Below are 95,890 nucleotides of genomic sequence, written 5' to 3'. Positions count from 1 at the left end.
CCGCCCGCGAGGACCGCCGGGGCACGCTCGCGGCCGTCCGCGCGGCCCTGCGCACCGCCGGGGACCTCGCCGCCACGGCCGCCTCACTGGAGCTGCGGGCCTCGATCGCCGCCCGCTGCGCCGATCCGCTGCTCCGGTTCGCCCCGCTCGGCCTGACCGCCCGCGCCCTGCTCGAGGTGGAGGAGCTGTACCGGCGCATCCTGTGGGCGCCGCGGGAGGCCGGTCCGGGCGCCGCGGTGGAGGGGACGGGCCCGGGGCACGAACGACGGCTGCGCGAGGAGGCGCGGCGGGTCGGGGCCCGGCGGCGCGAGCCCGCGTTCGGGACGGCCGACCTGCCCGCGGTGCTCGGCCGGACGGTCCTGGTCGAGTTCGTTCGGGCGGGCGACGCCCTGACGGCGGTGACCGTCCGGGACGGCCGCTGCAGGCGCTTCGAGCTGGCCCCCTACCCGGAGCTCGCCAGGGAGCTGAGGTTCGCCCGGCTCGCCGCGACCCGGGCGCTCATGGACGGCGGCCCCGAACGGGAGGCGTTCGCGCCGCTGCGGGGCTGGTTCGCGGAGGTCCTGGCCGAGGTCGCGGGCCGGGACGTCGTCATCGCGCCCGCCGGTGAGCTGCACGGGATGCCCTGGGCGGCGCTGGTCGAGGAGCCCTTCAGCGTGGTGCCGTCGGCGGCGGCCTGGGTCAGCGCCGTGACGGCCCCGCCGCGCGAAGGGCCCGTCGTGCCGATCGCCGGGGCGGGGGCGCCGCACGCGGCGGCGGAGATCCGGGCGGTCCGGGAGATCTACGGGCCATCGGCGGCCGGGCCGGGTGCACTGCAGCGGGCCCGGGTGGTGCACTTCGCCGGCCACGGGACCTACCGGGCCGACGATCCTCTGCTGTCGGGGCTGGTGACCGAGCGCGGGACCGTCACCGGTTACGAGCTCGCCGGGATCGGCGGCGCGCCGGAACTCGTGGTGCTGTCGGCGTGCGACGCGGGCCGGGGCAGGGACGCGGTCGGGATCCCCGGCCAGCTCCTGGCGCTCGGGGTGCGGACGGTCATCGCCTCGGTGCTCCCCGTCGACGACGCCCGGGCCGTGGAGTTCATGGCGGCCGTGCACCGGGATCTCGCGGCCGGGTCGCGACCGGCCGAAGCACTGGCCGGGGCCGGCCGGGAACCGGGGACCCTGGGGTTCCAGTGCTTCGGGGCCGGATGAGCCGGTGCCGGGCCGGTCAGGGCCCGGTCGCCACCGGGTGGGTGGGGTCGGTGAGCCAGTCCGACCACGAGCCGACGTAGAGGGCCGCTGGGACGCCCGCGAGGGTGAGGGCCAGGACCTCGTGGGCGGCCGTGACCCCCGAGCCGCAGTAGACGCCGACCTCCGCGGCGTCGGTGGCGCCCAGGGAGGCGAAACGGTCGCGGAGCAGAGGCGCGGGCAGGAAGCGGCCGTCGACGCCCACGTTTCCCCAGGTGGGGGCATTCACGGCGCCGGGGATGTGGCCCGCGACCGGATCGACCGGCTCGTGCTCGCCGCGGAAGCGCTCCGCGGCGCGGGCGTCCAGGAGGGTGCCGGTCTTGGCCAGGGCGGCGGCCCCGTCCGCGTCGAGGGTGGGCAGATGGCCGGAACGGGCCGTGAAGCCGCCGGGTTCCGGGGCCGGGACCGAGGTCTCGGTGGGCAGGCCCTCGGCCGTCCAGGCCCGGTAGCCGCCGTCCAGGACGCGGACCCGGTCATGGCCGAAGTACCGCAGGCACCACCAGGCGCGGGCGGCGGCCGTGGCGTCGGCGTCGTCGTAGACCACGACGAGACGGTCGGCGGAGACCCCCGCCGCGCGCATCGCCCGCTCGAAGGCCCCCTGCTCCGGCAGCGGATGCCTGCCGCCCGCACCCGGCGCGGAGGCCAGGTCGCGGTCCAGGTCGACGAAGACGGCCCCCGGCAGATGACCTGCGCGGTAGGCCTCGACGCCGGGTGGCCCGGTCAAATGCCAGCGGACGTCGAGGATCACGGGTTCGGGAGTGAGACGCGCCAGTGTCCGCACGTCGATCAGTGGCTGCTGCACCCCGCCAGTCTGACCCGAGAATCCCGCTTCGGGGAGGGGCCCAGGTCCCGCGGTCACCGTGTGGTCCAGAGCAGGGGCACGAGTTGTTCCTCCGGGACGAGTGAGCCGTGCATGCCGATGAGCGACGACTGGAAGGGATCGGACTCGGTCGCGACGATCGCCAGCGAGGCGTAGGGCACCGCCACGACGTCGCCGATGCGGGGCAGATGCTCGGGCGCGACGGCGCCGAAACAGCCCTCCGCCACGGCCTCCTCACGGGACATGACCCACGCCCGGCCGGACAGGACCCCGGTCCAGGCGTCGAGCACGTCGGCGGCCGCGCCCTCCGCCGCGTAGACGTGGCGGGCCCTGGCCTCCCCGCCCAGCAGGGCGACGCCCTCGCGCAGCTCGGGGAGGGCGTCGACGTCGACCCTGTCCCGGGGATTGGTCATCCCGTGGTCGGCGGTGACGTACAGCGCGGTCCCGGCCGGGAGGATCTCGGCGATCCGCTCGGCCAGGGTGTCGACGAAGCGGAGCTGGTGCCGCCAGGTCGCCGATCCGGCCCCGTACATGTGGCCGGTCGAGTCGAGGTCGGCGTGGTAGACGGTCACGTGGGCGCGGCCGGTCAGCGCCTCCTCGGCGCGGGCGACGAGCTGGCCCAGGCTGTCGGCCGGGACATAGCGGACGCCCCGGGTGATGGCCTCGTTGAAGCCCGTCCCGTAGTAGGCGCCCGCCGCGACGTAGCTGGAGACCACCCCGGCGGCGTTGGCCCGCCCGTAGACGGTCGGCCGCGACTGGAAGAGCGCGGGGTCCGTCCTGCCGTCGTCCCAGCGCAGGCAGTTGAGCAGCCGTCCCTCGCCCGGCACCGCGATCTGGTAGCCGAACATGCCGTGCGCGCCCGGCGGCAGGCCCGTCGCCAGGGAGCTGAGGCTCGTGACGGTCGTCGCCGGGAAGCCCGCCGTCAGCGGCTTGCCCGCCAGCGACGACAGGAACGGGGTCTCGGCCGGGTGGGCTCGCAGCAGCTCCCAGCCGAGGCCGTCGATGAGCAGCACGCACGCGCGCGGCAGCTCCGGCAGGTCCAGCACGTTGTCGGAGCCCGGCACGCCGAGCGAGGCCAGCACCGAGGCGGACAGGTCGGCCAGGGAGGCCTCGCCGTAGCGCGGCGTGGGGATCATCCGGTGGTCGCGGCCGACAGCGCCGCGGCGAAGGCCAGCACCTGGCTGACCGCCTCGGCCCCGTCGGCGGCCTCGCTGACCCTCAGGAACAGGTCGTCGCCCGCCACGATGCCGGAGTAGCCGTGGTCGGCGTCGCAGTTCTCGTCGCCGCAGCTGTTGGGCTCGAGGTCGATCCGGGACGCCCCGCCCCACCGGACGGTCAGCTCGACCTCGGCGGGCGGCATCCCCGGCCGGTAGTTCTCGGGGGCGGCCACGATCCGGGTGACCGTCACCGACCCGACCCGCTCCAGCCGGACGCCCTCGGTGGTCGTCGAGCAGTGCGCCTGCGGCACGAGCTCGCTGGGCGGATGCTCGTCGGTGTGGCAGAACAGCAGCCGCGTCGGCGACAGCACCAGGACGGTGGCGTGCCTGCGGACCTCCATGCCGGGATCGAAGGCGGCCTCGTGGTGGACGACGAAAGCGGTGGCGGGCTCGTTCCCGAGCGCGGACTCGACGGCGTCGGCGACGAGCGCCGGGTAGTAGCCGCTGCGCTCGATGGCCGTCCGCAGGCCCTGGTCGTCTCTGGCTCGCGTTTCCCTCATCCCTCCATCCTGCCCTGTCCGGCCCACCCGATGCATCCGCACACCTCCATGATCCTTTTAGAGACGGCGGGGCTCCACTTCGGGGCGGTGGCCGGGCGGGGTCGCCACGCGCAGGGACGCGGCGCGGACCGTGACGCCGTCCGGCCCCGCGACGACCGGGTCGAGTTCGAGCCTGGCGACCTCGGGATGGTCGGCCGCCAGCAGCGCGACCCGGGTCAGCAGGTCCTCCAGCGCCGCGACGTCGACGGGGTCCTTGCCCTGGTGGCCGAAGAGCAGCGGCGCCAGCCTGATCGCCCGGACCATCTCGGCGGCCTCGACGTCGGTGAGCGGTGCCAGCCGGTAGGCGCGGTCGTCCATGAGGACGGCGGCGACGTCGGCGAGGCGGAAGGAGACGACCGCGCCGAAGGACGGGTCCTCCTGGGTCGCGATGTGCAGGTCGAGGCCCGTCGCCTCGCCGCCGACGGAGACCCCGTAGCAGGCCAGAAGCCGGGCGGCGTCCGGGACGCCCCCTGCGAGCCAGCCCGCCACCAGCTCGCGGGCCTTCTCCCGGTCCACGTCCAGGCCGGGGGCCTCGCCGTGCGGCCGGCGGCGCCAGGCGGCGTACCGGGCGGCGTAGGCCAGGGCGCGCATCGCGTCCTCGGGTGCCGGGTAGGAGGGCACCGAACCCGGCCCCGCCTCCCCGTCCCGGTCCGGGACCCGCAGGTCGCGCGGCATGCCCTTGGCTCCCAGATAGGTGGCCAGGACGGGCTTGCGCCCCTCGGCCGCCAGCCGCTTGATGGTCGAGGCGACGCTGTCGTTCCCCGGGCGCTTGCCGAACATCAGCTCCGCTCCCCCGATGACCGGCGGGGTGTAGAGGACGACGACGGCGTCCACGCCCGGATCGTCGAGGGCCGCGCTCAGGGCCGCCTCGTAGTCCTCGGCGCCGGCCGCGGGCCCGAGCGTGACGGGCGGGCGCGGCACCAGGCCGAAGGCCGCCGCCGCGTCCTGGGCGAGGAGGCCGAGGGAGTCGGCGTTGTCGATGACCACGACCCGGTGCCCGGCCGGAAGCGGCTGGTAGGCCAGCAGCTGGGCGACGTCGAACAGCTCCGACAAATCCTCCACCCGCAGCACCCCGGCCTGCTCGAACAGGGCGCTCACCGCGTGGTCGGGCAGCTCGATGTCCTTCACCGCGTGCCCCAGCGGCACGCCCTGGGTCGAGCGGCCGGTCTTGACCGCGACGATCGGCTTGGACCGGCTGAGCCTGCGCGCCAGCCGGGTGAACTTGCGGGGGTTGCCGATCGACTCCAGGTAGAGGAGGACGGCCGTGGTGGAGGGATCCTCCTCCCAGTACTGCATGAGGTCGTTGCCGGAGACGTCGGCCCGGTTGCCCGCCGACACGAACGTCGACAGGCCGAGACCGCGTTCGGCGGTGCGCTGCAGGATCGCGATGCCGAGCGCGCCCGACTGGGAGAAGAAGCCGACCGGGCCCCGTCCCGGCATGACCGGCGCGAGGGTGGCGTTCAGCCGGACCCCCGGATCGGTGTTGGCGATGCCGAGGCAGTTCGGCCCGACCACCCGCATCCCGTTGCGCCGGGCCAGCCTGACCAGGTGCTCCTGGCGCCGCCTGCCCTCCGGGCCCGTCTCGGCGAAGCCCGCGGAGACCACCACGAGCCCGTGGACGCCCTTGCCCGCGCACTGGGCGACGACCTCGTTGACCGACTCGGCGGGGACGGCCACGACGGCGAGGTCCACCTCGTCGGGGATCTCCAGCACGCGGGCGTGGGCCCGCACCCCCGCGACGGCCTTGGCCTCGGGATGCACCGGGTAGACGGGGCCGGTGAAGTCCGCGCCGAGCAGATGGCGCAGCACGGTCTGGCCGACGCTGTGGGCGTCGCGGCTGGCGCCGATCACCGCGACCGAGCGGGGGAACAGCAGCCGCTCGATCGACCGCGACTCCGCCCGGTGCTCGCGCGCCGCCATCACCTCGCGGGAGGTCTCGGTCGGCGCCAGGTCGAGGTGGAGCTGGAGGACGCCGTCCTCGAACCGCTGCGCCACCGCGTACCCGGCGTCGCGGAAGACCTTGCTCATCTTCCGGTTGTCGGGCAGGACGTGCGCCACGAAACGTTGCACTCCGCGTTCCCGTGCGGCCGCCGCGATGTGCTCCAGCAATACCGACCCGACGCCCCGGCCCTGGTGCGCGTCCTCAATCAGGAAGGCGACCTCGGCCTCGCCGGGCTCCTTTGTTCTGTCATAACGAACGACGCCGACCATTTGATCACCAATGACGGCGATCAAGGCCACCCGATCGGAATAGTCGACCGTGGTGAAATGGACGACCTCGCGGTCCGACAGGCGCGGGCGCGGCGAGAAGAAGCGGTAGTAGATCGATTCGGCGGACACCCGGGCATAGAAGGTCGTCAGCAGCTCGGCGTCGCCGGAACGGATGGGCCTCAGATGGGCCGTCCCCCCGTCCGACAGGACGACGTCCGCTTCCCAATGATCCGGATATGTGGGCTGGGTCACCTACCGAAGGGTAGCCGACCCTCAATTCCTGTTACGGCTCGATCACAACCCCCTGATCCCCGTTTCGCTGCGAGTTCGAGACCTCATCCAGGGGTGGAAGCTGTTACGGTCAACGACACACCCGGGCACAATGGTGTTCTGGGTGGAGCTTGCATGTCTCTGCGAGGTGACAGTCATGACACGCGTGGTCGTGGTCGGCGATCTGATGACCGACGCCGTGGCCCGGGCCGCGTACCCCCTGGCGAAGGGGAGCGACACCCCGGCCAGCGTCACGATGCACGGCGGGGGTTCGGGGGCCAATGTGGCGGCCTGGCTCGCCGTCGAGCATCCCAACGAGGTCGAGGTGGCCTTCGTGGGGCGACGCGGCTCCGACATCGCGGGACGCAACCGCGACATGGAGCTCATGGGCTACGGGGTCGACGCGCGGCTCGTGATGGATCCCGAACGCCCGACCGGGACCTGCGTGGTACTGGTCACCCACAAGGGCGACCGGACCATGATGTCCGACCCCGGGGCCAACGCGGCCCTGCTGCCGGAGGACATTCCCGCCGATCTCTTCTCTCCCGGCACCCATCTGCACCTGTCCGGGTACTCCCTGCTCAACGAGGGCTCCCGCAAGGCCGCCCTGCACGCCCTCGCCCTGGCGGGCAAGGCCGGCATGTCGGTCTCGGTCGACGGCGGCTCCTCCTCCCCGCTCAAGCGGGTCGGGGCCGAGCCGTTCTTCGAGTGGACCCACGGCGCCCGGCTGCTGATCGTCTCCGCCGACGAGGCCGAGGCCCTGACCGGCCGCGACGAGCCCGAACAGGCCGCCAAGGTCCTCACCGCCTGGTACTCCCAGGTCGTGATCAAGCTCGGCCCCGACGGGGCCCTGTGGTACACCAACGGCCGCGCGGACCCGATCGTCGTCGGCGCGGAGTCGGTCGAGAAGGTCGTCGACGGCACCGGCGCGGGCGACGCGTTCGCCTCGGGCTTCCTCCCGGCCTGGCTCGACGGGAAGCCCCCGGCCGAGGCCCTCGCCGCGGGCTGCCGCCTGGCGTCCAAGGCCATCGGCCACCTCGGCGCCCGGCCGCCGCTGTAACTTCCGGATCCGCCCCCAGGGCGGGCCTACGAGGCGGGACGCACTGCGCGTCCCGCCTTTTCGCTTCTCCCGGTCACTTCACCCGGGCATTCCCGCCGGGCGGCGTGACGTGGATAACACTCGGTCATCGCCGGTGACGTTCCGATTTGTCGACATGTGCGTCATGTGATTCACTGCTGTCATGACCACGACCCGCCGCCCCCGCCGCCTGCGGACCACGCGCGCCCTGTCGTGTTGTCGAATGTGCGTCTGAGGGCCCACCGAGACGTCTCGCGCCCCGAAGCGAGCCCCCGCACGAACTCCCGCTGATCGTTCACTGCCCTGACCGCGCCCGCGCCGCGTCCCTTTGCACGCGCGCAGCCCACGCACGGAAGATATCCCTTGATTCAGATCGAAAATGTCAGGAAGGTGTACCGCGCCCGCGGCGGGCCGGTCACCGCGCTGGACGACGTGTCCCTGCACGTCGCACGGGGCGAGATCTCCGGAGTGATCGGCCGCAGCGGCGCGGGCAAGTCCACCCTGCTGCGCAGCGTCAACGTCCTGGAACGGCCCGACTCCGGCCGGATCGTCGTGGGCGGCGACGACATGCTCGCCCTGCCCGAGGCCGCGCTGCGCGCCAAGAGGCAGCGCATCGGCGTGATCCACCAGCACTTCGGGCTGCTGTCCTCCCGCGACGTCGCCGGGAACGTGGCCTTCGCCCTCGAGGTGACCGGGCTGCCGCGCGCCGAGCGCAAGGCCAGGGTCGCCGAGCTTCTGGAGCTGGTCGGGCTGTCCGGCCAGGCGAAGCAGTATCCGGCGCAGCTCTCGGGCGGGCAGAAGCAGCGGGTCGGCATCGCCAGGGCGCTGGCCGCCCAGCCCGACGTGCTCCTGTCCGACGAGGCGACCTCCGCGCTGGACCCGGAGACCACCCGGTCGATCCTGGAGCTGCTCAGGCGGCTCAACTCCGACTTCGGCCTGACCATCCTGCTGATCACCCACGAGATGGAGGTGGTCAAGCGGATCTGCGACTCGGCCGCCATCATGCGCGACGGGAAGATCGTCGAAGCGGGGGGCGTCCGGGAGCTGCTGGTCAGGCCGGGTTCGGAGCTGGCTCGCGGGCTGTTCCCGCTGCCGCCCGCCGCGCCCCGCCCGGACACCACGGTCGTGGACGTGACCTTCGTCGGCGAGGACGCCGCCACCCCGTTCATCTCGACGCTGGCCCGCACCTACTCCATCGACGTGAACGTCCTCGGCGGCGCGATCGAGGAGGTCGGCGACACCCGTGTCGGGCGGCTGCGCATCGAGCTGCCCGGCTCCCCCGAGCTCAACGCCCCGCAGATCGCGCACCTGCGCGAACACGGCCTGTCCCTGGAGATCGCGGCATGACCACCGACCTGTTCGGGACGGCCCTCGGCGAGACCTGGCACATGATGTGGATCTCCACGATCCTCACCGCCGCCGGCGGGCTGCTGCTGGGCGTCCTGCTCCACCTGACCGACCGCACCGGGCTGCTGCCGTTCTGGCCGGTCAACAAGCTGCTCGGGCTGATCGTCAACATCGGGCGGTCGCTGCCGTTCCTGATCCTCATGGTCGCTCTGATCCCGTTCACCCGGACGGTCACCGGCACCACCTTCGGCGCCACCGCCGCGATCGTCCCCCTGACGGTCGGCGCCATCCCGTTCTTCGCCCGGCTGGTCGAGGCCTCGCTCCGGGAGGTGGACCCCGGTGTGGTGTCCGCGGCCCGGGCCATGGGCGCCTCACGCGGGCAGATCGTCACGAAGGTCCTGCTCCGCGAGGCCCGTCCCGGCCTCGTCTCCGGACTGACGATCACCGTCATCGCGCTGATCGGGTTCTCCTCGATCGTCGGCGTGATCGGCGGCGGCGGCATCGGCGACCTCGCCATCCGCTACGGCTACCAGCGCTACGACACCCAGATCATGATCCTTTGCGTGGTCGTGCTCGTGGTGCTCGTGCAGGCGGTCCAGATGCTGGGCGACCTGGTCGTCCGGCGCATCTCCCACAAGTAGAAGTCACTCCTCGAAGGGCACGTGCCGTGCTGAAGAAGATCACTCTCGTCCTGTCCGCGGCGGCCCTGGCCCTCACCGCGGCCTGCGGCTCGGACTCCTCGTCCGACAAGCCCGCGGACCCGTCGAAGGCGCTCGTCGTCGGGGCGACCGCGACCCCGCAGGGCGACATCCTCAACTACATCAAGTCCGATCTGGCCGACAAGGCCGGGCTCAAGCTGGAGGTGAAGGAGTTCACCGACTACACCCAGCTCAACCCCGCCGTCGAGGACGGCCAGATCGACGCCAACTACTTCCAGCACAAGCCGTACCTGACCGAGTACTCGGCCCAGCACGGCGACAAGCTCGCCTGGACGGTCGACGTCCACGTCGAGCCGCTGGGCGTCTACTCCAAGAAGGTCACCGCGCTGACCGACCTCAAGGACGGCGCCACCGTCACCATCCCGAACGACCCGACCAACGGCGCCCGGGCCCTGAAGCTCCTGGCCGACAACGGCCTGATCACCCTGAAGGACCCGGCCAGCACCACGGCCACCGAGCGCGACGTCACCGCCAACGCCAAGCACCTCAAGTTCAAGGCCCTGGACGCCGCCCAGCTCCCGCGCTCCCTCGAGGACGCCGACGCCGCGGTGATCAACGGCAACTACGCGCTCGCCGCCAAGCTCACCCCGGCCAAGGACGCCATCGTCCTGGAGAAGGCCGAGGGCAACCCCTACGCCAACGGCCTGGTCGTCAAGAAGGGCTCCGAGTCCGACCCCCGCGTCGAGAAGCTCGACACCCTCCTGCACTCCCCCGAGGTGAAGAAGTTCATCACCGACAAGTACCAGGGCTCGGTCCTGTCCGCCTTCTAGGACGGTTCCGGATACCGGACGGGCACCGCACGTAGGGTGGGAGACATGCATTCCACGCGGGTCTCCCACACGGTGCGCGCTCCACGGGGCGCGGTGTACCGGGCTCTGCTCGATCCGGAGGCGGTCGCGCGGTGGCGGGTGCCCGAGGGGATGCGGTGCGTGGTGCACGCGTTCGAGGGGGTGGAGGGCGGGGCTTTCCGGGTGTCGCTCATCTACGACGAGCCCGGAGGGAAGGGCAAGTCCGCGGAGCGCACCGACACCTACCACGGCCACTTCGCGCGGCTCGTCCCGGACGAGGTCGTGGTGGAGGTGCTCGAGTTCGAGACGGACGACCCGGAGTTCGGCGGCGTGATGACGATGACGACCACGCTCACCGACGTCGAGGGCGGGACCGAGGTCGACATCGTCCACACGGGCGTCCCCGACGCCGTTCCCGCCGCCGACAACGAGACCGGGACGCGGATGGCGCTGGCCCATCTGGCCCGTCTGGTCGAGTCCGGAGAGTAGCCGCGGAGTCCTTCGCCGGCGGCGGCATTCTGTCGGTGGGCGTCAGTATGTTCGAGGCATGTTCCGACAGGGAGACATCCTCATCCAGCCCGTCAGCGAGGACGACGTGCCCGCGGCAGTGCGCGCCCTGGCGCCCAGCGAGCGCGACGCGCGCGGGCGCATCGTGCTGGCGCTCGGCGAGGTCACCGGCCACGCCCACGCCCTGATGGCCCCCGGAGTCCTGCTCCGCGACGGCGACCCGCTGACCCCCGACCACCTGCATCTGCCCTCGGGCGGGCGGCTCGTCCACGAGGAGCACGCGCAGATCGCGCTGACGCACGGCTGGTACCGGATCATCCGCCAGCGCGAGTACGTGCCCGGGTCGGTCCGCGTCGTCGCCGACTGACGTTCCCCCTTCTCTCTCCTCATCCGCTTCCCCCCAGCGAGGTTCCCCGAGATGACGTCCACCGCTGTCACCCCCTTCGTCCCGTCGCCGTTCGCGGCGCTCCCCGCCGACCGGCCGCGCGCCGAGGCCGGGGTGGCCGCCGCCTACGAGGCCGCGGGCCTGCCCGTTCCCGCCCGGTTCCTGTGGGCGCCCTCCCCCGCGGCCGGCGCCGTCCTCGCGGTGCTGCTGCGGGACGGGCTCCCCGAGCCCGGGAAGACGGCCGGGCTGCTCGCCCCCGCCGCGCTCGCCGAGCTGAGCCGGAGCGCGGGCCGTGAGCTCGGGGCCGCCGACGTGCGGCCGTGGCTGCTGTCGCTCGCGGCCGGGGCGCCCGTCCGCGAGAGCGTCAGGACCCGGCCGTGGGAGGCGCAGCGGGCCGCCGCCTACGCCGACCTCGGCCCCGAGGAGTGGGCCCGGGCCTGGGCCAGGACCGGCGGCCGCTCGTGGGAGCAGGTCAACGCGCTGGTCACCCGCGTCCGCCGCGCCATCGGCGAGCTCGGCGAGCAGGCCGGCCCCGCCCAGCAGGCCCTGCTGCGCGGGGCCACCCTCGACGCCGTGCTCGGCCAGCACGAGGCTCCGTGGCTGGAGCTGTTCGCCTCGCTCGGCAGGCTCGACCCGCTGCGCGGCCTCGCCGAGACCGCCGGGTCGGCGGGCTGGTGGTGGCCGTACGAGAACCTGGTCATCCTCACCGAACGCCCCGACGACCTGCACCGCGACGAGCCCGGACGCCTGCACCGCGGCGACGGGCCCGCCCTCGGCTACCCCGACGGGTTCGCTCTGCACGCCTGGCGCGGCATGCCGATCCCGCCCGGCTTCATCGCCACGCTGGCCACCCTGACCGCCCGCCAGATCCTCGCCGAGGACAACGCCGAGCTGCGCCGCGTCATGCTGGAGCACTTCGGTTACGACCGCTACCTGGCCGAGATCGACGCCAAGCCGCTCCACCGCGACGCCACCGGCACCCTGTGGCGCATCGACCTGCCCGGCGACGAGCCGGTCGTCATGGTCGAGGTCCTCAACAGCACGCCCGAACCCGACGGCAGCACCCGCACCTACTACCTGCGCGTCCCGCCGGACACCACGACCGCCAGGGCGGGCGTCGCCTGGACCTTCGGCCTCACCGAGGAGGCCTACCACCCCGAGAAGGAGACCTGACCGGCGTGCGCCGCGGTCCGGGGTGCGACATCATCGCGGGATGGGTCACGCACCGGGAACCGTCGCCGTCCTGGCACTGCACTGGCAGGTCAACGTCATCAAGCCGGAGGGCTTCTTCGGGGGGATCCTCGCCGAGCCCGTCGCGCGCAGCGGCGTGATCGGGCGGGCCGCCCGGTTCCACAGGGGCGCCCGCAAGGCCGGGGTGCCGGTGGTCTTCACCCGCTTCACCGTGCCCGAGGGCGGCGGGCTGCTCGTGCGGAACACCGGCTTCATGCACGCCGTCGGGGACGCCCAGGAGTCCTTCCGGCCGGACGCGCCGGGCGCCGCACTGATCCCCGAGATGCTGCCGCTCGGCGACGACGACCTGGTCGTCGACAACCAGAAGCTCTCCGGCCTGGCGGGCAACGACCTGCCCGCCTGGCTCGCCGGACGCGGCGTCACCACGCTGCTGCTGACCGGGGTCGCCACCAACCTGACCGTCGAGCAGACCGCCCGCCACGGCACCGACCTGGGCCTGACCGTGCACACGATCAGCGACTGCACGGCGGCCCCCACCGAGGATCTCCACCTGGCCTCGCTGTCCAACCTCTCCCTCGCCACCGCGGGCCCGATGACCGCCGCCGACGCCCTCTCGCTTCTCACGACGCCGTAGGCGTGGCCCCTCCGGGCCCCGGCGGCCCGTCCAGCCGGGACAGGACATGAGCGAGGCGGGAGTCGAGGGCCCCCGCCGCGGCGGCCTGATCTCCCCCGGTCAGCCGGGACATCGCCACGGCGGCGGTGATGATCACGTCGGAGAGCTCGGCGAGGACGTCCTCGCGGGTCCGGTGGACGCCCTTGCGCTTGTTGGCGCCGATCATCCCGATGTAGGCCTCCGCGGCCTCCCCCACCTCTTCAGTGATCTTGAGCATCTGCAGGTCGACCGAGACGTGCCCGTGGTGGGCGTGCAGCTCGGCGATCTCGTTCCACATGGTGCGGCGTCCTTAGGCGAGAAGGTGAGGGATGCGTTCGAGCAGGCCGCCCGCGAAGACGTCGTAGAGCGGGAGGGTGCGGAGGTGAAGGTAGCCGATGTGGCAGTCGCAGGAGGGCTTCGGGCAGGGACGGGGTCCCAGCGCGGCGCGGTAGGAGCCGTCGTAGAGGTTGCCGAGGACCGTCGGGACGAAGTGGCAGCGGCGCACCGTGCCCTCGCCGTCGACCGAGATGACGTCCTCGCCGGTCCGGCAGGCGGCGCCCGCGCTGGCGTGCGGATGGCGGCTGTAGGGGAACAGCGGGTCGAGCTCGGTCCAGTCCGCGGCCTCGGCGTCGGTGTAGGTGAGGCCCTCCGCCGCGTTGACCCACAGGTAAGTGGCGGGAGGGAGGTCGGCGCGCAGCCGGCGGGCCGCCTCCAGATGGGCGGGGAAGCCGACCACGCCGACGCTGTGCCGGACCCCCCGGGACGTCAGATCGAGGGACTTGGCGAGGAACCGGTCGTAGGGCACCTGGTCGGGATGGTAGGTCGTCCACAGGGCGAGCCTGGAGGTGTCCGCGGCCTCCACCCAGGACGTCCGGTGGCTGAGGTTGGTCTGGATCGCGACCCTGCCGACGTGCGGGAGCAGGCTGAGGCGCACCAGGGCGTCGCGGTACCAGGATCTGGCCAGGCCCTCGCCCCACGGGGTGAACAGGACCGACAGCTCGAACGGCCGGGTCTCCGCCCAGGAGACGAACCGCTCCAGGGCCGCCCGGTCGGCGCGCAGCTGGGCGGGGGTGTCGCGGCGCTTGGCGAACGGGCAGTAGCCGCAGTCGTAGTCGCAGCTCGCCAGCGGCCCACGGTACAGGATCGTCAGCATCGTCAGCGGGCCTCGTAGGCGTCCATCAGGGCCCGGACGGGCGCCGAGAACAGCGCCGGGCCGATCGCGTCCGAGTGGGCCAGCCCCTCGGGGGTGAGCCGGACGGTCGCGGCGTCCTCCTCGGTCCATCCCGTGTAGGGCGTCAGGTCGAAGTCGTCGAGGACGTCGGAGCCGAAGCGCTCCCGGTAGGCGGCCCGGTCGACGCCCGTCACCTGGAGCAGCGACTGGATCAGGTGGCGCCGTCGGCGCTCGCCGTCGTCGAGGGTGAAGCCGACCCGGGCGGTGGAGAAGTCGGCGGCGGCCACGTAGTCGTCGATGATGCCGCGGACCTGGGTCGCGTGGACGGCGTACTCGAAGGAGTAGTGCAGGGCCGAGGTGTAGGAGCGGGCGCCGCAGCCGAGGCCGACCATGCCGTCCTCCTGGCAGCAGTACTCCGTGCCGCCGCCGGGACCGGACGGCGCCGCGGGCAGCCGGAACATCCGCATCGAGACCTGCTCGTACCCCGCGGCGGCCAGATGGTCGCGGCCGAGCCGGTACAGCGAGAGCCGCTGGTCGTCCCAGTCGCGGCCCATCCGCCCGAGCCCGGTCAGCGGCCGGACGTACAGCGGGTACAGGTAGATCTCCTCGGGCCGCCAGGTGAGGGCACGGTCGATCGAACGGAGCCAGGACTCCGGGGTCTGCCCGTCGATGCCGTAGATCAGGTCGAGGTTGAGGGTCGGGAAGCCGACGTCGCGGATGGTGTCGAGGGCCGTGACGACCTCGGCGGTCCGCTGCGGCCGGACGGCCGCCCGCGCCTCGGCCTCCACGAAGCTCTGCACCCCGATCGACACCCGGGTCGTGCCGTGGTCGCGCAGCACCTCCAGCCGGTCGCGGGTGGCGGTGCCCGGCGAGGTCTCGACGCCGAGCGGGACCCCGGTCGCGAAGCGCCCGGCGATCCCGCAGAGCCGCTCCAGCTCGGCGGCGGTGAAGTAGGTGGGGGTGCCGCCGCCGAACGCGGCCGTCGCGACCCGGAAGCCGCCGAGGGCGTCGAGGGCGGCCGTGGCCTGCCGGTCGAGGGCGTCGAGGTAGGCGGTGGTGAGGTCGGCGCCCGCGCCGGTGCGGGTGAACAGGTTGCAGAAGCCGCAGCGGATCTCGCAGAACGGCACGTGCAGGTAGAGGAAGAGGGCGGAGCGGTCCTCGTCGCGCCACACCTCCTTCAGCGACGGCTCGGGCGCCAGCACCCGGTAGGCCGTCTTGTGCGGATAGGCGTAGACGTATCCCTGGTAGGGCTTCACTCGATCACGAACTCCCCGTAGGGCACGGTCCAGACGGCCTCGTGCCCGATGCGGTGCCCGACGTGGCCGTCCTCGCCGTAGGCGGTGCCGTGGTCGGAGCAGACGATGACGTAACTGGGCCGCCGCAGCGCCGCGAACAGCTCGCCGAGCCGTGCGTCGGCGTACTCCAGCGCGGCGGCGTGGGTCTCCAGGGTGTCCCCTGAGGCCCCTTCCAGGTAGAAGTGGTTCGGCTGGTGCAGGGTGGCCACGTTGAGCAGCAGGAACAGCGGCCGATCCGCCTTCGCGACGATCTCCCCGACCCGGGCGACCTGCGCGTCGATCCCGGCGGGGGCGGTCACCCCGAAGCCGGGCTCCCAGTGCGCCTCGTCGAACATCGAGGGGATCACCGAGCCGAGGGCCGTCAGCCCGTTGAAGAACCCGACTCCCCCGACGCAGGCCGTCCGGTAGCCGGCGGCCCTCAGCCCCGAGGGCAGGTCGGGGGCGTCATAGGTCCAGGTGGACGGGCTGGTGGTCGCGCTGCCGGGGAAGGCGGCCGCGAACTCCCTGGGATGCGGCCCCGGCGCGGCGGGCGTGGGCAGGAAGCCGCCCAGCATGGCCAGATGGGAGGCGTAGGTGAAGCTGCCGGGCGCGTGCCGCTTCTCCCAGGTGAACCGGCGGGCCAGCTCGGGGGTCCGCCCGGCGGCGGCCAGGGCGACGGCGACGTCGTAGCGCAGCGTGTCGAGGGTCACCAGCACCACGTCGTGGCTGCCGATGATCTCGTTCATGTCGCGCAAGACATCTCCCCCATGACCGCCCTGAGCTGGGCAGTGTAGGTGCCGACGCCCTCAGCCGACGAACCCGGCAGACCGGTCAGCCCCGGCAGCAGATCCCCGAACGCGTTGACCTCGCCGACCGCGCACCGCCGCCAGCCAGCCCGTACCAGGAGATCGACCCCGGCCATCAGGCTGCCGGGGAAGCAGGCCGCGGCCCGTTCGCACACTTCCATGGCGGCGTCCCAGTCGAGAAGCTCCCGCACGGCCGCGAGGTCTCCTCTGCTTCCGCCGAGATGAAGGTTGGTCATCGGGTGGGTGCTCGTCCGCACGACCGCGTGGGTGGCCCGGCCGCCGATCACCACGACCCGCAGGTCCAGGACCCGCCCGCCGAGCGCCGCCTTCGGGTACCACCGCTCGGTGTGCAGGCCGTCGGGGGCGAGCGCGTCGATCAGCCGGGCGACCTCGTGCTCGTCCTCGTAGGCGCGCACCCGCAGCGAGTTGCGGTAGCCGCCGCCGGGCGCGGGCACCGCCGAGGTGACGGCCTTGATCCGGCCGCGGGACCCGGTCTGGAGGGCGACCACGCCCGACGCCGACGAGCCGTGGGCGGGCTTCACGAAGACCCGCGACGCCCCGCCGTCGGCCATCGCCCGGCGCAGGCCGTCATAGGAGGTGACGGCGGGCAGCGCGGCCGGAACCGGGACCCCGGCCGCGCTCAGCCGGGCGTGGGTGGTGCGCTTGTCGAACATGGCGGCGATGTCGTCGACGTTCGCCGCGTACGGCCGCAGCCGCTCCAGGCCGCGCACGAAGGTCGCGTACCAGCGCGCGCCGCCCTCGACCCTGGCCGGGTCGCCGGGCCCGCGCAGGAGCGCGTCGGTCCCGGGGTCGCCGCCCGGCGACTCGATCCGCAGCGGTCCCCTGACCGTGAACGGGTCGCCGGACAGCACCGTCCGCCAGGGGATCACGTGCGGCGCCGGGAGCCCGGCGGCGGCGCACGCCTCGCCGAACAGCACGACCCGCCGCTCCCCCGGGGTTCCGACGACGCTGACCACCCGGCCGCCGGTCATTCGCCGATCGCCACGTAGGGGTCGGCCGGGTCCAGGTCCCTGTCGTTCTCGATCAGGACCTCGACGCCGGGCAGGGCGGCCAGGACGCGCGCGGCCATCTCCTCGCTGAGGAAGTGGTGCCGCAGGTCGAGGCGCCGGAGATGGGTCAGCGGCTGGCCGGACAGCAGCGCCTCGGCGCCCACGTCGGTGAGGGTGCCCCGGGCGAGGGAGAGGGTCTCCAGCCGGGCGACGACGGGGGCTCCGGCCAGGGCGGCCGCGACCTCGTCGTGGAAGTCGCCGTTCTGGAGGGACAGATGGCGCAGCGACGGCAGCCGGGCGCCGTCGAGCACGGGCCGCAGGTGCTCCACCGTGGTGGTGCCGTTGTAGCGCGGGGTGCCGAGCCACAGGTCGAGCTCCTCCAGCGCGGGCAGGTCGCTGGCGGCGACGGCCGCGGTGACGGGGCCGGGCAGCCCCGCGGTCTCGAACCGCAGCACCCGGAGGGCGGGGTTCTCCACCGGGTCGAGGAGCAGGCCGTCGCTGCCGCGCACCTCGAACCGGGTCAGCGGCAGCCGGGCCAGCGGCGTGACGTCGCACTGCTCGATCCAGCCGAGCTCGTTCTCGTGGTAGGTGATGTCGCCGAAGAACAGCGACCTCAGGTCCGGGAGGCGGGCGGCCCGCTCCACCAGGACGTCGCGGACGTCGCCGAGGGTGAAGGCGTCGTCGAACTGGTCGCTCCAGAAGCCGATCACCAGGGCCTCGATCGGCTCGGTGGCCTCCGCGATGAGCGCGTCGAGGATGCGGGCCGGGTTCTGGACGTCCTCCGGCTCGTCCTCGGGCTGCCGCAGCCGCCAGGCGACCGGCCCGGACGGGGGCTTCTCGGCGGGGAAGTCGGCGACGGGCAGGCCGGCGTAGGTCTCGAGGCTGTGGTTGTTCATTCGGCGACCGCCACGTAACGCCAGTCGTCGTCTTCCTCCTGGGGCTCGCCGAGGTCCAGGGCGACCCCGGGCAGCGCCGCGGCCAGCCGGGCCGTCATCGGCTCGGTCAGGTAGTGGTGGCTGAGGTCGAGGGAGGTCAGGTGGCCGAGCGGCTGGCCGGACAGGAGCGCCTCGGCGCCCTCGTCGGTGAGCACGCCCATCGACAGGTCGAGGCTCGTCAGCCGGGCGACGATCGGCGCCCCGGCGATCGCGGCAGCGACGTCGTCCTGGATCTCGGCGTCCTGGAGGCCCAGGTGGCGCAGGGCGGGCAGGCGCTCGCCGGACAGGATCGGCGCGAGGTCGGCGATGGTGGCGTCGCCGCCGTACTCGTCGACGCCCAGCCACAGCACCAGCGACTCCAGGGCGGGCAGGTCGCTCGCCGCGACGGCGCGGACCACGACCCCGGGCAGGCCGCCGGTCTCGAACCGCAGCTCACGAAGGGACTTCGAGGTCACCGGCTCCAGGCGCAGGCCGCTGCCGCCGCGGACCGTCACGGTCTCCAGGGCGGGGAACGACGTGAAGATCGGGGTGATGTCGCACTGCTCGATCCAGGAGATCTCCGACTCCTCCTGGAGGTACTCGCCCCAGAAGATCGCCCGCAGTGCGGGGAAGCGGCCGGCGGCGGCGACCAGCAGGTCCAGCGGTTCCCTGGCGTTGACCGCGTGGCAGGCCCCCCAGTTCGCGACGACCAGAGCGGTGATCTTGGTGGTGTCGACGGCCTCGAGGAAGGCCGCGAACAGCTTCCGGAAGGGCTCGAACTCCTCGACGAAGTCATCGATCCGCAGCCGCCACGCCGCGCCCTCGGGGGCCGGGAGGCCGGTGAGGTCGCTCTCTTCCGTCAGGTCGACGACGGGGAGCCCTGCGAACTCCGTCACATGCTGGTGGAGGGACATCTTCAGCCTCTCTGGGGATTTGTCGGGACTGTCCTACCACCCGGCACCGACAAGCCGCATGGGATTGTCCTCGAGTGCTGGTAGTCATGGGGGCATGGAGTTGCGGGAGGAAGCGGAACGGTGCCTGAGGGCGCTCGCGGGCGAGCACGCGAAGCTGCGCGAGGACCAGTGGACGGCGATCGAGGCCCTGGTCGTCGGCCATCGGCGGGCGCTGGTCGTGCAGCGCACCGGGTGGGGGAAGTCCGCGGTGTACTTCGTGGCGACCGCCCTGCTGCGGGCGCGCGGCAGCGGCCCGACCGTGATCGTCTCGCCTCTCCTGGCGCTGATGCGCAACCAGATCGACGCCGCGCGGCGGGCCGGGATCAACGCCCGCACCATCAACTCCGCCAACCCCGACGACTGGCGGGCCGTCTACGGCGAGGTCTCCTCCGGCGAGGTCGACGTGCTGCTGGTCAGCCCCGAGCGGCTCAACAACCCCGAGTTCCGCGACGAGGTGCTGCCGTCGCTGGCCGCCTCGGCGGGGCTCGTCGTGGTCGACGAGGCGCACTGCATCTCCGACTGGGGCCATGACTTCCGGCCCGACTACCGGCGGCTGCGCACCCTGTTCGCCGATCTTCCGGCCGACATCCCGGTGCTCGCCACCACGGCCACCGCCAACGCCCGGGTCACCGCCGACGTCGCCGAGCAGCTCGGCGACGACACCCTCGTGCTGCGGGGCACCCTGGAGCGCGACTCCCTGCGGCTGGCCGTGGTCAAGCTGCCGATGCCGTCGCAGCGGCTGGCGTGGCTGGCCGAGAAGCTGGAGGAGCTGCCGGGCTCCGGGATCATCTACACGCTGACCGTCGCGGCGGCGCACGAGGTCGCGGCGCTGCTGCGCGACCGGGGATTCGCGGTCGCCTCCTACTCGGGGCAGACCGACCCCGCCGACCGGCTCCAGGCCGAACAGGACCTGCTCGACAACAAGCTGAAGGCGCTGGTCGCCACGAGCGCCCTCGGGATGGGCTTCGACAAGCCCGACCTCGGGTTCATCGTGCATCTGGGGGCGCCGAACTCGCCCGTCGCCTACTACCAGCAGATCGGCCGCGCCGGCCGCGGGGTCGAGCGGGCCGAGGTGATCCTGCTGCCCGGTTCCGAGGACCGCGACATCTGGGCGTACTTCGCCTCGCTGGCGTTCCCGCCCGAGCCGGTCGTCCGGGCGACTTTGGACGCCCTCGGCGATCGCCCGCTGTCGACGGGTGCGCTGGAGCCGATCGTCGACCTGTCGCGCAACAGGCTGGAGATGATGCTCAAGGTCCTCGACGTCGACGGCGCGGTGAAGCGCGTCAAGGGCGGATGGACCGCGACCGGGCGGCCGTGGTCCTACGACGCCGAGCGCTACGCCCGGGTGAAGGCCGCCCGCGACCACGAGCAGCGCTCCATGCTCGACTACCAGGTCACCACCGACTGCCGGATGCTCTACCTGCGCCGCTGCCTCGACGACTCCGCCGCCGAGCCGTGCGGCCGCTGCGACACCTGCACCGGGGAGTTCTGGCCGACCGGGATCGACGCCTCCTCGCTGGAGCAGGCCAGGGCCCGGCTCGACCGTCCCGGGGTCGACCTGGCGCCGCGGCGGATGTGGCCGACCGGGCTGAAGGACGATCTCGGGCTGTCCGGCCGGATCCCCGCGAGCCTCCAGCCGGAGCCGGGCCGCGCCCTGGGCCGCCTCACCGACATCGGCTGGGGTCCCCGGCTGCGGGGCCTGCTGTCGGGCCCCGACCAGCCGGTCCCCGACGACGTGTTCGCCGCGGTCGTCCAGGTGCTGTCGGCCTGGGGCTGGCAGGAGCGGCCGGTGGCCGTCGTATCGGTCGCGAGCCGCACCCGTCCGGAGCTGGTCGGCTCGCTCACCGCCGGGCTGGCCGCGATCGGGCGGCTGCCGCACGCCGGTGATCTCCGCTCGTCCGGCGAGGTCCCGCTTCCGCAGCACAACAGCGCGCAGCGGCTGAGGACCGTGCTGCGCTCGCTCACCCTCGATCTGGAGATCCCGCAGGGCCCGGTCCTGCTGGTCGACGATCTGACCGACACGGGCTGGACCCTCACGGTCGCGGCCAGGCTCCTGCGCGAGGCGGGCGCCACGGCCGTGCTGCCCCTCACGCTGGCCACCACGAGCTGATCGGTCCGGCCGCACGATCTTTGCGGCGCTATGGCTAAACTCCTCCCGGTGTGGAGGTATCGGCTGGCCGTATCCCTGGTCGCGGTCATCGTGACCGGCGCCGCCGTGCCCGCGGCCGCGGAACCGGCGCCGGGACGGGCGGAACTGCTGGCCGCCCGGCTGGCGAAGGACCCGGTCCAGGTGACCGACCACACGCCCCGTGATCTCCCCGCCGACGCCGCCGACCGGCTCCGGACGGCGATGCGGCGGGTCGGGGCGCCGTTCTACGTGGTCGTCGAGCCGCCCTTCCTGCGGTGGGCCACCCGGCAGTCCCCCGAGGACCTGATCTCGCTGCTGCACGACCGGCTCGGTGAGGACGGCATCTACCTGGTCACCGATCCCTCCGGCCTGGGGACGGTGCGCCAGTTCGGCGGCGGGCTGCCCGTCCGGGACGCCTGGTCGGCCGCCGGTCGCGAGCTGACCTTCGACACCGGGGTGCTCGAACGGGCCGACCGCTTCGCCGAGATCCTCACCGCCCCCGACGTCACCGCCCGCCTGGCCCATCTCCGCGAACGGCCCGAGGCCGCCTACGAGAAGCGGTCCAGGGAACGCGACCGGGCGGAGTGGACGGCGTTCACCGGCGGCACCGCGCTGGGCGCCCTGGCCGTGGCCGTCCTGATCGCGGCCGGAGCCGTCCGGAAGCGGGCCCGCCGATGAGGCCGGCCGTTCGGACGCTCGTGGTGGCACTCGGCGTCGTCCTGCTTTCGGCCGGTCCCGCCGCCGCGGAGGATCCGCCGCACGCCGGGCTCCGGCTCGACCGGGTGGCGCGGGCCCTCGCCCACGACCCGCTGTTCGTCGACGACGATCTCGCCGATGTCGTCACCGGCCCCGACCGCGACCGGATCCGCGCCGCCATGAAGACGGCCGCCGCGGACCTCGGCGTCCCGGTCTACGTGGCCCTGCTGCCCAACCCGCGCGCCTCGGAGTCCCAGGGCCGCGGCGAGCTTTTCCTGCAAGGGGTGCACGACCGCTCGCACGCGGACGGCCTGTACCTGACCGCCGACGAGGACGCCGGTATCTCGGGCGTGGCCTACGGTGTGCCCCGCGACCTGGACTACGACGTCCTCCACGGCGACCAGACCGGCCCCGCCGACGACCGCGCCCCGTTCGCCGATCTCACCACCCGGATCGAGGGGACCCTCGCGCTGGCCTCCGACTCCCCCGCCGGGCCGCCGGAGACGCCCCGCTCCTACTCCGGGGCCTCGCCGTTCGGCCAGGAGGATTCGCCGCCGCGCGAACCCGAGTTCTGGGCGCCCTTCCTGATCGGGGCCCTGCTCGCCGGGCCGTTCGGCGCTCTGGGCCTCTGGGTGATCTTTTTGCTGGCCAGGGCCGTGCGGCGGCGTCCCGCGGCCCCGCCTCGGCCGCCCCGCTCCCCCGGGGTGCGGGAGCTGCGCGCCCTGGCGGCCCGCGAGCTGGAGGCCCTCGGCGACCTTCTTCCCCCAGCCGACGACGCCCCGGGGCGCAGGGCCGCGATGGAGGCCTACGACGCCGCGGTGCTGCTGTCGGACGAGGTCGGCGCCCGTCCGGGACGGCACGACGACGAGGCCGCCCTCGACCTGATCGGCGTCGTCGTCCTCGCGGTCCAGGGCAGGACCGTCCTGTCCGAGGGCCGCACCGCCCCGCGCCCCGCCTGCCAGGTGAACCCCCTGCACGGCGCGGGGACCCGGGGCAAGCAGATCCCCGGTGTGCCGAAGGGCAAGGTCTGCGCGGACTGCGCCGCCCTTCCCCTCCGGCAGCTCCGGCAGCGCGTCCTGACCCTGCCCGGCGGCCGGCCGTACCACGTGGTACCCGGCCGGTTCCGGGACGGCTTCGGCGGATCCGCCCTGGCCAAGCGAGTCCTGGAGTCCCTCGGTGTCGACTGAACCCACCCCCGGCACGAAGATCGCCGAAGCGCTGCGGCGGTCGCCGGTCCACCTCGATCCCTCCCTCGCCTCGGCACTTCCCACCGCCGAGCGCACGAAGCTGCTCGATCTCATCCGGCGGGCGCCGATGCCGGTCTTCGTCGTGATCGTGCCGCTGGTGAAGGGCTCGACCTGGGACGATCCGGACCAGCTCGCGACCGTCGTGCACGACCGGCTCGGCCGCGACGGGGTCTACGTCACCCTCGGCGGGTCCGACCGGCAGCTCTCGGCCCGCCGCTGGGGCGGGACCCGGCAGGAGGCCGACGACGCCGCGGCGGCCGCCCGCGTCCCGTTCTTCCTGCCGGAGTTCAGGGAGGCGCCGCTGGCCGCCCGGCTTCTCAAGGCCGTCGAGCTGATCGCCGCCGGTGGAGGCGAGGCCGCCTACGACAAGGCCACCGCCCATCTGCGCAGCTACCGCACCACGCAGGAGTCCGGCGAGGACGGCGGTCTTCTTCTGCCGCTCACGGCGGGCGGGGCGGTGCTGGCCGCCGCCGGTGCGCTGGTGGTGTGGCGCGGCCGCCGGATGGCCTCGCGTCCGGTGCGCGGGCAGCGGCTGCCCGTCCAGGCGCTGGCCGCGGCCGAGCGGGCCGACGCCGACGCGCTGCGCGGGCAGGCCGAACGGGAGCTCCTGGCGCGCGGCGCCCGGGTCGACGAGGCCTCGGTCGCCTCGGACGATCCGCGCGTCCACGAGCTGCTCGGGCTGGCGCTCGACGCCTACCAGGCCGCCGCCAAGATCTTCGACACCGCGCGCGGCATCCCCGACCTGGCCGGCGTCCTCGTCCTGGCCGACCGGGGCAGGGACGCCCTGGACTCGGCCCGCGCCGTCGCCGCCAAGGGAAAGGAGCAGCCGCCCACGCCGCTGTGCTTCTTCAACCCGCTGCACGGCGACGGCCCCGTCTCCGTGCGCTGGCGGGCCCTGGGCACCCGGACCACCCTGAAGATCCGCTGCTGCGCGGACTGCGCCAAGGCCGTGCGCGACCACCGCACGCCGCGCGCCCTCACCGACATCGTCGACGGCGAGGCCGTCCCCTACTTCACGGCCTCGTCCCTGTGGGCCTCCACCGGCTACGGCCAGTTCGGCGACGACCTCGTCCAGCGCGTCGTCCGCGGCGACCGGTAGGCCTTTTCGGGCAGGTCGGACGGGCTTTCCCGCCAGGTACCCCGCTAGGCGGCCCCGGCGGGCTCGGTTAGCGTCGAGGGCCCGTGCAGAGAGGAGCTCGCCGTGCGAGCCGCGCCCCCGGACCTGTCCGTACTGACCTCCAGGCTCGACGGGGTCCGGAAGGAGCTCACCGAGGGGGTCCTCACGCCGGAACGGCGGCTGCACGTCGTCGTCGCGCTCCCCCAGCTGCTGGGCGCCGGTGCCGAGAGCTACGCGACCTCGAAGGACCACGGGGCGTGGGCGGGGTTCCTCGCCTCCTGGATCGAGGCCTGCCCGGTCACGGCGGCGCAGCTCTCCGGGACGGTCCTCACCGCGAAGGACGTGAGCGAGCTCGGCGGGCCGTGGCAGCAGGCGTTCGCGCTCTACCTGAACCAGATCATCGGCACCTGGCCGCAGGTGGAGACCTCGCTCAAGGCGAAGGCGGCCCCGGCCCGCGAACGGATCCTTGCGGGGCTGCGGCGCTGCGCGGTGGTCGTCACCGCCGCCGGGCTCCAGCCGATGACCGGTACCGACTCCGTGTCGGAGGAGCCGCTGACCACGCGGCGCCGACGGGCGGTCCACGCGCTGGTCCAGGGCAGGCCCGCCCCTCCCACGCTGTGCAGGGCGACCCTCACCACCCGGCAGATCCCCGTGCCCCGCGATGTCGCCATCGCCTCGAAGGGGATGACCGGGGACCTGAAGGGACGCGGCTACACCGCCGACGTCTCCTTCGTTCCCCTCGCGGAGCGGTACCGGGTGCTGTGGGCGATGTACGAGGCCACGAACGTCCCGGCCGCCGAGAACTCCTCCGCCGATTTCGATCTGCGCGGCGTCGTCTGGCCCCTCAGGATCGAGCTGGGCGCCGGGTCGGCCTGCTACGAGCTGGTCACCGACGCCGACGGGGTCCTGCGGGCAGAACGGCTCGGCGACTTCGCGCCCAGCCCCGTGCCCCCCGCGTTCGCCGAGATCCGTGACGTCGCCGCCCTCAGGTCCGCCCTGATCACCGCCTACGGGCCGAGCGCGATCGAGGACCGTCCCTCCCGGAATCGGGCCTGGTCACTGGCTGAGCTCCACCAGCTCGCCGCCTATCTGGAGCCGCTGCGCGCCGACGCCCGCGCGATCGTCAAGGGAATCGGGCTGATCCGCGACGATGAACCCCGGACCAGCGCGCGGAACGTCCATATCGCCTACTACCACTCCAGGACCAGTCCGGACTTCGACGGCCAGGACCAGCTGGTGAGCAGGCCGCCGCACATCCACTTCAGCGACCCGGCCTTCTCCGGCGCCGGCTCGGTCTGCGACGGCTTCCCCGGCAGCACCCACCCGCCGGGAGCCTGGGCGGTCGCCCACGAGGTCGGCCACGCCCTGGCGTTCGGCGGCAGCGGCCCCCGGTGGGACGCGCTCGACCAGGCCCAGCAGCGCGCGACGGCCGCCCGGGACAAACTCGTCGAGCTCCTTTCCGGGAAGCTCGACACCGCCCCCAAGTCCAAGGCCTACGACACCTGGTACGGCCTGCTCGAGAAGTACATCAAGGCCTTCAACCTCTACTCGGCCCAGTTCAGGAGCCGGTACGACGCCCTGTGCGCGGGCGACGCCGCGGTCATCACCGGCGGGCTCGACCTCTACACCACCACCCTCGCGGACGCGGAGCGGGCGGCCGCGGCCGTGCGGATCGGCGCCATCGCCCTGGACGAAATGCTCCCCGAAGGCCAGCGCAGGGCCGTCGCCGTCACCACCGCCCTGGTCGGCCTGTGCGCCCAGCGGGCCCAGGTCATCGGGGAGTTCTCGCGGCTCGCGCACTTCGTGTCCTACGCCCGGACCACCGGCTTCGTCCCCTTCACCGAGTACGCCCGGACGAACGCCCAGGAGTGGTTCGCCGAGACCCACGCCCTGCTGACCGTCGACCCCGAGCGCCTCTGGGAGTTCAACTGGCGGATGTGCCGCTGGATGGAAGACGGATGCCCCGATCCGGCGCACTACGTCCAGATTCCCTATCCCTAGGCAGCGCGCACAGCAGCCCGGCGACGGTCGCGCCGGCCAGCCCGAGGGTGAGGTCGCCGATCGTGTCGCGGTAGATCGAGACCGATTCCGGGGTGTCGAGGATGAAGACCCCGTACTCGGCGAGCTCCCAGAGGATCGCCGTGATCGCCCCGATCCCCGAGCAGGTCAGCGCGACCGCCCACCGGGGCAGTCCCGACCTGCGCAGCGCCAGGCCCGCGGCCCCGCCGAGCAGGGCCCAGTTCCCGAAGTGGCAGGCGTCGTCGAACCAGGTGACCCGGTCATAGAGATCGAGGGCGTTCCCGCCGACGTCGATCACGAAAGGCGCGGTCACCAGCGCGTCCACGTCCCAGGGGTACTCCCGGCCGCGGGCCCGTCCCCGCCACCTCCACCACAGCCACGGCACCATCACCGCCACCGGATAGGCGATCGCCCGCGTCCCCATCGCCTTGTCCGCGAACCGTTCCCACCCGGGAAAGGCGACGGCCAGCAGCAGCAACGCCACCAGCAGTGCCTTGAGCCCGACCGCCGCACCCCGCCATCGAAAGATCATGTGCCCCACCCTGCCGCCCCACGACAGACCGGGACATCCGTACAGATACTCATCCCGGACACCGCACCTGCCCGGGTGGGAGGTCCGCGAGCGCTCCGTCTACGACTTTCGGCTAGGTGAGCCGCAGACGAATGCCCTATTACCTTTCCTTGGCCGGTCACGGACAGTGGTTACTGAGAACGGAAACGCGAGTGGGGCGGAAGGGGCGAAGGTAAAATGGGCGAGCACAAGATCTGGTCGACGATCCGGCTCCTGACGAGCCTCGTCGCGGGCAGTGCCGCCCTCGGCTACCTGCTGATCGCCCTGCGCGGGATCATCGACATCCCCTTCGAACTGGCGCCCGCCGCGGCCCGTCAGTCGGTCGTGGGGCCCACGGCCGACACGGTTCCGCCCGCGTCGGGCGGGCACGGACCCGGTTTCCCGTCCCTGGCCGTCCCGCTGACGATCGCGGCCGTGCTCCTGGCCGGGCTGCTGCTGGCGATCGGCTGCGTGGCCGGGCTGCGTGCCTTCAGGTCCCAGCGGCGCTGGGCCAGGGGCCAGCGCTTCACCCTGGCCGGGGGCGTCGCGGGCGCCCTGGTGATCTGGGCGGGGCCCGCGGTCTCCGGCAACGGCTGGGCGGAGATCTTCGAGAACTGGCATCTGCCCGTGGCCTATGCGGTGACGCTGGCCGTCCTGATCACCGTGACCGCGCTGTTCGGCCCCCGGGACCGGGACGCCGACGGGGTCGAGGACTCCGGGAAGCTCATGACCGCCTCTTGAACCCCACCGTGGACGCCTCCGGCTAGCGTGAGGGCGTGATCTTGGATCGCGTCCGGTGGACCGGCCGGTCCGACGTCCTGTTCGCGCTGGCCGCCGCCGTCCTCAATCTGGGCGTCGTCGCCTTCAGCGGGCCGGGGGTCCTGCCGGTCCCCGCCGCCGTCGTCCTCGCCGTCGCGACCGGCGCCCTGCTGCTGTTCCGGCGGCGGACGCCGAGCCTGGTGTTCCTGGTCAGCGCGGTCTCGGGCCTGTTCGTCTTCTTCGCCGCGCAGTATCTGCTGAGCCTCTACTCGGCCATGCTCTACGCCCCCGACCGGCGGCGGCCCGTCCTGGTCGGCGCCGTGACCCTCCCCCTCGCCATGGTGCTGCCGTTCCTGCGCGATTCGCCCTGGGCGGCGGAGGAGTCCTTCTACGTGCTGCTGGTGGGCGTCCTCGGCGGGACCCTCGGCTGCCTGGTGCGCCGGCTGGTCGCCGAGCGGGCGGCCGTCCAGCGGGAGCAGGCCGAGCGGGCCGCCGAGGAGCGCAGGGCCGAGGAGCGCGCCGAGCTGGCCAGGGAGATGCACGACAGCGTCGCCCACCAGGTCACCCTGATGATCATGGTGGCGGCGGGGCTGGAGGCCGCCCATCCCGGCGCGGCACCGCTGGCCGCCCGGATCCGCGAGGAGGGCGGCCGGGCGCTGACCGAGCTGCGCACCATGATCGGCGTGCTCCAGCGGCACGGACCCCGCCCGGCGGCCCTGCGGCGGCTCAGCGAGCTGTCGGAGCTGCTCTGCACCGCCCGCCGGGCGGGGCTCGACATCACCGTGACCAGCTCGGGGCGGGCCGCCCCGATGACGGACGAGGCGCAGCACGCCGCCTACCGGCTGGTCCAGGAGGCCCTCACCAACGCCGCCCGCCATGCTCCGGACGCCTCGATCACGGTGGAGCTGACCTACCGGCCCGGCGGACTGGACGTCGAGGTCCGTAACGGCGCCCCGGGGCGTCCGGGACCGGACGGCGGCCCCGGCAGCGGGAGGGGCCTTTCCGGGGCCAGGGAGCGAATCCAGGCCCTGGGCGGGACCCTGGAAGCCGGTCCGTACGAGGACGGCTTCCGGATCAGGGCCGCTCTGCCCACGACCGGGAGCGATGACTACTCTGAGTAGGTGACCGTCGCCAGGAGTGACCCATGTCGCTGACCCGATCTGCCGCGGCCGGGGTCGGGATCCGGCCGAGGCCGCCCGTCCTGGAACCGGGCCGATGACCGATGTACTGCTCGTCGACGACGAGGAACTGGTCCGCTTCGGGCTGCGGGCGATCGTCGAGTCCGCGCCGGGGCTGCGGATCGTCGCCGAAGCCTCCGACGGTGCCGAGGCCGTCCGGCTGGCCCGCGAACTGCGCCCCGACGTGATCCTCATGGACATCCGGATGCCCGGCATGGACGGGCTCGCCGCGGCGGAGGAGCTCTCCGCCGACCCCGACCCGCCCAAAGTGATCATCCTGACCACCTTCGACCTGGACGACCACGTGCTCCAGGCACTGGAGAACGGGGCCGTGGGGTTCCTGCTCAAGGACACCCCGCCAAAGGAGATCATCGCCGCGATCACGACGGTGGCGGAGGGCAACGCCATCCTTTCCCCCGGCGTGACCCGGCAGCTCATCGACCGTTTCGCCGACCGTCCGGGCGGGGCGGGTCCCGGCCGGGAGGCGGTGGAACGGCTCACCGAACGGGAGCGGGAGGTCGTGACGCTCATGGCCGAGGGGCTGTCCAACGCCGGGATCGGGACGGCCCTGGCCATGAGCGAGGCGACCGTCAAGGTGCACGTCAGTCATGTGCTGACCAAGCTGGGCGCCGCCAACCGCGTCCAGGCGGCGATCATCGCCTACCGAGCGGGGCTCACCTCGGAGAAGTGATCTTCGGCGGGAGCCTCAGCGAGGGGGAGCCGTCTCCGCCAGGGGCAGGACCGCCCGGACGCTCCACCCGCCGTCCCCGGCCGGGCCCCACAGCACGGCGCCGCCGAGCTGCCCGGCGCGATCGGCCAGACCCTGGAGCCCGACCCGTCCCTCGGCCGACCAGCGGGTCCCGTCCAGCGGCCGGGTGTTGATCACCGTGACCTCCACCAGATCGGGACGGGCGGCGACGGACACCTCGACCGCCGTGCCCGGAGCGTGCTTGAGCACGTTGGTCAGCGACTCCTGGACGATCCGGAAGACCAGCCGGTCGACCCGGTCGGGCAGGCGGGTGAGGTCACCGGCCGTGGCGAGGGAGGCCACCACGCCCAGCCGGTCGAAGCGCTCGATCAGCCCGGGCACGGCCGCGACCGACAGCAGGGCGCCGTAGGTCGGCAGGGCGGCCTGGTCGCGGAGGGTGGAGACGATCTGCCGCAGTTCCTCCTGGGCCTGCCGGGCCAGCCCGCCGATCCGGTCGGCGATGCCCGGGAGGTCGGCCGGGGCGGCCACCGTCAGCGCCCCCGTCTGCAGGGCGATGAGGCTCAGCTCGTGGCCGAGGGAGTCGTGCAGCTCGAGGGCGAGCCGGTTGCGGTCCTCGGCGCGGTCACGGGCCATCCGCGCCAGTTCCTCGTCGCGGGCCAGCTCGGCCCGTGCGGACACGGCCTCGCCGAGCTCGGTCCTGGCGCGCAGGTACAGGCCGAACAGGACCGGCCCGGCCGACAGGAGCACCACCGCCACCAGCCGGACCGCCGTGTCCTCCCGGTAGTAGTCCACCGACCACGGTTCGATCACCACGACCACGCTGATCGCGAGCATCACCCAGGTGAGGGGGTTGCCGCGGCTGCCCTGGATGAGGGCCGAGACGGCGAGGAAGTAGGTGAAGGCCAGCCCCAGGCCGTCGGTGGGGGTCGCGAGGTCGGCCGCGCACGCCAGCAGGGCCACGGGGACGGGGAAGCGGTGCCGGAACGGCAGGGCCAGCGCGGCGACGACCACCCAGCCCCTCCCCTCGCCCGAGCCGCCGGGGAACAGCGCCAGCAGCACGACCAGCAGGGTCATGGTGAGGTCGAAGGCCGTCAGCCAGCGGCCGCCCGCCACGCCCTTCAGCAGCGGGTCGCGGTCTCGCCCCATGCGCCCTCCCGCCCGCCGCTACCGGTCGGCACCGCGGGGCCCCTGCCCGGCGCCGTCCCGGCGCCCCCTGGCCATCCGCTCGTCGCAGACCAGCCCGCTCTCGTGGGCGAGGATCGCGGCCTGCACCCGGTTCCCGGCGCCGAGCTTGGCCAGCACATGGCTGACGTGCACCTTGACGGTCGACTCGCTCATGAGCAGGCGGGCGCCGATCTCCGCGTTCGACAGGCCCTCGGCGAGCAGGAGCAGGACGCCGCGCTCGCGGTCGGTGAGGTCGTCGAGCCGGGAGCGTCCGGGGAAGACGCGGCGCTCGGGGCTCCCGGTGAAGCGCCGGATGAGCTGGAGGGTCGCCCCCGGCGACAGGATCGCGTTGCCCTGGGCGACGGTCTTGACCGCGCCGATCAGCCGTTCGGGCGGGGTGTCCTTGAGCAGGAAGCCGACGGCTCCGCTCTCCAGCGCCTGGTAGACGTAGTCGTCGACGTCGAAGGTGGTCAGCACGATCACCTTCGGCGCGGCCGGGTCGGCGGTGAGCTCGCGGGTGGCGGTGAGGCCGTCCATGCCGGCCATCCGGATGTCCATGAGGACGATGGCGGGCCGGTGGAGGCGGCACAGCTCCAGGCCCTCGGCGCCGTCTCTGGCCTCGGCGACGACGCGCAGCTCCGGATCGGACTCCAGGATGGTCCGCAGGCCGAACCGGACGAGCTCCTCGTCGTCCACGACGATGATGTCGATCATTGTGGTCCCTCTTCCTCTCCCGCCAGCGGCAGCACCGCCTGGACCAGGAATCCGCCTCGGTGCGTGGGCCCCGCCGTGAACTCACCGCCGAGCAGGTTCAGCCGCTGGCCCAGGTTGAGCAGGCTGCCGCCGGGCGCCTCTCGGGCCGTCCGCTGCGGTGCCGGGCCGTTCTCCACCTCGAGGAGCAGCCGGTCCGCCGCGAAGTCCACCCGGACCTCGGCCGGCACCCTTCCGGCGTGCGCCGCGACGTTCTCCAGCGCCTCCCGGACGATCCTGACCGCGGTCTGCGCGACCGCCGGAGGCAGCGGCCTGGCCGTCCCGCTGATCTGGAGGGCCACCTCGATGCCGATCCGCCGGGCCTCCCCGACCGCGAAGACGACCTCGTCGAGATCGGGTTTCGGTGCGGTGCCCACGACGTCGGCCTCGAGCCTCAGCACCCCGAGGACCTGCCGGAGCTCCTCCATCGCGGCCCGTCCCGCCGCCCGGATCTGCCCGGCGATCACGGAGACGAGCTCGGCGCTCCGCTCCCCCGCCGCCTCCAGGGCCCCTGCCTGGACGGTCATCAACGTCACCCGGTGGGCGACCGAGTCGTGCAGTTCCCCGGCGATGCGGGCGCGCTCCTCCAGCCGCGCCCGCTCGACGGTCCGCCCGTACTCCTCGCGGAGCATCCGCTGCGACTGCTCCACCCCGAGCACGTACCGGCGGGACTGCCGGCCGATCGCGACGGCCGCGGTCACGAACAGGGCCGTGTAGCTGATCCCACGCGCGATCATGTCCACGGGCCAGGCGCCCGGGACGGCCGTCCCGAAACCGAAGATCGCGACCATCACCAGGCGGGCGAGCGAGTCCCCGTACCTTCCGGCGGAGAACAGCCCCAGCAGGCCCTGGGCGGGTGCGTAGATCATGAAGTTGACCAGTGAGCTGATCACCGAGACCGCGTAGGGACGCCGCCTGCGGAACACCAGGATCCCGGCTCCCGCGACGCCGATCACGATGTGGGCCGTGCCGCCGAGCCGCAGCACCCCGGTGTTCCCGCCGGCGACGGCGTCCACGACGGCCAGGACCGCGGCCAGCCCCGCCAGCCCGGCGTCTTTGACCTCCGGCCGCCACCTCCCGATCACTTCCGACCCCTACCCCAGCAAGATCATCAGCAATCTCCGGTACGGAACGGGCGAAAAGGCGGCGGCCGGAAAGGCGGGGTCAGAACGTCCAGCAGCCGCTCTGGTCGATGAGCGGGAACAGATGGATCCATTCCCAGGGAAGGAACAGGTGGATGTCGCAGTAGGGGGCCCAGTCGTCGAGATAGGGGCCGAACAGATCCCAGCCGACGCTGAGCGGGTTGAAGATCGTGGCGACCACGGAGGCGGGCGCGCCCAGCTTGCGGAGCTGGGCGGCGATCTGGTCCCGCTCCGCCGCGGTGATCGGGGCGGGGGCCCGGGTCTCGTAGGTGGTCGTGGGGTTCGGGGCGGCCGTCGCGGGGGCGGCGCCCAGGCCGACGGTACCGGCCAGGGCCAGAGCGGCCGCGATACCGGCCAGGCGGTGGTTTCTCATTCCCCGAGAATGCGCCTCCGATTCTCCGGAATCTTGTCAGCGACGGCGCGATTCACCCGACCAGAATTGCACGACCCTGGACATTCCCCGCCGACTGTAAATGGGCGCGGCCATTCCGGCGCACCATTTCCTCGGTCAGAGCCAGCCGCGGTCGCGGGCCGACTGGACGGCGGCGTGCCGGTTGTCGGCGTTGAGCTTGGTGACGGCCGCCGAGAGGTAGTTCCGGACGGTCCCCTCGGACAGGGACAGGGCGCGGGCGATGCGGGAGATCGGGCTCCCGTCGGCCGCGGCGCGCAGGGCGTCCAGCTCGCGGGGGGTCAGGGGGCATTCCTCCGCGGCGAGGGCGTCGGCGGCGAGCTGGGGGTCGATGTAGCGGGCTCCGGCGTGGACCTGCTCGATCACCTCGGCGAGGCGGGAGCCGGGGGTGTCCTTGCCCAGGAAGCCGCGGACGCCCGCCGCCATCGCCCTGCGCAGGTTGCCCGGCCTGCCGTGCCCTGTGACGATCACCAGCCGGCAGGAGGGCAGGGACTTCGACAGGTGCTCGGCCGCGGTCAGGCCGTCGAGGCCGGGCATGTCGATGTCGAGGACGCAGACGTCGGGACGGAGCTTGAGCGCCCGCTCGACGGCCTCGTCGCCGCGGCCGACGTCGGCCACGACCTCGATGCCGTCCTCGGTGCCGAGCAGGAGGGCCAGTGCCTCGCGCACCATGTGGTGATCGTCCGCCAGCAGGACCCTGATCATGTGTGTCTCCCCGAGAGTGGGACGGTCGCCAGCACCTGGAAGGTACCCGGTCCGGAGGGGCCGGTCCTGAGCTCGCCCCCGACGGCGGCCACCCGTTCCCTGAGCCCCGCGAGACCGCTGCCGCCGTCGCCGTCCGCCGGACGTCCCGCGCCGTCGTTGACGATCTTGAGCACGGCGTCTCGGCCGTCGGCGCTGAGGCTCAGGTCGCAGCGGGTGGCGCCGCTGTGCCGCAGGACGTTGGTGACGGCCTCCCTGGCCACCCAGCCGAACGCCTCGTGGACGTGCTGGGGCAGGTCACCGGGCAGAACCGGCGTCTCACAGGCGATTCCGGCGGCGCGCAGCACGGCGGTGGCCCCGTCGAGTTCGGTGCGCAGCGAGGTCACCCGGTAGCCGCGCACCACGTCGCGGACCTCCTGGACGGCTCCGCGCGCCATCCGCTGGATCTCGCCGAGTTCCCTGGCGACCCGGTCCGGATCCTTCACCAGCAGCCTCTCGGCCAGCTCCGCCCGCAGCGCGACGGCCTGGAGGCTGTGGCCGAGCACGTCATGGAGATCCCTGGCGAACCGCATCCGCTCCTCCCCGACGGCCCGTCGCGCCAGCTCGGCCCGGGCGTCCCGAAGCTCCTTCACGGCCAGGCACAGCCAGACCGTGGCATAGGCGCTGAGCGCGCACACCGGAAGCGTCAGCGCGAGCAGCAGCGCCTGAAATCCCGTGGCCCCCGCCACCATCCCGACACCGCCCGCCGCCACGGCGCCCACCCCCACCAGCGGAATCGACAGCCGCTCCGGCAGCGTCACCGCGATCACCCCTGCGACCGCGGCCATCCCCTGATTCCATTCGGCCCCCAGACCCAGCGGCAACGCGAACACGACGACCGCGATCACTCCCAGAAGCACCCGGCTGGCACCGTTGATCCGCCGCAGCGCCGACTGCCACAACAACCGCCCCTGCAACACCGCGACCAGCACCGCCGCCAGCGTCCCCCCGACGAACTTCCAGGCCACCCCCTCCGCATAGGCGACCGAGACCCCATTGACGAAGAACCCCGCCGTGGCGGCCACCGACAACGCCACCACGGCCGTGACGATCACCGTCTCCCCCGGCAACCTGGGCTGCACCCACCCCACCCCCCACGATCGCTGAAACCCTACGCGACCCGTCCAACCCCCGCCCGACACCCTGTGGACGACCACCACCCCCCAGGCCCAGCGCAACCAACCGCGACCGGACGACCGCAAGTGATGAGCACCAGCGGGCCAACGCAAGCGGATCAACGCAAGCGGACCAACCCGAGCAGGCCAACGCAAGCAGGCCAACCCGAGCAGGCCAACGCAAGCGGACCAACCCGAGCGGGCCAACGCAAGCAGGCCAACCCGAGCAGGCCAACGCAAGCGGACCAACCCGAGCGGGCCAACGCAAGCAGGCCAACCCGAGCGGATCAACGCAAGCAGGCCAACCCGAGCAGGCCAACCCGAGCAGGCCAACCCGAGCAGGCCAACCCGAGCGGCGGTAGCGCCGGGGACCGGGGGTGGTGGGTGAGGACGAGGTGGGTGGGCAGTCGGTCAGGGGGGCGGGGCCGTGTCCACCAGGTCGTGGGAGATGCCGAGGCGGCGGGCGGAGGCGGCGGTGGAGGTGTCGATGAAGGTGAGGGCGCGGCGGAGCTTGCGGTCCAGTTCGCCCGGGATGGCGCGCTGGAGGGCGCCCAGGACGGTGACGGGGGGCGCCAGGAGGGCCGGGAGGCGGGTCCAGGCGTTGCGCTCCACGGCCAGGCGGTCGGCGATGGGGTCGCCGACGAAGGTGCGGGCCAGGCCGTGGCCCATGGGGCGGGCGAGCCGGCGGACCAGCGGTGCGAGGCGTCCGGCCTGGTCGGCCAGGCTGTCCGGCATGATCGTGTTGAGGAGTTCGTGGACCAGTTCGCGGCTGTAGTCGCTGGGTTCGGCACCGGTGAGGTGGTAGATCTCCTCCAGCTCGGCGAACTCCCGCTCGGTGTGCGGCAGGATCCGCTCGTCCACGCCCATCAGGTAGCCGACGTAGCGGAACAGGTGGAAGATCCCGGCCCGTTCGCGCTCGGTGTGCCGGATGCCGAACCGGCGCATGACGCGCAGCGGGATCAGGCTGAACTCGATCAGGGTGTAGGCGGAGTCGGCCTGGTTGACGGGGTGGCCGAGCTCGCGGTCGTCCCAGGGGCCGGTGGCGAGGATCTGGTGCCGGACGAAGGCGTGGATCAGCCGGACCCGCACCGTGGCCGAGACTCCGGGGGCGAACCTCTCGAGCCCGCCGGGCCGGGCGGCGGCCCACAGCCACGAGCCGGTCTCGAACGCCCGCACCGCCCCCTGGTCGGTGAACCTCCGGGTCCGCGCGAGCGGCTCGACCGCCGCCCCGTTGACGTAGCTGCCGACCAGCGACGCGGTCCCGAGCGCCAGCAGGATCGGCAGCGGATGGCGGCAGTAGGACCGGGAGCCGATCTCGAGCAGCTCCCGGTCGACCCACTCGGGGACGGTGTCGATCTCGGCGAACAGCTTCAGGAAGGACTCCGGCGCCTCCTCGACGCTCTCGATCCCCGCGGCCAGGCCCTGCCGCACCATCCGCATCCCCCGCCCCCGGCCGAGCGCGACGACATCGGCCACCACCGCGTCGGCGACGGGATCTCCCCAGGTGAGCGCGTCGAAGAAGAGCCGCGCCCGTTCCCCGTGGCGAGCCAGCGCGATCTCGGGAGTGGCGACCCGTGCGGGCGGAAGGACAGACGCTGCGCTCATGAGAACGCAGCCTAAGCCGGTAAGTGATTACTTTCCAGAGAGGGAGATCAGGTTTTTTCCAGAGACACTCTCTAGAGACCTTCTCTTCCATCGCTTACCCTCACAGCCATGCAGACACCCCTCACCATCGTCATCACCGGCGCGTCCCGAGGCCTGGGCCTCGCCATCGCCGACGCCTCGCGGTCCGAAGGCCACCGGGTCATCAACCTCACCCGCCACCCGTCTCCGCCCTCGGCCTCCCCGACGGAACCCGAGATCGCATCCAACGATCTGCTCGACGCCCAGAGGTCCGAGGCCGCCCCCGTCGACCCACCCGAAGCGCGGAGGGCTGAGGCCGCACCCGCGGACCCGTCCGACGCGCGGGTACGCGAGGCCGCACCCGGGGAGGCGAACGAGGGGCGGGAGGTCGAGGGACGGGAGGTCGAGGTCGTGTTCGGGGATCTGTCCGATGCGCGGGGGGTGCGGGCGGCGGCCGAGATGCTGCGGGAGGCGTGTCCGCGGATCGACGTGCTCGTGCACAACGCCGGGATCTGGCCCAGCCGGAGGGTGCTGAACGCGGACGGCTTCGAGCAGGCGTTCTTCACCAACCATCTGGCTCCGTTCCTGCTCAACCATCTTCTCGAGGACCGGGTCCGGCGGATCGTGCAGGTGAGTGCGGGGCTGTACGTCAAGGGCAGGGTCGATCCGGAGCTGACGCCGGTGGGGGGCGCCTTCCACCCGGTCAGGACCTACGCCGACACCAAGCTCGCGAACCTGCTGATGCTGCCGCTGTTCGCCGAACGCTGGCAGGATGCCGGGATGACCATCGACGCCGTCCACCCGGGCGTGCTCAGAACCGGTCTCGGTGATCGCGGCGGACCGCTCGGCTGGCTCCTGAAGGCCGTCAAGCGGACCTGGAAGGCTCCCGAGGAGGGGGTCCGTCCCGTCACGGACCTGTACTCCGCGACGGGCACGGGCCGCTATTTCGAGGAGCTCACCGAGAAGCCCGTCCAGCCCCCGGCCGGCGACCTCGAGCTGGCCCGCCGCCTCTGGGCGGACGCCGCGAAGGCCCTGAATGTCTCCTAAGCACCAGTCGACGGACGCCACCGTCACCCGCCTCCTGGACGACGCCCTCCGCGTCCACACCGTTCTGGGCCCCGAGGGCTTCACGATGACGGCCGTCATCCGGGAGAGCGGTGTCAGCAGCGGCAGCCTCTACCACCATTTCGGCTCCTTCGACGGCCTGGCCGCGGCCCTCTACGCCCGCTGCATGGCCTCCCTCCTGGACGCCCTTCTGGCGGCCCTGGAACCCGAGACCACGGCCCGCGGTGGCATCGAGGCCGTGGCCCGCGCCTACCTCGACTTCACCCGCACCGACCGCGACGCCGCCTATTTCATCCACGCCTCCGCTTACGCCACCTTCCTCCCCTCCCACGCCACCGTGATCGCCGAAGCCAAGGCCCCTCGCCTCACCCGCCTCCTGTCCTGGCTCGAACCCCACACGGCCACAGGCGAGATCACCCCCCTCTCCCCCACCCTCACCGAAATGCTCCTCATCGGCCCCGTAGCTGAAACCGCCCGCCGCCACCTCTCCGGCGACCCCACCCTCGACCTCACCGAAGCCACCCTCCACCTCCCACCCCGCATCTGGGCCTCCCTCTCCCCCCAGCCCACTCCACCCCCCTGACCCGGTCTCCGGTGAGCGGCCTTCGACGAGATCCGCAGAATCGAAGCCATTGGAGACCCTCGACGTGCGGGCAAGGAACCCTCGCCGAACGGGCGATCAGGTCTCGCGGCAGCGTCGCGGGAGCTGGTCGGGCCGCGCGGACAGCAGCGTGGAGCGGTGGTTGGCGGGGTCAGGCTGCTCGGGCTGTGGTGGGGGTGGGGGTGAGGAGGAGGGCGCGGTCGGCTTTACGGGCTTCGCGGGGGGAGGTGGTGGCTATGAGGATGGGAAGGGGCAGGGTGCGGAGAGTTCGCCAGAAGGCCCGGGAGTCGGCGGTGGGGAGGGAGGTGGTGGGTTCGGTGATGACGAGGGCGTCGGGGGTGGTGGTCAGGGCCATCGCGAGGTCGAAGCGGCGGCGTTCGGATGGGGTCAGGCGGGTGTAGGGGACCGTGCCTCTCGGGGTGAGGCCGGTCATGGCGGTGTTGGCCGCGGCGGGCAGGGGGCGGGTCGCCCAGGTGCGCCAGGCCCCGGCGATCTCGTTGAGGGTGAGGTCGCCGTAGAGGGCGTCGTCGGCGGACAGGGCCGCGACGGTCACCCGGGAGCGGTCGGTGTAGGGGTCCAGGCCGTTGACGCGGACCGTGCCCTCGGCGGGGCGGGTGTCGCCGGTCACCAGGTCCAGCAGGGTGGTCGCGTCGTGGCCGCAGAGCGCGACGATCTCGCCCGGGCGGACGGTCAGCGACACCAGGCCGCGGGTGCCCCGGCCTGGGACGGTTCCGCGCACTCCGACAATCTCGATCATGGTGTCTCCCTTCCTGCCCTCAACTCTGCCCCTCCCCGCCCCGCGACAGCAGTGCGAGGCGTCAGCACCTCGCCATGAGGAGTTCAGAGCTCACCCATGACATCCGTCATGGGTGAGGGAGCAGCGTCAGGAAAGGATCACCGGCTGAGCAGGGCGGGCGTGATGTCGGCCAGGGTGGAGTGGCCCGAGAGCGCCATCGTGAGGTCGAGATCGGCCATCAGGCAGCGCAGGACGTGCCTGACGCCCTCCTCCCCGCCCAGGCCCAGCGCGTAGGCGTAGGGGCGGCCGATCATCACGGCCTGCGCCCCCAGGGCCAGCGCCTTGAGGATGTCGGCGCCCGACCTGATGCCCGAGTCGAACAGGACGGTCGTCTCCCCGCCCACCGCCGACGCGATCGCCGGGAGCGCGTCGAGGGCGGCGATGGCGCCGTTGACCTGGCGGCCTCCGTGGTTGGAGACCACGATCCCGTCCATCCCGGCGTCGACCGCGCGACGGGCGTCTTCCGGGTGCTGGATGCCCTTGAGCACGATCGGGCCGTCCCACTGCTCGCGCAGCCAGGCCAGGTCGTCCCAGGTCAGCGTGGGATTGCCGAAGTTCGCGACCCAGTGCAGCAGCGCCAGGTCGCGGTTGGCGTCGGTCACCGGGCCGCCGATCGCCTTCTGGAAGACCGGGTCGCTGAAGTAGTTCTGCACCCCGATCCCCTGGAGGAAGGGCAGGTAGGCCTGGTCGAGGTCGCGCGGACGCCAGGCGAGCGTGAAGGTGTCGAGCGTGACGACCAGCGCCGTGAACCCCGAGTCCGCGGCCCGTCCGATCAGGCTCGCCGCCAGTTCCCGGTCCTTCGGCCAGTACAGCTGGTACCAGCGCGGCCCCGCCTCCGCGGCGACCTCCTCCATCGCGGTCGAGGACGCCGTCGACAGCGTCATCGTCACGCCCAGCGCGGCCGCGGCCCGCGCGACGGCCAGCTCCCCCTCGGGGTGCAGGATCCGCAGCACCCCGACCGGCCCCAGGACGACCGGAGCCGGCATCGCGGTCCCCAGGACGGTCGTTCCGAGGTCCCGCGAGCCCACGTCGCGCAACATCCTGGGAACGATCTTCCACTGATCGAAGACCGCCAGATTCGCCCGTGCCGTCGACTCCGAGCCCGCGGCCCCCGCGACGTAACCGAACGCCTGCTCCGGCAGTCCCTGCCTGGCGGCCTCTTCCAGCCGGTGGAGGTCGGTCGGCAGGCCCGGACGGGCTCCGCCGAGACCCGCCAGGTAGATCTCGTTCTGGAAGTCGGAGAGGCTCAATGGGGGCTCCTTGGACGAAACTGTCGGCGACACACGCCAGAATGGCGAGCATGGCACGTCGCTCTGGTCAGACTCCACCTCCGGAAGACTTCACCGAGAACATCATCGACATCGATGTCGCGGAGGAGATGCGAGGCAGCTTCCTCGAGTACGCGTACTCGGTGATCTACTCGCGCGCCCTTCCGGACGCCCGGGACGGGCTGAAGCCGGTCCAGCGGCGCATCCTGTACTCGATGAACGCGATGGGCCTGCGCCCCGACCGCGGGCACGTCAAGTGCGCCCGGGTCGTCGGTGAGGTGATGGGCAAGCTGCACCCGCACGGTGACGGCGCGATCTACGACGCGATGGTCCGGCTGGCCCAGCCGTGGGCGATGCGGATGCAGCTCGTCGACGGCCACGGCAACTTCGGTTCGCTCGGCGGCGACGACTCGCCGGCCGCGATGCGGTACACCGAGGCCAGGCTGTCGCGCGAGGCCATGCTCATGGTCGCCGGCCTCGACGAGGACACCGTCGACTTCCGGCCGAACTACGACGGCCAGGAGCTCGAGCCCGAGGTCGTTCCGGCGGCGTTCCCGAACCTGCTGGTCAACGGCACCACCGGCATCGCGGTCGGCATGGCCACCAACATGGCGCCGCACAACCTCGGCGAGGTCGTCGCGGCCGCCCGGCACCTGCTGACCCACCCGGGCGCCACCCTCGACGACCTGATGCGGTTCGTCCCCGGCCCCGACCTGCCCACCGGCGGCAAGATCGTCGGCCTGGACGGCATCCGCGACGCCTACGAGAACGGCCGCGGCACTTTCAAGACCCGGGCGACCGTCCGTGTGGAGACCATCGGACGCCGCAAGGCCCTGATCGTCACCGAGCTCCCCTACAACGTCGGCCCCGAACGCGTCGTCGCCAAGATCAAGGACATGGTCCAGGCGAAGAAGATCAACGGGATCGCCGACCTCAAGGACCTCACCGACCGCACGGTCGGCCTCCGCCTCGTCATCGAGATCAAGAACGGCTTCATCCCCGAGGCCGTCCTGGAGGAGCTGTACCGGCTGACTCCGATGGAGGAGTCGTTCGGCATCAACAACGTCGCGCTCGTCGACGGCCAGCCCAAGACCCTCGGCCTGCGCGAGCTGCTCCAGGTCTACGTCGACCACCGCATCGAGGTCGTGCGCCGCCGGTCGCTGTTCCGGCGCCGCAAGCGCGAGGAGCGTCTGCACCTCGTCGACGGCCTCATGATCGCGTTGCTGAACATCGACGAGGTCATCCAGGTCATCCGCTCCTCGGACGACACCGCCCAGGCCAAGGCGCGCCTGATGGAGGTCTTCGAGCTCTCGGAGATCCAGTCGCAGTACATCCTCGACACCCCGCTGCGCCGCCTGACCCGCTTCGACCGGCTGGAGCTGGAGAAGGAGCGCGACACCCTGATGAAGGAGATCGCCGCGCTGACGGCGATCCTGGAGTCGGAGACCAAGCTCCGCGCGGTCGTCTCCAAGGAGCTCAACGAGGTCTCCAAGGAGTTCGCGACCCCGCGCCGCACGGTCCTGCTGGAGTCCTCGGGCCAGACCAAGTCGGCCGTGGTGCCGCTCGAGGTCGCCGACGACCCCTGCTTCGTGCTGCTGTCCTCGACCGGCCTGCTGGCCCGCACGATGAACGTCAACCCGCTGCCGGACGACGGGCCGCGTGCCGCCCACGACGTGCTGGTCTCGGTGATCCGCACCAGCGCCCGGGCCGAGTTCGGCGTGGTCACCTCGGCGGGCCGCATGATCAGGGTCAACACGATCGACCTGCCGGCGCTGCCGCCGACCTCCGCTCCCCCGTCGCTGTCGGGCGGTGCCCCGCTGGAGGAGTACGTCGACCTGGTGGCCGGCGAGCGCGTCGTCGGCCTCGGCGACCTGTCCGAGGAGGGCCCGGGGCTGGCGCTGGGCACCGAGCAGGGCGTGGTCAAGCGGGTCGCCAACGACTATCCGGGCAACCGGGACGAGTTCGAGGTCATCACCCTCAAGGACGGCGACACCGTGATCGGCGCGGTCCAGCTCGACTCCGAGGACCAGGATCTGGTCTTCATCGCCGACGACTCCCAGCTCCTGCGCTTCACCGCCGCCAACGTCCGTCCCCAGGGACGTCCGGCGGGCGGCATGGCGGGCATCAAGCTCGGCCCCGACGCCAAGGTCATCTGGTTCGGCGCCCTCGACCCGTCCCGGGAGAGCGTCGTGGTGACGATCTCCGGTTCCTCGACCGCGCTCGACGGCACCCAGCTCGGCGCGGCCAAGGTCGCCGACTACGCCGACTATCCGCCGAAGGGCCGCGCCACCGGCGGCGTCCGCAGCCACCGCTTCCTCAAGGGCGAGGACTCCCTCCTCCTGGCCTGGGCGGGCCCCACCCCGGCCGCCGCCGTCACCGCCACGGGCAAGCCGTCCGACCTCCCCGCCGAGCTGGGCCGCCGCGACGGCTCCGGCGCTCCGCTCGCCGCCCCGGTGGCGGCCGTCGGCGGCTCGATCGGCCCGCGCCGCACCGGCGACGAGGAGTAGCCGGACCGCGAACGGGAGGCGGCACCGACCGGCCGCCTCCCGTGACCTCCGCTCCGCCGTGCTCGCTCACATCTCGATGTCCTCGGGCCCCCAGAAGGCCTCCATGCGCACGACCAGGCCCTCCTCGTTGAACGCCATCGTGTCGACGGCCCGGATCCGCATGAGGCCCGGCACCTCGACGGTGAAGGCCATCGCCGCCTTGCTCCCGTGGGACCCGCGGATCGGTGCGTCCAGCGTGAGCTTCGCCCCCGACGCCACCGCGTTGGCGTAGAACTCCGCGATCGCCTCACGGCCGTGGATCTCGGGGTTGCCGACGGGGTCCTCGATGACCGCGTCCTCGGCGAAGAGCGCCGCGAGCGCCGCCGCGTCACCCGCCGCGAAACCGTCGATGTAGGACTGCATGACGGCCTTCATGTGTTCCTGAGTGGGCATGGAGGGCTCCCTGATTCTCGACTGACGGGAGCCTACCAAGCGCTCGGTCAAGGCCGTCGTCACGGACCGTTCATCCGCGGCGGCGGCCGTGATGGCACGATGGGCGCATGGCCATCCAGTCGTTCCTCGTCCCCCTCGGCACGCCCGCACCCGGGTTCTCGCTGCCCGCCGTCGACGGCCGCGAGCTCTCCCTCGGCGACTTCGCCGACGCCCCGGCGCTGCTCGTGGTCTTCCTGTCGAACCACTGCCCCTACGTGAAGCGCATCGAGAACGGTCTCGGCGCCCTCACCGCCGAGTACCTGGCCAGAGGCGTGGCGACCGTCGCCATCAGCAGCAACGACACCACCGGCTACCCCGCCGACGCCCCCGAGCGGCTCGCGGAGCAGGTGACCAGGGCGGGCTTCACCTTCCCCTACCTGGTCGACGAGTCCCAGGACGTGGCCCGCGCCTACCGCGCCGCCTGCACCCCCGACTTCTTCCTCTACGACACCGCCCGCACCCTCGCCTACCGCGGCCAGTTCGACGGCGCCCGCCCGAGCAACGACGTCCCCGCCACCGGCGAGACCCTCCGCAGGGCCCTGGACCTCGTCCTGGCGAAGCAGCCGGTCCCCGAGCCCCACGACCCCAGCCTCGGCTGCGGCATCAAGTGGAGGCCGTGACCTGCGCGAGGCCGGCCCCGCTCAGCGGGAAGGGCGCTGCCCCGGGACCAGGCCCCGGGCTACGGAGTCGGCGAGGGTGACCAGGAGCTGGTGGGGGCCGCCGTCCGGGGCGTCGTAGTTCCAGGAACGGATGAGGCGTTCGCCCTCGGGACCCGGGTCGTAGCGGCCGTGGGCGAAGCGGCCGGCGGCGTGCAGGCGCAGGATCAGGCGGTCGCCGTCGCCGAGGGCGCGGATGTAGGACGCGGCGTCGAAGAGGGAGAGGGCCGCGCGGGCGTTGCGGCCCTCGTCGTCGAGCTCGGCGCGGTCGAGGCGCCAGCGCGCCCGGCCCAGGAGGTAGTCGGCGATCATTTCGCTGTTCTGCACGCTGCCCAGCGTGCCCAGGAGCGGGCCGGGCATCGCGCGGGTTGACCGGTCGTTGAACCCCGGACCCCCGAATGATTGACCGGACGGTCGACCGGGGGTTAAGGGTGCACAAGCGAACAATCGGGCCTTCCACCCGGCGAGCCTGGGGGCTATACCGGTGCCACAGCCAGACGTGTGAGCCATCTCACACTAGTCATCGGAGGGTATGTGTCCACCACCCCCACCACTGCTCCCCCGGAAGGGTCCGGCGATCCGACCGGACGCCTCGACGGCGCGTCCAAGGCGCGGATCTTCACCGTCCTCACCGTCATCGTCCTGTTTACCGAGGTCGCCCCGCTCCAGTACACGATGGTCTCCGCCGCGCTCCAGAAGATCGGCCCGGCCTTCCCCTCGGCCGGCGCGAACCTCACGTGGGCGATCATCATCTTCGGCCTGATCGGCGCGGCCGTCTCCCCTCTCATCGGCAAGATGGCCGACATCTGGGGCAAGAAGCGCATGTTCCTCGTGTGCGGCGGCTTCTTCCTCGTCGGCTGCCTCGTCTGCGCGACGACCAGCAGCTGGGGCGTGTTCCTCGCCGGACGCGCGTTCCAGGCCATCGCGATCGCCACCGCGGTCATCGCCTACGGGCTGATCCGCGACCTGCTCCCCCGGCATCTCGTCCCGCTCGGCATCGGCATCACCTCGACCGGCCTCGGCTTCTCCGCCCTCATCGCCCCGGTGCTCGGCGGCTGGCTGGTCGACAACCACAGCTGGCGGGCCATCTTCTGGTTCCTGTTCATCTACACGCTCGTGGTGTTCCCGCTCGTGTGGTTCCTGGTCCCCGAGTCCGGGCTCCGCACCCGCGAACGCCTCGACATCGTCGGCGCAGCCCTGCTCGCGATCGGCGTCGGCCTGATCCTCGTCTACGTCGACAAGGGCCAGGACTGGGGCTGGAGCAGGCCGTCCGCGTGGCTGTGGGCGGTCGCGGGCGTCGTCCTCGTCGCGGCGTTCGTGGCCGTCGAGCGGCGCGCCACCCAGCCCATCATGGACATGAAGCTGCTGTTCGATCCGCGGGTGAGCACCGTGCTCGTGGTCGGCCTGTTCGCCGGCTTCATGGTCGGCGTCCACTCCTACACGATGGGCTACCTGACCCTGACGCCTCCCGAGGACGCCACCAGGTCCCTGGTCGTGCAGGGCACCGTCGACACGGTCACCAAGCTGACCGGCCAGCCGGTCCCGCCGCAGGCCGTGAACGTCACCTTCGATCCCGGGTACAGCTACGGCGAGGGCTGGTCCCTCATGGAGTACGCCACGCATCTCGCCATCTGGCTCGGCCTGGTCGCGATGATCGCGGGCGCGCTGGCCGGAGCCTGGTCGCGCAGGGTCGGAGCGCGGCTGCCGCTGCTGCTCGCGCTGGTCACGTTCGTCGCGACGGCCGTCCTGTACGCCCTCACCCCGCACGAGTGGGTCTGGCTGACCCTGCTCAGCATCCCCTTCGGCATCGCCTTCGGTGCCTACTACGCCACCGCGCCCAACCTCATCATCGAGGCGGTCCCCGCCGAGCAGCAGGGCGTCAGCGCCGGAATGCTCGGTGTCATGCAGTCCATGGGCGTCGCGATCGGGCTGGCCATCTCCACGGCCTTCCTGAACGCCAACCCGGTCAAGGCCGTCGTCGCCGTCGGCCCGCAGCCCCCCGCCACCAGCGAGATCAACGGGATCTTCGCCGACAACGCCTACGAGCTCAGCTTCTGGCTCGTGGCGGGCACCTCCGTGGTGGCCCTCGTCGCCGCCTACCTGATGCGCCACGGCCGCACCCCGGCCACCGGCGGAAGCGCGCACTGACCGTTCAGACAGGGTCCCGCGGCGCGACGGGACCCCTCCGGCCTCAGATCACCGGGCAGCGGGTGCCGGTGTAGATCGTCGGCATGCAGCGGTTGCAGTGGATGCACAGCGCCGGGGTCCCCGGATCGGACTCGATGCGCCGGAGCAGATCCGGCTCGCGCAGGAGCGCCCGCGCCATCGCGACGAACTCGAACCCCTCGGCCATCGCCCGGTCCATGGACGCCCGGTCGGTGACGCCGCCCAGCAGGATCAGCGGGAGCGAGAGGGCGTCGCGGAAGCGCCTGGCGTGCTCCAGCAGGTAGAGGTCCTTGTAGGGGTAGGCCTTGAGGAAGCGGGTGCCGCTGAGGCGCATCCCCAGGCGCAGCGGCAGCGGAAAGTTCGCCGCGAACTCCTTCACCGGGGCACCGCCGCGGAACAGGTACATCGGGTTGAGCAGGGAGCTTCCCGCGGTCAGCTCCAGGGCGTCGACGGTCCCCTCCGCCTCCAGCCAGGCCGCCACCTGGAGGCTCTCCTCGATCTCCAGCCCGCCGCGGATCCCGTCGCGCATGTTGAGCTTCGCGGTGACCGCGATCCGGTCCCCGACCGCCTCCCGGACGGCCCGCGCGATCCCGAGAGCGACCTTCGCCCGGTTCTCCAGCGATCCCCCGAACGCGTCGTCGCGCTTGTTCAGCAGCGGGCTGAGAAAGGCGCTCGCCAGGTAGTTGTGCCCGAAGTGGATCTCCACCGCGTCGAAGCCCGCCTCGATCGCCAGCAGTGCCGCCGAGGCGTGCGCCGCGGTCACCCGCTCGATGTCGGCGGCGGTCGCGGGACGGGTGAACCGGCGGCCGATCGGGTTGAAGAACCGGCCAGACGACAGCGCGGGCAGCCGGTTGGAGTGGGCGTCGGCGACGGGCCCCGCGTGCCCGATCTGCGCCGAGGCCAGCGCCCCCTCGGCATGGACGGCCGCCGTCAGCCGCCGCAACCCCGGTACCGCCTCGGGCCGCATCCAGATCTGGCCGCGTTCGGTCCGCCCCTCGGGAGCGACCGCGCAGTAGGCGACGGTCGTCATCCCCACGCCCCCCGCGGACGGTCGCCGATGGTAGTCGATCAGCTCGTCGGTGACGAGGGAGTCGGGGGTGGCGCCCTCGAAGGTCGCCGCCTTGATGACCCTGTTGCGCAAGGTCAGCGGCCCGAGCCGAGCGGGTTCGAAGACTGAGGGCATGACGAATCCTTCCCGTGGTGGATTCGCGCCCGAACGCATCCTAGCGCCGGCCGCCCCCGCTCCTCAATGATCTTGACCGGGGATCGCCGCGAAAGCCTCGTTCAGCAGCGCTCCGAGGTCGGTGTCGCCGCCGTCCTCCGACCAGCGTTCCAGGGACAGCGCGTAGGCGGTGAGCGCGACGGCGGCCGTCAGCTCCAGCCGCAGGTCGCGGGCCGGGACACCGGCCCGCCTGGCGAGCTCGGCGGCCATCTCGCGGGCGAGGTCGGCCTGCCGGTCGAGGTAGCGGCCGCGCAGGACGGGCGTGCACAGGGTCAGCCGGGCGAGGGCCACCGACTTCTGCGGGAACTCCGCGATCAGGTCCACGGCCGCCCCGAACGCCCGTCGCAGCGCCACCAGCGGGGGCTCGTCGACCGGCCGCGCCACCAGCTCGGCCAGCATGAAGTCGCCGAGATCACCGAGGAACTCGATGATCACGTCTTCCTTGGACTTGAAGTACCGGAAGAAGGTCCGCCGCGACACCCCGGCCGCCGCCACGATCTGCTCGATGGTCGTGCCCTCGAACCCCTGGACGGCCAGCAGCTTCAGCGCCACCTCGCCGAGCTCCTCCCGGACGACCTGCCGCTTGCGCTCGGCCATCGACGACGGGGACGCCTTCCAGATCACCCCAGAACTGTATCAAGGGTGTCGGCCAGGCCACTTCATGCCGGTATTGACACTCAGTGCCACCCAGGAAAGGCTGGCCCCATGACCAAGTGGAAGAGCTCCGACATCCCCGACCAGACCGGCCGCACCTTCGTGGTCACCGGCGCGAACAGCGGCCTCGGCCTCGAGACCACCCGCGCGCTCGCCGCCCACGGTGCCCACGTCATCATGGCCGTCCGCGACCAGGCCAAGGGCAGGGCCGCACTGGAGCGCCTCGACGGCAACCTCGAACTCCGCCAGCTCGACCTCGCCGACCTCGACTCCGTCCACGCCTTCGCGGAGACCGTCACCAAGGTCGACGTCCTGGTCAACAACGCGGGTGTCATGATGCCGCCGCGCACCCTCACCCAGCAGGGCTTCGAACTCCAGCTCGGCACCAATCACCTCGCCCACTTCGCGCTGACCGGCCTGCTGCTCGGCAAGCTGGCCAAGGGCGACGCCCCCCGCGTGGTCACCGTGAGCTCGGGCCTCGCCTCCCGGGGAAAGATCGACTTCGACGACCTCAACGGCGCGAAGTCCTACTCCCCCACCACCTACTACGCCCAGTCCAAGCTGGCCAACCAGCTGTTCACCCTGGAACTGGCCCGCCGCCTGGCCACCGCCGGGCTGCCGGTCACCGCGCTCATGGCCCACCCCGGCTACGCGGCCACCAACCTCCAGAGCACCGGCCCCCGCGGCCTGATGAACCTGCTGATGAAGCCGAGCAACCTGCTGCTGGCCCAGTCCGCGGCGATGGGCGCCCTCCCCCAGCTCTACGCGGCCACCGCCCCCGGCGTGAAGCCCGGCGAGTACTACGGCCCCGACGGCCTCGGCGACATGCGCGGCCACCCCAAGCTGGTGCGGCCCGTCAAGGCCGCCACCGACGAGGCCGCCGCCCGCCGCTTCTGGGAGCTGTCCGAGAAGCTGACGGGCGTCGAGTACCCCTGAGTCGAATACCCCTGAGAGGCGCTCAGGTGTCGATGCGGCTCTCGTCGATCTCCGCGGCGCCGGCGATGATGAACTCGCGGCGCGGCGGGACCTCGCTGCCCATCAGCAGGTCGAACATCGAGTTCGCGACCTCGGTGTCCTCGATGCGGATGCGGCGCAGGGTGCGGTGGCGCGGATCCATCGTGGTCTCGGCGAGCTGGTCGGCGTCCATCTCTCCCAGGCCCTTGTAGCGCTGGGGCGGTTCCTTCCAGCGCAGGCCCTTGCGCTCCAGCTCGACGAGCTTGCGGCGCAGCTCGGCGTCGGAGTAGCAGTAGATGTACTTGTCCATGCCCCGCTTGGGGTTGGTGAGCTGGATGCGGTGCAGCGGCGGGACCGCGGCGTACACCCGGCCCGACTCGATCATCGGACGCATGTAGCGGTGCAGCAGGGTCAGCAGCAGGCAGCGGATGTGGGCGCCGTCGACGTCGGCGTCCGCCATCAGGATGATCTTGCCGTAGCGGGCGGAGTCGACGTCGAAGGTGCGCCCCGAACCCGCCCCGACCACCTGGATGATCGCGGCGCACTCGGTGTTCTTGAGCATGTCCGCGACCGACGACTTCTGGACGTTCAGGATCTTGCCCCGGATCGGGAGCAGCGCCTGGAACTCCGAGTCGCGCGCCATCTTCGCGGTGCCCAGGGCGCTGTCGCCCTCGACGATGAACAGCTCACTGCGGTCGTCGGTGGTGCGGCAGTCGACCAGCTTGGCCGGGAGCGCCGAGCTCTCCAGGGCGTTCTTGCGGCGCTGGTTGTCACGCTGGGTGCGGGCGGCGATGCGGGTCTTCGCCGCCCCGACGATCTTCTCGAGAACGGCGCGGTGCTGGAGCTTCTGGGCCCGGCCCGGGTTCTCGAAGATGGCCTTCAGCTCGCGGCAGACGACGTTGAAGACGATCCGGTTGGCGTCGGAGGTGCCGAGGATCTCCTTGGTCTGGCCCTCGAACTGCGGCTCCGGCAGCCGGACGGTGACGATGGCCGTCATGCCCTCGAGAATGTCGTCCTTGGTGACGTTGTCGTCGCCGTTCTTCAGCAGCTTCACCGCGCGGAGCTGCTCGTTGACGGTCTTCACCAGCGCGCGGTCGAAGCCCTGCACATGGGTGCCGTGCTTGGGGGTCGCGATGACGTTGACGAAGCTGCGGACCTTGGTGTCGTAGCCGGTGCCCCAGCGCATCGCGACGTCCACGTCGAGCTCGCGGGCGACATCGGTGGGGACGAGGTGGCCGAGGTCGTCGAGGACCGGGACGGTCTCGGTGAAGTGGCCCTGGCCGCCGATGCGCAGCGTGTCGCACAGGGGCGGGTCCTGGGCGAGGAACGTGGTGAACTCCGCGATGCCGCCGTCGTACCGGAAGGTCTCCTCGAAGACCTCGTCGGGACGCTCGTCACGCAGCGAGATCTCCAGCCCGGGGACCAGGAACGCGGTCTGCCGCATCCGGTCGAGCACCAGGTCGAGCGCGATGGTCGCGTCCTTCAGGAAGATCTGGAAGTCGGGCCAGAACCGGGTCCGGGTGCCGGTCTTGCCCTTGACGATCCGCTTGCCCTTGTGGACCCCGGACTCCTTGGTGAAGGGGGCGCCGGGCCCCGCTCCGTCGAAGGTGCCGGGAAGTCCGCGCCGGAAGGAGATGTGGTGGGTGTAGCCGGACCGGTCGACCTCGACGTCGAGCCGCGCCGACAGCGCGTTCACGACGGAGGCGCCGACGCCGTGCAGGCCGCCGGAGGCGGTGTAGGAGACGCCGCCGAACTTGCCGCCGGCGTGCAGCCGGGTCATCACCAGCTCGACTCCGGGCAGCTTGGTCTTGGGCTCCAGGTCGACGGGGATGCCGCGGCCGTTGTCGCCCACCGAGACCGAGCCGTCCTTGTGCAGGACGACGTCGACGTGGGTGCAGTATCCGGCGAGCGCCTCATCGACGCAGTTGTCCACGATCTCCCAGAGACAGTGGATGAGCCCGCGGCTGTCGGTGGATCCGATGTACATGCCGGGGCGCTTGCGTACGGCCTCCAGACCTTCCAGCACCGACAGGTGCCGGGCGGAGTACCCGGTTGCGTCCACGGCGTCCTCAACAGCGGTGCTCAACGATGCTCCTCAACCACGTTCGAACATGCTTTGCATATCCGCAGAGCACCCTACCGCCCCTTCAGGTCGGCGGAAGTGAATCACCGTCCACCGCCCCCGTTCACCCGCAGGATGCGCTGCCAGATCTTCCCGGATTCGCCGCCGGTATGCGGGCCCGGCCCCATCTCCCCCACACAGGCTTCCTCACCCTGCGTCACTTAGAACAAAGTAGCGAACACCGCTCCCGGACACAAGCCGGTCACACGCGGCCCCCGGCCGGTGGCCGAGTGCGAAGATTGCCGCTGTGAGCGTCAGCGAGACCCGGCATCCCGAACCGCCCGAACGTCCCCGGCGCGCCGACGCCGACACGGCCGTGGCGCTGGCCACCAGGGACTTCCTGCTGGGCCGCCGGATCGACATGCGGGCCCTCGCGGCCGAGCTCGGGGTCGGGCGCACCACCCTCTACCGGTGGGTCGGCGACCGGGAGGCACTGCTGGCCGAGGCGCTCGCCCGGCTGGCCCTGCCGATCCTCGACCGGCTCTGGCTGGCCTGCCCCGGCTCGGGCGGGGAGCGGATCGCCGACCTCGTCGAGGCGTTCATGACCAACAACACGGGGCAGGCGCCGGGGCTGCGGGTCTTCTCCGAGGAGCCGTCGTTCGCGCTGCGGGTGTTCATGTCGCACGACAACGCGCTGTTCCACACCGTGCGGAGCTGGTTCGCCGACCGACTGGCCGAGGAGGGGCTGCTGACGCCGGAGGAGCGCGAGACCATAGCGACGACGATCGTGGGGATCGTCAAGTCCTACTCCTGGGCACGGATCGTCAGCGCGGGCAGGCCCGACATCGCGGGCGCCCGGACGGCCGTCAGCGTCCTGCTGGCCAGGGCCGAGCCGTCCGCCCCGCGCTGGGACACCGACGGGCGCGGCACCGGCGTCGCGAGCGGCGCCCCGCTGGTGCCGGGCGTGCACCGGCTCCTGGGCCATCTCGACCGCGACGGCTGGGTCGCCGAGGAGCCCGAGCACCATCTTCTGCCCCATCTCGAGACCGCCTGCGCCGCACCCGGCTCGGCCTTCCGCCTGACCGGGTCGCGCACCCTGCCCGACGGGGTCTTCGAGGTGTCCCTGGAGCACACCGGCGGCGACGGGCGGATCGACGTCCTGCGCGACGCGGTCCGGCTGCTGGCGGCCGTCGCCGAGCCGTCCTTCTTCGTCCGTCAGGTGGATCCGTCGACCTTCGACTGCGCCACCGGGGTCCTCGACGGCGACCCGCCGGGCTTCGCCGCCCACGGCCACCTCCTGCGCCTGGCCGTCACCGTCGTCACCTGACGCGGGATCGGCCGGTTCAGCCGAGCCTGGCGACGACCAGGTCGGTGAAGCCGTTGGCCAGCAGGATCGTCGCGATGGCGGTGAGCAGGATGCCCGCCACCCGGTCGAGGAGCATCGCGCCCTTCAGCGAGATGCGGCGCTCGACATGGCCCGACAGGTAGAGCGTCGTGCCGCACAGCAGGGCGAAGCAGAGCGCCGCGAACGACAGCCACAGCTTGTCGCCGACGTTGACGGCGTCCGCCGAGGCCGCGACGGCGAAGGCGAAGGTGGTGCCGCCGACCGTCAGCGGGAAGGTCAGCGGGGTGAACAGGATCGTCCGGAAGTCGGCGACGGGCCCGGCGGGCGGCGCCTCGCCCGCCTCCTCGGCCTCGAGCTTGCCGATCTCCTCGACGGCCCCCGCCTTGCCCAGCATGAGCGGGATCGCCGCGAAGGCCAGCGCGATGCCACCGGTGGCGGTCAGCGCCGCGGTGCTGATCCCCAGCAGCCGCAGCAGCGGTTCGCCCACCCACAGGGCCACCAGCACGAAGACCGCGACGTTGAGGCCGAGGCCCAGCGCCATCTTCGTGACGTCGGAACTCTTGTAGGGGCGGACGATCGGCAGGTAGGAGCCGAGCGCCGCGATCGGGCTGTAGAGCCCGAACAGTGCCAGGAACAGCACCCATCCCGGATGACTCATCATGGCCGTCCTCCTCCTAGACGCCGTCGCGGAGGATCGGGCAGGTCATGCAGTGCCCGCCGCCACGGCCCTTCCCGAGCTCGAAGCCCTCGATCTCGACGACGTCGACGCCGTGCTCGCGGAGCTTGCGGTTGGTGTACTCGTTCTTGTGGTAGCCGACGACCACGCCGGGCTCCATCGCGACGAAGTTGCTGCCGCTGTCCCACTGCTCGCGGGCGCGCTGGTAGTCGTCGCCGCCGGTGGGGATGATGTCGAGCTTGCCGATGCCGAGGGCGTCCTCGAAGGCCAGGGCGAGGTTCTTCTCGCGGTGGACGTCGAGCGTGCCGGGCTTGTCGCCGGGACGCAGCGAGTAGGTCTCGGCGTTCTCCACCACGGGCGGGTAGCCGGTGGCCTTGTCGACGTCGAGCAGGGTGAAGACCGTGTCGAGGTGCATGTAGGAGCGGTTCGGCGGGATGTTGACCGCGATCACCCGGGTGGCGGCCTCCTCGGCGAACATGGCCTGGGCGATGTGCTCGATCATCCGCGGGGTGGTGCGCTCGCTGACGCCGATCGCGACGGCGCCGTTGCCGATGGGCATCATGTCGCCGCCCTCCAGCGAGGCCTGGCCGAAGTCCTCCTCGTCGAAGCCGCCGTCGTCGCCCATCGGCGGGTACCAGTAGGAGAAACCGGCTCCGGCGAACATCGGGTGGTGGTGGTAGATGACGCTCTGGTTGATCGTCTCCAGCCGGCGGGCGTGGTAGTAGAGCGGGTTCAGCGACACGCCCCCGTACAGCCAGGCCGACGGGTCGCGCTGGTAGAGCGAGTTGGGCAGCGGGCGCAGGATGAACATCCCCGGGTCGGCCATCGCGGCGACGAGCGACCGCTCGTCCAGGCCCTCCCGGCCCTTCTTGGCCTCGGCGAGGAACTCCTCCTTGGTGAGGCCGCCGATCAGGTGCTCGGCCAGCTTCGCGCCGTCCCAGGTGGCGAGCTCCTCGCGGATGACGTCGACGAGGACGGGCCCGACGGAAAGATGGGTGACCATCCGCCCGATCACGTGGTCCTTGGCCTCCTGGCCCGTGTCCAGCGCCTCGGCCAGGAGTTCCTGGTGGTAGAAGACCTCGATCCCGCGGCCGCGCATCATCTCCACGAACGCGTCGTGCTCGATCTGGGCCCGGCTGACCCACAGGACGTCGTCGTACAGCAGATCGTCCTTGTTGGTCGGGGTGAGCCGTTTCAGGCTGAGATCCGGCCGGTGAACGATCACCTGGCGGAGCCTTCCGACCTCCGAGTGCACGCCGTACTTCGCCGCCATGTCGCCTCCCCGTATAGCCGTTTCCTGAAGACTCGCAGGCGGATGGGCAAGGGCAGGGAGATCCTTCGTGGGGCATATGCATGGAATGCACTAATTGATTGCGACCGGTAATGGCCTATAGGCACAGAGTGATGATGGATCGGGTGAGAATGCGGAGGTCCTCGCACTCGCACCAAGGAGAGACCTTGCTTCGTCGGACCGTTCTCACCTCCCTGACCGCCGCGATCACCGGTGCCGTCCTCGTCGGCACCGGCTCTCCGGCCGAGGCCGCCGTATCGCTGGTGAACACCCAGCACGCGCCCGTCCCGAGCGTCACGCCGTACGGGATCGTCGAGGTGATCCAGGATGTCGCGATCCTCAACGCGGGCGGCCTGACGGTCCCGCCGCTGGTGGTCGGCCTGCCGCCGCTGCTGCCGGCGAGCAGGCTCACCTGGACGGCCCCGCCCGGGCTCCTCCTCGACGGCGTCACGTGCCCGCCGGGGGCCGGGTTCTCCGGGCCCGTCGCCACCTCGGCCACCAGCGCGTACTGCACCGGCGGCCAGCTCCTGGCGGCCTGGCCGGCCTCCAACCGGGCGATGATCAGGGTTCCGGGCGGGACGGCGGCGGGCGCCTACTCCGGCAAGGTCACCCTCAGCGGCGTGGGCCTCCTGATCGGCCTCCCCCTCGGCGCCAGCACGGGCACGTTCACCGTCAACGTGATCTAGGAACCCGGCCCCCGGAAATGTCAGTGCCCGGCGGGACAATAGGGTCATGAGCGAAACCGCCGGGTACACCGAGATCGTCGACGCCGCCGGGTATGCCGCGGCCGTTGAGCTGGCCGTCACCGCGTCGGCGGCCTACTACGGCGACGGCACGTCGACCGTCGACGACGACACCTTCGACCGGCTGGTCCGCGGGATCGTGGTGTGGGAGGAGGCCCATCCCGACGAGGTGCTGCCCGGCTCGCCGACCGGGAAGGTCGCGGGCGGGGCGGTCGTCGGCGACGTCCCCCACACCCGGCCGATGCTCTCGCTCGACAACGTCTTCTCCGCCGAGGAGCTGACGGGCTGGGCCGAGGGCCTGGAGCGCAGGCTCGGCCGCCCGGTCGACGGCTGGGCGGTCGAGGCCAAGCTCGACGGCCTGGCGATCTCGGCCCGCTACCGCGACGGGGCGCTGGTCCAGCTCGTCACGCGCGGCGACGGCACCGCGGGCGAGGACGTCTCGCACGGCATCGGCACCATCGCGGGCCTGCCGGAGGCCCTCGCCGAGCCGGTGACCGTCGAGATCCGCGGTGAGGTCCTGCTCACCCGCGAGCAGTTCGAGGCCGCCAACCTGCTGCGCGTCGAGCACGGCGGCACGCCGTTCGCCAACCCCCGGTCGGGGGCCGCGGGCAGCCTGCGCGCCAAAGACCGCGCCTACCAGGTGGAACTCACCTTCTTCGGCTACGGGGCACTGCCCCTGGAGGAGGGCGCCGAGCTCGCCGCCGACCTCGCCGCGCTCCCCCATACCGCGATCATGGAGTACGTCTCCGGGCTGGGGATCCAGACCAGCGCGGCGGCCGTCCCCGGGCCGATCGGCTACGCCTCGCTCCCCGAGGTGACCGCCCGGATCGAGGAGATCGCCGCCGCCCGCGCCGGGCTGCCGTTCGGCATCGACGGCATCGTCGTCAAGGCCGACAGCGCCGCCGACCAGGAGACCGCGGGCCTGTCCAGCCGGGCGCCCCGCTGGGCGATCGCCTACAAGCTCCCCGCCGACACGAAGATCACGACCCTGCGCGAGGTCGAGTGGAGCGTCGGCAGGACGGGAGTGATCGCGCCCAGGGCCGTGCTCGACCCGGTGGAGATCGACGGCACGATCGTCACCTACGCCACCCTGCACAATCCCGCCGACATCGCCCGCCGCGGCCTGATGCTCGGCGACCGTGTGACGGTCTACAAGGCCGGCGACGTCATCCCGCGCGTCGAGGCTCCGCTGGTCGAGACCCGCACCGGCGAGGAGCTGCCGATCGCGATCCCCGAGACCTGCCCGCGCTGCGGCGGCGAGATCGACCGTTCGCAGGAGCGCTGGCGCTGCGTCCTGGGCCGCGACTGCAACGCCGTGGCCTCGATCAGCTACGCCGTCGGCCGCGACCAGCTCGACATCGAGGGCCTCGGCCACACCCGGATCGTCCAGCTCGTCGACGCGGACCTGATCGGCGACTTCGCCGACCTGTTCTCCCTGACCCGCGAGCAGCTCCTGTCGCTGGAGCGCATGGGCGAGGTCTCCACCGACAATCTCCTGGCGGCGATCGAGGCGGCGAAGGGCCGCCCCTTGAACAAGGTCTTCGCCGCCCTGGGCGTGCGCGGCACCGGCCGTTCGATGTCGCGCCGCATCGCCCGCCACTTCGTCACGATGGACGCCATCCGCGCCGCCGACGCCGAGAAGGTCCAGGAGGTCGAGGGCATCGGCCCCGAACGCGCCACGATCATGATCGCCGAGCTGGCCGAGCTCGAGCCCCTCATCGGCAAGCTCACCGCGGCGGGCGTCAATCTGACCGAGCCGGGCGTCACCCCGCGCGAGGAGGCCCCCGACCTGCCGCTCACCGGGATGTCGGTGGTCGTCACCGGCAGCATGACGGGTCCCCTGGAGTCGCTGTCCCGCAACGAGATGAACGAGCTCATCGAGCGCGCCGGAGGGAAGGCCTCCTCCAGCGTCTCCAAGAACACGGCGCTCCTGGTGGCGGGCGAGAAGGCGGGCTCCAAGCGCGCCAAGGCCGAGACCCTGGAGATCCGCGTCATCACCCCCGACGAGTTCGCCACCCTGGTCACGGACTTCCTCCCGTGACGACCGCCCCGTGCGTCTTCTGCGCGATCGTCGCGGGCGAGGCCGAGGCGAGCGTCGTCCACGCCGACGACCTCGCCGTGGCCTTCATGGACCTGGCCCCGGTCAACCCCGGCCACGTCCTGGTCGTCCCGCGCGTCCACGCGGCTGGCCTGGAGGACCTGGCCGAGGACACCGGCGCCCACCTGTGGCGCGTCGCCCACCGCGTCGCCCGATCCCTGCGCCGCTCCGGCCTGCGCTGCGAGGGTGTCAACCTCTTCCTCGCCGACGGCGAAGCGGCCTTCCAGGAGGTCTTCCACGCCCACCTCCACGTCTTCCCCCGCTTCGAGGGCGACCCCTTCCGCATCTCAGGCGACTGGACGATCCGCCCCCGCCCCCTCCTCGACACCGAAGCCGCCGTCCTCCGTCACACCCTGACCACCCTCGACCCGCCCTGACGACCACCGCCGTCACCGGTACATGCGCCTCTGCGCGGCCCGCAGAGCGGCCCTGACGTCGTCAGGTAGCACGACGGTGTGGACCTCGACGCCCAGATCCCGCAGCGCCAAGGCGGCCCACGTCCTCGTCCCGGTGAACGCGGCCGCCGCTTCGGGATCGCCGAGGCACAGGATGAGCCTCGGCGACGTCCCGAGGTTCGAGGACAGGTAGAGGAGCTTCAGCGCGTCCGCGAGTACCTTGTGCTTCTGCCCGGTCTTCGGCGGCCCTTGATGCGCCCACGCCTCCACCAGCACAGTGACGCCCTCATCGACGCCGTCGACCTCGGCCCGCGCTCCCCCGCCGAGCACGAACCGGCGAGGCGCAAGCCCCACTCCGAGCGCTCCCCCGAGCAGCCGCAGCATGAGGCCCTCGGCCCGCCGCTGCTCTGCGCCGTCCCCCGGCGCCCGCGCCGCGGCCTCAACTGCGACGATCTCCTCCGGATCCACCGGCGCAGCTCCGCTCCCACCCCGGACGAGCTCATTGACGATCTTCAGATCGGGCCCGGTGAACCGCCGGACCAGCCCGGCCGCCTCAAGCCGCCGACAGGCCTGGTTGACGCTCTGCCGAGGACTGATCCCCAGCCGCCGCGCCAGTTCGTCGTCGTCCAGCGGCCTGCTGGAAGTCCTCAGCTCCTCGAGGATCCGTTCGCGAACAGTCGGCATGGCGCTCCTCTCTCACCGACCTCTTCCCTTGCCGGAGCCGGCGCTCTCAGCCGTGCGGTCAGTTCCGCGGGGATCGGAGCAAGGCCCACCTCCTCGCGGACACTGACAAGGCGGTCCAGGGCGTCGACGTGGGAGACGGCCAGGGAGGCACGCGCCGAGGCGAGCCGCTCGAGGTCGGCGGCCGACCGCACGGCGAAGTCGCGCCAGTCCTCCGAGGTCCTGGTCACGGCGAAGAGGTCGGCCGTAGTGATCATGATCAGCAGCAGGACGCCGACGTCGGTCTCGATGGGGGTCGGCTCCGTCACCGCCGCCCCCGGCTCAGTCGCACCGCCGATCCAGTCGGCGAACAGTTCGTCCGGGGTCAGGGACGTGAGGCCGCGTTCGTCGATCCTGCGCCGGGAGGTCATCAGCCAGCGGCTCGGTTCGCCACCGGTCCTCGTCCGCCGGATCGCGGCCTCGACGACGTCGAGCGCCTCGTCCTTGACGAGCCCCGCGGCGAGTTCGGCGACGGGCAGCGGCCCTCCGTTCCGTGTGCAGAGCTCCACGCAGCGCCGGGCGGCCCGGACGAGGTCGCGGGGAAGGCCACCGGCGATCACATGGCAGAGCAGGGCCGCCCACTCGTTGAACAGGGGCGCCCGGCGGCGCAGCAGCGACCAGGAGTCGGCCGGGGTGAACGGCCGGACACGCATCACGGTGTCGAAGGAGGAGTCGAACACGTCCCGCACCGGCACCCCGCGCAGCGCGAAGCTGTCGAGGGCGTCCTCGCTCACCGACACCACGAAATGGGTGTCGCTGATGTGGAAGAGATCCTTCAGCCCGTTGACGGCCTCGATCGCCTTCTCCGGCGAAGCGATCTTGTCCAGCTCGTCGATGGCAATGATCACCGGCGTGCGGTCGGGGAGAAAGCGCAGCCGCAGCAGGAAGTCGCGCAGGTCGGCGACCCGCTCGGGATGGCTGCGTTCGCGTTGGTCCCTGCCCACCTGCTCCTCGGTGTCCAGCGAGAGGGCGGAGAAGATCTTGAATGCGAGCTTGTCTTTTGATTGGAGGGTGGTCTTCCACTTCAGCGCGTGCAGTTCGTCACGCGCGATGTCCTTGCGCCCGCTCGCTTCGCCGGGGCGCATGAGCTTCGAGAAGGACGTCCAGATGCTCATGGAGCTCGAAAGGAAGACGAGCACACCGACCAGCCCGAGCGCCAGGCCTGTGGCGCCCAGCACTCCCCCTCCGCCCTGCATCCACTTGGGCACCCCAGTCGTCATGTTCAGGGTGATCGTCAAGATGCCGGTGGCGAAGCAACCCAGACCGAGGACGATCCGCTTGCGAAAGAGACGTTCGACCCCACGGTGTTCGAACCGCTGCTCCTGGGCACCGCCGCTGCGCAGGATTTGCTGGGCGACTTCGGCGTGGACGACCCTGACGAAGTCGGCGGCCTCGTAGAAGACCGGAGCCCTGATGTAGACGCCGAGATACCCGTCAAGGTCGGTGAGCCGGCTGATGATCGTGGTCTTGCCGCAGCCGCGGGGACCAGCGATGCCGATCGCCGAAGTGGAGTGCTCACGGACGAACCGCTCGAGGTCAGAGACCCCGTCTGAATCGACGATCGCGTGGGTGGTCGTCTCGACGAGGCCGCTCGAGTCGGTTTCGTACAGGAGCGCGCCCCTGGAGTCCTCGTCCCCGATCCGGCTGTTGATCGTCGCCCGGGTGATCTCCTGAGCGCGCAGAAGGGTCGCCTCAGTCACCAGGGCCAGGGCCCCTGCGATCCTTGACTCGGTCTCCGTCCTGAGCAACCTGGAGCCAAGCCCGAGAGTGGCGACCCCCAGACCCACCACGATGATCAACAGGGCGCTGGTGATGATGACGGCCAGCGACAGCGGCGCCGCGAGGTCGTCCTCGACGAACGCAAGCCACCAGATACTGACCGCGATGGCCGCCACTGCGAGGATGAGGACCAGAAGCAGGCTCAAGGACCGCTTCCATCCCGCGATGCCCAGCAGCCGCCACGCCCAGATACCGGCCTGCCTCCGCCGGAGCGCTTCCGCGAACTCCCGCCGTTCCGACCGTGTCTCGTCCTCGATGCGGTCGCGGGCCTTGCCCACCTCCTGGCACAGCCAGTCGGCCTCCACCGGGAGTTCTCCCGGCACGTAGCCGTCCAGGACCCGGCCCACGGCCTCGGCTATGAGGTCGTCGGTGATCTCGAATTCGGTGGCGGGGGAATCGGGCATGGGCGCTCCACGGCCGGGGGTGGACGGCCATTAGAGCAGCCGGAAGTCGGCTCTCACCCGCAAATGTACGGATATGGATCAGTGGTGGAAGCCTGAGCGGTCGGGGTCGGGTGGGGTGGGGGTGGTGAGGCGGGTGAGGGCGTGGCGGAGGTCGGCGGCGAGGAGGGAGATCTGGTCTCGGGTGGTGCCGTGGCGGATGAGGACGCGCTGGATGACGGTTGCGGAGCGGGACGGGGGGAGGGGGTAGGAGGGGACCTGCCAGCCGCGCATGCGGAGCTGGTCGGAGAGGTCGTAGAGGGTGAAACCCACCGTTTTCGGGTCTGTGAGGGTGTAGGAGACCGCCGGGAGGGCGCCCTGGCCGTCGTAGAGGAGGGTGAAGGGGCCCATGGTGGTGATCTCGGCGGCCAGGTAGGCGGCGGTGTCGGCGCAGGCCTGGTGGACCCGGCGGTAGCCGGCGTGGCCGAGGCGGAGGAAGAGGTAGTACTGGGCGATGACCTCGCCGCCGGGGCGGGAGAAGTTCAGGGCGAAGGTGGGCATGTCGCCGCCCAGGTAGCTGACGCGGAAGACCAGTTCCTCGGGGAGGAGGGCGGCCTCGCGCCAGATGATCCAGCCGACGCCCAGGGGTGCCAGGCCGTACTTGTGGCCGGAGGCGTTGATCGAGGCCACGCGGGGGATGCGGAAGTCCCAGGCGAGGTCGGGGTGCAGGAAGGGGGCGACGAAGCCGCCGCTGGCGCCGTCGACGTGGATGGGGATGTCCAGGCCCTTGGTCTGCTGGAGGCGGTCGAGCTCGGCCGCGATGGCGGCGACGGGCTCGTAGTCGCAGGTGTAGGTGACGCCGAGGATGGCGACGACGCCGATCGTGTTCTCGTCGACGTGCGCTTCGAGCTGGTGGGGGCGCAGGCCCGTCGCACCGGGCTCGAGGGGGATCTGGCGGAGTTCCACGTCGAAGTAGCGGGCGAACTTCTCCCAGCAGACCTGGACGGGGCCGCAGACCAGGTTCGGGCGGTCCGCGGGCTTGCCCTCGGCCTCCCGGCGCTTGCGCCAGCGCCACTTGAGGGCCAGGCCGCCGAGCATGGCGGCCTCGCTGGAGCCGGTGGTGGAGCAGCCCGTCGCGGGGGCTCCGGGGGGCGCGTTCCAGAGGTCGGCGAGGATCTGGACGCACCGGGACTCGATCTCCGCGGTCTGCGGGTACTCGTCCTTGTCGATCATGTTCTTGTCGAGGGACTCGGCCATCAGGCGCCGGACCTCGTCCTCGGACCAGGTCGTGCAGAACGTCGCGAGGTTCTGGGCCGCGTTGCCGTCCAGCAGCAGCTCGTCGTGGATCATCGAGTAGACGATCTCGGGCGGCGAGTGGTCGGCCGGCATCCTCCGTTTGGCCAGCAGCCGCTCGCTCAGCGGCGAGGCGAACATGTCGGTCGCGCCGTCGTCCGGCCTGTCGTCGTCGCCCACCACGTGCAGTGCCATGCCGTCCCCCAAGATCGTTCCCTTGGGGGGCCTACCCGCGGACCGGCTCGCGAAGCAGCGCGGGGAGCTCGAACTCCGCGAACACCGAGGTGCGGAACCCGAGCGTTCGGTAGCCCCAGCTCAGCGCGAGCTCGTTGACGAGCTGGAGGCCCCGTCCGCCCTCGCCCGGCTCCCCCGCCGGGGTCCGCCGCACCGGGCGCCCGCCGGATCCGTCGTCGACGACCTCGACGATCAGCCGGTCGCTCGACCGCCGCAGCACGACGGAGAAATGGCCGCCCCGGCCGCTCGCCGTGTGCCGCACCGCATTGGCGGACAATTCTGTGCAGACCAGTTCCAGATCGCCCCGAACGGGCCATTCGACGGGCAGCAGATCCCGGACGAACAGCCGCGCGTTGCGCACCGATCGCTCGGTTCCCGGAAGTGTCATCGTCCCGACGACGATCGTCTCGTCCGCGTACCGCATAAGGAGGTCCTTTTCGCTCGATTCCCTTCACGGGAGAGCGTGACTTCGACCCACTGCGCCCACAACGCGATCGGCGCCTACCTCAACAGTCGCCTGCCCGAACCGTCGAGAACCTGAAAGTTCGGGAACACGAAAAATCACCTGAGAATCCCGCCACCAACGCGCCACACAGCGTGACAAGCTGTCGCCATGGCGTACGACAAACGCCCCCTGGGCCGCTACCTCCTCATCGGCCACGAGCTGAACAGACTGCGCGATCGGCGCGGCCTGACGCTCAAAGCCGCCGCCCGCCAGTCCCACCATTCGCCGAGCTGGATGAGCACCGTCGAGAACGGCCTCGCCGCCATCCGCTCCGACGACCTCAAGGGCCTGCTCCTCCTTTACGACTGCCCGGATGCCGACCTCAACGAATCCCTCATCCACCTCGCAGAACGAGGCCGCCTACCCTCGTGGTGGAGGGCATTCGAAGGCATGGCCAACGCCGCAGCCGTCCACTATGCGTCACTCGAGGCGGACGCTTCGAGAATCTTCAGCTTCCAGCTTCAGCTGATACCCGGTCTATTGCAAACACCTGAATACACCCGCGCCGTCACTAGCATGAACCCGGATGCGGACAGCACACTTCATGAGGCAACGGCGGAGCTGCGAAAACAACGCCAACAGGTTCTGCACGGGCCCGATCCCACGATCTTCCAGGCCGTCATCAGCGAATCTGTATTCCATCTCCTGGTGGGGGGCAGCCAAGTCATGAGAGAGCAGGCCGCACACCTCCACGAATTGGCCCAACGCCCTAACATCGAACTGCGGATCATCCCCCACGGCGGAGGAGTCCACCCCGGCGTCGATGGCGCGTTCACGATCCTCACATTCAAACCACGCGGACGGCTCAACGTCGCCGTACCTGCCAGCGCCGCCGAGTCGCGGTTTCTCGTCCAGGAAGCCGATCGCCGCCTCTACGCCGACATCGCCCGACAGGTCATCGATGCCGCCCTGCCGCCAGAACCCTCGCTCGAACTGCTCGCCCGGATAGCATCAGCGCTATGACGAGCCACCCCCACCTCGCATGGCGTAAGAGCACCTACAGCGGATCCAACGCCAACGAGTGCGTCGAGCTCGCGGACGCGGACGGGCGGGTCGCAGCCCGTGACTCCAAACACCCCGACGGCACCATCCTGACGATCACGCGTGGCGGATGGAACGAGCTCTTGCGCGGCATCAAGAACGCCTGACGGGCCTTGTTAGCATCGACGCCATGGCGAGCCACCCCCACGCCGGATGGCGGAAGAGCAGTTTCAGCGGCGCGAACAGTGACGAGTGCGTCGAGGTGGCGGACGCTGCCGGGCACATCGTGGCCCGCGACTCCAAACACCCGGACGGCACCGTACTGGCGATCACGCGCAGCGGATGGCGCGGCCTGGTGCGGGGGCTTAAGCGGGGCTAAGGCGCTTGGCGGATCCGTGAGCCCCGGCGTCGCCCTCCCCTCGGCGCGGCCCCACGATGGCTCCAGACGGTCTCCGACCTGGCCCCCTTCCTCCTGCCTCGACCGGGCCGTCCTCGACGTCCTGGGCCACGGGCTGAGCCGGGCCCGCGCCCTTCTCCGGATCGGGCTCCCGCCCAGCGTCGTCGCCGGTCGCTCCCTCGCGGTGGCGAGACCGCTCGACGGGACGACGCATAGTGAGCACGCGTGTGGTTCCGGTCACCTTCTGGGGCGTTCTGCTGTCGGCGTAGCGGTAGTGGTTTTGGGAACGTCCTGGTCGGGTTAGATGTTCTCCTAAGTACCGACCCCCGAGTACAGAGGAAGGTGCCGTGACAGGAACCCTTGCCCCGTCCAAGCCGCTCAACGCTCAGGACCGCTGCGACCGTTGCGGAGCCCAAGCGTATGTGCGGGCCACCATGGCCGGCGGCGCAGAGCTGCTGTTCTGCGCACACCACGGCCGCAAGTACGGAGAAAACCTCCGTGCGAAGGGGGCTGACATTCATGACGAGACCGACAAGCTGATCGAGAACAGGCTCCGTGGCGACGACCACGCCTGACCTCCTCAGAACCAAATAGAGCGGCGGACCGTTCCTCATGTGGAGCGGTCCGCCGTCATAATCTCGGAGTGCTGATTCTTCTTCCGCCCTCCGAGGGCAAGGCCACCGAGGGCGACGGCGAGCCGCTCGACCTCGGGGGGCTGTCCCACTCCGCCCTCACGCCGACCCGGCGCAAGGTGCTGTCCGCCCTGCTCAAGGTCAGCAAGGGCGCGCAGCGGCCGGCCCTGGACGTGCTGGGGCTGACCGAGGGCCAGCGCGACGCGGTCCTGCGCAACCGGGAGATCAAGAAGGCCCCCACGCTGAGGGCGTCCGATCTCTACACCGGTGTGCTCTACGACAACCTGCGCCTCAACGACCTCGACGAGGCGGCGCGCGCGAAAGTACTGATCTTCTCCGGCCTCTGGGGCGTGCTGACCCCGGACGACCGGATCCCGCCCTACCGCCTGGCGATGGGCGTCGCCCTCCCGCCGCTGGGCGGGCTGGCCGCGACCTGGCGGCCCGTGCTCACCAGGACCCTCGCCCCCCGGGGGCTCGTGGTCGACATGCGGTCGGCACCGTACGCGGCCGCCTGGAAGCAGCCCTCCGTGGGCGTACGCGTGCTCCGCGAGAGTGTGGTGAACGGACAGGTCAGACGGACGGTCGTGAGCCACATGGCCAAGGCCACGCGCGGTGCGGTGGCCCGCGACCTCCTGCTCAACGAGGTCGAGGCGGAGACGCCGGAGGAGCTCGCCAAGGCACTGGAGGCCCTGGGCCACACCACCGAGGTCTCCCTTGGAACGATCGAAGTGATCGTCAAGGAATAGACGTCAGTGCTCCAGCAGGTTCAGGTGCCGGCAGGCCTTGGTGTACTGGTCGATCGCCGAGCCGCCCATGTAGGACCACGGGAGCGAGGCCGCCCTGCCCTGTGTCCGCGCGAGATGGTTCCTGGCGGGCCTGCGGGCGTCGCCGAGGTGGAAGGCCGCCCCGAACAGGTTGTGCGCCTCGATCGTGCGCGGATGCGGCCGCGGGCCCTCGTGCCAGCCGCGTGCGGCCGCCTCGACGTCCCTGATCTCCTCCTCGCTGAACCATGAGGAGGAGCCCCTGATGATCCCGGACCGTTCCTGAACGAAGTACTCGAAGTAGGCCAGCGGGATGAGCGCCGCCCGGGGGTCGTCCCGGCCCGACATGCTCATCGCGACCCGCGCGAAGTCGAACATCTCCTCCGCGACGCCGCCCCACTGCGGCGACAGGGAGATCACCCGGGCGACGTGCGCGCCGTACAGCGACGGCCACCGCTCGGACGCCCTGCGCCAGAGGGTCTCCTTGTCGTCGGCGTCCGTTTCGAGCCCGAGGGCGAGCCACTGCATGGACTCCCACGGCACCGGATCGTCGGGGAACAGCTCCGCGGCGGTGTTCAGCGGCTTGCGGGCCTCCTGAAGCGCCTTGGTGAAAGCCTGGTAGCCACCGGCCTGCTGGGCGCGCGACCGGGCGGCCGGGCGGATCTTCCAGGCCTCCTCGATCAGGGTGCGGCCCAGCCACAGGTGGAGATCGGGGTTGTGCGGATCCTGGGCGAGCAGGGCCTCGATGCCCTTGCTCCACCCGGCGGCGGACTTGGCCAGGTACTCCACGCGCAGCGATCGCTGCTCGGGATCGGTTCGGGTCTCCCAAAGGGCGGAGACCGCGACTCTCAGGTAGCGTTCGCGGACCGCGTCGCAGGTCTGGTCGAGGACCGGATCCCGCCACGGGCGGCCGCTGACGACGGATGCGGCTCGGGGGCGCTGCCCCGCGGCCTGAAGATGCACCCGGTCAACCTCCATCACTCCCATGTCAGACGAGAGTAGGAAGAATCGGGACTTCAGGAGGTACGTCTACGTTAATTACGTGTTAAGGGCTGCCGTTCCAACGGCGATAGCCGAATAAAAACGACGGACCGTCCACCGAAGGACGACCCGCCGTGTTCGATCGTTTTCGACCTAGATCAGTGATCTAGGTCGAAAACGATCCTTAGTCGAGATAGTCGCGCAGCACCTGGGAGCGCGACGGGTGCCGGAGCTTCGACATCGTCTTCGACTCGATCTGCCGGATCCGCTCGCGCGTGACGCCGTAGACCTTGCCGATCTCGTCGAGGGTCTTCGGCTGGCCGTCGGTCAGGCCGAAGCGCATGGAGACCACGCCCGCCTCGCGCTCGGACAGGGTGTCCAGAACGGAGTGGAGCTGCTCCTGGAGCAGGGTGAAGCTGACCGCGTCGGCCGGGACGATCGCCTCGGAGTCCTCGATCAGGTCACCGAACTCGCTGTCGCCGTCCTCGCCCAGCGGGGTGTGCAGGGAGATCGGCTCACGGCCGTACTTCTGCACCTCGACGACCTTCTCCGGGGTCATGTCGAGTTCCTTGGCCAGCTCCTCCGGGGTGGGCTCGCGGCCCAGGTCCTGGAGCATCTGGCGCTGGACGCGGGCCAGCTTGTTGATCACTTCGACCATGTGGACCGGGATGCGGATGGTCCGCGCCTGGTCGGCCATGGCCCGGGTGATCGCCTGACGGATCCACCAGGTGGCGTAGGTGGAGAACTTGTAGCCCTTGGTGTAGTCGAACTTCTCGACCGCGCGGATCAGACCGAGGTTGCCCTCCTGGATCAGGTCCAGGAACAGCATGCCGCGGCCGGTGTAGCGCTTGGCCAGCGAGACCACGAGGCGGAGGTTGGCCTCCAGCAGGTGGTTCTTGGCGCGGCGGCCGTCCTCGGCGATCCACTCGAGGTCTTCGGTGTCCTCCTCGGACAGGCGGCCTTCCTCGTTGGCCAGTCGCTCCTCGGCGAACAGGCCGGCCTCGATGCGCTTGGCGAGCTCGACCTCCTGCTCGGCGTTGAGGAGGGGGACCTTGCCGATCTGCTTGAGGTAGTCCTTGACCGGGTCGGCCGTGGCGCCCGCGGCGACGATCTGCTGCACGGGGGCGTCATCGTCGTCGTCGGAGTCGGTGAGCACGAAGCTCTCCTCCTCCTTGCCGCCCGTGGCCGCGGGGGCGGCCTCGGCGCCCGCGGCGCGCGGCTTGGGGACCCCGGTGCCGGAGTCCTCCTCGTCATCGTCGGAGTCGTCCGCGACGACCTCCTCGGCGACGACGACCTCGTCCTCGACCACCAGGTCCTCGAGATCGATGTCCTCGATCTCCTCGAGTTCCTCGTCGTCGACGTCACCGGCCTTCTTGGCCGGGGCGGCCTTCTTGGCGGCGGCCGCCGCGGGAGCGGCGGGCTTGGCGGCGGGCGCGGCCTTGGGCTTGCGGACGGCGCGCGGCTTCGCGGGGGAAGCCTCCACCTGTCCGTTGCCCTCGGAGGCCTCTTCGACCGTCGTGGTGACGGTCTCGGGCTTCTCCTTGGCGGCGGCCGCGGTCTTGGGGCGGCGCGGGGGCGCGGCGGGCTTGCGCGGACGCTTCGGCGCCGCGGAGTCGGCAGCTGTCACCATGACGGTCACACCTTCCTTGCTGAGGCTCCGCAGGATGGCGGGGGCCTTCGACACCGGAATGTCGGCCTCCTCGAAGGTCCGGCGGACGTCGTCGGCCTCGATGTAGCCCTGGGACCGCGCGCGCTCGAGAAGCTGCTCGATCACCAGGTCGTGCAGCTCGGACGGCTTCGAGGTAGAACTGGCAGGCGACACAAATACCTCTCGAACGAACGTGTGGCTTCGACAGACCCTTACCCCTCCCCATCGGGAGGGAGGCTAAGCCTCAGGCCCATGAGGAGTGCAGCGTACCCGGAGCCCGGTAACACACCACCTTAGGGGGCGTCCAGTGGTCCTTCGTACGGACTACGCCGAGTTTCTGGCTGGAACATGGAGCGCGAGAACCGTGATGTCATCGTCATGGTCATACCCGGAGAGCATCTGATCGACCAGGTAGTCGACCAGAATCTCCGGATCGCTCACGGCTTCGGGCGGTGCGTTCTCGGCGACGACCACTAGCTCGTCCAAGCCCGCGTCCACCCCACGACGACGGTTCTCCACAAGTCCATCGGAATAGAACACCACAGTGTTGCCGGGTTCAACCGAAAAACTTGCCTGCTGCCGCTGACTGGGCCAGCCCAAGGGGGTGCCGGGCTCGCCCAGACCGAGGATAGGCGGTCCGTCGGGCCGAACGACCAGCGCGGGTGGGTGACCGGCGTTGGACACCACGAACGACCCCGATTCGGGGTTGAAGACCGCGTAGGCGAGGGTCGTGAACTGCTCCTCGTCCTCGGTGGCGCTGAAGACCCGGTCCAGGCCCGCCAGGACGGCCGCGGGCCTCGGGTCGTTCAGGGCGAGGGCGCGCAGGGCGTTGCGGACCCGGCCCATGACCGAAGCGGCCAGAACTCCCTTACCCATGACGTCGCCGAGGGCCACCGCGAGGCGGTCGTCGGCCAGCCGGAAGGCGTCGTACCAGTCGCCGCCGACCTGGACGTGCCGGGTCGCCGGGTGGTAGCGGGCCGCCAGCTGGACGTCCTGGACCTGCGGGAGGCTGTCGGGCAGGAGACTGCGCTGGAGCATCTCGGCGGTCTTGTGCTCCCGCTCGTAGAGCGTGGCGCGGCCCAGGGCGAGGGCGCACTGGCCGGCCAGGGCCTCCAGGAAGACCCGCTCCTCCTCGGTGATCTCCCGCGGGCGGGTGAAGGCGAACCTGAGCGCTCCGATCGCCGAACCCGCCATGAGCAGCGGAAGACCCACCCAGGCCCGCTCCTCGGTGGTGAGAAGGAAGTTCTCCACCTCGTCGCTGACGAGCTGCCTGCGGAGGTTCTCAGGGGTCCCGGCCAGGAACGGACGGCTCTCCCTGACCGCCACCGACATCACGGTCGCGGCGTTGACGCCGAAGGTGATCGGCGGCTCGGCGGACTCGCCCGAACCCGGGGTGATCACGGTGAGCTTGAGCTTGTCGTCGTCCAGGAGGGCCACCGCCGAGCGGTCGGCGCCGATCGCCGAGCGCCCGACCTCGGTGATCACCGAGACGACCTGGCCGACGGTCAGGGCCTCGGCCAGCATGGACGTGGCCTGCTGGAGCCGCGCGGTGCGCAGGGCCGCGGCCGAGAGCTGCTCGGTCAGGCGGCCGCGCATCTCGTCGGCCTCGCGCTGGCCGGTGACGTCGGTGTTGGCGCCGACCCACTCCACCACGCGGGTGCCGCGCTTGATCGGGACAGCGCGGACCTCGTACTGCCGGAACGCGCCGGTGCGGGTCCTGACCCGGTAGCTGATCGAGAACGTGCGGTTGTCGTCGAGGCACTGGAGCCACTCGGCCTCGACCCGCGAGCGGTCCTCCTCGTGGACGACCGCGAGCCAGCCGCCCGCCCGGTACTCCTCGAGGGATTGGCCGGTGATGGCCCGCCACTCGGGCGCGTCGTCGCTGGCCTCGCCCTCGGGCGTGGTCACCCAGACGATCTGCGAGCTGGCCTCGACCAGGGAGCGGTACCGCTCCTCCTTGCGCCGGATCTGCTCCTCGTCGAGGCGGCGCTCGGTCACGTCCACCGCGATCAGCGCGATCCCGAGGATCTCGCCCTCGGCGTTGTGGGAGGGGAACCAGCTCGTCGACCAGCAGGGGCTCTCGGCGGGCGACGGCGCCGCCCCCGAGGTGTCCTTGGGCCCGGCCGGGGCCTCGAAGCGCAGGTCCCGGTCGGTGACCGCACGGTCAGTGCGGACCACCTCGGAGAGATGTTCGGCCATCGCCGCGGCGGGCTCCTCGGGGAGCGCCTCGGCGAGCGTGCGGTCCACCAGGTCCTCGACCGCGACGCCCAGGAGCTCGGCGAGGATGTCGTTGACCCGGCGGCAGCGCAGCTCGGAGTCGAAGAAGGCGAATCCCATCGGGGATTCCTTGATCAGGGTCGCGAAAAGGGCCGAGTCCGAGGCGTCGAGCCCGGGGACACGGGGCTGAGGCACTGACGTATCCGTGCTCATCGCCGCCACCTCCGGTGCATCCGGTGCCTCATCGGCCCTACTGCGAGGCGAAGTTTCGTCACTATGGGTGAATGGGAGCAGGCTAGCGCTCCCGCCTCCATCACAACAGTGGTCGGAGTCGAGATTGTCTTCGGCTCCTGCCTGTAAGGAAACACCCTATGCGTCCCCTTAGACGGGCGTCCATGGCACGAGCCGCCCCGAGATCCTAGGCCTTGACGCGCCGCCGGTGTTCCGAACTCGCCGGTATACGTTCCGGTCACCTTTCCCCGGCCTCCCCGGCGAAGGGCTCGGACCGTCCGAAAAGTTACACTAAGTCCATGTCCGAACCGGACCTGCCCGCCGCGCGGCGACCCGAGGCCCCGGCCTGGAACTGGGGAGCACCGCCCCGCGCCCGGCTGGTGGTCGGGCTGGTCATCGCGATGACCCTGCTGGCCGTCGCCGTGACCGCGATGGCCATCACCCGCCGGTCCTCGACCGCGGACAGCGCCTACGACCGCGGTTACGCCGCGGGCCACGAGATCGGCTCCCAGTTCGGCTATCCGGGTGATCCCGGCATCCCCGACGACGTCACGGCCATGGACGCCTACTGCAAGGCCACCACGGCCGGGACGGGCGCGCCCGCCGGGTACCCGGGCGGCTCCCCCGACGCGGAGGACTGGATCACGGGCCGCGACGCGGGCTGCCTCGACGGGGCGCTGGGCCGCTGAGATCGCTCCGGGCCGCCGAGACCGCGCTCAGGCCTTGGCCGCGGCCTTCATCTGCTGCTTGTAGGTGCGGACCTGGAGGAGGGTCTCCTCGTCGGTGATGTCGGCGACGGAGCGGCGGGAGCCGTCCTCTCCGTAGTGGCCGGCCGCCTCGCGCCACCCGTCGGGGTGGACGTCGAGGCCCTTGCCGAGGAGTGCCACGAAGATCTTGGCCTTCTGGTCGCCGAACCCGGGCAGCGCCGCGACCCGCTTGTAGAGGTCGGCCCCCGACTTCGCCTCGGTCCACACCCGCTCGGCCCTGCCGTCATAGGTGTCGACGAGGGCGCGGCCGAGGTCCTGGACGCGCTTGGCCATGGCCTTGGGGAAGCGGTGGAGGGCGGGCTTGCGGCCGAAGATCTCGATGAGGGCGTCGGGGTCGAAGGAGGCGAGCTCCTCGGCGTCCAGGTCGTGGCCCAGCCGGCGGGTCAGCTCGTAGGGGGCGGCGAAGGCCCGTTCGAGCGGGATCTGCTGGTCGAGCAGCATCGCGGTCAGCAGCGCCAGCGGGTCCCTGTTGAGCAGGGCGTTCGCCTCGGGGTCGATCGGCAGGGTGATGGGCATCCGTTCCTCCTGGTCAGGAGACCATCATCGCCGATCGGACGGGGGCGCCGCAGGCGGGCCGCCGTCATGACGCGGGTCCGGGGCAACCCTTAAGGATCTGTTACGGAGGGTCGCGCCGGGTATCCGGCGGACCGGCGAGCTGGTCTGATGGAAGGGTGGACGGATCATCGGGAACGCCGGTCGGCCGGCGGGTGGTGCTCGGCATGGCCGGGCTCGGGGCCCTCGGCGTGGCCGTCGGGGCCAAGCTGCAGGGCGGCGTCGACCGGGCGCTCGGGCCGGTCAAGGACTTCGTGCCCGCGGGAGGCGGATTCCGGTACTACTCGGTCGTGTCGTCGGTGAAGAGCAGGGACGAGCGGACCTACCGGCTCCAGGTCAAGGGCAAGGTCACCAACGCCCGGACCTTCACGATGGCCGACCTCGCCGTGCTGCCGCAGACGAACATCACCAAGGACTTCCAGTGCGTGACCGGCTGGCGCGTCCCGGACGTCGCCTGGAGCGGGGTGGCGCTGCCCGACCTGCTCAAGGCCGTCGGCGCCGACCTGACCGCGAAGGGCGTGATGATCACCTCCTTCGACGGGGCCTACGACGAGTCGCTGACCATGGAGCAGGCGCTGCGCCCCGACGTGATCGTCGCCTCCTCGATGCTCGGCGGGCCCGTCACCCACGACCACGGAGGGCCCGTGCGGCTGTTCGTGGCCCCGATGTACGGCTACAAGTCGCTCAAGTGGCTCGGCGGCATCGAGGTCACCGACAAGCTCACCGACGGGTACTGGGAGAAGCGCGGCTACGACGTCGACGCCTGGGTCGGAAAGTCGAACGGACGCGACGATGAGCCGACTTCCTAGGTTCTCGCGCGGCGAGCGCGCGATCCACCACCTGACCGCCCTGCTGATGATCGTCTGCCTGGCGACGGCCCTGTGCCTGTACTTCCCGCCGGTCTCCACGGCCGTGGGGCGGCGCGACCTGATCAAGCCGATCCACATCTGGGCCGGGTACCTGCTGCCGCTGCCGATGCTGCTCGGCTGGATCTCCCGGGCCTTCCGCGACGACCTGCGCCGGCTCAACCGGTTCACCCCCGGGGACTGGGAGTGGATGCGCCGAAAAGATCGCCGGGACACCTCCGGCGGAGTCGGGATCGTCGAAGTCGGCAAATTCAACGCGGGCCAGAAGCTCAACGCGGCCTTCACGGCCGGGGCGATCCTGGTGATGCTGGCGACCGGAACCATCATGACCTTCCCCAGCCCCTGGCCTGACGACTGGCGGACCGGGGCGACCTTCGTCCACGACTGGCTGTTCATAGGGATCTTCGTGGTCTTCCTGGGACACCTCTGGTACGCCGTACGGGACAGGGGCGCCCTGGAGGGGATGACGACGGGTTCCGTGACTCCTGAGTGGGCCGCCGAACATCACTCCGAGTGGTTCCGGGAAGTAAACGGACAATCACCCCCTGCGAGGCCTTGACACCGGGAGCAAACCGGATGGAATGGACGAGGAACCCCCACGGAATCCATCAAGAGGGATCTTGCCCATGCCCCGATTGCTCGCCGAGCCCGTCTCCGGCCGGCTCTCTCGCGAGTTCTCCGCCCTGTCCCCCGACGTGGTGACCAGCTGTGTGACCGAAGTCCACCACTGCGTCGCCCATCTGGGGCTCGACCCCACCCCGGCGCTCGTGGAGCGGATCGCGCGCGAGCACCTGACCGGAATGGTGAAGTCGGAACCGCCGTCCGGACGGGTTCACGCCGAAACGCACGGGACTTCGACCTGCTGACGGGTCTTGCCGGAACCTGCCCGCTCTGTGCGGGTAAGGTTGCCGAATGTGAGTCCCCGCAGCCGTCCGCGACCGTCCGGCGGGCGTCCGCCGTCCGATGACCTTCACGCCATCTTCGACTCGATGCTGCTGCACGCGCGGGAACTCCTGGCCGTCCGGGAGGCCCTGGACGCCGAGCTGATCGTCAGCGAGATCCTCGGCGCCTGGTACGGCAGGAGTCTCGGCGACAGCGACGTCGAGGAGGTGATCGGGGAGGCCCTGCTCGATCATGCCGTCTCCCAGGGCACCCCCGCGGCGCTCGCCCTGCTGGCCGGTGTCGCCTACCTCGGCACGCCCCGCCAGGCGGCCCTCGCCGAGCGCGGCGCCCTCGAGCTGATCGACGCCGGCGTGGCCAGGCCCGGCTGGGCCGACCGCGTCGGGATGGTCGAACCCGGCGAGTGCTACGTCTCCAAGGACGTCTACGGCGACCAGGAGTCGGTGATCTGCACCTTCACCTACGGCGGCCTCGAACGGCACGCCCTGGTGATCCTGCTCGACAACAACCTCGGCGGCCGGTGGGACGGAGCGACCGAGACCGGGCTCGTCCGCGACGCCTGGGTCTCCTCGCACGTCGACCGGCTGCTCGACCACTGCCGCACCGAGGCCGCCGAGAGTCCGCTGATGGAGTTCGCCGAGCTCGACCCGCGCGAGACCAGGGCCAGGCTCGAACCCGCGCTGGAGCTCACCGGCTCGCTCCCCGACGCCCCGGTCAGCGACACCTTCAGCTCCTACCACGCCTTCCTGCGGGCCCGGGTGCGCGCCCTGCCGCCCGGCGGGCGCCGCCCGCCGCTGCCGCGCGACACCCCCGACCGCAGGGCCACCCTCGCCGCCCGCTTCCTGGCCTCCGAGGACGCCGGGGAGCTGTCGGACCTCTCGGCCGCCGGCCCCTGCGTCGACAAGATCATCGCCTACGGATGCACCCGCGACTTCGGGCGGCCGCTGCGGGTCTCCCCGATCAAGTGCGAGATGTTCCTGCTGGACTGGCTGCCCCGCAAGGTCTTCCTCACCCCGGGCGAGCAGGACGCCATGCCGCACGTCCTGGCCGCGTGGGTGCGGTGGGCGTCCCGGCGCACCTCGCTGCCCGAGGTCGGCGTGCGGGCCACCCTGGACGCCGTCTGGGACGCCACCAACAAGTTCGGTGAGGCCTACCGCGACCCGACCACCTTCGGCCTGGACCGCGCCCTGGTGGCCAAGCTCCTGCCCGACGGCGACCTCGAGGCGCTGCCCCGGCGGGCGTTCGCGCTGCCGTTCCTGTCCGGCGAGCTCGCCGCGCTCGACCCGACCTCCAAGGACGACCGCCGCCGGATGCTCGAGTTCGAGCACCCCGGAGCCGAAGAAGACCACCTCGACGCCCATGAGGAGCTGACGAAGCGCCTGTGGGACGGCGATCCGCCCGAACTGTGGGAGACCGCCCGGGCCCTGCTCGACCTCGGCCACGAACGGCACGAGATCCTGCACCGGCTCGTCAAGCTGTTCGCCGAGACCCCTGAAGATCGACAGGAGCTCCGCCGGGCACTCCGAGACCTGCGTCTGGAAGACCTTTAGACTGTGGAGCCGCGGCGGGGGTCTCCCGGTGATGTTCCTGGAAGGGTGGAGTGGTCTCCTTGGAGTGGTCGGAGTTTGCCCAGCGCTTCGCCCTAGAGCTTGCGGGCCTCGACCGCGACACCATCCTGATCGTCCGCGAGCGCGATGAGAGCCGCCACTACGTGCAGGCCATGCGGGAGCCGGACCGGCTCTACGCCGAGTCCGTCAGCAACAACTTCCTCGACGGCCATCTCACCCTCACCCCCGCGGACGAGGAAGTGCTGGTGGAAGCGGGCTGGCGCCCCCCGACGGCCGACTGGCCGCCCGCCAACTGGTGGACCGAGCTGCCCCCCGAATCGGGACACGGGGCGTTCGCTCTGCTCGCCGACATGATGGTGACGGCCCTGAGGGACGTCCAGGGCGTCCGGCGGCCCCTCGATCTGGTCTACGAGTCCTTTCACCGGCACGGGACCGGCCTGATCGAGCTGGCCGGCCTGGGGATCGACGTCTCCGACCCCTCCCGCGTCACCGCCCGGCGGGCCGCGCCCGTCCCGGCTCCCGTGGCCGCCGCACCGCTCGAACAGCAGCTGCTGGCCGCCCGTGAACGCGGCGACCACCTCGGCTACTTCGACCTGCTGCTCGACGCGGAACTCCTGCTCCCGGCCAGCGGACCGGCCGTCGAGGACCCGGGGCTGACCGAGCACACCACCGTGGTCCGCGACGGCGTCACCCTGCTGCCCGCCTTCACCTCGCCCCAGGCCCTGATGTCGGCCGGGTACGCCGGGCTGCACCGCCGCACGACCCTCGCCGTCCTCGCCGCCGCGTGGCCGGATCCGGCCTGGCGGCTCACCGTCAATCTGGGCGGCCCGAGCGAGATCAGCCTCGACGCCGCGATGCTCTCCCGCCTCGACGCGATCCAGCGGAGTTCGCCCCACTCGACCGTCTCCGACGGCCTGCCGATCACCGATCTGCTCACCACTGGACCGATCCCCCCGGACCTGCTCGTCCCCGGCGCCCTCCCGCACCGCGACCTCACCCGCGATCTGCACCGCGAGTTCCCTCGCGAGCTCCCGCCGCCGCGGGTCAACGGGCGCGAGCCCGAGAACGATCCGCTCTCCCCCGCCTACCGGTTCCCCGAGGAGGACCGGCCCCCGACCGGGTCCGTCCTGCCCGCGTCCGTCCTGCCCGCGTCCGTCCTGCCCGCCCCGCCGCTGCCCCTCCCCGACGTGCAGGCCGCCAACGGGGCCTCGCGGCCGCACGAGGGGGACGTCCGGCTGGCCGCGCCGGGCAGGCCGATCCGCCTGCCGCACGGCGCCGAACTCTTCTCGGGCGACGAGCTGACCGCCGTCTACGACGCGTCGTCGGGGCAGTGGGCGGCCAGCCGAGTCCCCGCCGACGGCGCCTAGGACGGACGCACCGTGGACTGGACCGACTTCACCGAGAGACTGGCCCGCGAGCTGGCCGGACTCGACCCGCAGATGGTGCTCGTGGTGCATCAGAGGCACCAGGGCAGCCACTACACGCAGGCGTTCCGCACCGGCGAGATGCTCCGCGCCGAAGCCGTCAGCAGCGCCGTCCTCGCCGGGCACCTGCGGTTCACCGAGGAGGCCGAGGACCGGCTGATCGGCGTCGGCTGGGAACGGCCCGAACCGCAGGGCAACTGGACCTTCGACCTGCCGTGCAACGCCCCCGCCGGGCGGTTCCGCGAGGTCTCGGCGATGATGGTGACGGCCCTGCGCGACGTCCAGGGGGCCGGGGAACCCTCCGACCTCGCCTACGAGGCCTTCCGCGGCACCGTGTTCCTCTCGCTGGTCGAGCTGGGCATCGAGCCCGCCGACCCGGCCCGGATCACCGACAAGCACATCCCGCCGCCGCTGGCCGGGCACGACCTGTCGGCGCTGGCGTCCTCGCCGTCGATCCCGGTCGCCGAGGCGCCGAAGCCCAAGCGGAACATCACCGCGATCCGGCTGTCGGAGGCCAAGGCCAACGGCGACCGCGACGGCTACCTCGCCGCGCTGCAGAAGGCCGAGCTGTACGTCGCGGGGACCGTCTTCTACGGGGACGGCGTCTACGTGCGGGCCTTCACCGCGCCGCCCGCCGAGCCGCACCGGACGACGACCCTGGCCTCGCTGACCGCGACCTGGCCGCAGCCGCACTGGCAGCTCGCCATCGACGACGGGCTCGCCGACTCCGGCTACCTCGACTCCCGCACCCTCGCGCTGCTCGGCGGCTCCCCCAACACGCGCGTCATGCAGAAGGTGCTGCCGCATCCGCTGGTCGTCCACTACCTCGAGGGCGGCTACGACAGGGTCGCCGGATACGTGCACCGGGTCGTGGACGTCATGGCCCTCACGACCCCGCAGCGGATCTACGCCGCGCTGGGCCTCACCGACCCGCCGTTCGCGGCGACCGACGACTCCGTGCACGTCCTGCGGTGGACCGCCCGCGCCGGGGAACTGCTGCGCACCCCGCACGGCGGCCCCGACGAGGCCTCCGCCGACGCGATGCCCGGCGGCTGGGTCGTCGAGCACCCGCCGTTCGACGGCACCGGGTTCGCGCCGGGCGACGGCGTCCCGGTGCCCGAGTTCAAGGTCGACAGCCAGCGGCTGCCGCACGGCGCCGAGATCTACCGGTTCGACCGGTCGGGGCGCCGCACGCTCGAAGCGGTCTTCGACGCCGACACGACCCTCTGGAAGAGCGTCTGATGGACAAGATCAGAGAGGGCTACTACGCGGTCTGGCGCGGCGAGGAGTTCCCCGCCTCCCCCTCCCACGACGAGGTACGGCTCTACACCGAGGTCCCGCTCGCCGGATTCAAGGCGGCCCTGCCGGGCAGGTTCGTCAAGACGGTCCCCTACGACGAGCTCGACCGGCTGCACTATGTCGTCACCCGCTGCTTGTGGAATGATCAGCCGTTCGTGATCCTCGGCGAGCACGACGGCTGGCTGCGGGTGGAGTACACCGGCGGCCGCGCGCCGGTCGCCGAGCGGCTGAAGCTCGAGCGGTTCGACCGGGGCGTGTACCAGGCGTGGGCGCCTGTCACCGAGATCCGGGAGATCCGCGAGGAGGTCTACGAGTGAACGACCGGCTCGTCGCGGGACCGTCCGTGGCCTACGGAATGCGGCCGACCGTGAAGGATCTGCGGATGATGGATCTGAACGCCGACCTCGGCGAGGGGTTCGGGGCGTGGCAGCTCGGCGACGACCTGGCGCTGCTGTCGGTGGTGACGAGCGCGAACATCGCCTGCGGCTTCCATGCGGGCGACCCGCTGATCATGCGGACGACGTGCGAGGGAGCGGTCGCGCGGAACGTCGCGATCGGCGCGCAGGTCTCCTACCGCGACCTCGCGGGGTTCGGGCGGCGCTCCATGGACGTGCCGTTCGAGGAGCTGACGGCCGAGATCCTCTACCAGATCGCCGCCCTGGAGGGCATCGCCAAGGCCGCCGGCGGGCGGGTCTCCTACGTGAAGCCGCACGGGGCGCTGTACAACCGGATCGTCCACGACAGGGAGCAGGCGCGGGCCGTGGTCGCGGCCGTCGGCGACTTCGATCCCACGCTTCCGGTGCTGACCCTGCCAGGCTCGGTGCTGTTCGAGGAGGCGCCCACGACGATGCGGATCGTCGCGGAGTGCTACGCCGACCGCGCCTACACCGCCGAGGGGACCCTGGTGCCGCGCCGCTCCCCCGTCGCGGTGGTGCGTGATCCCGCCCAGGTCGCCGCGCGGGCCGTGCGGATGGCCGTCGAGGGCGAGGTCGTGGCGATCGACGGGACGGTCGTGCCGGTGCAGGCCAGGTCGATCTGCGTGCACGGCGACACCCCCGGCGCGGTGGAGCTGGCCAAGAGCGTGCGCTCGGCGCTGACCGACGCGGGCGTGCATCTGACGCCGTTCGTCTGAGGACGGTCCCGTGATGGAGATCCGGCGGGCGGGCGACCGGGCGCTTCTCGTGGAGACGCCGGTGCCGCACGCCTTCGACGCCGCCGTCAGGGCCGCGGGGCTGCCGGGCGTCGAGGAGGTCGTGCCGGGCGCCTCGACCGTCCTCGTGGTGGCCTCGGGGCCGCTGGACGCGCTGGAACGCGCGCTGCGCGGCCTGTCCGCCGGGGAGTTCACGGGCTCGGGGGAACTCGTGGAGATCCCGGTCGTGTACGACGGCGAGGATCTCGCCGAGGTGGCCGGGCTGACCGGGCTCACCGTGGACGAGGTGGCCGCGCGGCACTGCGGGGCCGAGTACACCGTCGCCTACCTGGGCTTCTCCCCCGGCTTCGGCTACCTGACCGGAGGCGTCCTGGACGTCCCTCGCCGGGAGACGCCGCGGACCCGCGTCCCCGCCGGATCGGTGGCGGTCGCGGGCCCGTACACGGCGGTCTATCCCTCGGCGTCGCCGGGCGGGTGGCGGCTGCTCGGCCGGACCCCGCTGACGCTCTGGGACGTGGACCGGGACCCGCCGTCGCTGCTGAGCCCCGGTACCCGGGTCAGGTTTCAGCCGTTGTAGATGACCTTGTCGGCCCTGACGCGGACGTTGATGCGCTGCTCGTCCGGGGTGTGGCCGGGATAGACGTCGGCGTCGATGTACTTCTTGGCCAGCCGGTCGATGGTGGCGTCGGCGTCGGTGGTGTCGAGCGTCGCGGTGCCCGACACGCTCACCAGGTGGTAGGGGTTCGCCGGGTCCAGCACGCTCACCGAGATCGTCGGATCGTTGCGCAGGTGGCGCTCCTTGGCGCGGCCCACGGCCGTGTTGAAGTAGACGCCCTGGTCGTCGGCGTCGACCCACACGACGGTGCTGTGCAGGGAACCGTCCTTGCGCCGGGTCGTCACCCACCCCGGGATCGGCTGCTGGAAAAGCGCCTTCGCCTCTGCGCTGAGTTCGGCCATGACTCCTCCTTCAAGATCGCTTTCTGCGTGACCATGCCCGCTGCGGGACCGATCATGCGAAGTGTCACACGGTCTGGGTACGTTCTTGCCATGGAGACCCTGACCTGGCCTCAGATCCTCGCCTGGCGGATGGAGCGGCAGTTCCTCCTGACTCCGGAGCCCGATCCCGCGGTGGTCGCCCGGCGGCTGGCCGGGGTGCAGGCGCAGGTGGCCTCGGCGGCCGCCACGTCCCTGGCGGTCCGCGGCGCCTACACCGGAGACGCGGTCGGGGTGAGCCTGGTGAAGACCTGGGCCATGCGGGGCACGCTTCATCTGCTGCCGGTCGAGGAGGCGAGTGCCTACCTGACCCTGTGCTCGACGGTCCGCAACTGGGAGAAGCCCGCCTGGACCAGGGCCTCGGGCGCGACTCCCGCCGATGTGGAGGCCATCGCGAAGGTCGCGGCCGACGTGCTGCCGTCGGGGCCGCTGACCCGGGCCGAGTTCACCGCCGCGGTCCTGGCCGAGACCGGCTCCACCCATCTCGAAGGGGCGCTGTCCAGCGGCTGGGGCAGCATCCTCAAGCCGCTGGCCTGGTGGGGCGTGCTGTGCCACGGTCCGTCCCAGGGCGGGCGGATCACCTTCACCAGTCCCGCCTCGCTGCCCGGATGGCGTCCGGCGCCGCCCGTCGAGGAGGCCGCCCGCACCGTGCTCCGCGCCTACCTGGGCGCCCACGGCCCGGCCACACCCGACATGTTCGACAACTGGCTCATGCGACGGATGAGCCGCAAGGGCGACGTGCGGTCCTGGTTCGCCGCCCTGGAGGACGAGCTGACCGAGGTGTCCGTGGAGGGCGTCGTGATGCGGGCGCTGACCGGGCACGTCGAGGCGCTCACGGCCGCCGAGCCGTCCGGGGCCGTCCGGCTTCTCGGCCCGTTCGACCAGTACGTGCTGGGCGCGGGGACCGACGCGACCTACCTGATCCCCGCCGAGCACCGCGCCAAGGTCAGCAGGGCGGCGGGCTGGATCTCCCCGGTCGTCCTGCACGGGGGCGCGGTCGCCGGAACCTGGGACCCGGCGACCGGCGAGTCCGAGCTGTGGTCGAGGGTCCCCGGGCTGGCGCTGCGGGCGGAGGTGAGGTCCTTCCCCGTCTGAGCGCCGCTCCTCAGGGTGCGGCCAGGTCGAGGGCCGTGCGGACGATCGTGTCGGTGTCGATGCCGTGGTGGGCGTAGACGTCGGCGAGGTCGCCCGACTGGCCGAAGCGGGTGACGCCCAGGTTCGCGGACGGGCGGTGGTGGACCGAGGCGAGGAAGGCCAGGGTGTGGGGATGGCCGTCCAGGACCGTGACCAGCGGGGTGTCGGGCAGGAGCTGGTCGAGGATCCAGGTGGGCGCCTCGTCCTGGCCCTGGCGTGCCCGCACCGCCCGGTAGAGCAGTCCCGGCGAGGTCACGCAGGCCACGGCCGCCGGGACCCCCTGTGCTTCGAGCCGGTCGGCGGCGGCCAGCGCCTCGGGCACCAGCGCGCCCATCGCCGCGATCGTCACCCGGGCCCCGGCCGGGCGGCGCAGCGGGTAGCCGCCCGCCACGACCTGGCGGCGACGGCGTTCACGGGCGGCCGGATCCTCGGGGACCGCGGCGAGGGACTGGTCGATCGGGCGGGTCGACAGCCGCAGGTAGGCCGAGTGGCCGTCCGGCCTGCCCAGGTGGGCGAGCGACTCGAGCAGGGTCCATTCGGTGTCGATCGCGAAGGCCGGTTCGTAGGTGACGCAGCCGGGCTGCTCGATGCCGAGCGACGGGGTCGTGATCGACTGGTGGGCGCCGCCCTCCGGCGCCAGCGTGACGCCCGAGGGCGTGCCGACCAGGATCGACTGGCCGCCCGCGTAGATGCCGAACGACCACGGTTCGAGCGCCCGCTGGACGAACGGGTCGTACATGACGCCGATCGGCAGCAGCGGCTCGCCCCAGCGGCTCCAGGTCGCGCCCAGCTCGCCGAGGAGGCCGACCAGGTTGACCTCGGCGATGCCCAGCTCGATGTGCTGGCCCGTCGGCTTCTCGCGCCAGTGCAGGATCGTCTCGGCGTCGTCGGCGAACCAGTTCTCGCGTTCACGCGGCGACCAGACGCCGACCTTGTTGACCCAGCCGCCGAGGTTGGTGGAGGAGGCCACGTCGGGCGTCACGGTGACGACCCGGCGCGCGGCCTCGGGGGCGGTCCGGGTGAGGTCCATGAGGGTGCGGCCGAGGGCGGCCTGAGTGGTCGAGGTGCCGGTCGGGGTGCGGCCGATGTCGGCGGGAAGCTCGGGCGCGGGCCTGGCGGCCCGGCCGGGGCGGCGCAGCCGGTCCGCGGTGTCGGCGCACAGGCGCCCGGCGGCCGATTCGGGGTCGAAGCGCCGCCAGGGCTCGGCGGGGTCGGTGCCCAGGGTCGCGGCCAGTTCGGTCATCTGCTCGGCTGTGAGCAGGGAGGAGTGGTTCTGCGGATGGCCCTGGGTGGGCAGGCCGTAGCCCTTCACGGTGTAGGCGAAGATGACGGTCGGGCGGCTGTCGTCGATCTCGGCGTAGGCGTGGGCGAGGGCCCGGTGGTCGTGCCCGCCCAGGTCCCGGACGGCCGCCAGGAGGGTCGCGTCGTCGAGCTCCCTGACGAGCGCGGCGACGGCGGGGGCGCCGGGACCGTCGCCCGGCAGCCGGTCGCGCAGCTCCTCGGGGGCGCAGCGGAGCAGCCGCTGGTACTCGGGGTTGGTCATCCGGTCGATGCGCTCGCGGAGCTGCATCCCGCCGAGCCGGGTGAACAGGTCCTCCAGGAGCCGCCCGTACTTGAGCGTGATCACCTGCCAGCCGGCGGCGGCGAACATGCCCTCGAGGCGTCCGGCGGAGATGTTGGGGACCACCCGGTCGAGGGACTGCCGGTTCAGGTCGACGATCCACACCACCTCGCCGAGCTCGGCGACGGCCGGGTCGAGGATCGCCTCCCACACCGCGCCCTCGTCGAGCTCGGCGTCGCCGACCAGGGAGTACTGGCGTCCGATCCCGGCGGTGCCGACGAACCTGCGGGCCATCGCGCCCCAGATCGGGGCGGTGGCGCCGATGCCGACCGAGCCGGTCGAGTAGTCGACGGGGTCGGGGTCCTTGATCCGGCTCGGGTAGCTCTGGAGGCCGCCGAAGCTCCGCAGGGTGGTCAGGTAGCGCTCGTCCAGCTCGCCGAGCAGGTAGTTGATGGCGTGCAGCACCGGGGAGGCGTGCGGCTTGACCGAGACGCGGTCCTCGGCGGTGAGCTGGCCGAACCAGAGCGAGGTCATGATGGACACCATCGACGCCGACGAGGCCTGGTGGCCGCCGACCTTGAGCCCGGTCGGGTTGGGCCGGACCCGGTTGGCGTCATGGACGATCGAGGTCGCCAGCCACAGCACCCTGTCGTCGATCGACCGCATCACGTCACTCATGTGTGACATTTTACAAACCGCAGTTCCTGGCCGGGACGGGCCTGGGCCGCCACCGCGAGATCGGCCGAGCGCACCACCCCGAGCACGGGGTAGCCGCCGGTCGTCGGATGGTCGGCGAGGAACACGATCGGCAGGCCGTCCGGCGGGATCTGCACCGAGCCGAGGGCCATCCCCTCGCTGGCCGGCTCGCCCCGGCGGGCCCTGGGGATCACCGCGCCGGACAGCCGGACGCCGACCCGGTTGCTGTCCTGGCTCACCCGGTAGGGGCGGGCGGTCAGGAGCGTCAGGGCGTCGGGGGTGAACCAGTCGGCACGTGGCCCCGGCAGGATCCCCAGCACCGGTTCGCGGTCCCGGACCGGGGCGGTGCCCGCCCCGGGGAACGGGCCGCGCAGATCGCCGACCGGCAGCCGGTCTCCGGCGCGCAGCGGCGCGGGGCCGAGCCCGGACAGCAGGTCGGCGGAGCGGCTGCCGAGCACGGGGGCGACCGCGATCCCGCCGCGCACGGCGAGGTAGGTCCGCAGGCCGCGGGCGGGGACCCCCAGCTCCACCCGCGCCCCGGCGGGCACGTGGAGCGGGGTGTTCGGCGGCTCCGGGCGGCCCGCGACGGTCAGCGGCGCCGGGGCTCCGGTCACCGCGATCCACGCCGCGCCCTCGAACCTCAGCGCCGCCCCGCCGAACACGAACTCGGCCGTGGCGGCCTCGGGGAGGTTGCCGACGAGGCGGTTGGCCAGATCGTGGGAGGAACGGTCGGCGGCCCCCGAACCCGGCACGCCGAGATGGGCCAGGCCCGGACGGCCCAGGTCCTGCACGAGGGCCAGCGGCCCCGGGCGCGACACCTCGATGATCATGGCGTCAAACTATCTTGTGGACGTCCTGGGCGGTCAGGGTGATCAGGTCCTCGGTCGTCGGCGCGGCCAGGGTCGCCGCCCGCACGTCCCGGGACGTGCACGCCTTCTCATAGATCGTCCGGGCGAAGCGGGCGTTGCCCAGGGAGTCGATGGCGTGACGGCCGCAGGCCCGCTGGAACAGCAGGGCGAGATCGTCGAGGGCCTCGTCCGACCAGTGGTCGCCGTTCTCCGCTGCCATCGCGACGGCGATCTGGAGCAGCTCGTCCGGGCCGTAGGAGGGGAACAGCACCCGGGTGTCGAACCGCGAGCCCAGACCCGGGTTGGCGGCCAGCAGCCGGTCCATGTCCTCGGGGTAGCCCGCGAGGATCACCACGAGCCGGTCCCGGTCGTCCTCGGCTCGCTTGAGCAGCGTCTGGACGGCCTCCTGGCCGAACGCGTCGCCGCCGGAGTAGCCGGTGCCGATCAGGCTGTAGGCCTCGTCGATGAACAGGACCCCGCCGAGAGCGGAGTCGACGGCCTTGCTGGTCTTGATGGCCGTCGCCCCGAGGTGCTCGCCGACGAGGTCGCCACGTGAGACCTCGATGACGTCCGGGCGGGCCAGCAGGCCCAGCGCCGCGAAGATCCGGCCGAGGACCCGGGCCACGGTCGTCTTGCCGGTGCCGGGCGGGCCGGTGAAGACGAAGTGCCGCATCGGCGGCTGGGCGGGCAGCCCCTGCGCCGCGCGCAGCCTGCGGACCTGGAGCTGGGCCGTGATCTCCTGGACCTGCCGCTTGACCGGCTCGAGCCCGATCATGTCGCTCAGCTCGCCGAGCGCCTGCTCCAGCGTGGGCGTCTCGGCGTAGCCGCGGTAGCGCGCCGTCAGCTCCTCGTAGGCCGACCGGACGTCCACCGCCCGGACGGTCAGCAGCTCCGTCGCCGAGGGATGGGCGTGCGTCGACACCACCCGCAGGTCACGCGCCCGGGAGGCGCCCTCGGCCAGGGAGCGCACGAACCGGCCGTTGCCGAGCTGGTCGAGGACCCCCCGCCGGGTGATCTCGGAGAAGCACTCGGTGAGCAGGGTCCTGGCGTCCTCGGCGAGCACGTCGCCGCGCAGCTCGGTGTGGCGGACCGAGATCTCCAGCAGCTCCGGCGGCTGGTAGCTGGGGAAGGACACCCGGGTGCCGAACCGGGAGGCCAGCCCCGGGTTGGAGTCGAGGAAGTCCTCCATCTCCGTCTCGTACCCGGCCAGGATGATGACGAGGTTGTCGCGGTCGTCCTCGGCCCGCTTCAGCAGCGCCTGGACGGCCTCGTTGCCGAACCGGTCGGCCTGGCCGTCGCCCCCGTTGACCAGCGAGTACGCCTCGTCGATGAACAGGACGCCGCCGAGCGCGGAGTCGACGACCTGGTTGGTCTTGAGCGCGGTCGCGCCGAGGTACTCCCCCACGAGGTCGGCGCGGTGCACCTCGACGACATGGGCGGAGGGCAGCAGCCGGAACGCGTAGAAGATCTTGGCGAGGGTGCGGGCGACGGTCGTCTTGCCCGTCCCGGAGGGGCCGGCGAACACCAGGTGGCGCAGCGGCTTCTCGATCGGGATGCCCGCCTCGGCCCGCAGATGGGCCGCCTCGATCGAGGCCGCGATCGACCGGACCTGGCGCTTCACCGGCTCGAGGCCGATCATGTCCTCGAGCTCGGCCAGGGCGTCCTCGACCGAGGGCTCGGGCTCCCTGCGCGGCTCCGGCACCGACGGCAGGGGTTCCGGCTCGGCCACGGTCCGCGGCTCGATCCGCGGCGGCGGCTGCTCGACCACCACCTCGGTCTCCTCGACCCAGCCGGAGCCGTAGGACTCGGCGGTGACCGCGCGCCGCGCCTTGTCCCACCGGTAGGCCAGCACGAGAAAGGCCCCGGCCCAGGCGGGCCCGGCGTGGAGTTTCGGCGCGGCCTGCGCGAGCCCGGCCGCGGCGGCCCCCGCCACCAGCAGGGCCAGCAGGGCGCTGCGCCACGGCACGTAGCCGCTGAGGCGCAGCGCGGCCATCGCGACGGGCAGGGCCAGCAGCGCGAGGACGATTCCCTGGTGCGCGGGTTCGGGGTAGATCCGTGCCAAGGGCACGCAGGAGGCGAGCCAGGCGGTCACCACCGCCAGCACGGCCACCCCGGCCGGAGACCGAAGCGTCAGATCCACCACCACCAGCAGAACGAGGGCGCCCACGAGGGCGCTCAGCACCGGTAGGTCCGCGACGACGGCCACCGTGACCGTCACCGCCAGCACAAGGATCCCCGTAGATCGCCTTATGCCCGAGTGAATCCGAAAATATCCGGCTTGCATGCGTTCGAATAGGTCCCGTGCCGCACCTTGTCGCGGACGGGCCCGCATCCCACCGCCGAGCACTCCCATTGAACCGACAGCCTGACCTGCTGTAGGCCCGTAGTCCAGTACCGAACGGCGTCAGTCATTGACGAAGCGCAAGATCTCCTGTCCGAGGTCCTCCCCCGCGTCCTCCTGGAGGAAGTGGCCCGCCCCCGCCAGCACCGGATGGCGGCGGTCTTTGGCGCCGGGGACGAGGCCCTGGAACACTCCCGCCATGGGACCGGTGATCGGGTCGCCGTCGCTGAAGGCCACGAGGAAGGGCTTCGACCAGCGGTTCAGCTCGTCCCAGGCGTCGCGGTTGGGCTGGGCTTCGACGTCGTCCGGTGCGGCGGGGACCAGTCCCGGCATGGCCCGGGGGCCCGCCTTGTAGGAGTCCGCGGGGAACGGGGCGTCGTAGGCGGCCAGCACCTCGGGCGCCAGGGTCGTCCGGCAGCCGGACTGGATGCCGCGCGGGACGTCGAAGGAGGGCGCGGTCCGGACGGCCTCACGGAAGCGCAGCCACGTCTCGGGCATCGGGAAGTCACCGGTCGGGAGGCCGGTGTTGGCAGCGACGATCGCGGCGTAGCGGCCGGGGTCGGCGACGGCCAGCCGCAGCCCGATGAGACCGCCCCAGTCCTGGCCGACCAGGGTCACGTCGCGCAGGCCCAGCGCCTCGACGAAGGTCCGGGTCCAGGCGATGTGGCGGGCGTAGCTGTGGTCGGCGACCTCGGCCGGCTTGTCGGAGCGGCCGAAGCCGATAAGGTCGGGCGCGACGGCCCGCACTCCCCCGGCCACCAGCACCCGGATGACGTGCCGGTAGAGATAGGACCAGGACGGCTCGCCGTGCAGCAGGAGCACGACCGGCCCGCTCCCCTCGTCGACATAGGCCATCCGCGGCCCGTCGGGAAGCTCCACGTAGCGCGGCGCGTAGGGGAAGTCCGGCAGAGCGGCGAAGCGTTCGTCAGGGGTTCGCAGCAGTCTCATAAGCACATGCTTACCACCGCGTGCGCATTCTTCCCACGGGCCTCAGATCAGGCCGGACCTCAGATCAGGCTGAGCTGGCCCTCGCCCGCCAGGGGGTCGCGATGGCGCTTCAGGTGGCGCCAGCGCGGGAGGTCGTCGAGGTAGGACCAGGACAGGCGGTGGTGGGCGGTGGGGCCCGACTCCTCCAGGGCCGCCTGGTGGCGGGGCGAGGGGTAGCCGGCGCTGTCGGCGAAGCCGTAGGCGGCCAGCGCGGGGTCGGACTCCGCCAGTTCGGCCATGTGCCGGTCCCGCGCCACCTTGGCGATGACCGAGGCGGCGGCGACCGAGACGGACCTCTGGTCGGCCTTGACCTCGGTCCGCACCGCCCAGGGCCTGCCGAGGAAGTCGTGGCCGCCGTCCAGGAGGATCATGTCGGGCCGCTCCGGCAGCGCCTCGATCGCCCGGACGGCCGCCCTGCGCAGGGCTTCCGTCATCCCGAGCTCGTCGATCTCCTGCGCCGTCGCGACGCCGATGCCGTGGCCGAGCAGCCAGGAGGGCAGCAGCTCGGCGAAGGCCTCGCGGTGCACGGCCGTCAGCAGCTTGGAGTCCGTCAGCAGGACGGGCCGCTTCCGGCGGGGCAGCGACGGCGGCTCGGAGAGATCGGTGACGGCCGCGCAGACCATCAGCGGACCCGCCCACGCCCCGCGCCCGACCTCGTCGACGCCCGCGATGGTGCGGGCACCCGCGGCGCGCAGCCGTTCCTCGATCTCGTAACCGGCCATCGGAACAGTCTGGCAGGGTCACTTGCCGGCAGGGTCACTTGCCGCTGCTGGCCGTCCAGCGGAATCCCCAGCCGTAGTCCTCGTCGGCGAGCTGCTTGCCGCCCTTGCGGCCCTTCACCGCGTAGTAGCGGGCCTCGCGGTTGACGACCAGCTCGCCGTTGACGTTGTCGATCCGGGCGATCACCGCGGTCCTGGCGCGCGGGACGTCGCACTCGTCGAGGAAGATCTCGATCGGCGGTGAGCCCTGCGGCAGGAGGGTCACGACGGCCCCGAGCCCGGCGAAGCTCTCCGCGCCCTCGTAGATGGCGGCGATGACCAGCAGGCGCCTGAACTCGGAGCTGTGCCCGAGGTTGATCGTGAGGTTCTCGCCCTCGTCGCGGGCGCCCGTGCGGTCGTCGGCGTCGAGGAGCAGGTAGGGCGGCCGGTCGAGCTCGCCGAACTGCTTGGCGAGCGGGTCGATCATGCCCTTGCGGCCGTCCTGGAGTTCCCACATGCAGCACAGGTCGAGGTCGACCTTGGCGAAGCCCTGGGAACGCCAGTTGAGGTTGACGCGCATCGACCCCGAGGTCGCGCCGCGCTTGGTGAGCGACACCGAGGGCGCCTGCTTGGTGAGCGTCACCTTGGAGAGGCTGACCGGCGGCGCGGCGGGAGGCGGCGGCGGGGTGTCGTCGACCGAGATCCCGAAGTCGGTGGCGAGCCCCGCCAGGCCGGTGGCGTATCCCTGGCCGACGGCGCGGAACTTCCACGCCCCCTGCCTGCGGTACAGCTCACCCAGCACGAACGCGGTCTCGGTGGTGGCGTCGGACGGCTCGAACACGGCGATCTCGGCGCCGCTCACGGCGTCGACGACCTTCACGCGCAGGCCCTGATAGGAGCCGAACGTGCCGCCGTCGGACGAGGCGACGACCGCGACCGTCTCGATCTGCGGTTCGAGCCGGTCCAGGTCGACGAGCAGCGTGTCCACCACTCCGGCGGGCCCGCTGGTCTTGCCGCCGTGGCGGACCGCACCCGAGGGATGCGACGGCTGGTTGTAGAAGACCATGTCGTCGTCCGACCTGACCTTGCCGCCTGCGAGCAGCAGCGCGGTGGCGTCGGCGTCGGGTCCGGCCGTCCAGCCGAGTTCGACCCGGACGGAGGCGGCGGGAACGGGAAGGTTGGCACCCTTGGGCAGAGAGGACATCACAGGCTCCAGCAAACACGAGAAAAAGGGGGCGTGGACACCCCACGCCCCCTCTATAAAGGCTCGGAACCGAAGCGCGCCATGCACGATCCCGCGCCGTCTGCGAGAACCCTACGACGGCCACGGCGCGTACGCGGACTACAACACTCTGAATTCTCCGTGACTTCTGAAATCCCGCTGCCGCTTCTCAGTTGATCTTGAGAGCCGCCCGGGCGGGCAGAACCGTCGCGATCCACCCGAACAGGACGGTCGCCGCGGCGAAGGTTCCGTACAACAGGGGCGGCACGTAAGGTGCCTCCCCGGTCAGACCTTTGATCATAGGAATGAGCGTGGCGGCGGCGATCGCCGAGCCGAGCAGGACCGCTCCCCCGGTGACCAGCAGGGACTCCCAGCCCAACATGTGGAGGACCTGGCGGCGGGTCGAGCCGATCAGCCGCATCGAGCCGAACTCGCCGCGCCGGTCGAGCGCGGTCATCACCAGCGTGTTGAGCGCGGTGATCGCCGCGAACCCGCCGAGGACGGCCGCCATCGTGTTGTTGGCCCAGGCGTTGACGGCCAGGTCCACGTCGTACTGTTCGGCGTATCCGGCGCGGGAGGCGACCGCGCCGAAGGAGGCGAGATCCGGGGAGTCCCCCTTCACGAGGATCATCGAGTCGAAGCCCGGCACACCGTGGCCCGCGACGTCGGCACGCGGCAGCGTGATCTGGGCGATGCCCAGGCCCCTGCCGTACAGGGCGACGATCCTCGGCCGGGTCTCGGTGCCGTCCGGCAGCCACATCCTCAGCCGGTCGCCGAGCCCCGCCTTCGCCCCGTCGGCCAGGGAGGCGTCCACCGCGACCGTCCCCGGGGCGAGATCCTCGAGCCGTCCGGCCCGCACGCCGAGATCCTGGACGGCTCCCACCGGGCCCTCGATCGCCTGCGCGGACGCTGTCTGCGGCGTTCCGTACGCCCTGACCAGCACCGAGGTCGACAGCACCCCGACCGCCTGCCGGACTCCCGCGAGCTCCCGCACCCGGCCCACCGCGTCGGCGGGCAGGTCGCCCCGTACGATCCGGTCGGCGGTGATCCCGTCGCGGACCTGGCCCGAGGTGGCATGGCTCATGCTCGTCTGGAGGAAGACCAGCGTCGAGGAGAACGCCATCGCGAGGATGATCGGGGTCATCGCGGAGGCGAGCCGCCGGGCGTTGGTCCTGGCGTTGGCCGCGGCGAGTTCCGCCGGTGCTCCCGCGCCGCGCAGCGGCAGCCCGAACAGCGCCGCGCACAGCCGGGCGATGACCGGGCCGAGCAGCGCCGTGGCCAGCATGAACAGCAGCACCACGCCGAGCGCCAGATTGGCGGCGTCCTCGCCGCTCTCCCTCGCGGCCAGCCCCGCCATGGCCGCCCCACCGGCGACCGCCCCGATCCCCAGCGCGGTCCGGACGATCCCCGGACGGGTCCGCTCCACGGAGGCCTCGGCCAGCGCCCGGCCCGGCTCGATCCGGGCCGCCCGCCGCGCCGCGAGCGGACCCGCCAGCAGCGCGGTCAGCAGGCAGAGTCCCGCCGCCGCCAGCAGGGGCCACGGCGAGACCGCGAGGCGTACCCCTTCGGGGATCGCGCCGCGCTCGCGCAGCGCGCCGAACCACCAGCGGGCCAGCAGCAGACCGGGGAGCGCACCGGCCAGGGCCGCGGCGGGCGCGACCAGCAGACCCTCGGCGAGCACGGCCCGCCGCACCTGCCGGGGCGTCGCGCCGATCGCGCGCAGCAGCGCGAACTCCCGGGCCCGCTGGGCGACGGCCAGCGCGATGGTCCCGGCCGCGGTGAAGATCGCGACCAGGGTGGCGACCCCGCCGAACGAGCCGCCCAGTCCCGTCAGCACCTCCTTGGCCCCGGCCAGCCGCGGTTCGACCAGCTCCCCGCGTTCGGAGCCGGTGTAGGCCCGCACGCCCTTGGTCTTCTCGATGTCCTTGGCGATCGCGGCGACGTCGGCCCCCGGTGACAGCGTCACCGCGATCGCGTCGACGCTAGCGGGGACCCCTGACAGAACGGCGGCCTCGGCGTCGGCGAACCAGACGCCGGGGGCGTTCCCCGCCACCCGGAAGGTCCGTGTCGTGTCGCCGAACACCAGCCGGACCTCCGTTCCCTCGGCGTGCCCGGTCAGCACCACCTCGCCGGGGCCCGGGGGGCGTCCGGTGAGCGAGGCCGCGGTGCCGTCGAGGGCGGCCATGCCCCAGCCGCGGCCCTCGGCCGTCGTGCCGCCGTCCCTGACCGGCACCGCGATGTCGCCGACGGCGGAGGCGACGCCCTTCATCGCGGCGATTCGCGGCACGAGCGCGGCGTCGAGGCGGGCGCGGCCGGGCAGCGGGATCCGCTCGGTGTCCTCGTCGGAGACCCGGTAGGTGAGGGCCTGGTCGGCCGCGGCGACGAGCGGGATCCGCTCGTAGCGCCCCGCGGGCACCGTAGCCCTGACCCCGCTCTCCAGCAGCACCCCGCACGCCATGACGATCGCGGCCGACAGCGCGAGCGCCACGAAGGTCCCGGCGAACGCGACGGGCCGGAACCGGATCGACGCCCTGGCCAGCCCGTTCACGCCGGCACCAGCCGGGCCGCGATCGCCTCGGCGGAGCCGCCCCTGACGCTGCCGCCGATCTCGCCGTCCGAGAGGAACAGCACGGCATCGGACCAGGCCGCCGCCGCGGGATCGTGGGTGACCATGACGACCGTCGCGCCGAGCTCGTCCACCGAGGCCCGCAGCATCCGGAGGATCTCCGCGGCCGTCGCCGGATCCAGCGCCCCGGTCGGCTCGTCGGCGAACACCACGTCGGGCGCGCCGACCAGCGCGCGGGCGATGGCCACCCGCTGCTGCTGCCCGCCCGACAGTTCCCCCGGACGCCGCCCGGCCAGCTCGCCGATCCCGACCCTGCCGAGCATCTCCCGGGCCGCCCTCCGGTCGCCCCTGCCGCCCGCCAGCCGCGACGGCAGCAGCACGTTCTGCTCGGCGGTCAGCGACGGCAGGAGGTTGAAGCTCTGGAACACGAACCCCAGCCGGGTCCGCCGGAACTCCGTCAGCCGGTTCTCGCTCATTCCGCTGATCTTCGTTCCGCCCAGCGTGACGGTCCCGCCGTCCGGCCGGTCGAGCCCGGCGGCGCACTGGAGGAACGTGCTCTTCCCCGAGCCCGAGGGACCCATCACCGCGGTGAAGCTGCCGGACGGCAGCCTCAGATCGATGCCGCGCAGCGCGTGCACGGCCCGTCGTCCCCGGCCGTACCTGCGCCGCACCCCGTTCAGTTCCACCGCGTAGTCCATGACGTGATCCCCTCGTAGCCGCTCCCCCGACGCTACGAAGCGGCCGCGCCTCCTCCCATGGAGATCCCAGGTGTCTTCCGGGTGGGGTTAACCCCCGATCCGGCGGAGGCCTCCGATCGAGGAGAAACGGACCGTTCCCGCAACCTTCCGGGGCCCCTCCGCGTCCCACTGAGGGGGGCACCCGGAACACCGCCGCATGAACGCGCTACGATATATCGATGAACTATCGAGATATTCTGGTAGCCGAGACCTACGGCTACCGTCCCCTGTTCATGAACCTCGCCACCCCGCCGGGCGCCTACGACGCCCCCGTGCTCGTCTGGATCCACGGCGGCGCCTGGCTCGGCGGCTCGCCCGCCCTGAGGCCCGGCTGGCTCGGCTCGACCGATCTGGTCGCCGAGGCCGTCGCCGCCGGATTCGCCGTCGCCTCGGTCACCTACCGGATGAGCGCCGAGGCCGTCTTCCCCGCCCAGCTCGACGACGTGAGCGCCGCGGTCGAATGGATCCGTGAGAACGCCGCGGGCCACGGGCTCGACGCGTCCCGGATCAGCGTCTGGGGAGAGTCGGCCGGCGGCCATCTGGCCGCGATGCTCGCCCTCACCGACCCCGGGATCCGCTCGGCGGTGCTCTGGTACGCCCCGGCGAACCTGCTCACCAAGCAGGACCACCATCTGGCCGGCGCGCATCTGCACAGCGATCCCGCGCATACGCCCGAGTCGCTGCTGATCGGCGGCAACGTCCACGACCACCAGGCCGAGGCGATGGCCGCCAGCCCCGTCGCCCATGTCTCCCCCGGCGCCCCGCCCGTCCTGCTGATGCACGGAGAGGCCGACCGCGTCGTGCCGTGCGAGCAGAGCGTCGAGCTCTACGAGGCGCTGCGGTCGGCCGGAGCCTCCCCCGAACTGCGGCTGGTCCCGGGGGCGGACCACTGCTGGGAGGGGGGCGACGTCGCCGCACTGGTCGCCGACAGCCTGGACTTCTTCGGGAAGAACGGCTGAGGGCCGCGGGTGCCTCCCAACACCCACGGCCCTCAGACGGCCCCTAGGGGTTCTGGACGATCGTGAAGGTCGACGTCGTGTTCTTGATGTTCTGGAAGTTGTTCGCGAACGTGAGCCCGTTGAAGGTCGCCGAGCCCACCGCCGGGCCCTGACCCGCCTCGGGCATCTCGTTCACCCAGATGCCGAACCCGGACTTGGCGTCGAACTCGTCGCCGCTCTTCTGCGCGCCCGAGATCCTGACGTTGGTCAGCACCAGGTCCTGGATCGGCTTCAGCGGACCGCCCGCGTACTTCGTCTGGAACATGATCCCGTGGTAGGTGGGATCGACGATGTCCACGTTGTTGATGCGGATCGCCTGGAAGGGGAACTCGCCGGAGAACAGCCACAGGGCGGGGAAGGTCTGCTGGCCCCAGAAGTGGCCGCCGTCCCTGACCAGTGAGATGTTCTCGAAGACCGAGTTCGGGGCCTCGAAGCCCAGCGCCGGGATCCCGCCGAACTGCAGGGTCGCGATGGTGAGGCCCGAGTAGGTGAGCGTGTCGGAGATCAGCAGGTTCCGGAAGGTGTTCCCGGCTCCGCCGTAGACCGCCAGGCCCGCCGCGCGCCAGGTCAGGCTCGAGGTCAGGTTCTCGAAGACGTTGCCGGTCTCCTGGCCTCCGCCGCCGTCGATCGCCGGGAACAGCGCGAAGCTGTCATCACCCGAGGTCCGCGACTCGACGTTGCTGACGGTGTTGTTGCTGCTGCCGTTGGTCAGGTTGACGCCGTCCGCCCACGTGTCGCGCACCCGCGAGTTCCTGATCGTGGAGTTGTCGACGTTGGTCCCCCAGAACATGCAGACCATGTGCTCGACCCAGATGTCGTCGACCGTCATGTTCGCGACGTTGGTGAAGTCGAAGACCTTGCCGGGGCCGTCGATCCGGGAGGTGTAGTTCCCGAAGAAGCCGAACCCGGAGAAGGTCGAGCCGTTGGAGGAGGCCTCGGTGCGGAAACCCGCGTCCGTGTTCTCCTGGCCCTGCGGGGTCGTGAAGCGGGTGAACCAGGGGCCCGCGCCGACGACCTTCACGGCCTTGCCGTAGACCTGGAACTTGTTCGAGGTCTGGTAGAGGCCCGGGGGCAGGTAGACGCCGACGAGCGTGCTGCTCTGGCGGACCTGGTCGAGGGCGTTCTGGACGTCCTGGTGGGTGGTGCCCGCCGGGACCGCGTACTTCGAGGCGTCCGGGTTCGGGACGACGGTCGCGAGCTCGGTGTCGACGAAGTCGATCGCGTAGGTCGAGGTGTTGGCCGCGTCCTTCTTGAGCGTGATCTTCGAACCCTGCGGGACCGTGGTGCCGAGCAGGACGTTGGCCTCGTCGTAGATGTGGCGGGGGCCGCCGGAGCCGGGCGAGTTGTTCGGGCTCGCCTCGTTGCCGTACATCCAGGTGTAGCGCGAGGTCAGGTCGATCGCCTTGAGGAAGACGTCGTTGACGTAGATGTTGAGCGTCGAGGTGATGCCGCCGCCACCGGCCGAGTCCGGCAGGGAGAAGCGGGTGACGAGGGTGTTGGTCGGCGACTTGGTCGTGAAGGACACGGCCGAGCCGGTGGTGTTGAGGGTGACGGCCCTGCGGCCGGACGCCTCACCGGCGAGGTCTCCGATCTTGCGGTTCGGGCCCACCAGGGCCGCCCCGCCCGACAGCGCGGCGTCCTCGGCCTCGAGGTGGTCGAAGGGCAGGTTCGCGCCGCGGCCCGCGTAGAAGCCCTGGGTGGAGGTGTTGTTGGCGCGCTTGGCCGCGACCTCGTTCGCGTCGTCGGCGACCGTGGTGCGGACCGAGTAGCGGCCGCTGCCGGCCGTCCAGGTTCCGGGGAGCGCGATCGGCCCGGCGGTCTGGCCCGGGGCGATGGCGCCGGTGAAGGAGCCGCTCAGGGTCTTCACGACCGCGTTGTTCGCGTCCAGGACCTCGACGGTGACGGCGTGCGCACCGCCCGCCGTGGCCTGGGTTCCGAGGTTGCCGAGCGTCACCGCGAAGGAGACGGCGGCACCGGGCTGCGGGTTGCCGGGCGACCAGGTGGTGGCGGCCGGGACGATGTCGGAACTGGCGACCTGGGCGACGACCAGGCTCGCGGACGCGCCGGTGTTGTTGGTCTCGTTCAGCTCGATGATCTCGTCGGCCGCGTCGGCCTTGGCGGTCACCGCGTAGGTGCCCGCCGGACGGGCGCCGGCGTTCAGCGTGACCGTCGCGGAGGCCCCCGCGGCGAGCGCGCCGACGTTCACCGAGGCGCCGACCTTCTGGCCGCCGATCAGGAAGTCCAGCTTGCTGGCCTCCGAGGCCGCGGTGCCGCTGTTGGTGACCGTCGCCGAGAAGGTGACGGCGTCGGCCTCCGTCGGGTTCGCCGGGGTCCAGGTGACCTTGCCCGCGGTGAGGTCGGCCGCCGGAGCGGGGGTGCCGCGCACCTCGTACTCGGCGACCTGGGCGCCCGGGGCTCCGGAGTTCGCC

General features: G+C 71.8%; 90 protein-coding genes (1 of these 90 cut by a window edge). 44 read left to right on the top strand and 46 right to left on the bottom strand.

The window, feature by feature from the left end; translation table 11 throughout:
- On the top strand, window positions 1-1,190 hold a 1,190-nt coding region (locus ABD785_RS30560), incomplete at its 5' end, for a CHAT domain-containing protein (protein WP_344835298.1).
- Window positions 1,191-1,206: 16 nt separating this feature from the next.
- Here ABD785_RS30560 and ABD785_RS30555 read toward each other — a convergent pair.
- From ABD785_RS30555 to ABD785_RS30540, 4 genes are read right to left on the bottom strand one after another with little or no spacing between them, the layout of a single operon-like run.
- Window positions 1,207-2,028, bottom strand: a complete 822-nt coding sequence (locus tag ABD785_RS30555) for a sulfurtransferase (protein WP_344835296.1) — start codon at window positions 2,026-2,028, stop codon at window positions 1,207-1,209.
- 53 nt (window positions 2,029-2,081) lie between these two features.
- Complete coding sequence (locus tag ABD785_RS30550; protein ID WP_344835295.1) at window positions 2,082-3,182, bottom strand: alkaline phosphatase family protein; 1,101 nt, start codon at window positions 3,180-3,182, stop codon at window positions 2,082-2,084.
- Window positions 3,179-3,763 carry a DUF5998 family protein gene (locus ABD785_RS30545; RefSeq protein ID WP_344835294.1) on the bottom strand — a complete coding sequence of 195 codons (585 nt, stop codon included), beginning with the start codon at window positions 3,761-3,763 and terminating at the stop codon, window positions 3,179-3,181. The genes ABD785_RS30550 and ABD785_RS30545 overlap by 4 nt, the downstream gene beginning before the upstream one ends.
- A gap of 57 nt (window positions 3,764-3,820) precedes the next feature.
- Window positions 3,821-6,265: a bifunctional acetate--CoA ligase family protein/GNAT family N-acetyltransferase gene (locus ABD785_RS30540; RefSeq protein WP_344835292.1), complete on the bottom strand. Its 2,445-nt coding sequence runs from the start codon at window positions 6,263-6,265 to the stop codon at window positions 3,821-3,823.
- 175 nt (window positions 6,266-6,440) lie between these two features.
- On the opposite strand from ABD785_RS30540, the gene ABD785_RS30535 reads away from it, so the two are divergent.
- The 8 genes from ABD785_RS30535 to ABD785_RS30500 all read left to right on the top strand — a co-directional run bounded on the left by ABD785_RS30535 (window position 6,441) and on the right by ABD785_RS30500 (window position 12,932).
- On the top strand, window positions 6,441-7,343 hold the full coding sequence (locus tag ABD785_RS30535; RefSeq protein ID WP_344835290.1) for a carbohydrate kinase family protein: 903 nt from the start codon (window positions 6,441-6,443) through the stop codon (window positions 7,341-7,343).
- A 381-nt stretch (window positions 7,344-7,724) separates the two neighbouring features.
- The gene (locus tag ABD785_RS30530; protein WP_344835288.1) at window positions 7,725-8,708 is read left to right on the top strand and encodes a methionine ABC transporter ATP-binding protein; all 984 of its coding nucleotides are present in this window, start codon (window positions 7,725-7,727) and stop codon (window positions 8,706-8,708) included.
- Entirely contained in the window at window positions 8,705-9,349 is a 645-nt protein-coding gene (locus ABD785_RS30525) for a methionine ABC transporter permease (protein ID WP_344835286.1), read from the top strand. Before ABD785_RS30530 ends, ABD785_RS30525 begins: the two co-directional genes overlap by 4 nt.
- A gap of 26 nt (window positions 9,350-9,375) precedes the next feature.
- On the top strand, window positions 9,376-10,197 hold the full coding sequence (locus ABD785_RS30520) for a MetQ/NlpA family ABC transporter substrate-binding protein (protein WP_344835285.1): 822 nt from the start codon (window positions 9,376-9,378) through the stop codon (window positions 10,195-10,197).
- 45 nt (window positions 10,198-10,242) lie between these two features.
- Window positions 10,243-10,704 (top strand): SRPBCC domain-containing protein, encoded by a 462-nt coding sequence (locus tag ABD785_RS30515; RefSeq protein ID WP_344835284.1) that lies wholly within the window; start codon window positions 10,243-10,245, stop codon window positions 10,702-10,704.
- A 58-nt stretch (window positions 10,705-10,762) separates the two neighbouring features.
- The gene (locus tag ABD785_RS30510) at window positions 10,763-11,089 is read left to right on the top strand and encodes a hypothetical protein (protein ID WP_344835282.1); all 327 of its coding nucleotides are present in this window, start codon (window positions 10,763-10,765) and stop codon (window positions 11,087-11,089) included.
- A 51-nt stretch (window positions 11,090-11,140) separates the two neighbouring features.
- Complete coding sequence (locus ABD785_RS30505; protein WP_344835280.1) at window positions 11,141-12,280, top strand: DUF6745 domain-containing protein; 1,140 nt, start codon at window positions 11,141-11,143, stop codon at window positions 12,278-12,280.
- A 40-nt stretch (window positions 12,281-12,320) separates the two neighbouring features.
- Window positions 12,321-12,932 (top strand): cysteine hydrolase family protein, encoded by a 612-nt coding sequence (locus tag ABD785_RS30500; protein ID WP_344835278.1) that lies wholly within the window; start codon window positions 12,321-12,323, stop codon window positions 12,930-12,932.
- Here ABD785_RS30500 and ABD785_RS30495 read toward each other — a convergent pair.
- From ABD785_RS30495 to ABD785_RS30465, 7 genes are read right to left on the bottom strand one after another with little or no spacing between them, the layout of a single operon-like run.
- A complete protein-coding gene (locus ABD785_RS30495) occupies window positions 12,919-13,248 on the bottom strand; it encodes a MazG-like family protein (RefSeq protein WP_344835275.1) in 330 nt (109 codons plus the stop codon). The genes ABD785_RS30500 and ABD785_RS30495 overlap by 14 nt on opposite strands.
- Window positions 13,249-13,260: 12 nt before the next feature.
- A complete protein-coding gene (locus ABD785_RS30490) occupies window positions 13,261-14,103 on the bottom strand; it encodes an STM4011 family radical SAM protein (RefSeq protein ID WP_344835273.1) in 843 nt (280 codons plus the stop codon).
- Between the two features lie 2 nt (window positions 14,104-14,105).
- The gene (locus tag ABD785_RS30485) at window positions 14,106-15,377 is read right to left on the bottom strand and encodes an STM4012 family radical SAM protein (RefSeq protein WP_344835272.1); all 1,272 of its coding nucleotides are present in this window, start codon (window positions 15,375-15,377) and stop codon (window positions 14,106-14,108) included.
- Entirely contained in the window at window positions 15,374-16,141 is a 768-nt protein-coding gene (locus ABD785_RS30480; protein ID WP_344835270.1) for an STM4013/SEN3800 family hydrolase, read from the bottom strand. The genes ABD785_RS30485 and ABD785_RS30480 overlap by 4 nt, the downstream gene beginning before the upstream one ends.
- Entirely contained in the window at window positions 16,138-17,193 is a 1,056-nt protein-coding gene (locus ABD785_RS30475) for an STM4014 family protein (protein WP_344835268.1), read from the bottom strand. The genes ABD785_RS30480 and ABD785_RS30475 overlap by 4 nt, the downstream gene beginning before the upstream one ends.
- On the bottom strand, window positions 17,190-18,107 hold the full coding sequence (locus tag ABD785_RS30470; protein ID WP_344835266.1) for an STM4015 family protein: 918 nt from the start codon (window positions 18,105-18,107) through the stop codon (window positions 17,190-17,192). Before ABD785_RS30470 ends, ABD785_RS30475 begins: the two co-directional genes overlap by 4 nt.
- Window positions 18,104-19,039, bottom strand: a complete 936-nt coding sequence (locus tag ABD785_RS30465; protein ID WP_344835264.1) for an STM4015 family protein — start codon at window positions 19,037-19,039, stop codon at window positions 18,104-18,106. The genes ABD785_RS30470 and ABD785_RS30465 overlap by 4 nt, the downstream gene beginning before the upstream one ends.
- Window positions 19,040-19,133: 94 nt before the next feature.
- Between ABD785_RS30465 and ABD785_RS30460 the strand changes: the two genes are divergently transcribed.
- The 5 genes from ABD785_RS30460 to ABD785_RS30440 all read left to right on the top strand — a co-directional run bounded on the left by ABD785_RS30460 (window position 19,134) and on the right by ABD785_RS30440 (window position 26,267).
- Window positions 19,134-21,188, top strand: a complete 2,055-nt coding sequence (locus ABD785_RS30460; protein ID WP_344835262.1) for a RecQ family ATP-dependent DNA helicase — start codon at window positions 19,134-19,136, stop codon at window positions 21,186-21,188.
- Window positions 21,189-21,236: 48 nt separating this feature from the next.
- Entirely contained in the window at window positions 21,237-21,884 is a 648-nt protein-coding gene (locus ABD785_RS30455) for a hypothetical protein (protein WP_344835261.1), read from the top strand.
- Window positions 21,881-23,089 (top strand): hypothetical protein, encoded by a 1,209-nt coding sequence (locus tag ABD785_RS30450; RefSeq protein WP_344835260.1) that lies wholly within the window; start codon window positions 21,881-21,883, stop codon window positions 23,087-23,089. Before ABD785_RS30455 ends, ABD785_RS30450 begins: the two co-directional genes overlap by 4 nt.
- Window positions 23,079-24,248 (top strand): hypothetical protein, encoded by a 1,170-nt coding sequence (locus ABD785_RS30445; RefSeq protein ID WP_344835259.1) that lies wholly within the window; start codon window positions 23,079-23,081, stop codon window positions 24,246-24,248. Before ABD785_RS30450 ends, ABD785_RS30445 begins: the two co-directional genes overlap by 11 nt.
- Window positions 24,249-24,350: 102 nt before the next feature.
- Window positions 24,351-26,267 (top strand): hypothetical protein, encoded by a 1,917-nt coding sequence (locus ABD785_RS30440; protein ID WP_344835257.1) that lies wholly within the window; start codon window positions 24,351-24,353, stop codon window positions 26,265-26,267.
- Here ABD785_RS30440 and ABD785_RS30435 read toward each other — a convergent pair.
- Window positions 26,191-26,817 (bottom strand): DUF2238 domain-containing protein, encoded by a 627-nt coding sequence (locus ABD785_RS30435; RefSeq protein ID WP_344835255.1) that lies wholly within the window; start codon window positions 26,815-26,817, stop codon window positions 26,191-26,193. The genes ABD785_RS30440 and ABD785_RS30435 overlap by 77 nt on opposite strands.
- A 216-nt stretch (window positions 26,818-27,033) precedes the next feature.
- On the opposite strand from ABD785_RS30435, the gene ABD785_RS30430 reads away from it, so the two are divergent.
- From ABD785_RS30430 to ABD785_RS30420, 3 genes are all read left to right on the top strand, one after another.
- Window positions 27,034-27,576, top strand: coding sequence for a hypothetical protein (locus tag ABD785_RS30430; RefSeq protein WP_344835253.1), 543 nt, complete (start codon window positions 27,034-27,036; stop codon window positions 27,574-27,576).
- A 35-nt stretch (window positions 27,577-27,611) separates the two neighbouring features.
- A complete protein-coding gene (locus ABD785_RS30425) occupies window positions 27,612-28,715 on the top strand; it encodes a sensor histidine kinase (RefSeq protein ID WP_344835251.1) in 1,104 nt (367 codons plus the stop codon).
- Window positions 28,716-28,809: 94 nt separating this feature from the next.
- The gene (locus ABD785_RS30420) at window positions 28,810-29,463 is read left to right on the top strand and encodes a response regulator (RefSeq protein WP_344835249.1); all 654 of its coding nucleotides are present in this window, start codon (window positions 28,810-28,812) and stop codon (window positions 29,461-29,463) included.
- 15 nt (window positions 29,464-29,478) lie between these two features.
- On the opposite strand, the gene ABD785_RS30415 is transcribed toward ABD785_RS30420, so the two are convergent.
- From ABD785_RS30415 to ABD785_RS30385, 7 genes are all read right to left on the bottom strand, one after another.
- The gene (locus tag ABD785_RS30415; protein ID WP_344835247.1) at window positions 29,479-30,627 is read right to left on the bottom strand and encodes a sensor histidine kinase; all 1,149 of its coding nucleotides are present in this window, start codon (window positions 30,625-30,627) and stop codon (window positions 29,479-29,481) included.
- Between the two features lie 18 nt (window positions 30,628-30,645).
- On the bottom strand, window positions 30,646-31,359 hold the full coding sequence (locus ABD785_RS30410) for a response regulator (RefSeq protein ID WP_344835245.1): 714 nt from the start codon (window positions 31,357-31,359) through the stop codon (window positions 30,646-30,648).
- The gene (locus ABD785_RS30405) at window positions 31,356-32,480 is read right to left on the bottom strand and encodes a sensor histidine kinase (RefSeq protein ID WP_344835243.1); all 1,125 of its coding nucleotides are present in this window, start codon (window positions 32,478-32,480) and stop codon (window positions 31,356-31,358) included. The genes ABD785_RS30410 and ABD785_RS30405 overlap by 4 nt, the downstream gene beginning before the upstream one ends.
- A gap of 79 nt (window positions 32,481-32,559) precedes the next feature.
- Window positions 32,560-32,910: a hypothetical protein gene (locus tag ABD785_RS30400; RefSeq protein WP_344835241.1), complete on the bottom strand. Its 351-nt coding sequence runs from the start codon at window positions 32,908-32,910 to the stop codon at window positions 32,560-32,562.
- A 135-nt stretch (window positions 32,911-33,045) separates the two neighbouring features.
- Window positions 33,046-33,651: a response regulator gene (locus ABD785_RS30395; protein ID WP_344835239.1), complete on the bottom strand. Its 606-nt coding sequence runs from the start codon at window positions 33,649-33,651 to the stop codon at window positions 33,046-33,048.
- The gene (locus tag ABD785_RS30390) at window positions 33,648-34,769 is read right to left on the bottom strand and encodes a sensor histidine kinase (protein ID WP_344835237.1); all 1,122 of its coding nucleotides are present in this window, start codon (window positions 34,767-34,769) and stop codon (window positions 33,648-33,650) included. The genes ABD785_RS30395 and ABD785_RS30390 overlap by 4 nt, the downstream gene beginning before the upstream one ends.
- 444 nt (window positions 34,770-35,213) lie before the next feature.
- Window positions 35,214-36,407 carry an oxygenase MpaB family protein gene (locus tag ABD785_RS30385; RefSeq protein ID WP_344835235.1) on the bottom strand — a complete coding sequence of 398 codons (1,194 nt, stop codon included), beginning with the start codon at window positions 36,405-36,407 and terminating at the stop codon, window positions 35,214-35,216.
- A 108-nt stretch (window positions 36,408-36,515) separates the two neighbouring features.
- On the opposite strand from ABD785_RS30385, the gene ABD785_RS30380 reads away from it, so the two are divergent.
- Window positions 36,516-37,472 carry an SDR family NAD(P)-dependent oxidoreductase gene (locus tag ABD785_RS30380; RefSeq protein WP_344835233.1) on the top strand — a complete coding sequence of 319 codons (957 nt, stop codon included), beginning with the start codon at window positions 36,516-36,518 and terminating at the stop codon, window positions 37,470-37,472.
- Window positions 37,462-38,073 carry a TetR/AcrR family transcriptional regulator gene (locus ABD785_RS30375; protein ID WP_344835232.1) on the top strand — a complete coding sequence of 204 codons (612 nt, stop codon included), beginning with the start codon at window positions 37,462-37,464 and terminating at the stop codon, window positions 38,071-38,073. The genes ABD785_RS30380 and ABD785_RS30375 overlap by 11 nt, the downstream gene beginning before the upstream one ends.
- Window positions 38,074-38,242: 169 nt before the next feature.
- Here the strand turns inward: ABD785_RS30375 and ABD785_RS30370 are convergent, their stop codons facing one another.
- Both ABD785_RS30370 and ABD785_RS30365 read right to left on the bottom strand, forming a co-directional pair.
- Window positions 38,243-38,848 (bottom strand): ATP-binding cassette domain-containing protein, encoded by a 606-nt coding sequence (locus tag ABD785_RS30370; RefSeq protein WP_344835230.1) that lies wholly within the window; start codon window positions 38,846-38,848, stop codon window positions 38,243-38,245.
- 137 nt (window positions 38,849-38,985) lie between these two features.
- Window positions 38,986-40,137: a lactate 2-monooxygenase gene (locus ABD785_RS30365; protein ID WP_344835229.1), complete on the bottom strand. Its 1,152-nt coding sequence runs from the start codon at window positions 40,135-40,137 to the stop codon at window positions 38,986-38,988.
- A gap of 50 nt (window positions 40,138-40,187) precedes the next feature.
- On the opposite strand from ABD785_RS30365, the gene ABD785_RS30360 reads away from it, so the two are divergent.
- Window positions 40,188-42,662, top strand: coding sequence for a DNA gyrase/topoisomerase IV subunit A (locus ABD785_RS30360; RefSeq protein ID WP_344835227.1), 2,475 nt, complete (start codon window positions 40,188-40,190; stop codon window positions 42,660-42,662).
- Between the two features lie 66 nt (window positions 42,663-42,728).
- Here ABD785_RS30360 and ABD785_RS30355 read toward each other — a convergent pair whose 3' ends face one another.
- Window positions 42,729-43,094 (bottom strand): SgcJ/EcaC family oxidoreductase, encoded by a 366-nt coding sequence (locus ABD785_RS30355; protein WP_344835226.1) that lies wholly within the window; start codon window positions 43,092-43,094, stop codon window positions 42,729-42,731.
- Between the two features lie 107 nt (window positions 43,095-43,201).
- Between ABD785_RS30355 and ABD785_RS30350 the strand changes: the two genes are divergently transcribed.
- The gene (locus ABD785_RS30350) at window positions 43,202-43,753 is read left to right on the top strand and encodes a thioredoxin family protein (RefSeq protein ID WP_344835225.1); all 552 of its coding nucleotides are present in this window, start codon (window positions 43,202-43,204) and stop codon (window positions 43,751-43,753) included.
- Window positions 43,754-43,774: 21 nt separating this feature from the next.
- Here the strand turns inward: ABD785_RS30350 and ABD785_RS30345 are convergent, their stop codons facing one another.
- Window positions 43,775-44,116 carry a hypothetical protein gene (locus tag ABD785_RS30345; RefSeq protein WP_344835224.1) on the bottom strand — a complete coding sequence of 114 codons (342 nt, stop codon included), beginning with the start codon at window positions 44,114-44,116 and terminating at the stop codon, window positions 43,775-43,777.
- A 207-nt stretch (window positions 44,117-44,323) separates the two neighbouring features.
- Here ABD785_RS30345 and ABD785_RS30340 point away from each other — a divergent pair, with 207 nt between their 5' ends.
- Complete coding sequence (locus ABD785_RS30340) at window positions 44,324-45,937, top strand: MFS transporter (RefSeq protein WP_344835223.1); 1,614 nt, start codon at window positions 44,324-44,326, stop codon at window positions 45,935-45,937.
- A 43-nt stretch (window positions 45,938-45,980) separates the two neighbouring features.
- On the opposite strand, the gene ABD785_RS30335 is transcribed toward ABD785_RS30340, so the two are convergent.
- The gene (locus tag ABD785_RS30335) at window positions 45,981-47,138 is read right to left on the bottom strand and encodes an NADH:flavin oxidoreductase (RefSeq protein WP_344835222.1); all 1,158 of its coding nucleotides are present in this window, start codon (window positions 47,136-47,138) and stop codon (window positions 45,981-45,983) included.
- A gap of 63 nt (window positions 47,139-47,201) precedes the next feature.
- Entirely contained in the window at window positions 47,202-47,801 is a 600-nt protein-coding gene (locus ABD785_RS30330) for a TetR family transcriptional regulator (RefSeq protein ID WP_344835220.1), read from the bottom strand.
- An 81-nt stretch (window positions 47,802-47,882) separates the two neighbouring features.
- On the opposite strand from ABD785_RS30330, the gene ABD785_RS30325 reads away from it, so the two are divergent.
- Entirely contained in the window at window positions 47,883-48,767 is an 885-nt protein-coding gene (locus tag ABD785_RS30325) for an oxidoreductase (RefSeq protein ID WP_344835218.1), read from the top strand.
- Window positions 48,768-48,789: 22 nt separating this feature from the next.
- On the opposite strand, the gene ABD785_RS30320 is transcribed toward ABD785_RS30325, so the two are convergent.
- Window positions 48,790-50,871, bottom strand: a complete 2,082-nt coding sequence (locus ABD785_RS30320; RefSeq protein WP_344835216.1) for a DNA gyrase/topoisomerase IV subunit B — start codon at window positions 50,869-50,871, stop codon at window positions 48,790-48,792.
- A gap of 283 nt (window positions 50,872-51,154) precedes the next feature.
- Here ABD785_RS30320 and ABD785_RS30315 point away from each other — a divergent pair, with 283 nt between their 5' ends.
- Complete coding sequence (locus ABD785_RS30315; protein ID WP_344835214.1) at window positions 51,155-52,174, top strand: QsdR family transcriptional regulator; 1,020 nt, start codon at window positions 51,155-51,157, stop codon at window positions 52,172-52,174.
- Between the two features lie 16 nt (window positions 52,175-52,190).
- Here ABD785_RS30315 and ABD785_RS30310 read toward each other — a convergent pair whose 3' ends face one another.
- Both ABD785_RS30310 and ABD785_RS30305 read right to left on the bottom strand, forming a co-directional pair.
- A complete protein-coding gene (locus ABD785_RS30310; protein ID WP_344835211.1) occupies window positions 52,191-52,853 on the bottom strand; it encodes a MarC family protein in 663 nt (220 codons plus the stop codon).
- Between the two features lie 13 nt (window positions 52,854-52,866).
- Window positions 52,867-54,141 (bottom strand): arginine deiminase, encoded by a 1,275-nt coding sequence (locus ABD785_RS30305; RefSeq protein ID WP_344835209.1) that lies wholly within the window; start codon window positions 54,139-54,141, stop codon window positions 52,867-52,869.
- Between the two features lie 185 nt (window positions 54,142-54,326).
- Here ABD785_RS30305 and ABD785_RS30300 point away from each other — a divergent pair, with 185 nt between their 5' ends.
- Genes ABD785_RS30300 through ABD785_RS30290 form a run of 3 tightly spaced genes read left to right on the top strand, consistent with a single transcriptional unit; the run spans window position 54,327 to window position 57,377 of the window.
- Window positions 54,327-54,845, top strand: a complete 519-nt coding sequence (locus tag ABD785_RS30300) for a hypothetical protein (RefSeq protein WP_344835207.1) — start codon at window positions 54,327-54,329, stop codon at window positions 54,843-54,845.
- Between the two features lie 46 nt (window positions 54,846-54,891).
- Window positions 54,892-56,943: an NAD-dependent DNA ligase LigA gene (gene ligA, locus ABD785_RS30295; RefSeq protein WP_344835205.1), complete on the top strand. Its 2,052-nt coding sequence runs from the start codon at window positions 54,892-54,894 to the stop codon at window positions 56,941-56,943.
- Entirely contained in the window at window positions 56,940-57,377 is a 438-nt protein-coding gene (locus tag ABD785_RS30290; RefSeq protein WP_344835204.1) for an HIT family protein, read from the top strand. The genes ligA and ABD785_RS30290 overlap by 4 nt, the downstream gene beginning before the upstream one ends.
- 12 nt (window positions 57,378-57,389) lie before the next feature.
- On the opposite strand, the gene ABD785_RS30285 is transcribed toward ABD785_RS30290, so the two are convergent.
- The 4 genes from ABD785_RS30285 to ABD785_RS30270 form a co-directional block, all read right to left on the bottom strand.
- The gene (locus tag ABD785_RS30285; RefSeq protein WP_344835203.1) at window positions 57,390-58,079 is read right to left on the bottom strand and encodes a winged helix-turn-helix domain-containing protein; all 690 of its coding nucleotides are present in this window, start codon (window positions 58,077-58,079) and stop codon (window positions 57,390-57,392) included.
- Complete coding sequence (locus ABD785_RS30280) at window positions 58,043-60,298, bottom strand: P-loop NTPase fold protein (protein ID WP_344835202.1); 2,256 nt, start codon at window positions 60,296-60,298, stop codon at window positions 58,043-58,045. The genes ABD785_RS30285 and ABD785_RS30280 overlap by 37 nt, the downstream gene beginning before the upstream one ends.
- Window positions 60,299-60,376: 78 nt before the next feature.
- Entirely contained in the window at window positions 60,377-61,762 is a 1,386-nt protein-coding gene (gene gad, locus ABD785_RS30275; RefSeq protein WP_344835201.1) for a glutamate decarboxylase, read from the bottom strand.
- Between the two features lie 31 nt (window positions 61,763-61,793).
- The gene (locus ABD785_RS30270) at window positions 61,794-62,225 is read right to left on the bottom strand and encodes an ATP-binding protein (RefSeq protein ID WP_344835200.1); all 432 of its coding nucleotides are present in this window, start codon (window positions 62,223-62,225) and stop codon (window positions 61,794-61,796) included.
- A 189-nt stretch (window positions 62,226-62,414) separates the two neighbouring features.
- On the opposite strand from ABD785_RS30270, the gene ABD785_RS30265 reads away from it, so the two are divergent.
- The 5 genes from ABD785_RS30265 (at window position 62,415) to ABD785_RS30245 (ending at window position 65,062) form a co-directional block, all read left to right on the top strand.
- Window positions 62,415-63,269, top strand: coding sequence for a helix-turn-helix domain-containing protein (locus ABD785_RS30265; protein WP_344835199.1), 855 nt, complete (start codon window positions 62,415-62,417; stop codon window positions 63,267-63,269).
- Window positions 63,266-63,454, top strand: a complete 189-nt coding sequence (locus ABD785_RS30260) for a DUF397 domain-containing protein (RefSeq protein WP_344835198.1) — start codon at window positions 63,266-63,268, stop codon at window positions 63,452-63,454. The genes ABD785_RS30265 and ABD785_RS30260 overlap by 4 nt, the downstream gene beginning before the upstream one ends.
- Window positions 63,418-63,666 (top strand): DUF397 domain-containing protein, encoded by a 249-nt coding sequence (locus ABD785_RS30255; protein WP_344835197.1) that lies wholly within the window; start codon window positions 63,418-63,420, stop codon window positions 63,664-63,666. Before ABD785_RS30260 ends, ABD785_RS30255 begins: the two co-directional genes overlap by 37 nt.
- A 365-nt stretch (window positions 63,667-64,031) precedes the next feature.
- Window positions 64,032-64,259 (top strand): DUF7455 domain-containing protein, encoded by a 228-nt coding sequence (locus tag ABD785_RS30250; protein ID WP_344835196.1) that lies wholly within the window; start codon window positions 64,032-64,034, stop codon window positions 64,257-64,259.
- A 68-nt stretch (window positions 64,260-64,327) separates the two neighbouring features.
- Window positions 64,328-65,062, top strand: a complete 735-nt coding sequence (locus ABD785_RS30245; RefSeq protein ID WP_344835195.1) for a YaaA family protein — start codon at window positions 64,328-64,330, stop codon at window positions 65,060-65,062.
- A gap of 3 nt (window positions 65,063-65,065) precedes the next feature.
- Here ABD785_RS30245 and ABD785_RS30240 read toward each other — a convergent pair whose 3' ends face one another.
- From ABD785_RS30240 to ABD785_RS30230, 3 genes are all read right to left on the bottom strand, one after another.
- On the bottom strand, window positions 65,066-66,040 hold the full coding sequence (locus tag ABD785_RS30240) for a hypothetical protein (RefSeq protein WP_344835194.1): 975 nt from the start codon (window positions 66,038-66,040) through the stop codon (window positions 65,066-65,068).
- A 202-nt stretch (window positions 66,041-66,242) separates the two neighbouring features.
- Window positions 66,243-67,880 (bottom strand): RNA polymerase sigma factor, encoded by a 1,638-nt coding sequence (locus ABD785_RS30235; RefSeq protein ID WP_344835192.1) that lies wholly within the window; start codon window positions 67,878-67,880, stop codon window positions 66,243-66,245.
- A 150-nt stretch (window positions 67,881-68,030) separates the two neighbouring features.
- Entirely contained in the window at window positions 68,031-70,136 is a 2,106-nt protein-coding gene (locus ABD785_RS30230; RefSeq protein ID WP_344835190.1) for a SpoIIE family protein phosphatase, read from the bottom strand.
- Window positions 70,137-70,453: 317 nt separating this feature from the next.
- On the opposite strand from ABD785_RS30230, the gene ABD785_RS30225 reads away from it, so the two are divergent.
- Entirely contained in the window at window positions 70,454-70,843 is a 390-nt protein-coding gene (locus ABD785_RS30225; RefSeq protein ID WP_344835188.1) for a hypothetical protein, read from the top strand.
- A 27-nt stretch (window positions 70,844-70,870) separates the two neighbouring features.
- Here the strand turns inward: ABD785_RS30225 and ABD785_RS30220 are convergent, their stop codons facing one another.
- Window positions 70,871-71,437 (bottom strand): HhH-GPD-type base excision DNA repair protein, encoded by a 567-nt coding sequence (locus ABD785_RS30220; protein ID WP_344835186.1) that lies wholly within the window; start codon window positions 71,435-71,437, stop codon window positions 70,871-70,873.
- Window positions 71,438-71,592: 155 nt separating this feature from the next.
- Here ABD785_RS30220 and ABD785_RS30215 point away from each other — a divergent pair, with 155 nt between their 5' ends.
- The 9 genes from ABD785_RS30215 (at window position 71,593) to ABD785_RS30175 (ending at window position 79,257) form a co-directional block, all read left to right on the top strand.
- Window positions 71,593-72,282 (top strand): molybdopterin-dependent oxidoreductase, encoded by a 690-nt coding sequence (locus ABD785_RS30215; RefSeq protein WP_344835184.1) that lies wholly within the window; start codon window positions 71,593-71,595, stop codon window positions 72,280-72,282.
- Complete coding sequence (locus ABD785_RS30210; RefSeq protein ID WP_344835182.1) at window positions 72,266-72,898, top strand: formate dehydrogenase subunit gamma; 633 nt, start codon at window positions 72,266-72,268, stop codon at window positions 72,896-72,898. The genes ABD785_RS30215 and ABD785_RS30210 overlap by 17 nt, the downstream gene beginning before the upstream one ends.
- A gap of 67 nt (window positions 72,899-72,965) precedes the next feature.
- A complete protein-coding gene (locus tag ABD785_RS30205; RefSeq protein WP_344835180.1) occupies window positions 72,966-73,205 on the top strand; it encodes a hypothetical protein in 240 nt (79 codons plus the stop codon).
- 123 nt (window positions 73,206-73,328) lie between these two features.
- A complete protein-coding gene (locus ABD785_RS30200; protein ID WP_344835179.1) occupies window positions 73,329-74,789 on the top strand; it encodes a hypothetical protein in 1,461 nt (486 codons plus the stop codon).
- 50 nt (window positions 74,790-74,839) lie between these two features.
- Window positions 74,840-76,174, top strand: a complete 1,335-nt coding sequence (locus ABD785_RS30195; RefSeq protein WP_344835178.1) for a TY-Chap domain-containing protein — start codon at window positions 74,840-74,842, stop codon at window positions 76,172-76,174.
- Window positions 76,175-76,186: 12 nt separating this feature from the next.
- The gene (locus ABD785_RS30190; protein ID WP_344835176.1) at window positions 76,187-77,473 is read left to right on the top strand and encodes a TY-Chap domain-containing protein; all 1,287 of its coding nucleotides are present in this window, start codon (window positions 76,187-76,189) and stop codon (window positions 77,471-77,473) included.
- Window positions 77,473-77,847 carry a hypothetical protein gene (locus tag ABD785_RS30185; RefSeq protein WP_344835174.1) on the top strand — a complete coding sequence of 125 codons (375 nt, stop codon included), beginning with the start codon at window positions 77,473-77,475 and terminating at the stop codon, window positions 77,845-77,847. The genes ABD785_RS30190 and ABD785_RS30185 overlap by 1 nt, the downstream gene beginning before the upstream one ends.
- A 65-nt stretch (window positions 77,848-77,912) precedes the next feature.
- Window positions 77,913-78,662: a LamB/YcsF family protein gene (locus ABD785_RS30180; protein ID WP_344835304.1), complete on the top strand. Its 750-nt coding sequence runs from the start codon at window positions 77,913-77,915 to the stop codon at window positions 78,660-78,662.
- 13 nt (window positions 78,663-78,675) lie between these two features.
- Complete coding sequence (locus ABD785_RS30175; protein WP_344835302.1) at window positions 78,676-79,257, top strand: 5-oxoprolinase subunit B family protein; 582 nt, start codon at window positions 78,676-78,678, stop codon at window positions 79,255-79,257.
- Here ABD785_RS30175 and ABD785_RS30170 read toward each other — a convergent pair.
- Window positions 79,245-79,637, bottom strand: a complete 393-nt coding sequence (locus ABD785_RS30170) for a PPOX class F420-dependent oxidoreductase (protein ID WP_344835172.1) — start codon at window positions 79,635-79,637, stop codon at window positions 79,245-79,247. The two genes, ABD785_RS30175 and ABD785_RS30170, sit on opposite strands and share 13 nt — an antisense overlap.
- A gap of 90 nt (window positions 79,638-79,727) precedes the next feature.
- Here ABD785_RS30170 and ABD785_RS30165 point away from each other — a divergent pair, with 90 nt between their 5' ends.
- Window positions 79,728-80,768 (top strand): winged helix DNA-binding domain-containing protein, encoded by a 1,041-nt coding sequence (locus ABD785_RS30165; RefSeq protein ID WP_344835170.1) that lies wholly within the window; start codon window positions 79,728-79,730, stop codon window positions 80,766-80,768.
- 10 nt (window positions 80,769-80,778) lie between these two features.
- On the opposite strand, the gene ABD785_RS30160 is transcribed toward ABD785_RS30165, so the two are convergent.
- The 8 genes from ABD785_RS30160 to ABD785_RS30125 all read right to left on the bottom strand — a co-directional run bounded on the left by ABD785_RS30160 (window position 80,779) and on the right by ABD785_RS30125 (window position 92,424).
- A complete protein-coding gene (locus tag ABD785_RS30160; protein ID WP_344835166.1) occupies window positions 80,779-83,046 on the bottom strand; it encodes a transketolase-like TK C-terminal-containing protein in 2,268 nt (755 codons plus the stop codon).
- Window positions 83,043-83,894: a 5-oxoprolinase subunit C family protein gene (locus ABD785_RS30155; protein ID WP_344835164.1), complete on the bottom strand. Its 852-nt coding sequence runs from the start codon at window positions 83,892-83,894 to the stop codon at window positions 83,043-83,045. The genes ABD785_RS30160 and ABD785_RS30155 overlap by 4 nt, the downstream gene beginning before the upstream one ends.
- A gap of 4 nt (window positions 83,895-83,898) precedes the next feature.
- Window positions 83,899-86,130 carry an AAA family ATPase gene (locus ABD785_RS30150; protein WP_344835162.1) on the bottom strand — a complete coding sequence of 744 codons (2,232 nt, stop codon included), beginning with the start codon at window positions 86,128-86,130 and terminating at the stop codon, window positions 83,899-83,901.
- A gap of 186 nt (window positions 86,131-86,316) precedes the next feature.
- The gene (locus tag ABD785_RS30145) at window positions 86,317-87,201 is read right to left on the bottom strand and encodes a haloalkane dehalogenase (RefSeq protein WP_344835160.1); all 885 of its coding nucleotides are present in this window, start codon (window positions 87,199-87,201) and stop codon (window positions 86,317-86,319) included.
- 59 nt (window positions 87,202-87,260) lie between these two features.
- Complete coding sequence (locus ABD785_RS30140; RefSeq protein ID WP_344835159.1) at window positions 87,261-87,962, bottom strand: ribonuclease HII; 702 nt, start codon at window positions 87,960-87,962, stop codon at window positions 87,261-87,263.
- A gap of 34 nt (window positions 87,963-87,996) precedes the next feature.
- Window positions 87,997-89,142 carry a TerD family protein gene (locus tag ABD785_RS30135; protein ID WP_344835158.1) on the bottom strand — a complete coding sequence of 382 codons (1,146 nt, stop codon included), beginning with the start codon at window positions 89,140-89,142 and terminating at the stop codon, window positions 87,997-87,999.
- A gap of 187 nt (window positions 89,143-89,329) precedes the next feature.
- Window positions 89,330-91,708, bottom strand: coding sequence for an ABC transporter permease (locus tag ABD785_RS30130; protein WP_344835157.1), 2,379 nt, complete (start codon window positions 91,706-91,708; stop codon window positions 89,330-89,332).
- Window positions 91,705-92,424, bottom strand: coding sequence for an ABC transporter ATP-binding protein (locus tag ABD785_RS30125; protein ID WP_344835155.1), 720 nt, complete (start codon window positions 92,422-92,424; stop codon window positions 91,705-91,707). Before ABD785_RS30125 ends, ABD785_RS30130 begins: the two co-directional genes overlap by 4 nt.
- Before the next feature lie 218 nt (window positions 92,425-92,642).
- Here ABD785_RS30125 and ABD785_RS30120 point away from each other — a divergent pair, with 218 nt between their 5' ends.
- A complete protein-coding gene (locus ABD785_RS30120) occupies window positions 92,643-93,422 on the top strand; it encodes an alpha/beta hydrolase fold domain-containing protein (RefSeq protein WP_344835154.1) in 780 nt (259 codons plus the stop codon).
- 43 nt (window positions 93,423-93,465) lie between these two features.
- On the opposite strand, the gene ABD785_RS30115 is transcribed toward ABD785_RS30120, so the two are convergent.
- Window positions 93,466-95,890: the 3' portion of a discoidin domain-containing protein gene (locus ABD785_RS30115; protein WP_344835153.1), read on the bottom strand. The gene runs 1,151 nt beyond the window's last position; 2,425 of the gene's 3,576 nt are visible here — the last part of the coding sequence; the start codon falls outside the window, past its right edge; it ends in the stop codon at window positions 93,466-93,468.

It is taken from the genome of Actinocorallia longicatena (assembly GCF_039534125.1).
Lineage (GTDB): Bacteria > Actinomycetota > Actinomycetes > Streptosporangiales > Streptosporangiaceae > Actinocorallia > Actinocorallia longicatena.
The sequence above is the reverse complement of the archived record's forward strand: the minus strand, read 5'-3'. Positions and strand labels throughout refer to the sequence as shown.

Excerpts from the sequence above, each read along its gene's own strand:
- ABD785_RS30550 (WP_344835295.1), bottom strand. The coding sequence starts at position 3,182 with ATGATCCCCACGCCGCGCTACGGCGAGGCCTCCCTGGCCGACCTGTCC.
- ABD785_RS30545 (WP_344835294.1), bottom strand. The coding sequence starts at position 3,763 with ATGAGGGAAACGCGAGCCAGAGACGACCAGGGCCTGCGGACGGCCATC.
- ABD785_RS30535 (WP_344835290.1), top strand. The coding sequence starts at position 6,441 with ATGACACGCGTGGTCGTGGTCGGCGATCTGATGACCGACGCCGTGGCC.
- ABD785_RS30525 (WP_344835286.1), top strand. The coding sequence starts at position 8,705 with ATGACCACCGACCTGTTCGGGACGGCCCTCGGCGAGACCTGGCACATG.
- ABD785_RS30515 (WP_344835284.1), top strand. The coding sequence starts at position 10,243 with ATGCATTCCACGCGGGTCTCCCACACGGTGCGCGCTCCACGGGGCGCG.
- ABD785_RS30510 (WP_344835282.1), top strand. The coding sequence starts at position 10,763 with ATGTTCCGACAGGGAGACATCCTCATCCAGCCCGTCAGCGAGGACGAC.
- ABD785_RS30505 (WP_344835280.1), top strand. The coding sequence starts at position 11,141 with ATGACGTCCACCGCTGTCACCCCCTTCGTCCCGTCGCCGTTCGCGGCG.
- ABD785_RS30500 (WP_344835278.1), top strand. The coding sequence starts at position 12,321 with ATGGGTCACGCACCGGGAACCGTCGCCGTCCTGGCACTGCACTGGCAG.
- ABD785_RS30495 (WP_344835275.1), bottom strand. The coding sequence starts at position 13,248 with ATGTGGAACGAGATCGCCGAGCTGCACGCCCACCACGGGCACGTCTCG.
- ABD785_RS30490 (WP_344835273.1), bottom strand. The coding sequence starts at position 14,103 with ATGCTGACGATCCTGTACCGTGGGCCGCTGGCGAGCTGCGACTACGAC.
- ABD785_RS30480 (WP_344835270.1), bottom strand. The coding sequence starts at position 16,141 with ATGAACGAGATCATCGGCAGCCACGACGTGGTGCTGGTGACCCTCGAC.
- ABD785_RS30475 (WP_344835268.1), bottom strand. The coding sequence starts at position 17,193 with ATGACCGGCGGCCGGGTGGTCAGCGTCGTCGGAACCCCGGGGGAGCGG.
- ABD785_RS30470 (WP_344835266.1), bottom strand. The coding sequence starts at position 18,107 with ATGAACAACCACAGCCTCGAGACCTACGCCGGCCTGCCCGTCGCCGAC.
- ABD785_RS30465 (WP_344835264.1), bottom strand. The coding sequence starts at position 19,039 with ATGTCCCTCCACCAGCATGTGACGGAGTTCGCAGGGCTCCCCGTCGTC.
- ABD785_RS30460 (WP_344835262.1), top strand. The coding sequence starts at position 19,134 with ATGGAGTTGCGGGAGGAAGCGGAACGGTGCCTGAGGGCGCTCGCGGGC.
- ABD785_RS30450 (WP_344835260.1), top strand. The coding sequence starts at position 21,881 with ATGAGGCCGGCCGTTCGGACGCTCGTGGTGGCACTCGGCGTCGTCCTG.
- ABD785_RS30435 (WP_344835255.1), bottom strand. The coding sequence starts at position 26,817 with ATGATCTTTCGATGGCGGGGTGCGGCGGTCGGGCTCAAGGCACTGCTG.
- ABD785_RS30430 (WP_344835253.1), top strand. The coding sequence starts at position 27,034 with ATGGGCGAGCACAAGATCTGGTCGACGATCCGGCTCCTGACGAGCCTC.
- ABD785_RS30420 (WP_344835249.1), top strand. The coding sequence starts at position 28,810 with ATGACCGATGTACTGCTCGTCGACGACGAGGAACTGGTCCGCTTCGGG.
- ABD785_RS30415 (WP_344835247.1), bottom strand. The coding sequence starts at position 30,627 with ATGGGGCGAGACCGCGACCCGCTGCTGAAGGGCGTGGCGGGCGGCCGC.
- ABD785_RS30410 (WP_344835245.1), bottom strand. The coding sequence starts at position 31,359 with ATGATCGACATCATCGTCGTGGACGACGAGGAGCTCGTCCGGTTCGGC.
- ABD785_RS30400 (WP_344835241.1), bottom strand. The coding sequence starts at position 32,910 with ATGAGAAACCACCGCCTGGCCGGTATCGCGGCCGCTCTGGCCCTGGCC.
- ABD785_RS30395 (WP_344835239.1), bottom strand. The coding sequence starts at position 33,651 with ATGATCAGGGTCCTGCTGGCGGACGATCACCACATGGTGCGCGAGGCA.
- ABD785_RS30385 (WP_344835235.1), bottom strand. The coding sequence starts at position 36,407 with ATGAGCGCAGCGTCTGTCCTTCCGCCCGCACGGGTCGCCACTCCCGAG.
- ABD785_RS30380 (WP_344835233.1), top strand. The coding sequence starts at position 36,516 with ATGCAGACACCCCTCACCATCGTCATCACCGGCGCGTCCCGAGGCCTG.
- ABD785_RS30375 (WP_344835232.1), top strand. The coding sequence starts at position 37,462 with ATGTCTCCTAAGCACCAGTCGACGGACGCCACCGTCACCCGCCTCCTG.
- ABD785_RS30370 (WP_344835230.1), bottom strand. The coding sequence starts at position 38,848 with ATGATCGAGATTGTCGGAGTGCGCGGAACCGTCCCAGGCCGGGGCACC.
- ABD785_RS30360 (WP_344835227.1), top strand. The coding sequence starts at position 40,188 with ATGGCACGTCGCTCTGGTCAGACTCCACCTCCGGAAGACTTCACCGAG.
- ABD785_RS30355 (WP_344835226.1), bottom strand. The coding sequence starts at position 43,094 with ATGCCCACTCAGGAACACATGAAGGCCGTCATGCAGTCCTACATCGAC.
- ABD785_RS30350 (WP_344835225.1), top strand. The coding sequence starts at position 43,202 with ATGGCCATCCAGTCGTTCCTCGTCCCCCTCGGCACGCCCGCACCCGGG.
- ABD785_RS30335 (WP_344835222.1), bottom strand. The coding sequence starts at position 47,138 with ATGCCCTCAGTCTTCGAACCCGCTCGGCTCGGGCCGCTGACCTTGCGC.
- ABD785_RS30325 (WP_344835218.1), top strand. The coding sequence starts at position 47,883 with ATGACCAAGTGGAAGAGCTCCGACATCCCCGACCAGACCGGCCGCACC.
- ABD785_RS30310 (WP_344835211.1), bottom strand. The coding sequence starts at position 52,853 with ATGATGAGTCATCCGGGATGGGTGCTGTTCCTGGCACTGTTCGGGCTC.
- ABD785_RS30305 (WP_344835209.1), bottom strand. The coding sequence starts at position 54,141 with ATGGCGGCGAAGTACGGCGTGCACTCGGAGGTCGGAAGGCTCCGCCAG.
- ligA (WP_344835205.1), top strand. The coding sequence starts at position 54,892 with ATGAGCGAAACCGCCGGGTACACCGAGATCGTCGACGCCGCCGGGTAT.
- ABD785_RS30285 (WP_344835203.1), bottom strand. The coding sequence starts at position 58,079 with ATGCCGACTGTTCGCGAACGGATCCTCGAGGAGCTGAGGACTTCCAGC.
- ABD785_RS30280 (WP_344835202.1), bottom strand. The coding sequence starts at position 60,298 with ATGCCCGATTCCCCCGCCACCGAATTCGAGATCACCGACGACCTCATA.
- gad (WP_344835201.1), bottom strand. The coding sequence starts at position 61,762 with ATGGCACTGCACGTGGTGGGCGACGACGACAGGCCGGACGACGGCGCG.
- ABD785_RS30270 (WP_344835200.1), bottom strand. The coding sequence starts at position 62,225 with ATGCGGTACGCGGACGAGACGATCGTCGTCGGGACGATGACACTTCCG.
- ABD785_RS30265 (WP_344835199.1), top strand. The coding sequence starts at position 62,415 with ATGGCGTACGACAAACGCCCCCTGGGCCGCTACCTCCTCATCGGCCAC.
- ABD785_RS30260 (WP_344835198.1), top strand. The coding sequence starts at position 63,266 with ATGACGAGCCACCCCCACCTCGCATGGCGTAAGAGCACCTACAGCGGA.
- ABD785_RS30255 (WP_344835197.1), top strand. The coding sequence starts at position 63,418 with ATGGAACGAGCTCTTGCGCGGCATCAAGAACGCCTGACGGGCCTTGTT.
- ABD785_RS30230 (WP_344835190.1), bottom strand. The coding sequence starts at position 70,136 with ATGAGCACGGATACGTCAGTGCCTCAGCCCCGTGTCCCCGGGCTCGAC.
- ABD785_RS30225 (WP_344835188.1), top strand. The coding sequence starts at position 70,454 with ATGTCCGAACCGGACCTGCCCGCCGCGCGGCGACCCGAGGCCCCGGCC.
- ABD785_RS30220 (WP_344835186.1), bottom strand. The coding sequence starts at position 71,437 with ATGCCCATCACCCTGCCGATCGACCCCGAGGCGAACGCCCTGCTCAAC.
- ABD785_RS30210 (WP_344835182.1), top strand. The coding sequence starts at position 72,266 with ATGAGCCGACTTCCTAGGTTCTCGCGCGGCGAGCGCGCGATCCACCAC.
- ABD785_RS30205 (WP_344835180.1), top strand. The coding sequence starts at position 72,966 with ATGCCCCGATTGCTCGCCGAGCCCGTCTCCGGCCGGCTCTCTCGCGAG.
- ABD785_RS30200 (WP_344835179.1), top strand. The coding sequence starts at position 73,329 with ATGCTGCTGCACGCGCGGGAACTCCTGGCCGTCCGGGAGGCCCTGGAC.
- ABD785_RS30185 (WP_344835174.1), top strand. The coding sequence starts at position 77,473 with ATGGACAAGATCAGAGAGGGCTACTACGCGGTCTGGCGCGGCGAGGAG.
- ABD785_RS30180 (WP_344835304.1), top strand. The coding sequence starts at position 77,913 with ATGATGGATCTGAACGCCGACCTCGGCGAGGGGTTCGGGGCGTGGCAG.
- ABD785_RS30175 (WP_344835302.1), top strand. The coding sequence starts at position 78,676 with ATGGAGATCCGGCGGGCGGGCGACCGGGCGCTTCTCGTGGAGACGCCG.
- ABD785_RS30170 (WP_344835172.1), bottom strand. The coding sequence starts at position 79,637 with ATGGCCGAACTCAGCGCAGAGGCGAAGGCGCTTTTCCAGCAGCCGATC.
- ABD785_RS30165 (WP_344835170.1), top strand. The coding sequence starts at position 79,728 with ATGGAGACCCTGACCTGGCCTCAGATCCTCGCCTGGCGGATGGAGCGG.
- ABD785_RS30160 (WP_344835166.1), bottom strand. The coding sequence starts at position 83,046 with ATGAGTGACGTGATGCGGTCGATCGACGACAGGGTGCTGTGGCTGGCG.
- ABD785_RS30155 (WP_344835164.1), bottom strand. The coding sequence starts at position 83,894 with ATGATCATCGAGGTGTCGCGCCCGGGGCCGCTGGCCCTCGTGCAGGAC.
- ABD785_RS30145 (WP_344835160.1), bottom strand. The coding sequence starts at position 87,201 with ATGAGACTGCTGCGAACCCCTGACGAACGCTTCGCCGCTCTGCCGGAC.
- ABD785_RS30140 (WP_344835159.1), bottom strand. The coding sequence starts at position 87,962 with ATGGCCGGTTACGAGATCGAGGAACGGCTGCGCGCCGCGGGTGCCCGC.
- ABD785_RS30135 (WP_344835158.1), bottom strand. The coding sequence starts at position 89,142 with ATGTCCTCTCTGCCCAAGGGTGCCAACCTTCCCGTTCCCGCCGCCTCC.
- ABD785_RS30125 (WP_344835155.1), bottom strand. The coding sequence starts at position 92,424 with ATGGACTACGCGGTGGAACTGAACGGGGTGCGGCGCAGGTACGGCCGG.
- ABD785_RS30120 (WP_344835154.1), top strand. The coding sequence starts at position 92,643 with ATGAACTATCGAGATATTCTGGTAGCCGAGACCTACGGCTACCGTCCC.